General features: G+C 64.2%; 108 protein-coding genes, 2 tRNA genes, 1 other RNA gene, 2 pseudogenes and 1 riboswitch (2 of these 114 only partly in view). Of the genes and pseudogenes, 44 read left to right on the forward strand and 69 right to left on the reverse strand.

Going from position 1 to position 111,417, the window contains the following annotated elements; translation table 11 throughout:
• Positions 1-69 carry the 5' portion of a magnesium transporter gene (gene mgtE / locus AC07SZ_RS07090; RefSeq protein WP_483125163.1) on the reverse strand. It extends 1,344 nt beyond the left edge of the window, so only the first 69 of its 1,413 coding nucleotides appear in the window; the start codon lies at positions 67-69; the stop codon falls past the left edge of the window.
• Between the two features lie 424 nt (positions 70-493).
• Here mgtE and AC07SZ_RS07095 point away from each other — a divergent pair, with 424 nt between their 5' ends.
• From AC07SZ_RS07095 to AC07SZ_RS07120, 6 genes and pseudogenes are all read left to right on the forward strand, one after another.
• A complete protein-coding gene (locus AC07SZ_RS07095) occupies positions 494-1,114 on the forward strand; it encodes a response regulator transcription factor (protein ID WP_494913828.1) in 621 nt (206 codons plus the stop codon).
• A 123-nt stretch (positions 1,115-1,237) separates the two neighbouring features.
• Positions 1,238-2,428 (forward strand): aminotransferase class V-fold PLP-dependent enzyme, encoded by a 1,191-nt coding sequence (locus tag AC07SZ_RS07100; RefSeq protein ID WP_056572677.1) that lies wholly within the window; start codon positions 1,238-1,240, stop codon positions 2,426-2,428.
• 11 nt (positions 2,429-2,439) lie between these two features.
• A complete protein-coding gene (locus AC07SZ_RS07105) occupies positions 2,440-3,393 on the forward strand; it encodes an HpcH/HpaI aldolase/citrate lyase family protein (RefSeq protein WP_494913829.1) in 954 nt (317 codons plus the stop codon).
• Positions 3,394-3,431: 38 nt separating this feature from the next.
• A complete protein-coding gene (locus tag AC07SZ_RS07110) occupies positions 3,432-4,616 on the forward strand; it encodes a malate--CoA ligase subunit beta (RefSeq protein WP_056572681.1) in 1,185 nt (394 codons plus the stop codon).
• Between the two features lie 128 nt (positions 4,617-4,744).
• Positions 4,745-5,644 carry a succinate--CoA ligase subunit alpha gene (sucD, locus tag AC07SZ_RS07115; RefSeq protein WP_056572683.1) on the forward strand — a complete coding sequence of 300 codons (900 nt, stop codon included), beginning with the start codon at positions 4,745-4,747 and terminating at the stop codon, positions 5,642-5,644.
• A 52-nt stretch (positions 5,645-5,696) separates the two neighbouring features.
• Positions 5,697-5,954: pseudogene (locus AC07SZ_RS07120) on the forward strand (sensor histidine kinase); the annotation flags it as partial.
• Positions 5,955-6,039: 85 nt separating this feature from the next.
• Here the strand turns inward: AC07SZ_RS07120 and AC07SZ_RS07125 are convergent.
• Positions 6,040-6,124, reverse strand: a tRNA-Leu gene (locus tag AC07SZ_RS07125).
• Positions 6,125-6,349: 225 nt separating this feature from the next.
• On the opposite strand from AC07SZ_RS07125, the gene lipB reads away from it, so the two are divergent.
• Positions 6,350-7,093 (forward strand): lipoyl(octanoyl) transferase LipB, encoded by a 744-nt coding sequence (gene lipB / locus AC07SZ_RS07130; protein WP_494913830.1) that lies wholly within the window; start codon positions 6,350-6,352, stop codon positions 7,091-7,093.
• A 21-nt stretch (positions 7,094-7,114) separates the two neighbouring features.
• Here the strand turns inward: lipB and AC07SZ_RS07135 are convergent, their stop codons facing one another.
• Complete coding sequence (locus AC07SZ_RS07135; RefSeq protein ID WP_172373448.1) at positions 7,115-8,365, reverse strand: site-2 protease family protein; 1,251 nt, start codon at positions 8,363-8,365, stop codon at positions 7,115-7,117.
• A 343-nt stretch (positions 8,366-8,708) separates the two neighbouring features.
• On the opposite strand from AC07SZ_RS07135, the gene AC07SZ_RS07140 reads away from it, so the two are divergent.
• A complete protein-coding gene (locus tag AC07SZ_RS07140) occupies positions 8,709-8,879 on the forward strand; it encodes a hypothetical protein (protein ID WP_494913831.1) in 171 nt (56 codons plus the stop codon).
• 112 nt (positions 8,880-8,991) lie between these two features.
• On the opposite strand, the gene AC07SZ_RS07145 is transcribed toward AC07SZ_RS07140, so the two are convergent.
• The 22 genes from AC07SZ_RS07145 to AC07SZ_RS07250 all read right to left on the reverse strand — a co-directional run bounded on the left by AC07SZ_RS07145 (position 8,992) and on the right by AC07SZ_RS07250 (position 32,104).
• On the reverse strand, positions 8,992-9,672 hold the full coding sequence (locus tag AC07SZ_RS07145; protein ID WP_056572847.1) for an ABC transporter ATP-binding protein: 681 nt from the start codon (positions 9,670-9,672) through the stop codon (positions 8,992-8,994).
• Complete coding sequence (locus AC07SZ_RS07150) at positions 9,672-10,958, reverse strand: lipoprotein-releasing ABC transporter permease subunit (protein WP_056572849.1); 1,287 nt, start codon at positions 10,956-10,958, stop codon at positions 9,672-9,674. The genes AC07SZ_RS07145 and AC07SZ_RS07150 overlap by 1 nt, the downstream gene beginning before the upstream one ends.
• The gene (proS, locus tag AC07SZ_RS07155) at positions 10,955-12,283 is read right to left on the reverse strand and encodes a proline--tRNA ligase (RefSeq protein WP_172373446.1); all 1,329 of its coding nucleotides are present in this window, start codon (positions 12,281-12,283) and stop codon (positions 10,955-10,957) included. The genes AC07SZ_RS07150 and proS overlap by 4 nt, the downstream gene beginning before the upstream one ends.
• Positions 12,284-12,937: 654 nt before the next feature.
• Positions 12,938-13,222 carry a DUF1467 family protein gene (locus AC07SZ_RS07160; protein ID WP_010910093.1) on the reverse strand — a complete coding sequence of 95 codons (285 nt, stop codon included), beginning with the start codon at positions 13,220-13,222 and terminating at the stop codon, positions 12,938-12,940.
• Complete coding sequence (gene mce, locus AC07SZ_RS07165) at positions 13,219-13,623, reverse strand: methylmalonyl-CoA epimerase (protein WP_056572855.1); 405 nt, start codon at positions 13,621-13,623, stop codon at positions 13,219-13,221. Before mce ends, AC07SZ_RS07160 begins: the two co-directional genes overlap by 4 nt.
• Before the next feature lie 77 nt (positions 13,624-13,700).
• Entirely contained in the window at positions 13,701-15,371 is a 1,671-nt protein-coding gene (locus tag AC07SZ_RS07170; RefSeq protein ID WP_494913832.1) for a ribonuclease J, read from the reverse strand.
• A 93-nt stretch (positions 15,372-15,464) separates the two neighbouring features.
• Positions 15,465-16,286, reverse strand: coding sequence for a biotin--[acetyl-CoA-carboxylase] ligase (locus tag AC07SZ_RS07175; RefSeq protein ID WP_056572862.1), 822 nt, complete (start codon positions 16,284-16,286; stop codon positions 15,465-15,467).
• Between the two features lie 4 nt (positions 16,287-16,290).
• Positions 16,291-17,727, reverse strand: a complete 1,437-nt coding sequence (gene nuoN / locus AC07SZ_RS07180; protein ID WP_494913833.1) for an NADH-quinone oxidoreductase subunit NuoN — start codon at positions 17,725-17,727, stop codon at positions 16,291-16,293.
• Positions 17,728-17,746: 19 nt separating this feature from the next.
• The gene (locus AC07SZ_RS07185; RefSeq protein ID WP_056572867.1) at positions 17,747-19,252 is read right to left on the reverse strand and encodes an NADH-quinone oxidoreductase subunit M; all 1,506 of its coding nucleotides are present in this window, start codon (positions 19,250-19,252) and stop codon (positions 17,747-17,749) included.
• Positions 19,252-21,225, reverse strand: coding sequence for an NADH-quinone oxidoreductase subunit L (gene nuoL, locus AC07SZ_RS07190; protein ID WP_056572870.1), 1,974 nt, complete (start codon positions 21,223-21,225; stop codon positions 19,252-19,254). Before nuoL ends, AC07SZ_RS07185 begins: the two co-directional genes overlap by 1 nt.
• Before the next feature lie 10 nt (positions 21,226-21,235).
• Complete coding sequence (gene nuoK / locus AC07SZ_RS07195) at positions 21,236-21,544, reverse strand: NADH-quinone oxidoreductase subunit NuoK (protein WP_019858930.1); 309 nt, start codon at positions 21,542-21,544, stop codon at positions 21,236-21,238.
• Between the two features lies 1 nt (position 21,545).
• Entirely contained in the window at positions 21,546-22,166 is a 621-nt protein-coding gene (locus tag AC07SZ_RS07200; protein WP_056572873.1) for an NADH-quinone oxidoreductase subunit J, read from the reverse strand.
• Positions 22,167-22,296: 130 nt separating this feature from the next.
• Positions 22,297-22,788, reverse strand: coding sequence for an NADH-quinone oxidoreductase subunit NuoI (nuoI, locus tag AC07SZ_RS07205; RefSeq protein ID WP_023812382.1), 492 nt, complete (start codon positions 22,786-22,788; stop codon positions 22,297-22,299).
• Entirely contained in the window at positions 22,788-23,831 is a 1,044-nt protein-coding gene (nuoH, locus tag AC07SZ_RS07210; protein ID WP_056572876.1) for an NADH-quinone oxidoreductase subunit NuoH, read from the reverse strand. The genes nuoI and nuoH overlap by 1 nt, the downstream gene beginning before the upstream one ends.
• Before the next feature lie 2 nt (positions 23,832-23,833).
• Positions 23,834-25,915, reverse strand: coding sequence for an NADH-quinone oxidoreductase subunit NuoG (gene nuoG, locus AC07SZ_RS07215; protein WP_172373438.1), 2,082 nt, complete (start codon positions 25,913-25,915; stop codon positions 23,834-23,836).
• 73 nt (positions 25,916-25,988) lie between these two features.
• Positions 25,989-26,684, reverse strand: a complete 696-nt coding sequence (locus AC07SZ_RS07220) for a helix-hairpin-helix domain-containing protein (RefSeq protein WP_056572882.1) — start codon at positions 26,682-26,684, stop codon at positions 25,989-25,991.
• Positions 26,685-26,760: 76 nt separating this feature from the next.
• Positions 26,761-28,065 (reverse strand): NADH-quinone oxidoreductase subunit NuoF, encoded by a 1,305-nt coding sequence (nuoF, locus tag AC07SZ_RS07225; protein ID WP_056572885.1) that lies wholly within the window; start codon positions 28,063-28,065, stop codon positions 26,761-26,763.
• 10 nt (positions 28,066-28,075) lie between these two features.
• The gene (locus tag AC07SZ_RS07230; protein ID WP_494913834.1) at positions 28,076-29,356 is read right to left on the reverse strand and encodes an NADH-quinone oxidoreductase subunit E; all 1,281 of its coding nucleotides are present in this window, start codon (positions 29,354-29,356) and stop codon (positions 28,076-28,078) included.
• Positions 29,357-30,547 carry an NADH-quinone oxidoreductase subunit D gene (locus tag AC07SZ_RS07235; RefSeq protein WP_027044896.1) on the reverse strand — a complete coding sequence of 397 codons (1,191 nt, stop codon included), beginning with the start codon at positions 30,545-30,547 and terminating at the stop codon, positions 29,357-29,359.
• Between the two features lie 9 nt (positions 30,548-30,556).
• Complete coding sequence (locus AC07SZ_RS07240) at positions 30,557-31,162, reverse strand: NADH-quinone oxidoreductase subunit C (RefSeq protein WP_494913835.1); 606 nt, start codon at positions 31,160-31,162, stop codon at positions 30,557-30,559.
• Between the two features lie 4 nt (positions 31,163-31,166).
• Positions 31,167-31,748 carry a NuoB/complex I 20 kDa subunit family protein gene (locus AC07SZ_RS07245; protein ID WP_015317338.1) on the reverse strand — a complete coding sequence of 194 codons (582 nt, stop codon included), beginning with the start codon at positions 31,746-31,748 and terminating at the stop codon, positions 31,167-31,169.
• Positions 31,739-32,104 (reverse strand): NADH-quinone oxidoreductase subunit A, encoded by a 366-nt coding sequence (locus AC07SZ_RS07250; protein WP_010910112.1) that lies wholly within the window; start codon positions 32,102-32,104, stop codon positions 31,739-31,741. The genes AC07SZ_RS07245 and AC07SZ_RS07250 overlap by 10 nt, the downstream gene beginning before the upstream one ends.
• A gap of 387 nt (positions 32,105-32,491) precedes the next feature.
• Here AC07SZ_RS07250 and AC07SZ_RS07255 point away from each other — a divergent pair, with 387 nt between their 5' ends.
• The 8 genes from AC07SZ_RS07255 to AC07SZ_RS07290 all read left to right on the forward strand — a co-directional run bounded on the left by AC07SZ_RS07255 (position 32,492) and on the right by AC07SZ_RS07290 (position 42,643).
• A complete protein-coding gene (locus AC07SZ_RS07255) occupies positions 32,492-33,691 on the forward strand; it encodes a winged helix-turn-helix domain-containing protein (protein WP_494913836.1) in 1,200 nt (399 codons plus the stop codon).
• Between the two features lie 29 nt (positions 33,692-33,720).
• Positions 33,721-33,925: riboswitch (cobalamin riboswitch) on the forward strand.
• 40 nt (positions 33,926-33,965) lie between these two features.
• Positions 33,966-34,394: a DUF1636 family protein gene (locus tag AC07SZ_RS07260; RefSeq protein WP_494913837.1), complete on the forward strand. Its 429-nt coding sequence runs from the start codon at positions 33,966-33,968 to the stop codon at positions 34,392-34,394.
• A 2-nt stretch (positions 34,395-34,396) separates the two neighbouring features.
• Complete coding sequence (cobW, locus tag AC07SZ_RS07265; protein ID WP_494913838.1) at positions 34,397-35,449, forward strand: cobalamin biosynthesis protein CobW; 1,053 nt, start codon at positions 34,397-34,399, stop codon at positions 35,447-35,449.
• 19 nt (positions 35,450-35,468) lie between these two features.
• A complete protein-coding gene (gene cobN / locus AC07SZ_RS07270) occupies positions 35,469-38,975 on the forward strand; it encodes a cobaltochelatase subunit CobN (RefSeq protein ID WP_494913839.1) in 3,507 nt (1,168 codons plus the stop codon).
• Complete coding sequence (cobG, locus tag AC07SZ_RS07275; protein WP_494913840.1) at positions 38,972-40,492, forward strand: precorrin-3B synthase; 1,521 nt, start codon at positions 38,972-38,974, stop codon at positions 40,490-40,492. The genes cobN and cobG overlap by 4 nt, the downstream gene beginning before the upstream one ends.
• A gap of 2 nt (positions 40,493-40,494) precedes the next feature.
• A complete protein-coding gene (locus AC07SZ_RS07280) occupies positions 40,495-41,127 on the forward strand; it encodes a precorrin-8X methylmutase (RefSeq protein ID WP_494913841.1) in 633 nt (210 codons plus the stop codon).
• Complete coding sequence (locus tag AC07SZ_RS07285; RefSeq protein WP_056572915.1) at positions 41,124-41,882, forward strand: precorrin-2 C(20)-methyltransferase; 759 nt, start codon at positions 41,124-41,126, stop codon at positions 41,880-41,882. Before AC07SZ_RS07280 ends, AC07SZ_RS07285 begins: the two co-directional genes overlap by 4 nt.
• The gene (locus AC07SZ_RS07290; protein ID WP_494913842.1) at positions 41,879-42,643 is read left to right on the forward strand and encodes a precorrin-3B C(17)-methyltransferase; all 765 of its coding nucleotides are present in this window, start codon (positions 41,879-41,881) and stop codon (positions 42,641-42,643) included. The genes AC07SZ_RS07285 and AC07SZ_RS07290 overlap by 4 nt, the downstream gene beginning before the upstream one ends.
• Here AC07SZ_RS07290 and AC07SZ_RS07295 read toward each other — a convergent pair.
• Positions 42,607-43,383, reverse strand: coding sequence for a cobalt-precorrin-6A reductase (locus AC07SZ_RS07295; protein ID WP_494913843.1), 777 nt, complete (start codon positions 43,381-43,383; stop codon positions 42,607-42,609). The two genes, AC07SZ_RS07290 and AC07SZ_RS07295, sit on opposite strands and share 37 nt — an antisense overlap.
• Position 43,384: 1 nt before the next feature.
• Between AC07SZ_RS07295 and cbiE the strand changes: the two genes are divergently transcribed.
• The 8 genes from cbiE to AC07SZ_RS07335 all read left to right on the forward strand — a co-directional run bounded on the left by cbiE (position 43,385) and on the right by AC07SZ_RS07335 (position 50,079).
• Positions 43,385-44,626 (forward strand): precorrin-6y C5,15-methyltransferase (decarboxylating) subunit CbiE, encoded by a 1,242-nt coding sequence (gene cbiE, locus AC07SZ_RS07300; protein ID WP_494913844.1) that lies wholly within the window; start codon positions 43,385-43,387, stop codon positions 44,624-44,626.
• On the forward strand, positions 44,623-45,009 hold the full coding sequence (locus tag AC07SZ_RS07305; RefSeq protein ID WP_494914161.1) for a cobalamin biosynthesis protein: 387 nt from the start codon (positions 44,623-44,625) through the stop codon (positions 45,007-45,009). Before cbiE ends, AC07SZ_RS07305 begins: the two co-directional genes overlap by 4 nt.
• Positions 45,006-45,770 (forward strand): precorrin-4 C(11)-methyltransferase, encoded by a 765-nt coding sequence (cobM, locus tag AC07SZ_RS07310; RefSeq protein WP_056572928.1) that lies wholly within the window; start codon positions 45,006-45,008, stop codon positions 45,768-45,770. The genes AC07SZ_RS07305 and cobM overlap by 4 nt, the downstream gene beginning before the upstream one ends.
• Positions 45,767-46,585 carry a uroporphyrinogen-III C-methyltransferase gene (gene cobA, locus AC07SZ_RS07315; RefSeq protein ID WP_056572931.1) on the forward strand — a complete coding sequence of 273 codons (819 nt, stop codon included), beginning with the start codon at positions 45,767-45,769 and terminating at the stop codon, positions 46,583-46,585. The genes cobM and cobA overlap by 4 nt, the downstream gene beginning before the upstream one ends.
• Positions 46,582-47,901, forward strand: a complete 1,320-nt coding sequence (locus AC07SZ_RS07320; protein WP_494913845.1) for a cobyrinic acid a,c-diamide synthase CobB — start codon at positions 46,582-46,584, stop codon at positions 47,899-47,901. The genes cobA and AC07SZ_RS07320 overlap by 4 nt, the downstream gene beginning before the upstream one ends.
• A complete protein-coding gene (locus AC07SZ_RS07325) occupies positions 47,898-48,674 on the forward strand; it encodes an adenosylcobinamide-GDP ribazoletransferase (RefSeq protein WP_494913846.1) in 777 nt (258 codons plus the stop codon). Before AC07SZ_RS07320 ends, AC07SZ_RS07325 begins: the two co-directional genes overlap by 4 nt.
• A gap of 48 nt (positions 48,675-48,722) precedes the next feature.
• Positions 48,723-49,733 (forward strand): nicotinate-nucleotide--dimethylbenzimidazole phosphoribosyltransferase, encoded by a 1,011-nt coding sequence (gene cobT / locus AC07SZ_RS07330; RefSeq protein WP_494913847.1) that lies wholly within the window; start codon positions 48,723-48,725, stop codon positions 49,731-49,733.
• A 94-nt stretch (positions 49,734-49,827) separates the two neighbouring features.
• Positions 49,828-50,079 (forward strand): hypothetical protein, encoded by a 252-nt coding sequence (locus tag AC07SZ_RS07335; RefSeq protein WP_494913848.1) that lies wholly within the window; start codon positions 49,828-49,830, stop codon positions 50,077-50,079.
• A 112-nt stretch (positions 50,080-50,191) separates the two neighbouring features.
• On the opposite strand, the gene AC07SZ_RS07340 is transcribed toward AC07SZ_RS07335, so the two are convergent.
• A tRNA-Lys gene (locus AC07SZ_RS07340) sits at positions 50,192-50,267 on the reverse strand.
• Positions 50,268-50,373: 106 nt separating this feature from the next.
• Complete coding sequence (locus tag AC07SZ_RS07345) at positions 50,374-51,282, reverse strand: PhzF family phenazine biosynthesis protein (protein ID WP_172373282.1); 909 nt, start codon at positions 51,280-51,282, stop codon at positions 50,374-50,376.
• Positions 51,283-51,382: 100 nt separating this feature from the next.
• On the opposite strand from AC07SZ_RS07345, the gene AC07SZ_RS07350 reads away from it, so the two are divergent.
• The 3 genes from AC07SZ_RS07350 to AC07SZ_RS07360 are packed head-to-tail and all read left to right on the forward strand — an operon-like array spanning position 51,383 to position 54,605.
• Positions 51,383-52,672: an efflux RND transporter periplasmic adaptor subunit gene (locus AC07SZ_RS07350; RefSeq protein WP_494913849.1), complete on the forward strand. Its 1,290-nt coding sequence runs from the start codon at positions 51,383-51,385 to the stop codon at positions 52,670-52,672.
• Between the two features lie 5 nt (positions 52,673-52,677).
• Positions 52,678-53,385: an ABC transporter ATP-binding protein gene (locus tag AC07SZ_RS07355; RefSeq protein WP_056572959.1), complete on the forward strand. Its 708-nt coding sequence runs from the start codon at positions 52,678-52,680 to the stop codon at positions 53,383-53,385.
• Positions 53,386-53,387: 2 nt separating this feature from the next.
• The gene (locus AC07SZ_RS07360; protein ID WP_056572962.1) at positions 53,388-54,605 is read left to right on the forward strand and encodes an ABC transporter permease; all 1,218 of its coding nucleotides are present in this window, start codon (positions 53,388-53,390) and stop codon (positions 54,603-54,605) included.
• 168 nt (positions 54,606-54,773) lie between these two features.
• Here AC07SZ_RS07360 and AC07SZ_RS07365 read toward each other — a convergent pair whose 3' ends face one another.
• Genes AC07SZ_RS07365 through AC07SZ_RS07375 form a run of 3 tightly spaced genes read right to left on the reverse strand, consistent with a single transcriptional unit; the run spans position 54,774 to position 56,802 of the window.
• Positions 54,774-54,938 (reverse strand): hypothetical protein, encoded by a 165-nt coding sequence (locus AC07SZ_RS07365; protein ID WP_494913850.1) that lies wholly within the window; start codon positions 54,936-54,938, stop codon positions 54,774-54,776.
• 13 nt (positions 54,939-54,951) lie between these two features.
• Positions 54,952-55,665 carry an NUDIX hydrolase gene (locus tag AC07SZ_RS07370; protein WP_494913851.1) on the reverse strand — a complete coding sequence of 238 codons (714 nt, stop codon included), beginning with the start codon at positions 55,663-55,665 and terminating at the stop codon, positions 54,952-54,954.
• A gap of 24 nt (positions 55,666-55,689) precedes the next feature.
• On the reverse strand, positions 55,690-56,802 hold the full coding sequence (locus AC07SZ_RS07375) for an endonuclease/exonuclease/phosphatase family protein (protein WP_056572968.1): 1,113 nt from the start codon (positions 56,800-56,802) through the stop codon (positions 55,690-55,692).
• A gap of 188 nt (positions 56,803-56,990) precedes the next feature.
• Here AC07SZ_RS07375 and AC07SZ_RS07380 point away from each other — a divergent pair, with 188 nt between their 5' ends.
• On the forward strand, positions 56,991-57,554 hold the full coding sequence (locus AC07SZ_RS07380) for a BA14K family protein (RefSeq protein ID WP_056572971.1): 564 nt from the start codon (positions 56,991-56,993) through the stop codon (positions 57,552-57,554).
• Between the two features lie 164 nt (positions 57,555-57,718).
• On the opposite strand, the gene ilvC is transcribed toward AC07SZ_RS07380, so the two are convergent.
• The 3 genes from ilvC to AC07SZ_RS07395 all read right to left on the reverse strand — a co-directional run bounded on the left by ilvC (position 57,719) and on the right by AC07SZ_RS07395 (position 60,027).
• Positions 57,719-58,738 carry a ketol-acid reductoisomerase gene (gene ilvC, locus AC07SZ_RS07385; protein WP_010910140.1) on the reverse strand — a complete coding sequence of 340 codons (1,020 nt, stop codon included), beginning with the start codon at positions 58,736-58,738 and terminating at the stop codon, positions 57,719-57,721.
• A gap of 18 nt (positions 58,739-58,756) precedes the next feature.
• Complete coding sequence (locus AC07SZ_RS07390) at positions 58,757-59,416, reverse strand: TetR/AcrR family transcriptional regulator (RefSeq protein ID WP_494913852.1); 660 nt, start codon at positions 59,414-59,416, stop codon at positions 58,757-58,759.
• Between the two features lie 152 nt (positions 59,417-59,568).
• Positions 59,569-60,027: a MarR family winged helix-turn-helix transcriptional regulator gene (locus AC07SZ_RS07395; protein ID WP_056572978.1), complete on the reverse strand. Its 459-nt coding sequence runs from the start codon at positions 60,025-60,027 to the stop codon at positions 59,569-59,571.
• A 99-nt stretch (positions 60,028-60,126) separates the two neighbouring features.
• Here AC07SZ_RS07395 and AC07SZ_RS07400 point away from each other — a divergent pair, with 99 nt between their 5' ends.
• Entirely contained in the window at positions 60,127-60,858 is a 732-nt protein-coding gene (locus tag AC07SZ_RS07400; protein WP_056572981.1) for a glutathione S-transferase family protein, read from the forward strand.
• Between the two features lie 33 nt (positions 60,859-60,891).
• Here AC07SZ_RS07400 and AC07SZ_RS07405 read toward each other — a convergent pair whose 3' ends face one another.
• The 3 genes from AC07SZ_RS07405 to AC07SZ_RS07415 form a co-directional block, all read right to left on the reverse strand.
• Positions 60,892-63,672: a CHAT domain-containing protein gene (locus AC07SZ_RS07405; protein WP_065005574.1), complete on the reverse strand. Its 2,781-nt coding sequence runs from the start codon at positions 63,670-63,672 to the stop codon at positions 60,892-60,894.
• A gap of 64 nt (positions 63,673-63,736) precedes the next feature.
• On the reverse strand, positions 63,737-65,023 hold the full coding sequence (locus AC07SZ_RS07410; RefSeq protein WP_172373272.1) for an FAD-dependent oxidoreductase: 1,287 nt from the start codon (positions 65,021-65,023) through the stop codon (positions 63,737-63,739).
• Between the two features lie 52 nt (positions 65,024-65,075).
• Positions 65,076-65,486 (reverse strand): winged helix-turn-helix transcriptional regulator, encoded by a 411-nt coding sequence (locus AC07SZ_RS07415; RefSeq protein ID WP_056572991.1) that lies wholly within the window; start codon positions 65,484-65,486, stop codon positions 65,076-65,078.
• Positions 65,487-65,620: 134 nt separating this feature from the next.
• On the opposite strand from AC07SZ_RS07415, the gene AC07SZ_RS07420 reads away from it, so the two are divergent.
• Complete coding sequence (locus tag AC07SZ_RS07420; protein ID WP_056572994.1) at positions 65,621-66,511, forward strand: SDR family oxidoreductase; 891 nt, start codon at positions 65,621-65,623, stop codon at positions 66,509-66,511.
• A gap of 34 nt (positions 66,512-66,545) precedes the next feature.
• On the opposite strand, the gene AC07SZ_RS07425 is transcribed toward AC07SZ_RS07420, so the two are convergent.
• The 3 genes from AC07SZ_RS07425 to AC07SZ_RS07435 all read right to left on the reverse strand — a co-directional run bounded on the left by AC07SZ_RS07425 (position 66,546) and on the right by AC07SZ_RS07435 (position 70,384).
• Positions 66,546-67,580, reverse strand: a complete 1,035-nt coding sequence (locus tag AC07SZ_RS07425; protein ID WP_494913853.1) for an SDR family oxidoreductase — start codon at positions 67,578-67,580, stop codon at positions 66,546-66,548.
• A 40-nt stretch (positions 67,581-67,620) separates the two neighbouring features.
• Positions 67,621-69,540: a potassium transporter Kup gene (locus tag AC07SZ_RS07430; RefSeq protein WP_056573000.1), complete on the reverse strand. Its 1,920-nt coding sequence runs from the start codon at positions 69,538-69,540 to the stop codon at positions 67,621-67,623.
• Between the two features lie 103 nt (positions 69,541-69,643).
• Positions 69,644-70,384, reverse strand: coding sequence for a pyridoxine 5'-phosphate synthase (locus AC07SZ_RS07435; protein ID WP_494913854.1), 741 nt, complete (start codon positions 70,382-70,384; stop codon positions 69,644-69,646).
• A gap of 158 nt (positions 70,385-70,542) precedes the next feature.
• Here AC07SZ_RS07435 and AC07SZ_RS07440 point away from each other — a divergent pair, with 158 nt between their 5' ends.
• Positions 70,543-70,962, forward strand: coding sequence for a SpoIIAA family protein (locus AC07SZ_RS07440; RefSeq protein WP_494913855.1), 420 nt, complete (start codon positions 70,543-70,545; stop codon positions 70,960-70,962).
• Here AC07SZ_RS07440 and AC07SZ_RS07445 read toward each other — a convergent pair whose 3' ends face one another.
• The 8 genes and pseudogenes from AC07SZ_RS07445 to AC07SZ_RS07480 form a co-directional block, all read right to left on the reverse strand.
• A complete protein-coding gene (locus tag AC07SZ_RS07445) occupies positions 70,963-72,090 on the reverse strand; it encodes an ATP-dependent DNA helicase (protein ID WP_140775885.1) in 1,128 nt (375 codons plus the stop codon).
• A gap of 224 nt (positions 72,091-72,314) precedes the next feature.
• Positions 72,315-72,680: a nitrile hydratase accessory protein gene (locus tag AC07SZ_RS07450; protein ID WP_056573015.1), complete on the reverse strand. Its 366-nt coding sequence runs from the start codon at positions 72,678-72,680 to the stop codon at positions 72,315-72,317.
• Complete coding sequence (gene nthB / locus AC07SZ_RS07455; RefSeq protein WP_056573018.1) at positions 72,667-73,326, reverse strand: nitrile hydratase subunit beta; 660 nt, start codon at positions 73,324-73,326, stop codon at positions 72,667-72,669. The genes AC07SZ_RS07450 and nthB overlap by 14 nt, the downstream gene beginning before the upstream one ends.
• Positions 73,323-73,927, reverse strand: a pseudogene (gene nthA / locus AC07SZ_RS07460) (nitrile hydratase subunit alpha). Before nthA ends, nthB begins: the two are co-directional and overlap by 4 nt.
• A 77-nt stretch (positions 73,928-74,004) precedes the next feature.
• Positions 74,005-77,166, reverse strand: a complete 3,162-nt coding sequence (locus AC07SZ_RS07465; protein ID WP_056573023.1) for an efflux RND transporter permease subunit — start codon at positions 77,164-77,166, stop codon at positions 74,005-74,007.
• Complete coding sequence (locus tag AC07SZ_RS07470) at positions 77,163-78,428, reverse strand: efflux RND transporter periplasmic adaptor subunit (protein ID WP_056573506.1); 1,266 nt, start codon at positions 78,426-78,428, stop codon at positions 77,163-77,165. The genes AC07SZ_RS07465 and AC07SZ_RS07470 overlap by 4 nt, the downstream gene beginning before the upstream one ends.
• Positions 78,429-78,644: 216 nt before the next feature.
• Complete coding sequence (locus tag AC07SZ_RS07475; RefSeq protein WP_056573508.1) at positions 78,645-79,241, reverse strand: LysE family translocator; 597 nt, start codon at positions 79,239-79,241, stop codon at positions 78,645-78,647.
• Positions 79,242-79,364: 123 nt separating this feature from the next.
• On the reverse strand, positions 79,365-80,324 hold the full coding sequence (locus tag AC07SZ_RS07480) for an acyl-CoA desaturase (protein WP_494913856.1): 960 nt from the start codon (positions 80,322-80,324) through the stop codon (positions 79,365-79,367).
• A 186-nt stretch (positions 80,325-80,510) separates the two neighbouring features.
• Here AC07SZ_RS07480 and AC07SZ_RS07485 point away from each other — a divergent pair, with 186 nt between their 5' ends.
• On the forward strand, positions 80,511-80,906 hold the full coding sequence (locus AC07SZ_RS07485; protein ID WP_056573030.1) for a metalloregulator ArsR/SmtB family transcription factor: 396 nt from the start codon (positions 80,511-80,513) through the stop codon (positions 80,904-80,906).
• Between the two features lie 22 nt (positions 80,907-80,928).
• Here AC07SZ_RS07485 and ilvN read toward each other — a convergent pair whose 3' ends face one another.
• Both ilvN and AC07SZ_RS07495 read right to left on the reverse strand, forming a co-directional pair.
• Positions 80,929-81,504 carry an acetolactate synthase small subunit gene (ilvN, locus tag AC07SZ_RS07490; RefSeq protein ID WP_010910160.1) on the reverse strand — a complete coding sequence of 192 codons (576 nt, stop codon included), beginning with the start codon at positions 81,502-81,504 and terminating at the stop codon, positions 80,929-80,931.
• Between the two features lie 77 nt (positions 81,505-81,581).
• Positions 81,582-83,363, reverse strand: coding sequence for an acetolactate synthase 3 large subunit (locus AC07SZ_RS07495; protein WP_172373260.1), 1,782 nt, complete (start codon positions 83,361-83,363; stop codon positions 81,582-81,584).
• A gap of 353 nt (positions 83,364-83,716) precedes the next feature.
• Here AC07SZ_RS07495 and AC07SZ_RS07500 point away from each other — a divergent pair, with 353 nt between their 5' ends.
• The 3 genes from AC07SZ_RS07500 to AC07SZ_RS07510 all read left to right on the forward strand — a co-directional run bounded on the left by AC07SZ_RS07500 (position 83,717) and on the right by AC07SZ_RS07510 (position 88,758).
• Entirely contained in the window at positions 83,717-85,639 is a 1,923-nt protein-coding gene (locus AC07SZ_RS07500; RefSeq protein WP_494913857.1) for a sigma-54-dependent Fis family transcriptional regulator, read from the forward strand.
• A gap of 213 nt (positions 85,640-85,852) precedes the next feature.
• Positions 85,853-86,923, forward strand: coding sequence for a 2,3-butanediol dehydrogenase (locus tag AC07SZ_RS07505; protein WP_494914162.1), 1,071 nt, complete (start codon positions 85,853-85,855; stop codon positions 86,921-86,923).
• 26 nt (positions 86,924-86,949) lie between these two features.
• Positions 86,950-88,758 carry an NAD(P)/FAD-dependent oxidoreductase gene (locus AC07SZ_RS07510; RefSeq protein ID WP_494913858.1) on the forward strand — a complete coding sequence of 603 codons (1,809 nt, stop codon included), beginning with the start codon at positions 86,950-86,952 and terminating at the stop codon, positions 88,756-88,758.
• 227 nt (positions 88,759-88,985) lie between these two features.
• On the opposite strand, the gene tmpB is transcribed toward AC07SZ_RS07510, so the two are convergent.
• Together tmpB and tmpA are read right to left on the reverse strand one after the other, a co-directional pair.
• A complete protein-coding gene (gene tmpB / locus AC07SZ_RS07515) occupies positions 88,986-89,570 on the reverse strand; it encodes a (R)-1-hydroxy-2-trimethylaminoethylphosphonate oxygenase (protein WP_056573046.1) in 585 nt (194 codons plus the stop codon).
• Positions 89,567-90,718, reverse strand: a complete 1,152-nt coding sequence (gene tmpA / locus AC07SZ_RS07520) for a 2-trimethylaminoethylphosphonate dioxygenase (RefSeq protein WP_172373258.1) — start codon at positions 90,716-90,718, stop codon at positions 89,567-89,569. Before tmpA ends, tmpB begins: the two co-directional genes overlap by 4 nt.
• 121 nt (positions 90,719-90,839) lie before the next feature.
• On the opposite strand from tmpA, the gene AC07SZ_RS07525 reads away from it, so the two are divergent.
• Entirely contained in the window at positions 90,840-91,727 is an 888-nt protein-coding gene (locus AC07SZ_RS07525; RefSeq protein WP_494913859.1) for a LysR family transcriptional regulator, read from the forward strand.
• A 12-nt stretch (positions 91,728-91,739) separates the two neighbouring features.
• Here the strand turns inward: AC07SZ_RS07525 and AC07SZ_RS07530 are convergent, their stop codons facing one another.
• Genes AC07SZ_RS07530 through AC07SZ_RS07540 form a run of 3 tightly spaced genes read right to left on the reverse strand, consistent with a single transcriptional unit; the run spans position 91,740 to position 93,190 of the window.
• Positions 91,740-92,267: a GNAT family N-acetyltransferase gene (locus AC07SZ_RS07530; RefSeq protein ID WP_172373256.1), complete on the reverse strand. Its 528-nt coding sequence runs from the start codon at positions 92,265-92,267 to the stop codon at positions 91,740-91,742.
• Between the two features lie 46 nt (positions 92,268-92,313).
• On the reverse strand, positions 92,314-92,622 hold the full coding sequence (locus AC07SZ_RS07535; RefSeq protein ID WP_172373254.1) for a hypothetical protein: 309 nt from the start codon (positions 92,620-92,622) through the stop codon (positions 92,314-92,316).
• A gap of 4 nt (positions 92,623-92,626) precedes the next feature.
• Positions 92,627-93,190, reverse strand: coding sequence for a helix-turn-helix domain-containing protein (locus tag AC07SZ_RS07540; RefSeq protein WP_494913860.1), 564 nt, complete (start codon positions 93,188-93,190; stop codon positions 92,627-92,629).
• A gap of 154 nt (positions 93,191-93,344) precedes the next feature.
• Between AC07SZ_RS07540 and AC07SZ_RS07545 the strand changes: the two genes are divergently transcribed.
• Positions 93,345-95,177 carry an ATP-binding protein gene (locus AC07SZ_RS07545; RefSeq protein ID WP_056573058.1) on the forward strand — a complete coding sequence of 611 codons (1,833 nt, stop codon included), beginning with the start codon at positions 93,345-93,347 and terminating at the stop codon, positions 95,175-95,177.
• Between the two features lie 227 nt (positions 95,178-95,404).
• On the opposite strand, the gene AC07SZ_RS07550 is transcribed toward AC07SZ_RS07545, so the two are convergent.
• Together AC07SZ_RS07550 and miaA are read right to left on the reverse strand one after the other, a co-directional pair.
• A complete protein-coding gene (locus tag AC07SZ_RS07550) occupies positions 95,405-96,196 on the reverse strand; it encodes a GGDEF domain-containing protein (protein WP_056573060.1) in 792 nt (263 codons plus the stop codon).
• A 105-nt stretch (positions 96,197-96,301) separates the two neighbouring features.
• Entirely contained in the window at positions 96,302-97,267 is a 966-nt protein-coding gene (gene miaA / locus AC07SZ_RS07555) for a tRNA (adenosine(37)-N6)-dimethylallyltransferase MiaA (protein ID WP_494914163.1), read from the reverse strand.
• On the opposite strand from miaA, the gene serB reads away from it, so the two are divergent.
• A complete protein-coding gene (gene serB, locus AC07SZ_RS07560) occupies positions 97,257-98,144 on the forward strand; it encodes a phosphoserine phosphatase SerB (protein ID WP_081295090.1) in 888 nt (295 codons plus the stop codon). The genes miaA and serB overlap by 11 nt on opposite strands.
• On the forward strand, positions 98,141-98,713 hold the full coding sequence (locus AC07SZ_RS07565) for a GNAT family N-acetyltransferase (RefSeq protein ID WP_494913861.1): 573 nt from the start codon (positions 98,141-98,143) through the stop codon (positions 98,711-98,713). Before serB ends, AC07SZ_RS07565 begins: the two co-directional genes overlap by 4 nt.
• A gap of 32 nt (positions 98,714-98,745) precedes the next feature.
• Here AC07SZ_RS07565 and AC07SZ_RS07570 read toward each other — a convergent pair whose 3' ends face one another.
• The 6 genes from AC07SZ_RS07570 to AC07SZ_RS07595 all read right to left on the reverse strand — a co-directional run bounded on the left by AC07SZ_RS07570 (position 98,746) and on the right by AC07SZ_RS07595 (position 104,395).
• The gene (locus tag AC07SZ_RS07570; protein ID WP_494913862.1) at positions 98,746-100,260 is read right to left on the reverse strand and encodes a DegQ family serine endoprotease; all 1,515 of its coding nucleotides are present in this window, start codon (positions 100,258-100,260) and stop codon (positions 98,746-98,748) included.
• A gap of 150 nt (positions 100,261-100,410) precedes the next feature.
• Complete coding sequence (locus AC07SZ_RS07575) at positions 100,411-100,599, reverse strand: DUF2065 domain-containing protein (RefSeq protein WP_056573074.1); 189 nt, start codon at positions 100,597-100,599, stop codon at positions 100,411-100,413.
• Positions 100,600-100,602: 3 nt separating this feature from the next.
• Positions 100,603-101,574, reverse strand: a complete 972-nt coding sequence (gene hflC / locus AC07SZ_RS07580; protein WP_172373244.1) for a protease modulator HflC — start codon at positions 101,572-101,574, stop codon at positions 100,603-100,605.
• Positions 101,574-102,689, reverse strand: coding sequence for an FtsH protease activity modulator HflK (gene hflK, locus AC07SZ_RS07585; protein WP_056573080.1), 1,116 nt, complete (start codon positions 102,687-102,689; stop codon positions 101,574-101,576). Before hflK ends, hflC begins: the two co-directional genes overlap by 1 nt.
• 168 nt (positions 102,690-102,857) lie before the next feature.
• Complete coding sequence (locus tag AC07SZ_RS07590; protein ID WP_494913863.1) at positions 102,858-103,376, reverse strand: dihydrofolate reductase; 519 nt, start codon at positions 103,374-103,376, stop codon at positions 102,858-102,860.
• Positions 103,376-104,395, reverse strand: a complete 1,020-nt coding sequence (locus AC07SZ_RS07595; protein ID WP_494913864.1) for a DUF4424 domain-containing protein — start codon at positions 104,393-104,395, stop codon at positions 103,376-103,378. Before AC07SZ_RS07595 ends, AC07SZ_RS07590 begins: the two co-directional genes overlap by 1 nt.
• Positions 104,396-104,537: 142 nt before the next feature.
• Between AC07SZ_RS07595 and cobF the strand changes: the two genes are divergently transcribed.
• Entirely contained in the window at positions 104,538-105,299 is a 762-nt protein-coding gene (gene cobF / locus AC07SZ_RS07600) for a precorrin-6A synthase (deacetylating) (protein ID WP_494913865.1), read from the forward strand.
• Positions 105,300-105,360: 61 nt separating this feature from the next.
• On the opposite strand, the gene AC07SZ_RS07605 is transcribed toward cobF, so the two are convergent.
• The 4 genes from AC07SZ_RS07605 to modA form a co-directional block, all read right to left on the reverse strand.
• A complete protein-coding gene (locus AC07SZ_RS07605; protein ID WP_056573094.1) occupies positions 105,361-105,702 on the reverse strand; it encodes a winged helix-turn-helix domain-containing protein in 342 nt (113 codons plus the stop codon).
• Positions 105,703-105,783: 81 nt separating this feature from the next.
• A complete protein-coding gene (gene modC / locus AC07SZ_RS07610; RefSeq protein ID WP_494913866.1) occupies positions 105,784-106,896 on the reverse strand; it encodes a molybdenum ABC transporter ATP-binding protein in 1,113 nt (370 codons plus the stop codon).
• Positions 106,893-107,597, reverse strand: a complete 705-nt coding sequence (gene modB, locus AC07SZ_RS07615) for a molybdate ABC transporter permease subunit (protein WP_056573100.1) — start codon at positions 107,595-107,597, stop codon at positions 106,893-106,895. The genes modC and modB overlap by 4 nt, the downstream gene beginning before the upstream one ends.
• Positions 107,598-107,617: 20 nt before the next feature.
• The gene (gene modA / locus AC07SZ_RS07620) at positions 107,618-108,412 is read right to left on the reverse strand and encodes a molybdate ABC transporter substrate-binding protein (RefSeq protein ID WP_494913867.1); all 795 of its coding nucleotides are present in this window, start codon (positions 108,410-108,412) and stop codon (positions 107,618-107,620) included.
• 211 nt (positions 108,413-108,623) lie between these two features.
• Here modA and AC07SZ_RS07625 point away from each other — a divergent pair, with 211 nt between their 5' ends.
• Together AC07SZ_RS07625 and AC07SZ_RS07630 are read left to right on the forward strand one after the other, a co-directional pair.
• Entirely contained in the window at positions 108,624-108,833 is a 210-nt protein-coding gene (locus AC07SZ_RS07625; protein ID WP_056573106.1) for a TOBE domain-containing protein, read from the forward strand.
• A 5-nt stretch (positions 108,834-108,838) separates the two neighbouring features.
• On the forward strand, positions 108,839-109,027 hold the full coding sequence (locus AC07SZ_RS07630) for an SAM-dependent methyltransferase (RefSeq protein WP_056573108.1): 189 nt from the start codon (positions 108,839-108,841) through the stop codon (positions 109,025-109,027).
• A 13-nt stretch (positions 109,028-109,040) separates the two neighbouring features.
• Here AC07SZ_RS07630 and AC07SZ_RS07635 read toward each other — a convergent pair whose 3' ends face one another.
• Both AC07SZ_RS07635 and AC07SZ_RS07640 read right to left on the reverse strand, forming a co-directional pair.
• Positions 109,041-109,835 carry a thymidylate synthase gene (locus AC07SZ_RS07635; RefSeq protein ID WP_494913868.1) on the reverse strand — a complete coding sequence of 265 codons (795 nt, stop codon included), beginning with the start codon at positions 109,833-109,835 and terminating at the stop codon, positions 109,041-109,043.
• A 361-nt stretch (positions 109,836-110,196) separates the two neighbouring features.
• Entirely contained in the window at positions 110,197-110,508 is a 312-nt protein-coding gene (locus AC07SZ_RS07640) for a DUF2853 family protein (protein WP_494913869.1), read from the reverse strand.
• Between the two features lie 168 nt (positions 110,509-110,676).
• Here AC07SZ_RS07640 and ssrA point away from each other — a divergent pair.
• Positions 110,677-111,037, forward strand: a transfer-messenger RNA (tmRNA) gene (ssrA, locus tag AC07SZ_RS07645).
• 105 nt (positions 111,038-111,142) lie between these two features.
• A protein-coding gene (locus AC07SZ_RS07650; RefSeq protein WP_494913870.1) for an AAA family ATPase crosses the window boundary here: on the forward strand, positions 111,143-111,417 show its 5' end (the start). 280 nt of this gene lie beyond the right edge of the window; 275 of the gene's 555 nt are visible here — the first part of the coding sequence; the start codon lies at positions 111,143-111,145; its stop codon lies beyond the right edge, outside the window.

Consider the following 111,417-nt stretch of genomic DNA (forward strand, 5'->3'; position numbering starts at 1 on the left):
GTCCTCGCCATAGATATCGGCCCGGGCATCGTCAGCCGCCTTGGCGGAGGTCGTCTGCTTGTCCTCCACCACCGCCTCCCGCCATCCCGGAAAAATTGTGCCTTCAGGTCTAGAGCATCGGCCCCTAAAGCGGAAACCGGTTTCGCGGAAACCCGATGCATCTCGCGTACAGACGCGATTCGATCCGAGAACTTATCGCTCTAAGGCACGGAATATCAAACGAAACGCCTGCTCCACGTCGCCCGGTGAGTGTATCGCGGATGCCAGGCCTGGCAATGCCTATCCATCAAGAACCAGCCAATCCCGGCTTCAGACGGCGCGACAGCCGATGTCGCTGGGGAAAGAGCACCCCGGCGCGATTGGGGCAGAATTGTCATGATACGGGTCCAGGCCTGAAGCCTGACCTGTGAGTTGCGGCATTACCAGCCCAGGACAAAAACGGCCCTTGAACAGCAAGCCCGGGAAAACGAGCAAGGCAGTTGGCGACCGGCGCATGCGCATTGTCGTCGCCGAGCGCAATCCATTCGTCATATCGGCGCTGCGCGAAATGCTCGAATGCGACGGCCGCTTCGAATTGTTGAGCACCGTGCAGAGCGGCAGGCAGTTCCTGGACCTGGCGGCAAAGGGTGGGTTCGACGTCGCTGTCATCGGCTGGAAGCTCGCCGACATGGACGGCGCCGATGTGCTGGCCGAGGTCCAGAGCCGCAAGCTCGACGTGCGCATCACCGTCTTTTCCAACGACCATGATATCGGCATCCTGAAGCAATGCGTGCGGCTCGGCGCCCAAGGCTACTGTTTCCAGTTCGACGACCCAGCCATCATCTTCGACACGATCCTGGCGGTCGCGCATGGACGCATCTGCATCCCCTATATCGACATCAACAAGGTCAACGACACGCCGCTCGCGCAGCTCACCGTGCGCGAACGCGAGCTGCTGGCGGTGCTTTCCGATGGCTGGACCAATCTGCAGATCGCCACGCGGACCGGCATTTCCGAGAACACGGTGAAGTATCACCTCAAGAATCTCTACGACAAGCTCGACGTCCGTAACCGGGCGATGGCCGTCGCGCTCTATGCCCGAGAGAGACGTACCCAGAAGCAGCCTTTCGGGTAGGCTGACCGGGTAGGCCCGCCCCACCCGCGCGCGGCGAGATCTTACCCGCCAAGGTGTTGTTGGCTTTAGCCGTCGAAACGAAACTCCCCCCACCGCTTTGCTGGATCAGGAGGAGTTCGCATCATGGCCGGTTTCACCCATCTTTTCATTCCCGGGCCGACCAACATCCCCGAACAGGTCCGGCAGGCGATGAACCTGCCGATGGAGGACATGCGCGCCGCGTCCTTCCCCGATCTCACCTTGCCGCTGTTCGAGGACATCAAACGCGTTTTCAAGAACGAGACCGGCCGCGTCTTCATCTACCCGTCCTCCGGCACCGGCGCCTGGGAAGCAGCGATGACCAATGTCCTCAGCCCCGGCGACCGCGTGCTGATGTCGCGCTTCGGCCAGTTCTCGCATCTGTGGGTCGACATGGCCGAGCGCCTCGGCTTCGAGGTCGACGTGATCGACTGCGAATGGGGAACCGGCGTGCCGCTCGAGCTCTACGCGGAGCGGCTGAAGGCCGACAAGACGCACCGCATCAAGGCCGTCTTCTGCACGCAGAACGAGACAGCGACCGGCGTGACCAGCGATGTCGCCGGCTGCCGCGCCGCGCTTGACGACGCAAACCACCCTGCCCTGCTGTTCGTCGACGGCGTATCGTCGATCGGCTCGATCGACTTCCGGCAGGAAGAATGGGGCGTCGACTGCGCCGTCAGCGGCTCGCAGAAGGGCTTCATGCTGCCCGCCGGTCTTGGCTTCCTGTCGGTGAGCAAGAAGGCGCTCGTCGCTTCGAGGAGCGCCACCCACCGGCGCTGCTTCTTCTCCTTCGAGGACATGATCCGCGCCAACGACGCCGGCTACTTCCCTTATACGCCGGCGACGCAGCTGCTGCGCGGCCTGCGCGCTTCGCTCGACCTGATCGCCGAGGAAGGGCTGGAGAACATCTTTGCCCGCCATCATCGCCTCGCCGAAGGCGTGCGCAAGGCGGTCGATGCCTGGGGCCTGAAACTCTGCGCCAAGGCGCCGAAATGGCATTCCGACACGGTGAGCGCCATTCTGGTGCCTGAAGGCATCGACAGCGGCGACGTCGTCAAGCGCGCCTACCGCACCTACCAGACTTCGCTCGGCGGCGGCCTCAACAAGGTGATGGGCAAGGTCTTCCGCATCGGCCATCTCGGCTGGCTGAACGAGGTGATGGTGCTCGCCTCGCTTTCGGCGGCCGAAATGGCGCTGCTCGATTGCGGCGTGCGGCTGGCCCCTGGCTCCGGCGTCGGCGCCGCCATCCAGCATTTCCGCGCCTCGGCCGCCGTGCCGGTCGCCGAAGCCGCCTGAGGGACCAGACGATGAGCCACACCATCAACCACCTCAGGAAATTGAGACTCCAGCGCAGCGAGCTGGCGGTTCCCGGCTCCAGCCCGGAGATCATCGACAAGGCAGCCAACAGCGCCGCCGACTTCGTCTTCCTCGACATCGAGGACGCGGTCGCACCGCCCGACAAGGAACGCGCCCGCAAGAACATCATCCAGGCGCTCAACGACATCGACTGGCGCGCCAAGGGCAAGACCGTCTCGGTGCGCATCAATGGGCTGGACACCCACTACATGTACCGCGACGTCGTCGACGTGATGGAACAGGCCGGCGACCGGCTGGACACCATTCTGGTGCCGAAGGTCGGCGTGCCGGCCGATCTCTACATGGTCGAGGCCATGGTCAACCAGATCGAGATGGCCAAGGGTTTCAAGACCCGTGTCGGCTTGGAAGCCCTGATCGAGACCGCGCTCGGCATGGCCAATGTCGAGGCGATTGCCGCGACGCCTGGCCGGCTGGAAGCCATGCATTTCGGCGTTGCCGACTATGCGGCGAGCTGCAAGGCGCGCACCGTCAATATTGGCGGCCTCAATCCCGATTATCCCGGCGACCAGTGGCATTTCGCGCTATCGCGGATGACCATCGCCTGCCGGGCCTATGGCTTGCGCGCCATCGACGGACCGTTCGGCGATTTCTCCGATCCGGAGGGTTACATCGCCGGTGCCAAGCGCGCGGCGGCACTCGGCATCGAAGGCAAATGGGCGATCCACCCCTCGCAGATCGCGCTCGCCAACGACGTCTTCTCGCCGCCGGAAAAGGAAGTCGCGCGGGCCAGGCGCATCCTCGAGGTGCTCAAAGAGGCCGAGGCCCTGGGAAAAGGCGCCGCCGCACTCGACGGCAAGATGATCGACGCCGCCTCTGAACGCATGGCGCGCAATGTTCTGGTGGTCAACGAGGCCATCGAACGCGCCGGCCAACTAACTGGCTAACGACCGCGCCACGTATTGACGATTCAGGGAGGACAACAATGGACATCCACGAATATCAGGCCAAGGAACTGCTCGCCCGGCACGGCGTGCATGTGCCGCGCGGCGGGCTGGCTTACAGCCCCGAACAGGCGACCTACCGGGCGCGCGAGATCGGCGGCGGCAAATGGGTCTTGAAGGCGCAGGTTCACTCAGGCGCCCGCGGCAAGGCCGGCGGCATAAAACTCTGCGCCAATGACGAGGAGATCTCCAGCGCCGCTGAAGCGATGCTCGGGCGCAAGCTGGTGACCCAGCAGACCGGCCCGCGCGGCAAGCTGATCTCCAGGCTCTATCTCGAGGAAGCGGTCGATATCGCGCAGGAGCTCTATGTCGGCTTCGTCCTCGACCGCAAGGAAGAGCGCGTGATGATCGTGGCCTCGGCCGCCGGCGGCATGGAAATCGAGGACATCGTCGAGAAGGCCCCTGATTCCATCCTGCGCACCTCGGTCGATCCCGGCGTCGGCATGCAGCGTTTCCAGGCCCGCGAGATCGCCTTTGGGCTGGGCCTCGATCATGACCTGATCGGCAAGGCGACCGAGACCATCTTCAGCTGCTACCAGGTGTTCCGCGACTACGACGCCTCGATGCTGGAGATCAATCCGCTGGTGGTGACGCGCGACGGCAATCTGATCGCGCTCGACGCCAAGATGTCGTTCGACGAGAACGCGCTGTTCCGCCGCCCGGAAATCTCCGAACTGCGCGACAAGAGCCAGGAAGACCCGCGCGAAACCTTCGCCAGCGACCGTGGCCTCTCCTATGTCGGCCTCGACGGCAACATCGGCTGCATCATCAATGGCGCGGGGCTCGCCATGGCGACCATGGACATGATCAAGATCGCCGGCGGCGAGCCTGCCAATTTCCTCGATATTGGCGGCGGGGCGTCGCCGGAGCGGGTGGCGAAATCCTTCCGCGCCGTGCTCGGCGACAAGAATGTCGAGACCATCCTGGTCAACATCTTCGCCGGCATCAACCGCTGCGACTGGGTCGCGGAGGGCGTCATCAAGGCGATACGCGAGGTCGGCGTCACCGTACCGCTGGTGGTGCGGCTCTCCGGCACCAAGGCCGAGGAAGGACGCCGCATCCTGGCCGATTCCGGCGAGGCGGTGATCGTCGCCGACACACTTGCCGAAGCCGCCGAAAAAGCCGTCGCCGCCTGGCGCGCGGCCGCCAAGAAAAAAGCAGCCTAGAGTCGGATGATTTCAGGTCGATTCGACTTGAAATCTGAATCCGTCTCTAAAATCAAACAGATAGAGCATGATGTCGCCCGAAAACCTCTTCACACTTTTCGGCATCATGCTCTAGGGAGGTCGAAAAAATGGCAATCCTGCTCAACCGCAGCACCCGGGTCATCGTCCAGGGTTTCACCGGCAAGATCGGCAGCTTCCATGCCGAGGACATGAAGCGATACGGCACCAAGCTTGTCGGCGGCGTCACCCCCGGCAAGGGCGGCCAGACGCATCTCGGCCTGCCCGTCTTCAACACCGTCAAGGGCGCGGTGCGCGAAACCCGCGCCGAGGCGAGCATCGTCTTCGTGCCGCCGCCCTTCGCCGCCGATTCGATCATGGAGGCCGCCGATGCTGGCATAAAACTCTGCGTCTGCATCACCGACGGCATCCCCTCGCAGGACATGATGCAGGTCAAGCGCTACATGCGCCGCTACCGCTTCGAGGATCGCATGCGGCTGATCGGCCCGAACTGCGCCGGCGTCATCACGCCCGGGCAAGCACTGATGGGCATCATGCCAGGCTCTATCTACCTGCCCGGCCGCGTCGGCATTGTCGGCCGCTCCGGCACGCTCGGCTACGAAGCGGCCTCGCAGATGAAGGCGCTCGGCATCGGCGTGTCGACCAGCGTCGGCATCGGCGGCGACCCGATCAACGGCTCCTCCTTCAAGGACATGCTGAAACTCTTCGAGCAGGACGACGACACCGACGCCGTGGTGATGATCGGTGAGATCGGCGGACCGCAGGAAGCCGAAGCCGCGATCTGGGCGCGCGACAACATGCGCAAGCCCCTGATCGCCTACATTGCCGGCCTCTCCGCTCCGAAAGGCCGCCGCATGGGCCACGCCGGCGCCATCATCTCGGCCTTCGGCGAGTCGGCGCAGGAGAAGGTCGAAATCCTGAAGGAGGCAGGCGTCATCATCGTGCCGACGCCGTCGACGTTTGGCGAAGTGGTGGCCGATACGCTGGCGCGGATGAAGAAGGCGGCGTGATCTCAAGAAATCTGGGCAGTCGCTCGCCAGACATTTTTGCGGGAGGAACATTGATGTCCGGCACATCGAGGATCTGATCGACGAGACCCCTGACCTATCTGCGCAACGACGTATCGACGGAAAGCTGCAGCGGGCCGATATTGCCAGCGTGCTGCAAACCGTCTGCGCCGAATTCTCCGATGTCGGGTTCGCGGTTTCCTATTCCGGACAGATCCAGGGCCACGGCGGCAGCATCGAGTTGCACGACAACCAGCCAACCGGCCTCGTCGTTACCGTCGATCTGCCGAACGAACCAAACGTCCAGCCGCTACAGAGCGGCGCCGCACTCGGGCCCGATGATCGCAGGATTGCCGGAGGTGATTTCACGAGATCCGAAGGCCCGCTTCGGGAAATATTGGTGCGGTCGAGAAGACTCGAACTTCCACGGGTTGCCCCACAGCGACCTCAACGCTGCGCGTCTACCAATTCCGCCACGACCGCACGTGGTAGGAGCCGGAACCGACCGGCTCGCGGCGTGTAGCAAATCGTTTCCGGCGAAACAAGTGCGCCGCACGCAATAATCTCAGGCGATTGGCATAACGGTCCACAGGATTGGAATGAAGGGCCGGAACTGGACGTTTCCAGCGATTGACGCCATATGGAGACGGATGCATGCCGCCCGAAGTGCAAGCGGATCGCCACGGCATAAGTGAAAAACGAAAAGCCATGACAGAACGCAGCCAGATCGCCACGTCGTTCCTGCCGCTCCCCGGTTCAGCACCGGTCGAGTGGCGCATCGAGCCTGGCCTTACCCCCTATCCCGATGCGCTTGCCTTCATGGAGGCGCGTGCCGAGGCGATACGCGGCGGGGCCGCCGGCGAAATGGTCTGGCTGGTCGAACATCCGCCGCTCTACACCGCCGGCACCAGTGCGCGCGTCGAGGACCTGATCGATCCCGACCGGTTCCCGGTCTTTTCGGCCGGTCGCGGCGGCGAATACACTTATCATGGGCCGGGCCAGCGGGTAGCTTATGTCATGCTGGACCTGAAACGGCGGCGCGAGGATGTGCGCGCCTTCGTCGCCGCGCTCGAACAGTGGATCATCGGCACGCTCGCCGCCTTCAACGTGCGCGGCGAACGCCGCGAGGACCGGGTCGGCGTCTGGGTGGTGCGACCCGATCGCACTGCCTTGCCGGACGGTTCGCCGGTCGAGGACAAGATCGCGGCGATAGGTATCCGGCTGCGGCGCTGGGTGAGTTTTCACGGCATCGCCATCAATGTCGAACCGGATCTCGACCATTTCAGCGGCATCGTGCCCTGCGGCGTGCAGGACCACGGTGTCACCAGCCTCGTCGACCTCGGCCTTCCCATTGGCATGGCCGACCTCGATCTGGCGCTGAAATCAGCCTTCGAGGATGTTTTCGGTCCCGCCGTGGCTGCGCCCGCCGAGCCAGTCCGAAGGACTGGTTGAACCTTTCGGGTTCAACATGGTTCAAAGCAACTGCGCCGACGCCCACAGCACGCCGCAGCCATGGATGACGAACACCGCCAACAGCGCACCAGCGATGGCGAAGCGGTCGACCGTGCGGATCGGTTCCAGCTCGTGGCGTGGCTTCACTCCGCTGCCCATGGTCAGCAGGCTGAGGATTGAAAAGACGGCTCCCGCCGCGAGCAGGAAGCCGGAGGAAAAGCCGGCCCGCCACCCCACCGCCAGGAAAGCCGAGAGCAGGAAGAACGAGGCCAGCGCCAGTGCGATCGGCCCCGGACAGATCTGGCGCAACACCTGGCCGCCGTCGAACTTCCACACCGGCACCAGATTGGCGATGTTGAACAAGGCGGCGCAGCCCGCCAGCGCCGCCAGCAGCGCGGCCGCGGCCTTGTGCCCCTCGCCGCCCGCAAGCGCGCTGGCGGCAATGACGATCGGCACCAGGAAGGCGGAGAAGCCCGCCCCCATCAGCGCCACGAAGGCCACTTCGAAACGGCTGTTGTAAGGCCTGCCGCCAATGGCGACCCCGCCGAGCAGCGGGATGAAGATCATCCGCGCCTTGCGGTGGCCCATCAGCCGGAACGCCGCCATATGGCCGAGTTCATGCAGGGCCACGACCGAGGTAAGGATCGAGGCGAGCGCCAGCCCGCCGAGGTGGAGCCCGAAGAACGGCCACAGCATCAATGCCGACAGCACGGCAAACCCAACCTGGCTGAGCGGATGCTCGAACCAGCCGCCCTTGCGATACTGACCGGTTAGCGCCCAGCGTTGCAGCTTGGACAGCTCGCGGCGCATGGCGAAGTAACGGAACACCAGAAAGGCAACGCCGCGGTAGCGATCCGTCTGGCTGAGCGTCACCCGCGTGCCACCGTCTTCGGAGACGAGTTCGGCGGTTTCGCGATAGTCTTTCCAGAACGAGGCGTCGAGCGCGGTATCCTCGACGACACGCATCGAGAAGCGGCTGCCTTCGACGACATCGTCAAACCGTGCCCTGCGTTCGATCGGCTTGCCGTCGCGGCCCTCCCACGACAGCATGATGCGGGACACGCTCTCCCCGTCCAGCGGCTGCGCCGACAGGATCTCGCCGGACCAGCCGGCATCGCTGCCAAGCGGCCACAGCGCCTGCCAGAGGCGCTGGCGGTCCGTCGCAATCAAGCGGCTCATCCTGACCGTGCGCAAACCAAGCGGCGCGGTCATCAAGAGAAAGATCAGCCCGAGATTGCTGGCCACGAGAATGGCCGTGACGATGGGCGACACCTGGACGTTGCTCCTGCCTTGAGGCGCATCCTAGCGTCGAGGCGGCAAGAAAGGTTTAACGGAGGAGCGGTCCGCTTGACGGCGGAAACAGCAGCGATCAACGCCGCCAGGTCACATGGCGCCGATCCAGATCGCCATGGAAATGAGGAATGTGCTCATGCAAACCAGTGAGATGACATCCTGAACCAGATCGGTCATAACTCTCTCCTGTTGTTGATATGTTCGCAATTTGTTCTAATTTTGTTTCAAAGTCAACGAGCAGAATCCAACCGCATCCGAAATCTCCGGCGATCGGATTGGCAGGGTTAAGAAAAGGTTGACGCTGCGGGAACTATACCGAGTGATGAACGTGGGCCAACACGAAGGCGCCAATAAAGCTGACCGCTGGCGAAAACGCATGAGACAAGGCCGCCGGTGGCGCCTCTCGCGCAACTTTGTAACCTGGCTGCTGATCCTGGTGATGATCGCGATCTCTTCCACCCTGATCGCACGGAATGCTCACTGGCGGTTCTGAGCCCGGGTGACCTTCGGAGAGGCCAGAATCCCCGACGGCAACCTGCATTCGCGGAAATCTCGCCGGAGCTTGTCCAGGTTGGCCCCACTCCCGCGGCGAACATCGACGTGCCCTACAGCGGCACGACCTTGCCGTCGGCGAGCGTGACGCGCCGGTCCATGCGCGATGCCAGTTCGTGATTGTGGGTGGCGATCAGCGCGGCCAGACCCGACTGCCGCACCAGCGCCTCCAGGGCTTCGAACACATAGGAGGCGGTGACCGGATCGAGATTGCCAGTCGGCTCGTCGGCTAGCAGCACCAGCGGCGCATTGGCAACGGCACGCGCGATGGCGACGCGCTGCTGCTCACCGCCGGACAATTCGGCCGGCCGGTGCGAGGCGCGCTTGCCGATCTGCATGTAATCGAGCAGCTGAGCGGCGCGCTCGGCCGCTTCCTTGCGCGGCAGGCCCTTGATCAGCTGCGGCATCATGATGTTTTCCAGCGCGGAAAACTCGGGCAGCAGATGATGGAACTGGTAGACGAAGCCGACATCGTTGCGTCGGATCGACGTGCGCTCGTCGTCGGACAGCCGACCGCAGGCCCGTCCGGACAGGATCACGTCGCCGGCATCGGGGCGCTCCAGCAGGCCGGCCGTATGCAGCAGCGTCGACTTGCCGGTGCCCGACGGCGCAACCAGCGCTACCATCTCGCCGCGCCGCAGCGAGAAATCGGCTCCGTTCAGGATGGTGAGCTTGCGCGGCCCCTGGACATAGTGCCGCTCGACGCTCTTCAGCTCGATAATGACCTCGGCCACTACTCGTACCTCAAGGCTTCGACCGGATCGAGGCGGGCGGCCCGCCACGCCGGAAACACGGTCGCCAGGAACGACAGGCCGAGCGCCATGATGATGACATAGGTGGTCTCGCGCGGATCCATCTTCGCCGGCAGCTGGCTGAGGAAGTAGAGCTCCGGATTGAACAGCACCTTGCCGGTCATCCAGGAGAAGAACTGCCGGATCGATTCGATGTTGGTGCAGATCAGCACCCCGAGCAGCACGCCAGCGAGCGTGCCGGTGACGCCGATCGCCGCGCCGGTCATCAGGAAAATGCGCAAGATCGCGCCGCGCGAGGCGCCCATGGTGCGCAGGATGGCGATATCGTGCCCCTTGTCCTTCACCAGCATGATCAGCCCGGAAATGATGTTGAGCGCCGCCACCAGCACGATCAGCGTCAGGATCATGAACATGACGTTGCGCTCGACCTGCAGGGCGGAAAAAAAGGTCTCGTTGCGCTGGCGCCAGTCGACGATGTCGATGGGCCGTTGCGCCGCCTCCTCCACCTTCGGCTTCAGCGCGTCGACATTGTCGGGATTGTCGACATAGATCTCGATCGTCTGCGCGCGTCCATCCATGTTGAAATAGAGCTGCGCTTCCGAGAACGGCATGTAGACGATGGAGCTGTCATATTCCGACATGCCGACTTCGAAGATCGCCGCGATCTTGTAGCCCTTCATGCGCGGCGTGGTGCCCAGCGGCGTCACGTCACCATCGGGCGAGATCAAGGTGATGGTATCGCCGAGCGTCAACCCGAGATTCTCGGCCATGCGCTTGCCGATGGCGACGCCTTCGCCCGAGTCGAAATCGGCGAGCGTGCCTTGTTTGACGTTGCTGGCGACGATGGCGATCTTGCCGAGATCCTCTCCGCGTATGCCGCGCACCAGCGCGCCGGTGCCGCCACCGACATTGCCTTGCGCCAGCACCTGGCCGTCGATCAGCGGGATGGCGTATTTGATACCGGGCACGCCGTTGATGCGGCCGGCGACCTGGGCGTAATCCTCGAGCGGCGAATCAAGCGGCTGCACGATCAGATGGCCGTTGACGCCGAGGATGCGGGTCAAAAGCTCGGCCCGGAACCCGTTCATCACGGCCATGACGACGATCAGCGTCGCCACCCCCAGCATGATGCCGAGGAAGGAGATCGAGGCGATGACCGAGATCACCGTCTCCTTGCGCCGCGAGCGCAAATAGCGCCACGCCACCGTGCGTTCGAAGATGGAGAAAGGGCCGGCGCCCGCCGATCTTGCCGCAGCCGCCTCGCTCATGCGGCGGCACCGAAGCGTTTTTTGGCATCGGCGATCGGCAGCGTCACCCGCTCGCCGGTCTTGCGATTCTTGATCTCGACCTCGCCGGCGGCCACGCCGCGCGGCCCGACGATCACCTGCCAGGGCAGGCCGATCAGGTCGGCTGTGGCGAACTTGCCGCCCGGTCGCTGGTCGGTGTCGTCATAGAGCACATCCTTGCCGCTGGCTGCGAAGGCGGCATGGAGCTCGTCACAGACGCGGTCGCAGTCGGCGTCGCCCACCTTCATGTTGATCAGACCGATGTCGAACGGCGCCACGGCGTCCGGCCAGATGATGCCGTTCTCGTCATGGCTGGCTTCGATGATCGCCGCGACAAGCCGCGACGGGCCGATGCCGTAGGAGCCGCCGGAGACGAAATGATCCTTGCCGTCAGGCCCGGTCACCTTGGCGCCCATAGGCTTCGAATATTTGTCGCCGAAATGGAAGATGTGGCCAACCTCGATGCCCCGAGCCGAGACCCGGTCCGCTTCGCCGAGCTTGTCCCACGCCGCCTCATCATGCATCTCGTCGGTGGCGGCGTAAGGCGTCGTCCAGGTTTTGACGATGTCCGATATCTCGGCGTTATTGGCGAAGTCGGTGTTTTCGCCAGGCACCTGGAGCGACAGATAATCGCGATCGCAATAGACCTGGCTCTCGCCGGTGTCCGCCAGGATGATAAATTCGTGGCTGAGATCGCCACCGATCGGCCCGGTGTCGGCGCGCATCGGGATTGCCTGAAGGCCCATGCGCGTGAAGGTCCTGAGATAGGACACGAACATCCTGTTGTAGGCCGCCCTCGCGCCTTCGAAGTTGAGGTCGAAGGAATAGGCGTCCTTCATCAGGAATTCGCGTGAGCGCATGACGCCGAAGCGCGGCCGCACCTCGTCACGGAACTTCCATTGGATGTGGTAGAGATTGAGCGGCAGGTCCTTGTAGGACTTGACGTAGGCGCGGACGATCTCGGTGACCACTTCCTCATTGGTCGGGCCGTAGAGCATGTCGCGGTCCTGGCGATCCTTGATGCGCAGCATCTCCTTGCCGTAGTCGTCATAGCGGCCGCTTTCGCGCCACAGATCGGCCGACTGGATGGTCGGCATCAGGATCTCCAGCGCGCCGGCGCGGTTCTGCTCCTCGCGGATGATCTGGCAAACCTTGTCCAGCACCCGCTTGCCGAGTGGCAGCCAGGAAAAACTGCCCTGCCCCTGCTGGCGGATCATGCCGGCACGCAGCATCAGCCGGTGCGAGACGATCTCGGCCTCACGCGGATTTTCTTTGAGGATAGGCAGGAAATAGCGCGACAAACGCATGGACTGGTCCGTGAATGAGAATGGTCGCGCCAGAATCGGTGCGACGCAGGCTTGCTTGACCCGGCTTCATAGCCATTTCATGGCGGAATGGAAACCCGGCCATCGCGGCACATCAGCGCGTTGCGGCCCGGAAACCTCCGGTTTCCGGGCCAAGCCGCGCGGGCAGTTCAGCCACCGAACCTCTTGGCGTTCGGCCTCGAATTCTTTGCGCACGTCAATTCAAAACATGCCGCAACAGCTCCTCTTTGCCTTACTGGTCGTTTCGAAAGCAAGGCATGCCATACTATTGTGCAGTGCAGCACGAGAATGCCTGTTTCGAGGCAAAATTCTTCGTGACATTTTCATTCGGCTTAGGCTAGTGTGCCGCGATAACCGAGAGGGCGGAGAAAAATCTGCCCTCCTACGCGGTCAAAGTCTTGGGAGGATGCGATCTAGGCGCGGTTACTCGCTGCCGCCGGAAACCGGAAACAGATCGGACGCGTTTAATTGCAAGGCCTCGTGCCTTGCATTTTTTTTGTGCAATCATCTGGTTAGCGCGGCGAGTTGCCAGGCTACTTTACCCTGCGTCAGCAAGCATGGAGCCGCCAAGCATGGCGACGTCCCGATCCCTTCCGCTGCGGCTCGTACGGTATCGAAGCGCCCTAGCCGGGTGCTCTATTTTGCCGGTGTCTGGCCGAAATCCGGCACGATGTGCGGGATGTCGTTGAGGCTGTATCCCAGGCCATGCGTCAGGCCATAAAAAATGCCCATCAGGATCGCCGTGGCGATGGTGGTGCGGATGACCGCACGCAGCATGTGCGGGCCACGCGGCGCGCTTGGAACCGTGCCCAGCGTCACGTCATGATCGTCGTCCTGTGTCCTGACGCTGAACGGCAGGACGGCGAACAGCACCACCCACCACGTCGCGAAAAACAGGGCGGTGAACGAAACCCAGCTCATGATTGCTCCAGTTCGATCAGCGTGCCGAAGAAATCCTTCGGATGCAGGAACAGCACCGGCTTGCCATGGGCACCGGTCTTCGGGTTGCCGTCGCCCAGCACGCGAGCGCCAGCGGCCTTGAGCTGATCACGCGCGGCCAGGATGTCGTCGACCTCGTAGCAGAGGTGGTGCATGCCGCCGGACGGGTTCTTCGCAAGGAACGCCGCGATTGGCGAGCATTCGCCCAAGGGCTCCAGCAATTCGATCTTGGTGTTGCCGACATTGACGAACACCACCGTGACGCCATGCTCCGGCAAAGCCTGCGGCTCCGTCACTTCGGCGCCCAGCGTGTTGCGGTAGGCGGCAACCGCCGCCGCCAGATCCGGCACCGCAAGCGCGACATGGTTCAACCGTCCAAGCATGGAATGCTCCGTATCAGGGCAGTGTGGCAATAGGGAAGACGGATCAGAGCTGACCGCATTCCTACTGCCCCCTCCCTTCATCTCGTAACAAACACCGTCACCAGCGGCTTCTTGCCCCAGGCTTCGTTGGCCGCACTGCGCACCGCGCGCCGCACGGCCTCCTGCACGAGGTCCAGGTCTTTCCGGCGCTGACGGGGAATCGAGTCGACCGCGCCGACCGCCGCATCGATCATCAGGTCTTCGAGCGTCTCGCCGCTGGCATCGGCCTCGGCGACGCCGATGGCGACCAGGTCGGGATCGCCGGCCAGCTCATATTTGTCGTCCAGCACGACATTGACCGCGACATGGCCGGCAAAGGACAATTTGCGCCGGTCGCGGATGCCCATCGCCTGGTCGGTACCGATCAGCTTGCCGTCCTTGTAGATGCGGCCGAACGGCACCTGGTCGATGATGGTGGCGGGACCGGGGGCGAGCCTCAGCATATCGCCGTCGCGCACCTGCGCCACCTGGCCGATGCCGGAGGTCGACATCAGCGATCCCTGCGCCACCAGATGCGCCGCCTCGCCGTGCACGGGAACGCCGATCTGTGGGCGCACCCATTCATACATCTTGCGCAGCTCGCTGCGCCGGGGGTGGCCGGAGACATGCACCAGCGCGTCGCCGTCCTCGATGATCTTGATGCCGAGATCGATAAGGCGGTTCTTGATCTCGAGGATCGCCTTTTCATTGCCGGGAATGGTGCGCGAGGAAAACACCACCGTGTCACCCGCCGTCAGCGATACCGATTTCATCTCGTCGCGCGACAGTTTTGCAAGTGCCGCCAGCGGCTCGCCTTGGCTGCCGGTACAGATGATGACCAGGTTTTCGCGCGGAATGAAGCCGAAATCCTCCTCGGCGATGAACTCCGGAAGGCCGTCCATATAGCCGAGTTCGTCGGCGACATCGATGACGCGCTTCAGCGAACGGCCAAGCACCAGGCATTGGCGGCCGGCATCGCGTGCCGCCCTGGCGATGGAAACGATGCGCCCGACATTGGAGGAGAAGGTGGTCACGGCGACGCGGCCCTTGGCGGCCTGGATGACGCCCTTCAGCCCCTCGCCGACGGCGACTTCCGAAGGCGATTCGCCTTCGCGCAGCGCATTGGTCGAATCGCAGATCAGCGCCAGCACGCCCTTGTCGCCATAGGCGCGGAAACGCGCCTCGTCGGTCTTGGGTCCGATCGTCGGCTCCGGATCGATCTTCCAGTCGCCGGTGTGGATGACGGTACCGGCTGGCGTGGTGATGGCCAGCGACATCGGCTCGGGGATGGAGTGCGCCACCGAGATGGCTTCGATCTCGAACGGGCCGACGGTGAATTTCTCGCCAGCCCGGTAGATCGTCAGCGGGATCTTGGCCGCCCCCTGCTCGCCCTGGCGCTTGGCTTCCAGCAGCCCGGCGCTGAACGGCGTCATCCATACGGGCGCTTTCAGCTTCGGCCAGATGTCGAGCAGCGCACCATAATGATCCTCATGCGCGTGTGTGATGATGATGCCGCGCAGATTGGCGAGGTTCTCCTCTATGAAGCGCGTGTCGGGCAGGATCAGGTCGACGCCCGGATGCGCCGCGTCCGGAAAGGTGACACCGACATCGATGACAATCCATTCGCGCGCGCTCGGGGGGCCGTAGCCGTAGAGGGCGAAGTTCATACCGATCTCGCCGACGCCGCCGAGCGGCACGAAGACGAGTTCGGCGTTTTCCGCTTTCGCCATGATTTTTCCCTTCCTGGCCCTCAGGCCAAGCCGTTAAAGCAATTCCAGGAAAAGCGTCTAACGATTTTCCGTCCGGAATTGCGCAAGGACAAACTATACCCCGGCGGAAGCCACCGCGCCGAAATGCACATCGCCGGCAGCGATCGTCAGAACCGCCCCTTCATCGTCGCGGATCACGAAACGGCAATCCTCGTCAATGGTCTCGAACACCCCACGCACCACATTACCGTCAATTCTGACAGCAACCTCGCCGCCGAGTCCCGCCGCGCGCGCCAGCCAGCGTCTCCTGATGGCTGAAAGTCCGCGCCCCTCATCCCACAGGCGGGCATTCTCGCTCCAGGCATCCGACAGCGCCAGGAACAGCGTTTCGGCATCGCATGTCGCGCCGAGCGCTTGGAGTGATGTCGCGGGATACGGCAAATCCGTGGGATGCGCCACCACATTGACGCCGATGCCCACCGCCACGGCGAAACGGCCGCCGTCCAGCATCGCCGACTCCAGCAGGATGCCGGCCAGCTTGGCGCCGGAGGCCAGAACGTCGTTCGGCCATTTCAACTCGAAACGGTTTTGTCCCTGGCTTGCGCCATCAAGTCCGATGGCGATGCGGCCTTTCGGCACCACGGCATCCAGTGCATCGGCGAGCGACAGACCGGCGACGAAACCCAACGTCGCGGCAAGGCGAAGTTCACCGCCGGTGATGACAAGCAGGGTCGCTGCCAGATTGCCTTCGGGCGAGACCCAGGCGCGGCCGCGCCGGCCACGCCCGCTTTCCTGCTTTTTGGAAACGACCCACAGCTTGCCCGGGTCACCTGCCCGGGCGTGGTCCAGCGCCACCGTATTGGTGGAGCCGACGCTGTCATGGGCCTCGAGCCGGAAGCCTTCCGACGCCGAGGTTGGAGCCAGCCGAAATGCCATCCCGTCAGAAAAATGTCTTGGCGGCGGCTTCGGCATAGGTGCCGATCGGCCCGCCGATCAGCACATAGAACAGCACGAAGGCGCCGGAGACGCCGAGCACGAGGCGCAATTCGCTGGCCATGGGGACGAAGCCGCCGACCGGTTCGTCGAACCACATGATCTTGATGATGCGCAGATAGTAGTAAGCGCCCACCACCGAGGCCAGCACGCCGATGATCGCCAGCGCGTAGAGGTTGGCGTTGATGGCGGCGAGGAAGACGTACCACTTCCCCCAGAAGCCGGCGAGCGGCGGGATGCCGGCCAGCGAGAACATCAGGATGGTCAGGATGGTCGCCATGACCGGGTTGGTCGAGGCTAGGCCGGCCAGGTCGCTGATCTGTTCGACATTGCCTTCCTTGCGCCGCATGGCGAGGATGAAGGCGAAGGTGCCCAGCGTCATCACCAGGTAGATCAGCATGTAGATGGCGACGCCACGCACGCCGGCCTGGCTGTTGGCGGCAAGGCCGACCAGCGCGTAGCCCATATGGCCGATCGAGGAATAGGCCATCAGCCGCTTGATGTTGGTCTGGCCGATCGCGGCAAAGGCGCCGAGCGCCATCGAGGCGATCGAGATGAAGACGATGATCTGCTGCCAGTCGGCGGCGATCGGCTTGAACGCGCCCATGGTGACGCGCACGATCAGCGCCATCGCCGCCATCTTGGGGGCCGCCGCCAGGAACGCGGTCACCGGTGTCGGCGCGCCTTCATAGACGTCGGGCGTCCACATGTGGAACGGCACCGCCGAGATCTTGAAGGCAAGGCCGGCCAGCACGAAGACCAGACCGAAGACGAGGCCCAGCTGGCGCTCGCCGCTGCCCAGCGCCGTGGCGATTTCCTGGAAGCCGGTGTTGCCGGTATAGCCATAGACCAGGCTGATGCCATACAGCAGCATGCCCGACGACAGCGCGCCGAGGACGAAGTATTTCAGGCCGGCCTCGGTCGAACGCAGATTGTCGCGGTTGATCGCCGCCAGCACGTAGATCGCCAGTGACTGCAGCTCGAGGCCGAGATAGAGCCCGATCATGCCGTTGGCCGAGATCATCAGCATCATGCCCAGCGTGCACAGCAGGATCAGCACCGGATACTCGAACTTGTCGAAACGCTCCGCCTTGGCAAAGCGCATCGACATGATCAGCGTCACCGCCGAGCCGACCAGCGACAGCACCTTCATGAAGCGAGCGAAGGGATCCTGGATGAAGGCATTGCCATAGGCGTTGCCCTGCCCGGTCCGGAAGATCAGCCAGACGCCTGCGATAACCAGAACGGCGACCGCAAGGCCGCTCACCGTATTGGCGGTGTTGGAGCGCGAATAGGCCCCGACCATCAGCAGCGCGAGCGCGCCGATGGCAAGGATCAGCTCGGGCGTCGAGAGCGACAGGCTGGAGAGAAGGTCCGGCGTCATGGTTCGCAAAACCCCTGGGTCAGTTCGCCGCCGCGGTCTGCGCGGCGCCGATGGATGCGGTGACATTGGTGACGAGCGACTTGACCGATTGGGCCGTCGCGTCGAAGACGGGAGCGGGATAGACGCCGAAGAAGATGACCAGCACGACCAGCGGGTAGATGATGACCTTCTCGCGCGCCGAAAGATCGAGCAACCCCTTCAGGCTGTCCTTGGTCAGCGCGCCGAAGATCACCCGGCGGTAGAGCCACAGCGCGTAGGCCGCCGACAGGATGACGCCGGTAGCGGCGAAGAATGCCACCCACGTGTTGACCCGGAACACGCCCAGCATGGTCAGGAACTCGCCGATGAAGCCTGATGTGCCCGGCAGGCCGACATTGGCCATGGTGAAGATCAGGAACACGGTGGCGTATTTCGGCATGTTGTTGACCAGGCCGCCATAGGCATCGATCTCACGCGTGTGCATGCGGTCGTAGATGACGCCGACGCACAGGAACAGCGCGCCCGAGACGAGGCCGTGGCTGAGCATCTGGAAGATCGCGCCCTGAACGCCTTCCTGGTTCATGGCGAAGATGCCCATGGTGACGAAGCCCATATGGGCAACCGACGAATAGGCGATCAGCTTCTTCATGTCCTCCTGCATCAGCGCCACCAGCGAGGTGTAGATGATGGCGACGACCGAGAGCGTGAAGACCAGCGGCGCGAACATTTCGGATGCCAGCGGGAACATCGGCAGGGAGAAGCGCAGGAAGCCGTACCCGCCCATTTTCAGGAGAATACCGGCCAGGATGACCGAACCGGCGGTTGGCGCCTCGACGTGTGCATCCGGCAGCCAGGTGTGCACCGGCCACATCGGCATCTTCACTGCGAAGGATGCGAAGAAGGCGAGCCATAGCCAGGTCTGCATGTTGGCCGGGAAGTTGTGGGTCAACAGCGTCGGGATGTCGGTGGTGCCGGACTGATAGAACATCGCCATGATGGCGAGCAGCATCAGCACCGAGCCGGCGAGCGTGTAGAGGAAGAACTTGAACGAGGCGTAGACGCGCCGCTTGCCGCCCCAGACGCCGATGATGATGAACATCGGGATCAGGCCGGCCTCGAAGAAGACGTAGAACAGCACGATATCGAGCGCGCAGAACACGCCGATCATCAGCGTCTCGAGCAGCAGGAAGGCGATCATGTAGGCCTTGACGCGCTTCTCGATCGATTCCCACGACGCCAGGATGCACAGCGGCATCAGGAAGGTCGTCAGGATGACGAACAGCATCGAAATGCCGTCGACGCCCATGTGGTAGGAGATGCCGGAGTCGAGCCACGCGACCTTTTCGACGAACTGGAAGCCCGCCTGCGAATTGTCGAAGCCGGTCCAGATGAACAGCGAGATGATGAACGTGAACGTCGTGGTCAACAGCGCAATGGCGCGGATGTTGCGGCGTGCGTTTTCGCTGTCATCGTTGATGAACAGGATCAGCAGCGCACCAACCAGCGGCAGGAAGGTGACCAGCGAGAGGATTGGCCAGGCGGTCATCAGAGCATCATCCAGGTGACGAGTGCGGCAACGCCGATCAGCATGGCGAAGGCATAATGGTAGAGGTAGCCGGTCTGCAGCTTGACGACGCGGTTGGTGACATCGACGACGCGCGCCGAAATGCCGTCCGGCCCCAGGCCATCGATGATGGTGCCATCACCGGTCTTCCACAGGAAATGGCCGAGGCGCTTGGCCGGCCGCACGAACAGGAAGTCGTAGAGCTCGTCGAAATACCACTTGTTGAGCAGGAAGGCATAGAGCCCGCGATGCCGCGCGGCGAGATTGACGGGCATTTCCGGCGAGCGGATGTAGAACTTCCAGGCCAGCGCGAAACCGATCAGCATGGCGATGAAGGGCGAGAGCTCGACCCACAGCGGCAGTTCATGGATCTCGTGCAGGATGTGGTTGTCCGGCAGCGTGAACAGCGAAGCCTTCCAGAACTCGGCATAGCCTTCGCCGATGAACGAATTGTGGAAGATGATGCCGGCAAACAGCGCGCCGGCGGCCAGCACGAACAACGGCACCAGCATCACCGGCGGCGATTCATGCACATGGTGCATCACCTCGTGGCTCGCCCGCGGCTTGCCGTGGAAGGTCATGAAGATCAGCCGCCAGGAATAGAAGGAGGTGAAGCACGCGGCGATGACCAGCAGCACGAAGGCAAGGCCGGCGACCGAATTGTGGCCGGCAAAGGCGCTCTCGATGATGGCGTCCTTGGAGAAGAAACCGGCTGTGCCGATGACGGTCACCGGAATGCCGACGCCGGTCAGCGCCAGCGTGCCGATCACCATCATCCAGTAGGTTGTCGGGATCAGTGACCGCAGGCCGCCCATCTTGCGCATGTCCTGCTCGTCGGAGACGGCGTGGATGACCGAGCCCGAACCGAGGAACAGCAGCGCCTTGAAAAAGGCGTGCGTGAACAGGTGGAAGATCGCCGCGCCATAGGCGCCGACGCCGAGCGCCACGAACATGTAGCCGAGCTGCGAGCAGGTCGAATAGGCGATGACACGCTTGATGTCGTTCTGGACCAGGCCGACGGTCGCCGCGAAGAAGGCGGTGAAGGCGCCGATGAAGGTCACCACCGTCAGCGCCGAATGCGACAGCTCGAACAGGGGCGACAACCGCGCCAGCATGAACACGCCCGCCGTCACCATGGTGGCGGCGTGGATCAGCGCGGAGACCGGCGTCGGGCCTTCCATGGCGTCCGGCAGCCAGGTGTGCAGCGGCACCTGCGCCGACTTGCCCATGGCGCCCATGAACAGGAGCAGGCAGACGACGGTCATTGCCGACTGCTTGTCCAGAGCATGGCCGAGGAAGGTCAGCACGGCGGCACCTTGCGGGGCGCCTTCAGCCGGAATGAACGTTGCCGCGTTGGCGAAGATGGTGCCGAGATTGACCGAGCCGAACAGCACGAAGACGCCGAAGATGCCGAGCGCGAAGCCGAAATCGCCGACGCGGTTGACAACGAAGGCCTTGATGGCCGCGGCATTGGCCGAGGGCTTCTTGTACCAGAAGCCGATCAGCAGGTAGGACGCCAGGCCGACCCCTTCCCAGCCGAAGAACATCTGCACCAGATTGTCCGCCGTCACCAGCATCAGCATGGCGAAGGTGAACAGCGACAGATAGGCGAAGAAGCGCGGCCGGTTCGGATCGTGGTGCATGTAGCCGATCGAATAGATGTGGACCAGCGCCGACACGGTGTTGACCACCACCAGCATCACCACCGTCAGCGTGTCGATGCGCAGCGCCCAGGAGACGTCCAGCCCGCCGGACTGGATCCAGTGCAGCACCGGCACGGTGAACACCTCGCCATGGCCGAAGCCGACGCTGAAGAAGGCAACCCACGACAGAACAGCCGAAATCACCAGGAAGCCGGAGGTGATGTATTCGGACGCCTTGGCGCCGAGCGACGTGCCGAACAGGCCGACGATCAGGAAGCCGAGCAGTGGAAGGAAGACGATGGCCTGATACATGGTGGTTCCGTCAACCCTTCATCATGTTCACGTCTTCGACCGCGATCGAGCCGCGGTTGCGGAAGAAGACGACGAGAATGGCAAGTCCGATCGCCGCCTCGGCCGCCGCGACCGTCAGCACGAACAGTGCGAACACCTGGCCGACCAGATCGCCGAGCGCCGCCGAGAAGGCGACAAAGTTGATGTTGACCGCAAGCAGGATCAGCTCGACCGACATCAGGATGACGATGACGTTCTTGCGGTTCAGGAAGATACCGAACACGCCGAGCGTGAACAGGATCGCCGATACGGTCAGATAATGTGCGATGCCGACGACCATCTCAGACTCCTTCGCCCGACTTGACCTTGCGGATTTCCATGCCGGTGGCCGGCGTGCGGCCGACCTGGGCTGCGATCGACTGCCGCTTGACCCCTTCCTTGTGGCGCAGCGTCAGCACGATGGCGCCGATCATGGCGACCAGCAGGATGAGGCCCGAAATCTGGAAGTAGTAGAGGTAGTCGGTATAGAGGATGTCGCCGAGCGCGGCCGTGTTGGAGCGCGTGGCGAGATCCGGAATGGGTTTCGAGATCGTCGAGGCGAGCTGCGGCGCGAAGGTGTAGCCGCCCAGCACGACGATCAGTTCCGCTGCCAGAATCAGCCCTACGAAGGCGCCGATCGGCGCGTACTGCAGCGCGCCGCTCTTCAGTTCGGCGAAATCGACGTCGAGCATCATGACGACGAACAGGAACAGCACCATGACCGCGCCGACATAGACGACGAGCAGGATCATCGCCAGGAACTCGGCGCCGGTCAGCATGAACAGGCCGGCGGCGTTGAAGAAGGTCAGGATCAGGAACAGCACCGAATGCACGGGGTTGCGCGACGAAATGACCATGAACGCCGACGCCACGGCGACAAAGGCGAAGAGGTAGAAAAAGGCCGCCTCTAGTCCACTCAGCATTGGGGTTCCCCCGGGTTCCTGTCCGAGCACGACGCTTGCGTCCTGCCCGATCTTGCTTGCCACCGCCTCCGGTCGGCAAGTTTCGTTGTGTCCTTAGACGAGGCCCCTCGCCCCGTCCATGCGTCAAATATCAGCGGTAGGGCGAGTCCAGCGAGATGTTGCGCGCCAGTTCGCGCTCCCACCGGTCGCCATTCGCCAACAGCTTGTCCTTGTCGTAGTAAAGTTCCTCGCGCGTCTCCGTCGCGAACTCGAAATTCGGCCCCTCGACGATGGCGTCGACCGGGCAGGCTTCCTGGCAGAAGCCGCAATAGATGCACTTCACCATGTCGATGTCGTAACGCACCGTGCGGCGCGTGCCGTCATTGCGGCGCGGGCCGGCCTCGATGGTGATGGCCTGCGCCGGGCAGATCGCCTCGCACAATTTGCAGGCGATGCAGCGTTCCTCGCCGTTGGGATAGCGGCGCAGCGCGTGCTCGCCACGGAAGCGCGGGCTGGTCGGCCCCTTCTCGTGCGGATAGTTGATCGTCTCCTTCGGCGCGAAGAACTGGCGCATCGACAGGAAGAAGGCGCTGACGAAATCCTGCAGCAACAGCGATTTTGCGGCCTGGGAAAGAGCGGACATCACGCAAACCCCGTGATCTTGAGGAAGGCTGCGGTGGCGACCACCATGAACAGCGAGATCGGCAGGAACACTTTCCAGCCCAGCCGCATCAACTGGTCGTAGCGGTAGCGCGGCACGAAGGCCTTCACCATGGAGATGCCGAAGAAGACGAAGCAGACTTTCAGCACGAACCAGATGACGCCGGGCACCCAGGTGAAGGGCGCGAAGTCGAAGGGCGGCAGCCAGCCGCCGAGGAACAGGATGGTGGCCAGCGCGCACATCAGCACGATGGCGACATACTCGCCGAGGAAGAACAGCAGGAACGGCGTCGACGAATATTCGACCATGTGGCCGGCGACCAGTTCCGATTCGGCTTCGACCAGGTCGAAGGGTGGCCGGTTCGTCTCGGCCAGCGCCGAGATGAAGAAGATGATGAACATCGGGAACAGGGCCAGCCAGTTCCAGTCGAGGAAGGTGTTGGGCAGGCCAAGCCTCGTGCCAAGCCCGCCCTGCTGCGACAGCACGATATCGCTGAGGTTGAGCGAGCCGGCTGTCAGCAGCACGGTGACGATGACGAACCCGATCGAGACTTCGTAGGACACCATCTGCGCGGCCGAGCGCAGCGCGCCGAGGAACGGATATTTCGAGTTGGACGCCCAGCCGCCCATGATCACGCCATAGACCTCGAGCGAGGAGATGGCGAAGACATAGAGGATGCCGACATTGACGTTGGCGATCGCCCAGCCCTGGTTGACTGGAATGACCGCCCAGGCCGAGATCGCCAGCACGGCCGACACCAGCGGCGCCAAAAGGAATACGCCCTTGTTGGCGCCTGACGGGATGACCGGTTCCTTGAAGACGAATTTCAACAGATCGGCGAAAGCCTGCAGCGTGCCCCAGGGGCCGACCACGTTCGGGCCACGGCGCAGCTGCACCGCCGCCCAGATCTTGCGGTCGGCGTAGAGGATATACGCGACGAAGACCAGCAGCACGACGATCAGCACGACTGACTTCAAGAGGATCAGCAGCGCCGGCAGCACGTAGAAGGAGAAGAAGGTTTCCATGCTTATTCCGCCGCCTGCTTGAAGCCGCTCTTGGCCAGTGCCGAGCATTCAGCCATCACGGCCGACGCCCGCGCGATCGGGTTGGTCAGGTAGAAATCCTTGACCGGCGACGTGAAGGTGCCCTTGTTCAGCCGCCCGCCGAGCTTCGCCACGCCGGCGATGTCCTCGGCATTGCCGGCCGCGACCTGGTCGATGCGGGCCAGATGCGGGTATTCGCCATAGAGCTTCGCCCGCAGCTGCGGCAGCGAATCGAACGGCAGTTTCTTGCCCAGAACGTCGGACAGCGCCCGCAGGATCGCCCAGTCCTCGCGCGCGTCGCCTGGCGCGAAGCCGGCGCGGTTGGTCTGCTGCACGCGCCCTTCGGTGTTGACGTAGGTGGCCGACTTTTCGGTGTAGGCCGCGGCCGGCAGGATGACATTGGCGCGGTGGGCGCCCGCATCGCCATGCGTGCCGATATAGACGACGAAGGCGCCGCCGGTTTTGCCCATGTCGATCTCGTCGGCGCCGAGCAGGAACAGCACGTCCGTTTCGCCCAGCATGCCGGCAACGTCCTTGCCGCCCTCGCCCGGCACGAAGCCGAGATCGAGGCCGCCGACGCGCGCCGCCGCATTGTGCAGCACGGCAAAGCCGTTCCAGTCGGCGCGAGCGGCGTTTACGGCCGTGGCGAGCTTGGCCGCCTGGCCGAGCACCGCCGCGCCATCGGCGCGCGCCAGTGCGCCCTGGCCGACGATGATCAGCGGGTGCGTCGCCTTCTTCAGCGTCTGGAAGAACTTGCCATTGCCGTCGGCCAGATCCTTGAGCGAATCCGGACCGGCACCCAGCAATTCGTAGTCATAGCGCGTGTCGCCGACATCGCCGATGACGCCGACCGGCAGGTTGCCGACCCGCCAGCGCTTGCGGATGCGGGCATTGAGCACGGAGGCTTCGAAGCGCGGATTGGCGCCGATGATCAGCACCGCGTCGGCCTGCTCGATGCCTTCGATGGTCGGGTTGAAGATATAGCTGGCGCGTCCGAGCGACGGGTCGAGCGCGGCGCCATCCTGGCGGCAGTCGATGTTCTTCGAGCCTAGCGAAGCCATCAGGAGCTTCAGGGCGTAGATCTCTTCGACCGCCGCGAGATCGCCGGCAATGGCACCGATCTTCTCGGGCGTCGTCTTCGATACCGCATCCTTGATCGCCGCGAACGCGTCCGCCCAGCTTGCCGGAACCAGCTTGCCGTCCTTGCGCGCATAAGGGCGGTCGAGGCGCTGCGTGCGCAGGCCGTCCCAGATGAAGCGGGTCTTGTCGGAAATCCACTCCTCATTCACCTGCTCGTTGACGCGCGGCAGGATGCGCATCACTTCGCGGCCACGGCTATCGATGCGGATCGCCGAGCCGACCGCATCCATCACGTCGATGGATTCGGTCTTGGTCAGCTCCCACGGCCGCGCCTGGAAGGCGAAGGGCTTGGAAGTCAAAGCGCCGACCGGGCAGAGATCGATGACATTGCCCTGCAGCTCGGAGGTCATCGCCTGTTCGAGATAGGTGGTGATTTCGGCGTCCTCGCCGCGGCCGATCAGGCCGAGCTCGGAAATGCCGGCAACCTCGGTGGTGAAGCGGACGCAGCGCGTGCAGTGGATGCAACGGTTCATCACCGTCTTGACCAGCGGGCCGATATACTTGTCTTCGACCGCCCGCTTGTTCTCGTGATAGCGCGAGGAATCGACGCCGAAGGCCATCGCCTGGTCCTGCAGGTCGCACTCGCCGCCCTGGTCGCAGATCGGGCAGTCCAGCGGATGGTTGATCAGCAGGAATTCCATCACGCCTTCCCGGGCCTTCTTGACCATCGGCGTGTTGGTGAAGATTTCCGGCGGCTCGCCATTGGGGCCGGGGCGCAGGTCGCGCACGCCCATGGCGCAGGAGGCCTGCGGCTTGGGTGGCCCGCCTTTCACCTCGATCAGGCACATGCGGCAATTGCCGGCGATCGACAGCCGCTCGTGGAAGCAGAAGCGCGGCACTTCCGCGCCCGCGTCTTCCGCCGCCTGCAGCAGCGTGTAGTGGTCGGGTACAGTGATCTCTTTCCCGTCGACCTTGAGCTTTGCCATTCGCTTCAAACCCCTGCGGATTTCCCGCAATCTCATTTTCCGGGCGCGACAGACGCAGCGCCCGACATTTCGTTCACTTCTTCGCGGCCAGCGCCGCCGCCTGGGCAGTCCAGTCGTCGCGGCCGATGCGGCCGTTGAACGACAGATAATCGTCGACCCAGGCGATCTCTTGCGGCGACCAGGCGGCGATCTGGGCATATGTCCAGATGCCAAGCCCGTTCAGCACCTTCTCCAGCTTCGGGCCGATGCCCGATATCGCCTTGAGGTTGGAGGGTCTCGCAGGCCTGTCCATGGTCTTGGGCTGCCTGAAATCTTCGGGCAGCAGCACATCCGCGGGCTCGCCGGTTGCCGGAGCGGCATTCACCGCGGGCGCCGTGGTGGCGGCTTCCTTGGCGGCGATGTCGGTGACCTCCTGCGCAAAGGACTGCGCCTCGGCAATCAGCGTCTTCGCCGTCGCCCGCGCCTTGATGGACGATGAGTTCGCGTCCTCGAGCTGCTCGATGCGTGCCTCGAAATCCTCGATCAGCGGCTGCATGAGCCGCTGCGATGCCTCGGCGGCTCCCGAAAGCGCGCCCATCCAGACGCCGAACGCATGGTTGGCGAGCCCGATGCCGAGCGCCGACATCGCCGCCGCACCCGCGACAGGGTGCACGAAAAGGTTGACGGCGCTGGCCATCTCCTTCGGCATCATCCTGGTCAGGTCCTGGTTCATCTTCTCGAGCTGGTCCAAATTGGGCATCAATGGGTTGGGTGTCGAATACGGCGCCATAGAATTCTCCTGGTCGTTTCTTCGCTCGCCCCGCCCCGTTATTCTCGCTTCGGGCTCTCGCCCGCGGTCACAAACTCTATTCCGCCGCCACCATCACTGGCTCGGCTCGGTGCGCGTTGCGCGAAAACTCGTCGATGCGCCGCTCCACCTCGCCGCGGAAATGCCGCATCAGGCCTTGGATCGGCCACGCGGCCGCGTCGCCCAGCGCGCAGATCGTGTGGCCCTCGACCTGCTTGGTGACGTCGAGCAGCATGTCGATCTCGCGCTTCTGCGCCTCGCCGCGCACCAGCCGCTCCATCACCCGCCACATCCAGCCGGTGCCTTCGCGGCACGGCGTGCACTGGCCGCAGCTCTCGTGCTTGTAGAAGTACGACAGCCTCGCGATCGCCTTCACAACGTCGGTCGACTTGTCCATGACGATGACGGCGGCCGTGCCGAGGCCTGATTTGAGGTCGCGCAGCGCATCGAAATCCATCGGCGTGTCGATGATCTGCTCGGCCGGCACCAGCGGCACCGAGGCGCCGCCTGGAATGACCGCAAGGAGATTGTCCCAGCCGCCCCGAATGCCGCCGCAATGCGTCTCGATCAGCTCGCGGAACGGGATCGACATCGCCTCTTCGACGGTGCACGGATTGTTGACGTGGCCGGAGATGCAGAAGAGCTTGGTGCCGACATTGTTGGGTCGGCCGAAGGACGAGAACCAGGCCGCGCCCCGGCGCAGGATGGTCGGCGCCACCGCGATCGATTCGACGTTGTTGACGGTGGTCGGACAGCCGTAGAGGCCGACATTGGCCGGGAATGGCGGCTTCAGCCTGGGCTGGCCCTTCTTGCCTTCGAGGCTTTCCAGCAGCGCGGTTTCCTCGCCGCAGATATAGGCGCCGGCGCCGTGATGCATGTAGACGTCGAAGTCGTAGCCGGATGTGTTGTTCTTGCCGATCAGCTTGGCCTCATAGGCCTCTTCGATGGCCCGCTGCAGCGCCTCGCGCTCGCGGATGAACTCGCCGCGCACATAGATGTAGGCGGCGACCGCGCCCATGGCGAAGCCGGCGAGCAGCGCCCCCTCGACCAGCGTGTGCGGGTCGTTGCGCAGGATGTCGCGGTCCTTGCAGGTACCGGGCTCGGATTCATCGGCATTGATGACGAGGTAGCTCGGCCGGCCGTCGCTCTGCTTGGGCATGAACGACCATTTGAGGCCCGTCGGGAAGCCGGCGCCGCCACGGCCGCGCAGGCCCGACGCCTTCATCTCGTTGACGATCCACTCACGTCCCTTGGCGACGATGCCGGGCGTGTTGTCCCAGGCGCCGCGCGCCATCGCGCCGGCCAGCGACTTGTCGAAGAGGCCGTAGATGTTGGTGAAGATGCGGTCTTTGTCCTGAAGCATTTTTCGTCCCTCAGACCGGCTTCTTGCCGAAAACGCGGATGTATTCGGCGACGCCGCCCTTGGCGAGCGCCTTGGCCTGCTTGACCCAGTCGTCGCGGTCGATGCGGCCGTGGAAGGAAAGATAGCCGTCCACCCACTCGCGCTCCGCCTTCTTCCACGACGCGACCTGCGCGAAGGTGAAGATGCCCAGCGTATGCAGGATGCCCTCGATCCTCGGGCCGACGCCGGAGATCAGCTTGAGGTCGTCGACCGCGGCCGGCCTGTCGATGCCGGCCGGACGGTTCTTGTCGTCCAGCGACGGTTTCGCCGGCTTGGCGGCCGGTACCTTGGCTTCCGGCGCCTTGAAGGCCGTGGCCGGCTCGGCCTTGGCCTTCGGACCATTGCGCTGCTTGGCAACCTGCTCGACCTCGGGCGCTGCCTTGTTGGCGTTGGCGGCCGAGTGCAGCGGCGCCGAAACGCTCGCCGCCTTCTCCGCCGCAGGCGCTACCTTGTTCGCCGAAGGCGTCTTCAAGGCCGGGCTGGTTTCGGGCGCGTCGGTCTTCGGCTTGCCGGCATTGGAGGGCGCGACGGGCGCGGCAGCGGGTGCCGGAACGGGCTCGGCAATGATCGCGTCGGGTGCCGCCTTGGCGGCCTTCGCGGCCTCCCTCGCCTCCCTGTCACGGGTAGACTTGAGGATCGCCTTTTCGCTCTTCAGCGTTGTCAGACCAGAGGCCGGCTCCGAGCCGGTGCGGCCGTTCTGCGGCCCGGGCGCTACCGAAGCGCCCTTGCCCGCATCGTAAAGATCGATGATTTCGGCCAGCCGTTCCGGCGTCAGGTCCTCGAACGTGTCCTTGAAGATCATCACCATCGGCGCGTTGACGCAGGCGCCGAGGCACTCGACCTCTTCCCACGACAAGGTGCCCTTGTCGTTGGTGTGGAACTGGTCGTGATGGATCCGCGAGCGGCAGACATCCATCAGCGCTTCCGAGCCGCGCAGCATGCAGGGCGTGGTGCCGCAGACCTGGATATGCGCACGCGTGCCGACCGGATTGAGCTGGTACTGCGTGTAGAAGGTCGCGACCTCGAGCCCGCGGATGCGGGGCATGCCGAGCATGTCGGAAATCGTCTCGATCGCCGCCTTGGTGACCCAGCCTTCCTGCTCCTGCGCGATCATCAGCAAGGGAATGATCGCCGACTGCTCGCGGCCCTTCGGGTACTTCTTGATCCATTGCTTCGCCGCTGCCGCGTTCGCCTTGTTGAAGGCGAAGGACGCTGGCTGGACGCTGGCTTCTGCGAGACGGCGGACTGACATTTAGCGATCGACCTCACCAAACACGATGTCGAGGGAGCCGAGAACGGCGGTGACGTCGGCCAGCATGTGGCCGCGGCAGAGGAAATCCATGGCCTGCAGATGCGCGAAACCGGGCGCGCGCAGCTTGCAGCGGTAGGGCTTGTTGGAACCGTCGGAGACCAGATAGACGCCGAACTCGCCCTTCGGCGCCTCGACCGCCGCGTAAACCTCGCCGGCCGGCACACGATAGCCCTCGGTGTAGAGCTTGAAGTGATGGATCAGCGCTTCCATCGAGCGCTTCATCGCCTGACGCTTCGGCGGCACCACCTTGCCGTCGAGGTTCGAGACCGGGCCGGTGCTTTCCTTGCCGAGCAAGAGGTCGACGCACTGGCGCATGATACGGGCCGACTGGCGCATTTCTTCCATGCGCACGAGATAACGGTCGTAGCAGTCGCCGTTCTTGCCGATCGGAATGTCGAAGTCCATTTCCGAATAGCATTCGTAAGGCTGCGACTTGCGCAAATCCCAAGGCGCGCCCGAACCGCGCACCATGACGCCGGAAAAGCCCCAGGCCCAGGCATCGGCCAGCGAAACGATGCCGATATCGACATTGCGCTGCTTGAAGATGCGGTTGCCGGTCAGCAGCTTGTCGAGATCATCGATCGACTTGAGGAACGGGTCGATCCACTTGCCGATGTCCTCGACCAGTTGGCGCGGTAGATCCTGATGGACGCCGCCGGGGCGGAAATAGGCGGCATGCATGCGCGAGCCGGAGGCGCGTTCATAGAACACCATCAGCTTTTCGCGCTCGACGAAGCCCCACAGTGGCGGCGTCAGCGCGCCAACGTCCATGGCCTGCGTCGTCACATTGAGGATGTGCGACATGATGCGGCCGATTTCGCAATAGAGCACGCGGATCAGCTGGCCGCGCCTCGGCACCTCGATACCGAGCAGGCGCTCGGCGGCGAGCGCGAAGGCATGCTCCTGGTTCATCGGCGCGCAATAATCGAGCCGGTCGAGATAGGGCACCGCCTGAAGATAGGTCTTGGCCTCGATCAGCTTTTCCGTGCCGCGATGCAAGAGCCCGATATGCGGATCGACGCGATCGACGACTTCGCCGTCCAGCTCCAGCACGAGGCGCAAAACGCCGTGCGCCGCAGGATGTTGCGGACCGAAGTTGATGTTGAAATTGCGGACGGAGGTCTCAGCCATTGTGGCGCCTCAATTCGTCTTGGCTTTTTCGTCGCCCGGCAGGACGTAATCCGTCCCCTCCCACGGCGAGAGAAAATCGAAATTGCGGAATTCCTGCTTGAGCTCGACCGGCTCGTAGATGACGCGCTTGGCTTCGTCGTCGTAGCGAACCTCGACGAAGCCGGTCAGCGGGAAATCCTTGCGCAGCGGATGGCCTTCGAAACCGTAGTCGGTCAACAGGCGGCGCAGGTCGGGATGGCCCGAGAACAGCACGCCATAGAGATCGTAGGTCTCGCGCTCGAACCAGTCGGCGCCGGGATAGACGCCGGTGATCGACGGCACCATTGTCTCCTCGTCGGCCTGCACCTTGACGCGGATGCGGACATTCTGCTTCGGCGACAACAGATGGTAGACAACGTCGAAGCGCTTGGCCCGCGACGGATAATCAGCCCCACAGACATCGATGATCGAGATGAACTGGCAGCGCGCATCGTCGCGCAGGAAGGTAACCACTTCGATGAGGTCGCGCGGTTCGACATGGATGGTGAGCTCGCCATAGGCGAGCACCGCGTCATTGACACGACCGATCAGCTTTTCGCCGAGATAGGTCGACAGTTCGCTCAGGGATGCTGCCATGGATTTACCGTTCGATCGTGCCGGTGCGGCGGATCTTCTTCTGCAGGAGAAGAATGCCGTAGAGCAAAGCTTCGGCGCTCGGCGGGCAGCCGGGCACATAGATGTCGACCGGCACGACGCGGTCGCAGCCGCGCACCACCGAATAGGAATAGTGGTAGTAACCGCCGCCATTGGCGCAGGAGCCCATCGAGATGACGTAGCGAGGCTCCGGCATCTGGTCGTAGACCTTGCGCAGCGCCGGCGCCATCTTGTTGGTCAGCGTGCCGGCGACGATCATGATGTCGGACTGGCGCGGAGACGCGCGCGGCGCGACACCGAACCGCTCCGAGTCGTAGCGCGGCATCGAGGTGTGGATCATCTCGACCGCGCAGCACGCCAGACCAAAGGTCATGAACATCAGCGAGCCGCTGCGCGCCCAGGTGATCAGCGCCTCGGTCGAGGTGACCAGAAAGCCCTTGTCGGCAAGCTCATTGTTGATCTCGAGGAAGAAGGGATCGTCCTCCCCCACCGGCCTGCCGGTGTTGGGATCGATGATGCCCTTCGGCTTCGGCGCGACGAGGGTGCCTGAACTGTCGTTCAATCCCATTCCAGCGCTCCTTTTTTCCATTCATAGGCAAAGCCGATGGTCAGCACTGCCAAAAACACCATCATCGACCAGAAGCCGAGCATGCCGATCTTCGAGAAGGACACGGCCCAGGGGAACAGGAAGGCCACTTCCAGGTCGAAGATGATGAACAGGATCGACACCAGGTAGAAACGGATGTCGAATTTCATGCGGGCATCGTCGAACGAGTTGAAACCGCACTCGTAGGCGGACAGCTTTTCGGGATCGGGATTGCGGTAGGCCACCAGGAACGGGGCGGCCAGCAGCGCCAGGCCGACGACCAGTGCCACGCCTATGAACAGGACGATAGGCAGGTACGAACTGAGAAGTGCGTTCATGCAGCGGCTTTCCGTTGGCGCCAATCCACGTTGATTACAGCACCGGACCTTATTGCGGAAGCGTGACAGTTTAACCGCTGAACCGTTTTAAGGGCCTATGCTGCAACGCGGCGAGGGTTAGCGCAGCACTTCCAGCGAAGCAAGTCAAACCTTGTTCAAAACGCCGACCTGGACGGCATATCCGGAGAAACTGGTCCGATCCGCTCCTGTTTGATTTCCTTCGCTTTTTACTCCACTTTTCTCTCCTGACATGGTTGCCGCCAAAACCCTGCTAGCATGGGTTGGAATCACCACGCAGGTTCCGCAAAACTGGACGCCGGTTTTGCGACAAGAAGCTGCCCAGACAAAGACCGACCCACAGCCGAAGCCCCTCAGAGTGATGCCTGCATGAAGGAAAAGATCTCTCTTGCCGCGGCCCGCCGCATTGCACTCGCCGCTCAAGGGTTTCTCGATCCGCGCCCAAATGGCACACCCGACCGCCGTCATCTCGCCCGTGTGCTGTCCCGCACCGGCCTGCTGCAGATCGATTCCGTCAGCGCGGTGGTGCGCGCTCATTATATGCCGCTCTATTCGCGCCTGGGCCCCTACCCGCTCGCTTTGCTCGACAATGCCGCCGTGACGCGCAAGCGCACTGTGTTCGAATACTGGGCGCACGAGGCCTCGTTCCTGCCGGTCGAAACCTATCCGCTGATGCGCTGGCGCATGCAGCGGGCCGAGCAAGGCGATGAAATGTATCTGGGGCTGGCCAAATGGGGCCGCGAACACGCCGCCTATATAGAAGACATCTACCGCGCGGTCGTCGAGCGCGGCCCGATCGCCGCTTCGGCGCTCGAAGGCCAGAAAGGTTCGGGCGGCTGGTGGGGCTGGAGCCATGCCAAGCACGCCTTCGAATGGCTGTTCTGGGCCGGGCGCATCACCACGGCGCACCGTCGCGGCTTCGAGCGCTTCTATGATTTGCCGGAGCGCGTGCTGCCGCAGGCGATCCTCGATCTGCCGGTGCCCCCGGCCGAGGACGCGCATCGCGAATTGCTGCGCATTTCCGCCCGCGCCCATGGCGTGGCGACGTCAGGCGACCTGCGCGACTATTTCCGGCTGTCGCCGGCCGATATGAAGGGCCGGCTGGAGGAACTGGTCGAGTTGGGCGAATTGCTGCCGGTGCGCGTCGAAGGCTGGGACAAGCCGGCCTACCTTCACAAGGACGCGCGCCTGCCCCGGAAAATCGAGGCCCGCGCGCTGTTGGCGCCGTTCGACCCGGTCGTCTTCGAGCGCTCGCGTTCGGAGCGGCTGTTCGATTTCCGCTACCGCATCGAAATCTACACGCCGGCTGAAAAGCGCCAATACGGCTATTACGTCCTCCCCTTCCTGCTCGGCGACCGGATCGTCGCGCGCGTCGACCTCAAGGCGGACCGGCCAGCGAGCGTCCTGCGCGTCCATGCCGCCTACCCTGAGCCCGGCGCCCCGCCTGAAACCGCCGCGCAGCTTTTCGAGGAATTGAAGCGGATGCAGGGCTGGCTTGGCCTTGAACGCATGGACGTGACGCCGGCAGGCGATCTGGGCCCGGCGCTGGCCGACATCGCCATGTTGTAAGCTCGCGTTGACACCGCTGCCTGCAAAAGCCTAAATCCCGTCCAGACGGTCCCTTGCCCGCAACGGCAGGGGCTAAGAGGGAATGCGGTGCGAGGTGAAAGATCTCAAATCCGCGGCTGTCCCCGCAACTGTAAGCGATGAGCCTAGGCCGAAAGCCACTGGGAATTCCCGGGAAGGCGGCACCCAAGGCGATGACCCGCGAGCCAGGAGACCTGCCGTCTGCGACAAGAGAATCCGATCGCCCGGCGGGTTTCCGGGCAAGGAGCCCGGCTTTTTGGACCAGAACGGCAGTTTTTCGGCTGGCACAGCGGACAATTCGTCCGCCGACAGCGAAGCCTTGGCCGGCGTCACGGTCATCGTCTGCGCCTCCTGTCGCGACGAGACCGGCTCGGACGCCCATCCCCGCGCCGGCGAACTGCTGGCCGAGGACACGCGCCACGCCGCGGCCGATGACAACATCCGCGTCCGCACCGTCGAATGCCTCGGCAATTGCAAGCGCCGGCTGAGCGCCGCCATCCTGCGCGACGGCTGCTGGAGTTATGTGTTCGGCGACCTGACCGCGGCCAGCGGCGCCGACCTCGTCACCGGCGCCAAACTCTTCGCCACCTCGACGGACGGCCTCATTCCATGGCGTGGCCGGCCCGATTCCCTCAAGCGCGGCCTCGTGGCCCGCATTCCTCCCCTCGACCTGTTGAAGGATTGATCATGAGCGCCCCAAATTCGACCGGCAATCTCTCCCGCGTCCCCTGCACCGTCGTCACCGGCTTCCTGGGCGCCGGCAAGACGACGCTGGTTCGCCATCTCCTGGAAAACGCTGGCGGCAAGCGCATTGCCATCATCGTCAACGAGTTCGGCGACATCGGCATCGACGGCGAAATCCTGAAAGGCTGCGGCATCGACACCTGCCCCGAGGAGAACATCGTCGAACTGGCCAATGGCTGCATCTGCTGCACCGTGGCCGACGATTTCGTGCCGGCGCTGGACCAGATCCTGTCGCTGACGCCGAAGATCGACCACATCCTGATCGAAACCTCGGGCCTCGCTTTGCCCAAGCCGCTGGTCCAGGCGTTCCAGTGGCCGACGGTGAAGAGCCGCGTGACGGTCGATGGCGTGATCGCCGTGGTCGACGGCCCTGCTTTGGCCGAAGGCCGCGTCGCCAACGACATGGACGCCTTGCAAGCGCAGCGCGCCGGGGATGAGAGCCTCGACCATGACGACCCGGTCGAGGAAGTGTTCGAGGATCAGATCGCCTGCGCGGACCTGATCATCCTGTCGAAGAGCGACCTGATGGACGCCGCCGGTTCGGCCCGGGCCAACGCCATCGTCAACGAACATTCCGCCCGCGCCGTGAAGATCGTGCCGACCTCGCACGGCAAGGTCGACCCTTCCATACTGCTCGGGCTCGGTCTCGCCGTCGAGGACGATATCGAGAACCGCAAATCCCATCATGACGGCGCTTTCGACCACGAGCACGACGACTTCGACACCTTCATCGTCGACATCCCTTCGATCGCCAATCCGGACGAGCTGGCAAGGCGCGTCGCCACTGTCGCCGAAGAAGAAAATGTGTTGCGTGTGAAAGGTTTCGTCGAGGTCGGCGGCAAGCCGATGCGGCTCCTCCTGCAGGCCGTCGGCCCGCGCGTCAATCATTACTATGACCGCGCCTGGACGGCCGAGGACGACCGCCGCTCGCGCCTGGTCGTCATCGGCCTCAAGGGGCTGAACCGCCCGGCAATCGAGCGTATACTCGCCGGCTGATTTTCAGACACGGGCCGCGATGCATATCCTCACCACGACCTCCGCCTCGCTCGACGACCTCGCCGAGCCGGTCGATCTGCGGCAGACGCCGGCGGATATCGTGGCGCTGTCCTTCACCGACAGCGATCTTGCCGGGCTGGCGGCGGCGTGGAAGGCCGATGCCGGCCGCCTGCCCTCGATGCGGCTGGCGGCATTGCGCGACCTTCGCCATCCCATGTCCGTCGACCTCTGGGTCGACGGCGTCGCCCGCCACGCCAAGATCATCCTGGTGCGCATCCTCGGCGGCCACGATTGGTGGCGCTATGGCTGCGACCAGTTGGCCTCGATCGCCCGCGAGCGCGGCATAAAACTGGCGCTGCTTCCCGGTGAAAGCCACGACGAGGATCTCAGGCTGATCGAAGCCTCGACGCTGCCGCGCCAGGAATTGGACGCGCTGCTCGGCTATTTCCGCGAAGGCGGCCCGGCCAATATGAGCGCGCTGGTGCAGAGGCTGGCGCGGCTGGCGGGCCAGGATGCGGCCGTTGTTGAGCCGGTGGCAGTGCCAAAAGCCGGCTACTACGAGCCCACACGCGGCGTCGTCCCCCTCCCCCTCGAGGGGAGGGTCCGGCCGCAGGCTGGGAGTGGGGTCCTCTCCACAGCGCGCCGACGCTCTGAAGTGCGCCGACCTCAAGAAACGCCACACCCGGTCGTACCGGCCGCATCCGACCCTGCGGGCCACCCGCCCCTCAAGGGGGAGGGAAAGGTCGTGCCGATCCTGTTCTACCGTTCGATGCTTCTGGCTGCCGATGTTGCGCCGATCGATGCTCTTTTCGAAGCGCTGCGCCAACGCGGCATGCTCCCGGTCCCCATCTTCGTCTCCAGCCTGAAAGACCCGGCGTCACTGGCCTTTGTGGAAACCGCGTTCGCCGTACTGAAGCCCGCCGCCATCCTCACCGCGACCGCCTTCGCGTCAGGCGCCGAGCCCGGCGTCGAAACCCTGTTCGACCGTGCCGGTGTGCCCGTCTTCCAGGCCATCGTCGCCACCACCCGCCGCGACGTCTGGGAAAACAACCAGCGCGGCCTGGCGCCCGCCGACCTCGCCATGCATGTCGTGCTGCCAGAACTGGACGGCCGCATCCTCGCCGGCGCGATTTCCTTCAAGGGCGAAAGCGATGTCGATCCGGCACTCGGCCACCGTGCCTTCGTCAACCGGCCGGAGCCGGATCGCGTGGCGCAGGTGGCCGACCGCGTCGCGGCCTTCATCAAGCTGCGGGAGACGCCTCGAGCCGAGCGCAGGCTGGCTATCCTGATCCCCGACTATCCCAGTGCTCCCGGCCGTACCGGCTATGCTGTCGGCCTCGATGTGCCGTCGAGCGTGCTGGCCATGCTGCATGACCTGAAGGGACAGGGCTATGCCGTTGAAGGGATTCCGCAAACGCCGCGCGCGCTGCTGGATTTGCTGGAAGTCAGCGATACTGGATTGACGTTAGACAACTATATTGCCTTCTCGACAGAGTTGCCGATTGCGGCAATCGCAGGGGTCGAAGGCGCTTGGGGCAAGGCAGAAGACGAGGCAGGGTTGCGCCAGGCGCACAGACCTTCACAAACGATCTCAGCAAGCTTCCCCTTCCGCGCCGCCACCTTCGGCAACATTACTGTCGCCCTCGCCCCCGACCGCGGCCGCTCCGCCGACCGCCGCGCCGACTATCACGACCCGACGCTCCCCCCGCGCCACGCCCTGATCGCGTTTGGCCGGTGGCTGCGCAAATCCCTCGGCGTCCATGCGCTCATCCATGTCGGCGCGCACGGCACGCTGGAATGGCTGCCGGGCAAGACGGTTGCACTCTCGCAAAGCTGCTTTCCCGAGATCGTCACCGGTCCCTTGCCCGTCATCTACCCCTTCATCGTCTCCAACCCAGGCGAAGCAGCGCAAGCCAAGCGGCGCATCGCCGCCGTCACGCTCGGCCATTTGCCGCCGCCGCTGGCCGGCGCGGGACTGGACGACGACCAGCACAAACTCGAACGCCTGGTTGACGAATATGCCCAGGCAGATGGCCTCGACCGCCGCCGCCGCGACCGCCTGGCAAAGCTGATCGTCGACACCGCGCAAAAGACCGGCCTCGCCGCCGAAGCCGGCGTCGCCAGAACCGACGCGCCCGACGAGGCGCTGCGCCGCATCGACGCCTGGCTCTGCGACCTCAAGGACTTCGCCATCAAGGATGGGTTGCATATCTACGGCCGCGCGCCCGATGGTGAGCCTGACGCCATGCGCCGCCAAAGTGCCGAGGCTGAAAGGTCGGCGCTGCTCGCCGCGCTCGATGGCCGCCACGTCAAGGCCGGACCGGCCGGCGCGCCCGCGCGGGGGCGCTCCGATGTTTTGCCCACCGGCCGCAACCTGTTCACGTCGGATCCACGCACCATGCCGACACCGACCGCCTATGACCTGGGCAAGGCGGCGGCGGAAGAGGTCGTGCGCGGCTATATGCAAACGCATGGCGACTGGCCGCGCTCTCTGGTGATCGACCTCTGGGGCTCGGCCTCGCTGCGCACCGGCGGCGAGGAAATCGCGCAAGGCCTGGCGCTGATGGGCTGCCGGCCGCAATGGGATGCCGCCACCGGCCGCATCACCGGCATCGAGGTGCTGCCGCCGGCAACGCTCGGCCGCCCGCGCGTCGATGTCACCTGGCGCATATCGGGCCTGTTCCGCGACATGTTCCCGACCCAGATCGCGCTGATCGACGCCGCCGCCAATGCCGTCGCCGCGCGCGACGAGGAGGATTCGGAAAACCCGCTCGCGGCCCGGACCCGAGCGGATGGCAAGATCAGCCCACGCATTTTCGGCACCTCGCCCGGCACTTACGGCGCCGGCGTCGAGGACCTCCTGTCGAGCGGCGACTGGGCAGCGCGCGAAGAAATCGGCCGCGCCTATCTCGACGCCACCTCGCATGCCTATGGCGGTGCCGGCGGCGAAGGCGTCTCGGTGCCCGGCGCGTTCGAAACCCGCATCGCCGAAGCCGATCTTCTGGTCCACACCGGCGACGACCCCGGCCGCGACATTCTCGAAGGCTCCGCCGACGTCGCCTTCATCGGCGGCTTTTCGGCAGCACTTGCAGCGCTCGGCCGGAATGCCGACGTCATCGTCCTCGACACGACAGACCCGCAAAAGCCGAAGCCGCGTTCGGTCGGCGAGGCCGTCTCGCGGGTGGTACGCGCCCGCGCCGTCAATGCGCGTTTCATCGCCGGACAGATGCGGCACGGCCCGCGCGGCGCCTCCGAATTCGCCGAGACGGTCGACCGGCTGGTCGGCTTCGCCGAGACCACCCATGCCATTTCGGGCGCGCTGATCGAGGCCGTGCACGACGCCTATGTTGGCGACGCGGAAGTTCGCGCCTTCATCCTGCGCGAAAACCCGGCCGCCGCGAAGGTCATCGCCGAGCGTTTTCTCTCCGCGCGACGGCGCGGCCTCTGGCATCCCTTGCGCAATTCCATCGACGACGATCTCGCGGCGCTGATTGCCGAGGCAGAGGTGCTGGGAGTGGCGGCATGAACGCCTTCTCGCGCCGGGGCGCCTGTCCGGCCCTGTCGGCACCAATGCAGACCGGCGATGGGCTGCTGGTGCGGCTCAACCCGGTTGCCGGAGCCCCATCTTTTGAAGGATTGACGCCGAAGCTCTTGATCGAGCTGGCGGACTCCGCCCAGCGGCACGGCAACGGCATCATGGAGGTGACGGCGCGGGGTAGTCTGCAGATACGCGGCCTTACAGCGGAGACCGCAGCACTGCTGGCGGCGGAGGTCGATGCGCTGGGCATTGCGGTGCGGACCGGCGTGCCGGTGGAGACCAGTCCGTTGGCGGGCATCGATCCTCGCGAGATCGCCGATCCGCGACCGCTGGCGGAGCGGGTCAGGGTGGCGGTCGAGGACGCTGGGCTGACGCAACGGCTGGGGCCGAAGATGTCGGTGATTGTCGACGGTGGCGGACAACTGACGATGGATGCGGTGACGGCCGATGTGCGGCTGAAGGCGATGCGAGCCGACAACGACATCGTCTGGAGCGTATCGGTTGCCGGTGACGGCCGAAACGCGAAGGTGCTGGCAACAGTCGATGCGGATGCCGCTAGAGACATAGCCGTCGCTACGCTCAGGATGGTCGCTGAAAAGGGCCGCGAAGCGCATGCGAGGGATTTGTCGGAGAGGCAATTGGTATCTCTCGCAGGCTGGCATTCTGTGGCGCCCCCCTCTGTCCTGCCGGACATCTCCCCCACAAGGGGGGAGATTGCTCATTCGTGCTCGGCCTCGCCCATTTCCAACGCCGAAACGGCTCAGCACACGTCCGCTTTCGCAAGAACAACGCCGCCGGCAGGGCAGCCGATCTCCCCCCTCGTGGGGGAGATGTCCGGCAAGACAGAGGGAGGCGCCTCGCGCAAACCTATCGGCCTTTTCCCGTTGGCCGGTGACACTTTCGCCATCGGCATCGCTCTTCCCTATGGCAGCATGCCTGCTGACAAAATAATCGCCCTCACGCAAAGCGCCCTCACGCTGGGCACCACCGAAATCCGCCTCGCCCCGGGCCGCGCCTTGCTCTTCCTCGGCCAACCACAGTCAGCGAACCATCGCCTCCAGCAAGCCGCCGCCGCCCTCGACTTCGTCACCTCCCACACCGATCCGCGCACCCGCATCGCTGCCTGCCCCGGCACGCCGGCCTGCGCCTCCGGCCGCATCGCCACGCGTGACATCGCCGAGACGATCGCCGCCGAAAACGCGGACATTCTCGACTTCACCCTGCACATTTCCGGCTGCGCCAAGGGCTGTGCGCATCCCGGCCCGGCGGCGCTCACGATCATCGGCGGCGAAAATGGAGCCGGACTTGTCGTGAACGCGACGGCAAAGGCTCTTCCTGCCGGCTACAGGCCGGGCTATGACGCCGCGCGCGGCTTCAGTCGCGTCGCGGCGGTGATCCGCAGCGAACGATTTCAGGACGAGACCGCCGCTGCTTGCCTGACAAGGCTTGGGCCGGCGGCAATCGCCGAGACTTACCGACAGGCCCAAACTAAAAAACGGAAATGAGCATGGCCGCCTACGACTACATCCACGACGGCACGGCGATCTACGAGCGCTCCTTCGCCATTATCCGCGCCGAGGCCGACCTCAAACGCTTCTCCGAAGCCGAGGCCGATGTCGCCATCCGCATGATCCATGCCTGCGGCCAGGTCGAAGCATCAAGCCATTTCGTTTTCTCGCCTGATTTCGTCACCGCCGCGCGCCAGGCACTCGCCGCCGGCGCGCCGATCTTCTGCGATGCCGAAATGGTCTCGCATGGCGTCACCCGCGCCCGACTGCCGGCCGGCAACGAAGTGATCTGCACGCTGCGCGATCCGCGCACGCACGACATCGCCAGAGCGATCGGCAACACCCGTTCGGCCGCCGCGATCGACCTGTGGGGCGAGCGCATGGCCGGTTCGGTCGTCGCCATCGGCAATGCGCCGACCGCACTGTTCTATCTCCTGGAAAAATTGCGCGACGGCGCGCCGAAGCCGGCGGCCATCATCGGCATGCCGGTTGGCTTCGTCGGTGCCGCCGAATCCAAGGATGCATTGGCCGAGAATTCCTATGGCGTGCCCTATGCCATCGTGCGTGGCCGGCTTGGCGGCAGCGCCATGACGGCCGCCGCGCTCAATTCATTGGCGAGGCCCGGCCTGTGAACGCGCTCCCCAAAGGCCGACTTGTCGGCGTCGGCACGGGTCCCGGCGATCCAGAACTGTTGACACTGAAGGCCGCGCGCGCCCTGGCCGAGGCCGATGTCGTCGCCTACTTCGCCAAGCGAGGCAACAACAGCAACGCGCGCGCCATCGTCGAGGCACGCTTCCGACCAGATATGCTGGAACTGCCGCTGCTCTATCCCGTGACCACCGAGATCGACAAGGATCACGACGATTACCGATCGCAGATCACCGGCTTCTACGAGGAGTCGGCCGAAAAGGTCGCCGAACACCTCGACGCCGGCAGGATGGTTGCCGTGTTGTCCGAAGGCGACCCGCTGTTCTACGGATCCTACATGCATCTGCATGTCCGCCTCGCCCATCGCTTCGCGACCGAAGTCATTCCAGGCGTCACCGCAATGTCCGGCTGCTGGTCGCAGACCGGTGTGCCGATCGTCCAGGGCGACGACGTGTTGACGGTTTTGCCCGGGACGATGAGCGAGTTCGAGCTGACGCGTCGCCTGGCCGACACCGATGCCGCCGTCATCATGAAGGTCGGCCGCAACCTTCCCAAGATCAGGCGGGCGCTCGAAGCCACCGGCAAGCTGACGCGCGCCGTCTATGTCGAGCGCGGCACCATGGCCGGCAGCGTCTCGATGAAGCTCGCCGACAAGCAGGACGACAAGGCCCCCTATTTCGCCATCGTACTGGTCGCCGGCTGGTCCGGCCGGCCAGGGGCATTGGGAGCACAGGCATGAGCGGCCGCCTCACCGTGATCGGCCTCGGGCCCGGCAATGCCGATCAGGTCACGCCGCAAGCAAGCCGCGCCGTGGCCGAGGCGAAGTTCTTCTATGGCTACAAGCCCTATCTCGACCGGCTGGACCTGCGCCCGGACCAGACTCGCGTTGCCTCCGACAACCGTGAGGAACTCGCCCGCTCCAAGGACGCCTTGACCAAGGCCGCGGAAGGCCACGACGTCGCCGTGGTTTCCGGCGGTGATCCCGGCGTCTTTGCCATGGCGGCCGCGGTTTGCGAGGCAATCGAGGCCGGCCCGGCTGAATGGCGGGCTGTCGACGTTGCCGTGGTGCCCGGCGTCACCGCCATGCTGGCGGTCGCCGCCCGCATCGGCGCACCGCTCGGCCATGATTTCTGCGCCATCTCACTGTCCGACAATTTGAAGCCGTGGGACCTGATCGAACTGCGCCTGCTGGCGGCGGCCGGCGCAGGCTTCGTCATCGCGCTCTACAACCCCATCAGCAAGGCCCGCCCCTGGCAGCTTGGCCGCGCTTTCGAATGCCTGACCGCGATCCTGCCCGGCACCACGCCGGTCATCTTCGGCCGCGCCGCCGGCCGTCCGGACGAGCGCATCGAGGTTTATCTGCTGGCCGACGTCGATGCGCAAAAGGCCGACATGGCGACCTGCATCATCATCGGGTCGCCGGAAACCCGGATCATCAAGCGCGCGGACAAGCCGGCGCTGGTCTACACGCCGCGTTCGGCATCGGGTTCGACAAAATGATCGGCCCCGAATTGGTTGACAATCGCGGCCAGCGCTTCGACGGTTTCAGCCGAAGGCACCTCCGGCAACATTGGCCTGCGGACCATGATCACCTCGACACCAAGCGCCCGCGCGGCGGCAATCTTGCCGTAAGTGGCGGCGCCGCCGCTGTTCTTGGACACGACACCGTCGATGCTGTGTCTTTCCAGCAGAGCACGCTCGTCAGCTTCGCGGAACGGACCGCGCGCCAGCAGGTAGTCGGCGTCGGGCACGGCGAGCTTCGGCTCGACCGGATCGACGCTGCGGATGAGGTAATGGTGCTGGGGCGCGACTTCGAAGGCCGCCACCTCCTGTCGGCCAAGCGCCAGGAAGACGCGGCGCGGTGCCGGTCCAAGTGCCTGCACGGCATCGGTGACGCTTTCGACCTCAGTCCAGCGGTCGCCTTCGATGGGCTCCCAGCCCGGACGGCGCAGAGCCAAGATCGGCACGCCGGCCGCTCGCGCCGCTTGCGCGGCATTGGCGGAGATTCGCGCCGCATAGGGATGCGTGGCGTCGATCAGCAGGTCGGTGCTTGTCTCCTCGAGGTAGGCTGCCAGCCCATCGGCGCCGCCAAACCCTCCGGTTCGCACGGGCACGCCTTGCGTTACGGGGCTTTCGGTGCGACCAGCCAGCGACAACGTGACCGAAGCACGAGCCGCCAGCTTTCCGGCCAGTTGCCGGGCTTCCGTGGTGCCGCCGAGGATCAGGATACGGTGGGTCATCATGCCTGCTGAAAGTCCGCACGGGGCCGACTATACGTCGAAATGGCTGACGGTGATCGGCATCAGCGAGGACGGTTTAGCGGGTCTCGGTGACGAGGCCAAGCAGCGGATCGCCGACGCGTCGTTCATCTTCGGCGGCAAGCGCCATCTGGCGCTGGTCGCGTCCTTCGCCAAGGGCGAGCCGCGCCCCTGGCCGGTGCCCTTCGATGCCGGGATGGCTGACGTGCTGGCGCTGGCGGGCCGCAAAGTCTGCGTGCTCGCCTCCGGCGATCCTTTTTTCCATGGCGTCGGCGCCACCCTCGCCCGCAAGGTCGAGCCGCGTGAGATGCATGTCATCCCGGCGCCGTCGGCCGTCTCGCTGGCCGCCGCCCGCCTTGGCTGGGCACTGCAGGACATCGAGACCGTCTCGCTGCATGGCCGGCCGCTCGACCTGATCCGGCCGCTGCTGCAGCCCAATGCGCGCATCCTGGCGCTGACATCGGACGGCGACGCGCCGGCGGCAATTGCCCGCCTGCTCACAGAACTCGATTTCGGCGCATCGCGGCTGACGGTCCTGGAGGCTTTGGCCGGGCCGAACGAGAAACAGCGCGTGGCACGCGCCGATGCCTTCGACCTCGAAAACGTCAATCCGCTCAACGTGCTGGCCGTCGAAATTGATTCGAACCCGCAAGGCCGTGTTCTGCCACTCACGGTTGGCCTTGCCGATCATCTGTTCGACCATGACGGCCAGATCACCAAGCGCGAAATCCGCGCTGTCACCTTGTCGACACTGGCGCCCAGGCGCGGCGAGTTGCTGTGGGACATCGGCGCCGGCTCCGGCTCGATCGGCATCGAGTGGATGCTCGCCCACCCCTTGATGCGCGCCATCGCCATCGAGGCCGACCCGGGCCGCGCCGCTCGCATCCGCCGCAATGCAGCCGCCTGCGGCGTTCCGGGCCTGGTGGTGGTGGAAGGCAACGCGCCAAAGGCGCTTGCCGGGCTGGAGATGCCGGACGCTGTCTTCATCGGCGGCGGGGGCAGCGACACCGGTGTCTTGAACACCGCCATCAAGGCGCTGCGCCCCGGTGGCCGTCTGGTCGCCAATGCGGTGACACTGGAGATGGAAACGCTGCTTCTCGCCCAGCACCTGAAGCTGGGCGGCGATCTTACCCGGATAGACATTTCGCGCGCCTCGCCGGTCGGTTCGATGCAGGCATGGCGGCCAGCCATGCCAGTCACGCAATGGAACTGGGTGAAGCCATGATGGTCGCGGGCATCGGCAGCCGCAAAGGCGTTGGCGTCGAGGATGTGCTTGCCGCGATTGAAACCGCGATCGAAACGCATGGGTTGGCAATGACGGCGCTTTCGGCACTGGCCACCGCGGCGCTCAAGAAGGATGAAGACGCGATCGCCGCCGCTGGCCGCTCGCTGAACCTCCCGGTTGTCATCGTCGATGACGCAGCGCTTCAAGCCGCCTCGCCAGGCACGCTCAGCCATTCCAGCCTCTCGCGGGAACTGGCCGGCACGCCCTCGGTTTCCGAAGCGGCGGCCCTCGCCGTTGCCGGGGCCGGTGCGAAACTGCTTGGCCCTCGCACCGTGCTTGGCCCGGTCACCTGCGCCATCGCCATCAGCGGAGACGCGCCATGACCGTTCATTTCATCGGTGCCGGTCCGGGTGCCGCCGACCTCATCACGCTGCGCGGTGCCAAGCTCCTGGCAAGCTGTCCGGTCTGCCTGCATGCCGGCTCCATCGTCGCACCCGAATTGCTGCAGCATTGCGCGCCCGGGACCAAACTGATCGACACCGCGCCGATGTCGCTCGATGAGATAGAGGCCGCCTATGTCGAGGCCCACAAGGCCGGCCATGATGTAGCGCGGCTGCATTCCGGCGACCTGTCGGTTTGGAGTGCGGTCGCCGAGCAGATCCGCCGGCTGGAAAAACACGGCATCCCTTACACGCTGACGCCGGGCGTCCCTTCCTTCGCCGCGGCCGCGGCGGCGCTGCGCCGCGAGTTGACCATTCCCGAACTGGCGCAAAGCCTGGTGCTGACCCGCATCTCCGGCCGCGCCTCGAAAATGCCGCCCGGCGAAACGCTGGCCGGCTTCGGCCGCACCGGCGCCACGCTGGCCATCCATCTTGCCATCCACGCCATCGACCGTGTCGTCGCCGAATTGACGCCGCATTATGGCGGCGATTGTCCGGTGGCGATCGTCTTCCGGGCCTCGTGGCCGGATGAGCGCGTGCTGACGGGGACGCTGGAAACGATCGAGGCGCAACTGGCCGCCGATCCGATGGAGCGTACGGCGATCATCTTCGTCGGCCGCTCGCTTGCGGCGGAAGGCTTTGGCGAGAGTTCATTGTACGACGCCCACTATCAGCGGCGTTTTCGCGGACGGGACGGATTGTGAGCGGCAGCACCAGGAACACAGGCGAACACGCCACGCTCGAACAGGCGCTTGCCCGGCTGAACTTCAAGCCGCGTTCGCTGGAACCGGGCCATGTCTGGCTGGCCGGCGCCGGCCCCGGCGACCCCGGCTGCCTGACCCTGGAAGTCCTGGCGGCCTTGGCCGAGGCGGATGCGCTGGTCTATGATGCGCTGGTCTCACCCGATGTCGTGGCGGTGGCATCGGCAGCCGAACTGTTCTACGCCGGCAAACGCGGCGGCCAGCCTTCGATGAAGCAGGACGATATCACCGCTCTTCTGGTTCGGCTGGCGCGCGAAGGCCGCCGCGTCGTCAGGCTGAAAGGCGGCGATCCCTATATTTTCGGCCGTGGCGGCGAAGAGGCCCTGGCGCTCGCGCGCGAAGCTATCCCTTTCCGGGTTTTGCCCGGCCTGACATCCGGCCTCAGCGCGCTGGCCGCAACCGGCATCCCGGCCACCATGCGCGGCATCAACAAGGCGGTGATCCTGGCGACCGGCCACGCCGCCGGCACCGACGACGACATCGACTGGGCGGCAATCGCCCGCACCGGCCAGCCGGTTGTCGTCTATATGGGCATGGCGAACCTGCCGCTGATCGCGGCAGCGCTGCTCGACGGCGGGCTGGCGCCCTCGACGCCGGCGGCGGTGATCGTCGCCGCGACGACACCGCGGGAGCGAACCGTCGTCGCCACGCTCGCCACCATTGCCGAGGAAGTGGCCGCCGCCGGCCTTGCCTCGCCGGCACTGATCGTCGTCGGTGGCATCGTCGCCATGCGCGCCGCATTGGCGGGCAAGGCATGACGGCCCGCGCCATCATCATCGGCGCCCCGCGCTCCGGCTCGGGCAAGACCAGCGTCACCATCGGCATTCTGCGCGCGCTCACCCGACGCGGGCTGAAGGTGCGGGGCGCCAAATCCGGACCCGACTATATAGATCCTGGTTTCCACACGGCCGCCACGGGCCTGTCCGGCGTCAATCTCGACAGCTGGGCGATGCCGCCATCGCTGCTCAACGCCCTCGCCGCACAAGCGGCTGACGATACTGATTTTGTCATCCTCGAAAGCGCCATGGGCCTGTTCGACGGCATTCCGGCCGCGCGGGGGCGGACCGGTTCGGCGGCCGATCTCGCCCGGCTCTACGGCCTGCCGGTGCTGCTTGTGCTCGACGTGTCCGGCCAGTCGACCACCGCGGCGGCCGTCGCCAAGGGTTTTGCCACTTACGATCCGGATGTGCGCATGGCCGGCGTCGTGCTCAACCGGCTGGGCAGCGAGCGCCACCGCCGGCTCTCCGGCGATGCGATCGAGGCGATCGGCCTGCCTGTCGTCGGCGCCATCTTGCGCGACCCCACCCTGAACCTGCCCGAGCGGCACCTCGGTCTCGTCCAGGCCGGCGAGTATGATGATCTGATGGCGCATCTCGACCGCCTTGCCGACATGGCGGAGAAGTCGCTCGACCTCGACGCGGTCATGGCGCTGGCAACGCCCCTCACCCCGGCGGAAGGCGGCTTCGACGAGGCGCTGCAGCCGCCCGGGCAGCGGATAGCCCTTGCGGAAGATGCCGCCTTCACCTTCCTCTACCCGCATGTCGCCAGCTATTGGCGCAAGGCGGGCGCGGAAATCGTTCCGTTCTCGCCGCTGGGCGACGAAGCGCCCGACGAGGATTGTGACGTCTGCTGGCTTCCCGGCGGCTATCCCGAGCTTCACGCCGGCCGGCTCGCGGCGTCGGAGACTTTCAAGGCCGGAATGGCGCGCTTCGCCGCGACCAAGCCCGTGCATGGCGAGTGCGGCGGCTTCATGGTGCTTGGCCAGGCGCTGGAAGATGCCTCGGGCGAAACGCACGGAATGCTTGGCCTGCTTGGCCATTCCACCAGTTTTGCAAGGCGGAAGATGAACCTTGGCTACCGCGAGGCGCGACTGCGCGCTGATTGCCCGCTGGGGGTGCAGGGCGCGTTGATCCGGGGCCACGAATTCCACTATGCGCAGATGACGGCAACCGGCAATGACGAGCCGCTGGCCGACCTCGCCGATGGTCAGGGCAATCCGATCGGCGCCTCCGGCTATCGGCGCGGCCATGTCAGCGGCACCTTCTTCCATGCGATAGCGAGGGGCGGCGCATGAAGCTCCCGAATTTGACCCTTTCGCCTCGGCAAATCCTCGACGACATGGCGCTCTGCCTGGTCTTCTTCACCCGCCTGCCTCTGCCCATCCTCGATTTTCGCGGCCGCGGCCTTGCCGCCGCGATCTGGGCGGCGCCGGTCGCCGGCCTCGTCGTCGGCCTGATCGGCGCCATCGTCTTTGCCACGGCGGAACGGTTTGGCCTTGCCATGGGCCCGGCGGCCGCCCTTGCCCTTGTTTCAACCGTTATCACCACCGGCTGCCTGCACGAGGACGGGCTGTCCGACGTCGCCGACGGCTTTGGCGGCGGTAAATCGCGCGGCCGCAAGCTGGACATCATGCGCGACAGCCGCATTGGTGCCTATGGCGCGGCAGCCCTGACCCTGTCGTTGCTGATCCGCTGGAACGTGCTTTCGGAATTCGTCGACCCCACGCAGGCCCTCTTCGCTCTCGTGGCTGCCCACGCCTCTTCGCGCGGTGTGCTTGGCGCGTTCATGCACCTGTTGCCGCCGGCACGGTCCGATGGCCTGTCGGCGGGTGCCGGTACGGTCTCGCAGGAAATCGCCATCGCCGGCGCCGTGCTTGGCGCGATCCCGCTTCTTCTCCTCGGGCTCGGCGGCGCCATCGCCGCGCTCATCCTGCTCGGCCTGCTGTTTGCCGCCTTCCATGCCCTTTGCCTCAACCAGATCGGTGGCCAGACCGGCGACACGATCGGCGCCTTGCAACAGGTCAGCGAAGTCGCGGTGCTTCTTGTCGCTTCCGTCGCGCTCTCTTGATCCCCTTGGCCTGATTCCACTTGATTCCTTTCCGGAGACCTTGCCCCCATGCCCTTCAAATCTCTTGATGAATTGCGCGCCGCCTGCCTCGATCTCCCGGCTGGCAGCGATTCCGCAGCAAAAGCCGTTGCCCGCCGCCAAGACACGCTGACCAAGCCGCAAGGCAGCCTCGGCCGGCTGGAGACCATCGCCGCATGGCTGGCGCGCTGGCAGGGCCGCGACATGCCGAAACTCGACCGCGTGAAAGTGTTCGTCTTCGCCGGCAATCACGGCGTCACCGCACAAGGTGTGTCGGCCTACCCATCGGAAGTCACCGTGCAGATGGTGGCGAACTTCGCCGGCGGCGGGGCCGCCATCAACCAGCTCGCCCGCATCGCCGGCGCCGAACTCGATGTCATCCCGCTCGACCTCGACCATCCGACGGGCGATTTCACGCAAGTGCCGGCAATGGACGAGAAAGCCTTCCTCGCCGCCGTCTCGGCCGGCTACGACGCGGTGACGAAAGATCTCGACCTGATCTGCTTCGGCGAAATGGGCATCGGCAACACCACGCCGGCGGCCGCCATCTCGGCCGCCCTGTTCGGCGGCGGCGCCGAAAAATGGACCGGGCGCGGCACCGGCGTCGACGATGCCGGCCTGAAGCGCAAGGTGGTCGCCATCGAGGCCGGCCTCAAGCGCCACGCCGCCACCCTCGCCGATCCGCTGGGCGTTGCCGCCGCCCTTGGTGGCCGCGAACTCGCCGCCATCTTCGGCGCCACGCTCGCCGCCCGCCATCTCGGCATACCCGTGCTGCTCGACGGCTTCGTCTGCACCGCCGCCGCGGCCCCGCTGGCAAGGCTGCACCCGACGGGGCTCGCGCACACGATCGCGGCTCATGTCTCGGCCGAATCGGGCCATCGCGGGCTGCTCGAAGCCCTCAGCCTGCCGCCATTGCTCGATCTCGGCATGAGGCTCGGCGAAGGCTCCGGCGCCTGCCTCGCCGTCAACATCGTGCGCTCGGCACTGGAGTGTCATGCGAGAATGGCGAGCTTTGCCGAGGCTGGGGTCTCGGAGAAGTAGCTTCGGACTTCTACGGTTGGGTCCGTGAAGCCGGTCCCGTCACCGGCAGGAGTGGCATCTTCCTGCTACGGCGATTCTCGAATAGATCTGGCGGATGAAAAAACTCCATCCCGCTGCCGCTGCTGTGGCTATTGCCGTTGTGCTTGCCATTGTGCTTCGGCGCGATGGATACTCCAGCCACGGCCCGACACCGCGATTTTCGTTGTTTCCTGGTTTCTTCTGGTGGCTCATCAGCGATTTCTCGGGCGGGAAAGGCGGAACTGACGCTAGCGAAGCTGAAAGCGCAGAAAAGAACATTGCTTTTCGGTTCGGCCGATTTCTAAGCCGCATTTTTGCACGCAATTAGATCATCATGAGCACGAAATAGCGTTGCTGGTTGAAAAGCCGCAGCACTTGGCCCGAGACGCGCCACACGCGTCTCGCTTTTCAGGGTCTTTCCACCAAGTCTTCTAGGAATTTGGTGGGTGCGCACAGGATTGAACTGTGGACCCGCTGATTAAGAGTCAGCTGCTCTACCAACTGAGCTACGCACCCACTCGGCCGGCAAAAACCGGCGTTGGCGGGCATATAGCCGCCACCATCGGCCATGTCTAGCCCTGCCGGAATCATTTCCCGACAAATCGACCAACCCTCGATGCGATCAGACGAAAAGCTTGCCCTCCGCCACCTTCACCGCGTTGCCGCCAATGCGCGCCGAGGCCAGTTTTCCACCTTGCACGGTCAGTTCCAGGCGGATGCGCGATGGCCGGCCCATCTCCAGCCCCTGCTCGATCCACAACTGTGAAATGCCGTCCGTCGGGCCGTCGAAATGCATGATGGCGCCGGCGAAGGCGGCCGCTGCAGAACCGGTCGCCGGATCCTCATAGGACGGCGTGCCGGGCACGATCATGCGGACATGAAAGGCGCTTTCGTGGTTCACCGTCTCGCGGCAATAGACATAGGGGCTGGCGAAGGCCCATTCGCTCTTGCGCGGCGCCAGCTCCGACCAGGCCTGGTTGTCCAGCCGGATGCGGCCCGCCGCCTCGAGATTGGCGACCGGAATGGTCACATAGGGCACGCCGGCCGACCAGAACGAGACGCGGTGATTCTCGAAGCCGATCTCGTGCGGCGCCAGGCCAAGGGCTGCCCCGATCGCTTCCGGATCGGCCTCGAGCTTCAGCGGTTCCGGCAGTTTCGCCAGATCGAACTCGGCGAAGGTGTTGCCATCGTGCGTGCTGACGGCGCAGCGCACCGGGCCGATGTTCTCTTCCAGCACGAAGATGCCGGCACCGCCTTCGCCGGCCAGTTCGGCAAGCGCGATTGCCGATCCAACCGTCGGATGGCCGGCGAACGGCATTTCGTAGTCGGGCGTGAAGATGCGGATGCGGTTCTTGTGCTTGGGGTTGTCCGGCGGCAGCACAAAGACCGATTCGGACAGGTTGAATTCGCGCGCGATGGCCTGCATCGCCGCCGTGTTCAGACCTTTGCAATCCAACACCACGGCCAGCGGGTTTCCGGCCAGTCGCTCGGTCGTAAACACATCGTAAAGCAAGTAACTCCGGGTTTGCATTCCTGCCTCAATCCCAACATGGGCGAAATTTAATTTGATATTTGAACCGGTAGGCCTGATCTGTGCACAGATAGGGACATACGCATCATAGGGGTCCGACGTGGACCAGATTGTCAATCTGCCAAAGACGGAATCGGATTCCGCCATCGAGACGGCGCTTGGGCTCGACCGACAGGGTCTGCGCAAGACGCGCCGGCGTGGTTGGCTCTATGCGCTACTGACCCTGATCGTGCTTGCCGCCGGTCTTGGCCTCTATCAATGGTATGCGGCCACGCCCGCCAGGATCGATTACACCACCGTGCCGGCCGCCAAGGCCGATCTGACCGTCCAGGTTTCGGCGACGGGCACGCTGCAGCCGCTCACCCAGGTCGATATTTCCAGCCAGCTTTCCGGCATCATACGCTCGGTCTCGGTCAACGAGAACCAGCAGGTGAAGAAGGGCGACGTGCTGGCGGCCCTCGACACCGCCAAGCTGCAGGTCCAGATCGAACGGGCCGAGGCTTCCGCGAAAGTGGCGGCCGCCAATGTCGAGGACGCCACGGTGACGCTGGCCGAAAACGAAAGCGCGCTGGTGCGCGCGGCCGCCTTGACCAAGCGTGGCATGGCGACCGACCAATCGCTCGAGGCGGCAACCGCGACGCGCGACCGCTCCAAGGCGGCGCTTGACAGCGCCCAGGCCAATCTCGCCATCGCCAATGCGGATCTCAAATCGCAGCAGACCGACCTTGCCAACAGCACCATCTATGCCCCGATCGACGGCATCGTGCTGACGCGCTCGGTCGACCCCGGCCAGACGGTCGCCTCCTCGCTGCAGGCGCCGGTGCTGTTCGTCATCGCCGCCGATTTGCGTAACATGGAACTGGTGGCGGCGGTCGACGAGGCCGACATCGGCGCCGTCAAGACAGGCCAGCATGCCCGTTTCACCGTCGATGCCTTCCCCGACCGGCCGTTCGATGCCGAGATCCGCGACATCTCCTATGCCTCGGTCACGACAGACGGCGTCGTCACCTACAATGCGCGGCTCGAGGTCGACAACAACGAGCTGCTGCTGCGGCCCGGCATGACCGCCACCGTTTCCGTCGTCACAAGGGAGGCCAAGGGCGTGCTTACCGTGCCCTCCTCCGCCTTCCGCTACCGCCCGGCGCAGCAGGCCGCGCGTGGCTGGAGCCTCAGCGACCTGTTCACCGGCCGCATGGGTCGTCCGGGCGGCAACCGCCAGCGCCAGGCGACGACCCCGACCGATGGCTCGCGCACGCTGTATGTGCTGGAGAACGGCCGGCCGCATCCGGTCAACGTCAAGATCGGCTCGACCGATGGCGAACTGACCGAGATCACCTCCGGCCTGGACGAAGGCGCGCAGGTCATCACCGCCTCGCAGCCGCGGAGCTGACGGCCGTGGCCGCTAGCGCGACGCTCATCACCTTCGACAAGGTCTGGAAGAGCTATGGCCAGGGCGAAGCCAAGGTCCATGCGCTGGCCGGAGTCGACCTTGCCATCAGGCGCGGCGAATTCGTCGCCATCATGGGGCCGTCCGGCTCCGGCAAATCGACGGCGATGAACATCATCGGCTGCCTCGACACGCCGACGGCCGGAACCTACTCCTTCATGGGCGTCGACGCCGGCCGGCTCGACCGCAACCGCCGCGCCATGCTGCGCAACCTCTATGTCGGCTTCGTCTTCCAGGGCTACAATCTGCTGGCGCGCACCACGGCCGCCGAAAACGTCGAACTGCCGCTAATCTATCGCGGCGTCGCCGCCCGCGAGCGGCGCGACCTTGCCATGCAAGCACTCGCCCAGGTCGGCCTGGTCGGTCGCGAGCATCATACGCCGGCGGAACTTTCCGGCGGCCAGCAGCAGCGCGTGGCGATCGCGCGTGCCATCGTCACCCGCCCGACGCTGCTCGTCGCCGACGAACCGACCGGCAACCTCGATACCGCCCGCACGCATGAGATCATGGAACTGCTGACGAAGCTCAACAAGGAGCTCGGCCTGACCGTCACCATGGTCACGCATGAGGCCGACGTCGCCGAATATGCCGAGCGCACCATCCGCTTCCTCGACGGCCACGTCGCCTCGGACACCATGAATGTCGAGGTGGCCTGATCATGATCTGGGAAACCGTCCGCCTCTCGCTGCGCTCGATCCGCCGCAACGTACTGCGCTCGTTCCTGACGTTGCTCGGCATCGTCATCGGTGTCGCCGCCGTCATTGCGATGCTGACCATCGGCTCCGGCACCACGCAGAAGGTCAAGGCCGACATCTCCAAGCTCGGCAGCAACCTGCTGGTCGTCCGTGCCGGTCGCCCGGCCGGTCCCGGCGGCCCGGGCGGGCTCGACCAGGTGGTGCGGCCACTGGCGGAGAAGGACCTTGCCGCACTGGTCGCGCATCTGACCGGCGCGCGCGCCATCTCGCCGGCCTCGCAGAAGCAGGTCCGCGTCATCTTCGGCACCGAAAGCCTGACCTCCGGTGTCACCGGCACCGACAGCGCCTATCTCGACGCACGCGACTGGAAGCTGGTGTCCGGCCGCCCGTTCAGCGATTCCGAAACCCGCTCGGGCACCGGCGTCTGCCTGATCGGCGAGACGGTGCGCCAGCAGTTCTTTGGCGCCGGCGACCCGGAGGGCGAGATCATCCGCGTCAACCGCACCTCCTGCAAGATCATCGGCCTGCTCGAGCCCAAGGGCTATACGGGCTTCGGACAGGATCAGGACAATGTGGTGCTGATGCCGCTGCACGCCTATCAGCGCCGCATCGCCGGCAACCGCGACATCGACAACATCTACATCGCCGCCGACGACCGCACGCCGACCAGCGAATTGCAGCCGCGTGTCGAGGACATCTTGCGCGACGCGCGCCGGATCACGCCCGACCGTGAGAGTGATTTCGCCATCCGTGACATGACGCAGATCGCCGACGCCATGGCCAGCGCCACCACCACCATGACCGGCATGCTCGGCGCCGTCGCCGGCGTCAGCCTGCTGGTCGGCGGCATCGGCATCATGAACATCATGCTGGTCTCGGTCACGGAACGCACCCGCGAGATCGGCATCAGGCTCGCCATCGGCGCGCACGAGAAACATATCCTCATCCAGTTCCTGGTCGAGGCGACGGTGCTGTCGCTGCTCGGCGGCATCATCGGCATCCTGATCGGCCTGGCACTGGCCGGCCTCGCCTCGCTGACGCTGACGATACCCTTTGCGCCGAGCCCGGCCGTCATTCTGCTCGCCGTCGGCTTTTCGGCGCTGATCGGCATGGTGTTCGGCTTCTTCCCGGCAATGCGCGGCGCCAGGCTCGATCCGATCGACGCGCTACGGCACGAATAGGCAGCAGCTTCAACGGCTATCCCCAACCCTGGGGCGCTTGCCTGCGCGGCCGGGCACACGCCGCGCCGACAAGGCCTGTGAAAAACCGGGCAAGCTACACGTTGGCCGGGTCCGTCGTCCTGCCGATCACCCATTTCATCGTCAGTCCCTGCACGATGATCGAGAAGGTCACCACCGCGTAGGTCGCGGCAGCAGCACGGGTTTGGCCGCGCTGTCCGGCAAGGACAGCGCCAGCGCCACCGAAACGCCGCCGCGCAGGCCACCCCAGGTCAACACGGGAACAGATCCCGACGAGAAGGTCTGGCGTATCGCCAGCAGCGAGATCGGAATCAAGACGGAGACAAATCTAGCTGTTGGCGAAATGCCACTCGATCAGCGGCTTCATGTGCGGCGACAGCCCCTCCGGCAGGTCGGCGGCGTGACGGATGATCACCGGTCCTTCGATCTCCGGATCGGTTTCGGCGGCAACGAAGGCCGAGATCCGGCGCGCGACCTCATCGGCCGGCTCATCGACATGATAGCGGCGGAAGATCGCCGTTCCGCTTGCCGTCGACAGGGCGTGCCAGCGCACGCCGCGTCTGGCATCCGTCAGGTCGATACCGGTCTCTTCGCGCACCTCGCGGATCATGTTGAAATCGACATCGACCATCCCGTCGTGGAAATCGACAGGCTCGAACGAGCCGGCGGCGAAATAGACACGGCCGGCATTGACCGTCCGCGGCCCCATGCGGATCGCCACCAGCGCATTGTCGCCCGCCACCAGCACGGCATGGGCATAGGCGTGCTCGGCGCCGGAATTCTCCGGCCGCTTCCGCCAGAGCATGAAGGTGGAGTAGTTGACCGCATGGCAGCGGCCGACGAGGCGGTTGTCGCGCCAGGCAAGTTGCGACAGCAGCACCACCGTGCCGTCGAACAGCGCGGGATTGGCTGCCATCTCGCGCTGCCAGTTCTCGGCGATCGCCGCCGCATTATCCCTGGCGAAAGGATGCGGGCCGGGGTCGAGCCGGACGTCGACGGCATCGACCGCCAGGATGACATTGCGCGGCAGGTCGAAACTCATGCCAATCAAGCCCCAGTCCCTTTATCAAGCCATGTCCAGCGTGATCGCCACCGGGCAATGGTCGGACGCTTTCGGCCGGTCCCAGCCGGCACGCGGGAAGCGCTCGACCTCCTGGCCCGCCGGAAAGATCGTGCGCCAGGGCTGGCCGTTGCGGATGATGTCGGGAACGGCGGTGGCATTCTTCGCCGCCAGTCCCCTGGAGAGCAGGATGTAGTCGAGCTGGCAAAGATGCCGCTCTTCAGGCCCGCGTGTGTGATAGAAGGTCCAGCGGTTCATTTCCGGCCGCCGCTCGACGACATTTTCGCAGAAGCCGCCAGCCGTCAGCACGTCGATGCAGGACTGGTTCTCGTCAACCACCTCGAAACGGTAGCCGTCGACATCGTCGCCGGCGATCTTCACGCGCTGCCGGTAATCGTTCATGTCGCCGCAGATCGCCCAGCGCTTGTCGGCGGCATGGTCGCCACCGAAGCGCTCCTCGATGATCCGGCGCACGGCCAGCGCCTCGGCCATGCGCACCGGCATCGTCGCCTCGCGTCCGTCAAGCCCGTTGCGCGCCGGACCCATCGACTTGAAATGCACGAGATAAAGCGTCAGCGGCAGGCCGCCCACGGTGATGTCGACTTCCAGGCAGTCGCGCCGGAAAATGCGTTCATTGGCCTGGCTGCCGAGGGCCGCCAGTTCCGGCGTATGCAGCCCGAACTGCTCGTAGGTGACATAGGCATGGCTGGTCATGCGCACGAATTCGATCGGCTGTCCCTGCGCGGTCTCGTTGCGCATCATCACGGCGACGTCGATGCCGCGCGAATCATTGCCTGATGTGGTGTATTTCTGCCGGTAGCCCTGCCCCACCATCTTGAACAGGTAGCCATATTCGAAGGCCTTCAGCGCCTCGATATTGTCGACCTCCTGCATGCAGATGATGTCGGCCCGGGTGGCGGCGATCGCCAACGCCGAGAGCTGGCGCGTGTCGTCGGACTGCGCGATGGCGCGGGCCTGTTCCAGCATCTTGTACTCGGCCTCGCTCTGGATATCGAACAGCGCCAGCGTCCGATCCTCGTTGAGCTGGTTGCGGTAGCCGGAAAAATCGAACCTGTTCATCAGGTTCTCGACATTGAAGGTGGCAAGGCGCAGCGACATGCCCTGACCTTTGCCTGCAAGAGCGCCAGAAAACAAGATCGCAGGACCACAAGCAGGGATCGGTTGGTCCTGACGGCATTCGCGCCATGGTTGACGGAACCTTTCCGTTCATCCGCCGTTCAGACGCTAACATCCACATTGGGCCCATTCCCAGGGTAGGCGTGGGGCTGTATCTCTTGGAGAGTGCAATGAACTCGCTCTTTTCTTCCACCATCAAGTCCGGGCTGATAGCCCTTGGCATCGTCTCCGGCATCACGGCGCCGTCCGCCGCCGGACCGATCCTGCAGCCGGACCTGTCGCTTCCCACGAGCACCGCGGCGCCGACGGTCACGCCGGTTCGCGACAGCTGGGCCGGCGGCAACAACAATAACCGTGGCTTCAACGATGACTGGCGCTGGCGCCGGTCGGGCCATTGGAACGGAAACCGGCACTGGAATGGTGGCGGCAACTGGAACGGCGGCGACAACTGGCGCTGGCGCCATGGCCGCCGCCACTACCACGGCGGCTACTATGATGACGGCGCCGCCGCGGTCCTTGGCCTGGGCCTGGGGCTCGGCCTTGGCAGCATGTACAACAACTACAACAACTACGATTACTATGCGCCGCCGCCGCGCCGCTATTATCGCGCCGGACGGCTTTCCAACGCCCATGTGCAATGGTGCTACAACCGCTACCGGTCGTATCGCGCCTGGGACAACACGTTCCAGCCCTATAACGGTCCCCGCCAGCAGTGCTGGTCGCCCTATAGGTAAGTTGGCTGGACGATCCGGAAATGAAAAACGGCGCCTCACGGCGCCGTTTTTATTGTCGAGCGTGGATTTCGCTCAGGTCTTGGCCTTGTCGACGTTCTTCGAGATCCCCGCGCGCCCGCAGGGCGAAGCCCGAGGACGCGCAAAGGCAAGAAACGTGGATCGGCTCAGTTCTTGGCCTTGTCGACCAGCTTGTTCTTGGAAATCCACGGCATCATCGCGCGCAGCTTGGCGCCGACTTCCTCGATCTGGTGGCTGTCATTCATGCGGCGGATACCCTTGAAGCGCGACAGGCCGGCACGGTATTCCTGCATCCATTCCGACGTGAACTTGCCGGTCTGGATGTCCTTCAGCACGCGCTTCATCTCGGCCTTGGTCTCGGCGGTGATGATGCGCGGGCCCGAGACATACTCGCCCCATTCGGCGGTGTTCGAGATCGAGTAGTTCATGTTGGCGATGCCGCCTTCATAGATCAGGTCGACGATCAGCTTCACTTCGTGCAGGCACTCGAAATAGGCCATTTCAGGCGCGTAGCCGGCTTCCACCAGCGTCTCGAAGCCGGCGCGGATCAGTTCGACCAGGCCGCCGCACAGCACGACCTGCTCGCCGAACAGGTCGGTCTCGCATTCCTCGCGGAAATTGGTCTCGATGATGCCCGAACGGCCGCCACCGACGCCGCAGGCGTAGGAGAGCGCCAGGTCGAGCGCATTGCCCGAAGCGTCCTGGTTGACGGCGACCAGGCACGGCACGCCGCCGCCCTTCTGGTATTCGCCGCGCACCGTGTGGCCCGGGCCCTTCGGCGCGATCATGACGACGTCGACGGTCGACTTCGGCTCGATCAGGCCGAAATGCACGTTGAGGCCGTGCGCGAAGGCGATCGCCGCACCGTCGCGGATGTTCGGCGCGATCTCGTTCTTGTAGATGTCGGCCTGCAGCTCGTCGGGCGTCGCCATCATCATCAGGTCGGCCCATTTGGCGGCGTCCGCGACGCTCATCACCTTGAGCCCGTCGGCCTCCACCTTCTTGGCGGTCGCCGAACCGGCCTTGAGGCCGATGGCGATTTCCTTGGCGCCGGAATCCTTGAGGTTGAGCGCATGCGCCCGGCCCTGGCTGCCATAGCCGATGATGGCGACCTTCTTGCCCTTGATCAGGTTGAGATCGGCATCACGATCGTAATAAACACGCATTTTGTCTTCCTTCCCGTTTTATAAATCAGAGGCCTTGCGGCCGGTTTTTGCTCCATGAAGAGCGAGAAACTGCTGCGTCGCCCGCGCGGCATCGCCGCCGATCGCCGCCTCAGTCAATTCCAGCCGGTCGCCTAGCAGCAGACGGATCTGCACGTCGCGGGCGACCAGCCCGAAAAAGGTACGGAACGCCGTCTCGGCATCCGTGAATTCCAAAAGCCCGGCCTGGCGCCCCGCCTCGAGCACCGGCTTCAGCCGCTTCGCCAGCGCGAAACGGCCGTTTTCCAGCACAACAGCGCCGAGATTGTCCTTGCCCGACCCGGCATGACCGACCGCCACCCGGTTGAGCGCGATCGAGGTGTCGCTGGAGATCACCTTGAGCCAGTCGGAGGCGAAGCGCTCGAGGCTTGCCGTCAGCGAGGCAAGGTCGAGCCCCTTGCCGTCGACGGAAGCCACGCGCACCTTGGAGGCCTGCCACTGCACGGTCGCCGTCAGCAGCCCGTCACGGTCGCCAAACCACTTGTACAGCGTTTCCTTGGAGCAACTGGCCCGCCGCGCCACGGCGGTCATGGTCAGATGATCGCCCTCCTCGACCAGCAGCCGCAACGCCGCATCCAGAACGGCCTTCTGCCGCTCCGTCAGCGCCTGGCTGTTGTCGATGTCGGCGTTTGCCAGCAACACGCTTTGTTCCTGTTCACAGGTAGAGGCCTTGGGGTCACCCGGAAGCCGTACCGTACGTTACGGTTCGGCATATTGCGCAATCCGATGCTCGGCGCAAGGGGATATGACGAAAATATCCGCTAGTATCCGCGAAACGCGCGCGGCGCCCATGCTCAATCGCCGGCAGGCGGATGACGCAGCCGGCCAAGCAGGGCCGACACCGTTTTCAGCTCGTCCGGTGAGAGCCTGGCGCCAACCAGTTCGGCGATCGACCGCCCGTAAACGGCCCACATCCGGCGGCGCGTCTCGCGCCCCTTGGCTGTGATGCGGATGGTCTGGCCGCGGCCATCGTCCGCCACCGGCAGCTTCTCGACCTGGCCGTCGGCCTCAAGCCGCGCCAGTAGCCGCGAAATGTTGTACTGCGCAAACAGGGTGCGCTCGATCAATTGAAATGGCCGCAAGCCCCCCTCGCCCGCCTCGGCCAGCTCATGCAGCACATCGTACCAGGCAAGCGGCGGCAGGCCGCCCTCTTTCAGGGCGTCTTCGGCACGCTCCACCAATTGGCGCGAAACACGCATCAGGCGAGCCCAGGCCTTGATGGCCTCCGGCGAAGGCGTGGCTTTCTCGGTCATGGCCTACCTTTAGGCGATAGATGCAAATGCATCAAGCTTGACGATCAATGCATATGCATCTACATAGATGCAATTGCATTGACTATCGAAAGGCAAATAATGTCCGACAAACTCGTTCTCGTCAGCCATCCTCTGTGCCCCTATGTCCAACGCGCCGCGATCTCGCTGGCCGAGAAAGGCGTGCCGTTCGAACGCGTCGACATCGACCTCGCCGACAAGCCTGTGTGGTTCAAGGCGATCTCGCCGCTCGGCAAGGTGCCGCTGCTGCGCGTTCAGCAAGATGGCAAGGAGACTATGGTCTTCGAATCCGCGGTCATCCTCGAATTCCTGGAGGAAACGCAGGCCGGCGCTCTCCACCCGGCCGATCCCTACGCCCGTGCCCGGCACCGTGCCTGGATCGAATACGGCTCGGCCATCCTCAACGCCATCGGTCGCTTCTATTCAGCCCCGGCCGAAGCCGGCTTCCTTGCCGAATCCGGTGCGCTATCCGCCATGTTTGAGCGCCTCGAAGCCGAACTCGCTGACAACGCCGACCGGAGCGGCCCATGGTTCGCCGGCAACCGGTTCTCGCTCGTCGATGCGGTGTACGGGCCGATTTTCAGATACCTAGACGCTTTCGACCGGATCGGCGATTTCGGCATCCTGGACGGCAAGCCGCGCGTCCAGGCCTGGCGGAAAGCCTTGAATGATCGACCGTCGATCAGGAACGCCGTGGCGCCGGACTATCCGCAACGCCTGCATGCCTTCCTGCAAGCGAAGGGATCTTTCCTGTCGAGCCTCATCCGCCGAAGCGATGCAGCCGGATCATTTGCGTTGGCGCGATCCGCGTGAGCGCCCGCGAGCAATCCCTCGCCTTGAGCGGCCTCAGTTCTCGAACATGACAAAGGCGGCCCAGACCCTCGGATCCTGGGCGCCCGGTATCTTGCCTGCGCGGGCATCGCGGCGGGTCTGGCGAAGTGCTTCCGGATAGGTCTGTCCGTCGGCAAGATAACGGTAGAACCCGACCATGAAGGCGGCGGTACCGGCGTCGTCCACCGGCCACAGCGTCAGCAACGAGCGCTTGGCGCCGGCGATGTTGATTGCCGTCGGCAGGCCACGCAAGCCACCGACGAATGTCTCCTGGCCTCGCGCCGTCTCACAAGCGGACAGGACAAGCAGGTCGAGCCCCGACAGATCCCAGCTCATCAGCTCCATGCCATAGAGCCGGCCGTCATCATCGTCACGTTTCATCGACTGCCGGTCTCCGGCTTGCGACAGCACGACCTGGCTCTGCCAAAGGGCGTTCACGCCGCCCACCCCGCCCTCTTTCTCGTCACGATAAGCGCCGTGGGTGGCCAGATGCGCGACCGTCGCCTGCTCCATAGCCTCGCGCAGCGTCCGCTCCCTGGCCGCCGTTCCGGTCAGCATATGGACCGAATAGTCATCGGCGCGCAGGATCGAGGCGATCGCATCCACCTCCTTGCGGGTGCCCGGCAACGGCTCCGCCCCCTTTTCGGGACCTCGCGCATAGTCCAACCCGCCGGCCAGCAGGGCTCTGCCGGTCCTGGGAAGACTCTGGCCGACGCCGGCGTTCAGCAGCGATTCCGGCCGCGTCAGCATGCGCACGGCGAAGCGGTCATCAAGCGTCGCGCCCTTGCCGTCCTGCAGCAGGGGGAACGGCACCGAAAACAGTTTGCCGTCCGGCACCACGAAGAGCGTGTCGGCGCCACCGAGCGACGGCTCCAGCGGTCCGATCAGACCGGCATAAAGCCCGGTGAATGTGGCGTTCAGGTCGACCAACGTCACGGCACCGCGCTCCTGCGCGGAACGCGTCGACCTCAGGTTTGCCATGCGTGTTTCGCGAGCGGCCGGGATGAGCCTGCGCGGATCGCCGAGATCGTAGAGGCGCGGCTGCTGGTCCTTGCGCGTGACGATCGCATAGAGGCGCTCGTCTTCCAGCGGTTCGGCGCTCTCCCGATCCGCCCGCCACTTGCGGGTGATGAAGTAATCGATCAGCGCCTGGTTTGGCTTCAGCAGGGTGCCGGCAGAAGGTAGCGGCTTGTCCACCAGGCCCTGGCTGAAACTGTACTTGGCCATGGCTTTGGCGATGGCCTTCTGGTACGCCGCCTCAACCTGGTCGGGCTGCACCGCACCCGGATCATCGGAACTGTCACCACTGGAAGCCGCCTCCTGATAGGCCAGGGACAGCCGGATCCCGGCCTCGATCAAGTGCCGTGTCTCCAGATCGTTCGGATCGATCAGGCGGTATAGCCTGCGCAACAGGTCGCGTTTTTTATTTTCAAGCGTCGGCCAGCGGCGCACGGCTTCAGCAAACGCCGGCACCACCGACGCATTGTCCTTTGCGAGGCGCGCATAGTCGTAGAGCATGTCGTCGGCCAGGGCGCGGCTCGCCTCGGCAACGACGGGATTGCCTGATGTGCTCACCTGGAACCAATTCCAACGCAGCATGTCATCGTCGAGAGCAGCGAAATCGGCGGCCGCGGCGGCAGGATTCCTCCTTGCCTTGAGATTGGCCATCGCCTGGCGCGCGGCAAATGTCAGCGGATGCACCACCCCGTAAGTCGATCCGGCGACGCTATAGGCCCGTTCGAGTTGGGCCATGCTGCTTTCGGTGTCGCCCACGGCAGTGAAATGCGCGGCCAGCAGGTTGGCGATCTTGATTGCCAGTATCTCGGGATAGTTCGGGTCGGTGGTCAGTTGCCGCAACTGTGCCAGCGTTGGCTGATCGAGCGGCTGCACACCAGAGAGCACCCTGGTATAGAGCACCCAAGCATCGGCCTGTTCGACCAGATTGCCTTCCTGCTTGAGAACGACGGCAATGTCCCGGTTCTGCTGGAAGTGGCGCAAGGCCTCGTCGTATTTGCCAAGGTCCAGATAGTCCTGCGCGGTGTTGTTGGCGCTGACCAGAACGTTGAAGTGGTCCGGGCCGTAGTAGCCGATCCGCTTCTCCAGAACGGCCAGATCATAGTGCAAGGCGCGTGTCGGAGCTCCCATCTGGCGCAGCATGTCGGCCAGATTGTTCTGCAGTTTCCAGATGAAACGATCATCGGTACCGGTTACCTGCTCGGCCAACTTCAGATTGCGCTGCTCGATGTTGATGGCTGAAGCGATCTGACCGAACGCCGCGACCCCGGTCGCCAACACGTCGTTGGCATACAGGAGTTCCTGCGACTCCTTGCCGTGATAGTGGGCGTACAAGTTGGTGGCTGTCGCGCACATTGACACGAAGCCCTGATAATCCTTCTCCGCCTGCTTCAGCATTGCGTAGTTGAGATAAAAGTCGGCGCGCTTGGCGACATCCTGCCGCATGGCCCTCGTCTTCAGCCCCTCGGCAAAAATCTCCTCGGCTTCGTCGAGGATCTGGTTGTTGAGGAAAGTCGCGCCCGCGTTCGAGTAACTCTCCACGGTGAATTCGTAGAGGTCGCTTCTGGCGGTGGCGAGCAGCGCTGCCCGCAATTGCGCATAGCCTTCGTCGAAGCGTCCCGCGTCCATCATCAGTCTGTAGGCAGCGTCGATGCGGGCGGCCAGCGCGGCCTGGCCGTCCGATGGGTGCTGTTGGCCCGGCTGGCTTGTCGTCTGGGCGTATGCCTTCGGCATAGACAGCGCGACGATCAACATCGCCAGCATCGAAGCCGCAACGCGCATCAGGCCTCTCGGACCTCGGGCTATGGACATCACTGTGTTCACGCGGATCGGCTTGGCGAAAACTCTATGATGCAGTCGTACCATGACCTGGATTTTGTCCGAAATCCCATCGCGCTTCCCTCAGCCCTGCCCGCCTGAACGGATCGATCACCGTGCCGGCGACCATCGAAGCCAGAAGCCGCGGCGCCGGCGGGATCTTTGCGATGGTCGCCACCAGCCTGTCGCGGATGAAGGGCAGCGCCACGGAATCCGATTGGTAGAACGGCGTGAACGCCAGCGACAGCGCCTGGAACACACGCACGTGCCAGCGCCGCGCCTTGGCATAGGCCTCAAGTGCTGCCTCGACGCTCCGCGTGCGTGCCAGCGCATGGCTGAGCGCCGCCGCGTCGAGCAGCGCCATGTTGGCTCCTTGCCCAAGCTGCGGGCTGGTCGAATGCGCGGCATCGCCGATGACGGCCAATCTTCGGCCGACCGGAAGCTTCATCGTGTGGTGGCCGTAGCGGGCCAGCGACAATTGGTCGAAACTGTCGATCTGGCGGGTGAACGCCTCGCTTTGCGGCCACAGCCGCACCACCCTCTCCTTCCAGGCGTCGAGGCCGGCAGCGCGCACCGCGTCGGCATCATCAGGCTTCAGGCTCCAGAAGAAGGCCGCCATTTTTTCGGCGCCGGGCTCCGGCCGGCCGATCGGCAGCACGCCGATCATCACGCTGGCCTTGTCGTAGCGCTGCAAGAGCGCGTGCTCGTCAAACCCTTCGCCGCGCCAGCCGAGCGATGCCCAGAACGCGCCATAGCTGAGCGGCCGTGGCGCACCTGCATTGGCCACGCTCTGCCGCAGTTTCGAGCGTGAGCCGCTGGCGTCGACGATTAGATCGAACGGCCCTGCCCGTCGTCCATTGCCACAGATCAGCGTCGCCCGTTCGCCGGCCTCCATGGTCTCGATCTCGACGCTGGTCTCGATGACGATCGCCTCGCGCCGGGCGGCGCGAAAAAGCGTACCGAACAGGGCCGCCCGGTGCACCGCCAGCCCAAAACGGCGGCCGCGGTGGGCATCATAGCGAACGTCGAGCACGGTGCGGCCGGTCGAGGCATCGGCGCCATGCAGCCGGTCGATCCGAGCGCCAAGCGCCGTGATATCGTCGAGCAGGCCGAGATCGGCCAGAACCGTCAAGCCGGTCGGCTGCAGGATCAGCCCGGAGCCGACCGGCTTCGGCTTCTCGAAGCGCTCGAAGATGGTGACCCTGTGCCCTGCCCGCTTGAGATAAAGCGCCATGGCCAGCCCCGCCGGGCCGGCGCCTGCAATTGCGATGTCGTAGGAAATGCTGATGCCCCCAAGCCGAACTGGCCGGGACAATCCTTCAGCCGCTGTGCGAAATCAAGTCGCGGCGCCGGCCCTGTCCGGCTGTTCAAGCCTGTGTTGCGTCGAAGCCGGCCCGTGCCGCGCGCACCGCATCATGGTTGAATTCGGCCCACTGCAACAAATGCTGCAATGCATCGAACATCGAGCGCCCGAGATCGGTGAGGCTATATTCGACGCTCGGCGGCTTGGTCGGGAACACTTCGCGATGCACATAGCCGTCGCGCTGCAGATCGTAGAGCGTCTGGGTCAGCATGCGCTGCGAGATGTCGGGAACCAGCCGCCGCAACTCGCCGAAGCGATAAGGCTGCTCGGCCAGCGCCGCCATCAACAGCGAACTCCACTTGCCGTTAAGCCCCTGGATGACGTCTCGGACCGGGCAATCGGCGAGATTGCCGCCGCCGGTCATGGCTTTGTAGATGTCGAGTTTGGATTTCAGATTGATGATCTTGCTGTCCACGGCTGGTTCCCTGCCTGTGCCTACCTCCCCAAAAACTGCCTTCTTTACGGCACCGGGTCAATTCCTATTTTAGTGCTGGTCTCTTTTTGAGACCAGCAACCGAACCGCCTTTCGGCGCAATGTCAGGATCCTCCATGACCGCAACCCTTCTCGTCACCGGCGCTTCCGGCCAGCTCGGCCGCAGCGTCATCAACCACCTGCTGGACACATTCAAGGTACCGGCGGCCCGGATCATCGCCACCACGCGCACGCCCGCCAACCTTGCGGATCTTGCAGCGCGCGGGGTCACCGTCCGCCAGGCGGACTTCGATGACACGGCATCGCTGCCAAAGACCTTCGAAGGCGCCGACCGGGCGCTCATCATCTCGACCAACGAGTTGGCGATCCAGGGAAAGCGTCGCGAGCAGCAACTGGCGGCGGTCGCCGCTGCCGGAAAAGCCGGTGTCAAGCATCTGCTCTACACCTCCTTGCCCAACACTGAGCCGGGCTCGCCGGTCCTCTTCGCGCCTGACCACTACGATACCGAGCAGGCGATCAAGGCGAGCGGCATCCCCTACACGATCTTCCGCAATGGCTGGTACGACGAGAACCTCTTCATGGCGGTGCCGCAGATCCTCGCATCGGGCCAATGGTATACGTCCGCGGGCGACGGCGCCATTTCCTATGGAGCGCGCGACGATCTCGCCGCGGCCATAGCCGCGGGGCTGGCCTCGCAAACCGTTGACAGCAAGACCTACACGCTGACCGGCCCCAAGGCCTATACGACAGCCGAAGTCGCCGCGCTTGTCACCGAAGCTACCGGCAAGCCGATCCAGGTCGTCCAGCTCTCCGATGAAGCACTGACGGAGGGCATGAAGGCCGCAGGGCTTCCCGAGCCGATCGCCAAGCTTCTGGTGTCATTCGACGCCGCCACGCGCGCCGGCGGCCTTGGCATGGTGACGGATTCGGTCGAGACGCTTTCCGGTCGAAAGTCGGTATCGCTGAAGCAGTTCCTGGAAGCCAACAAAGCCGCGCTGGCTGGTTGAAACCAGAGCGGTGGGAGGTCACCCTCCCGCCGCGCTACTTCGATGTCTTGAGCAGGCCGAGCCGGACCAGGCTCTCACCGGTGGCGGCCAGCGCGTCTTCGCGCGAGCGCGGCGCCCAGCCGAGCACACGCACCGCCTTGGCGTTGGTGGCATTCTTGACCTTGCCCAGTTCCGTAACCAGTTGCGCGGCTTCGGCGTTGAACAATCCGACGATCCGCACCAGCCAGTCGGGAAGCTGCCTCGTCGAGACGCGCGACGCCGCGTCGCCGAGCCGCGCCTTCACGGTCTGCGCGATTTCCCGCACGGTCATGAAGTCGCCTGATACCGCGAGGAAGCGCTCGCCCTTGGCGGCTGGATTGGTCATGGCACGCACATGCAGGTCCGCCACGTCGCGTGCGTCGACCACGCCGAAGGACAGACGCGGCAACCCCGGCATGGCGCCGTTCATCATCCGCTGGACAAATTCGGTGGAGGTCGAATGGTCGGCGCCGAGAACCGGTCCGAAGATGCCGACCGGGTTGACGACCGCCAACTCCAGCCTGCCGCCCTCGGCAGCGATGAAATCCCAGGCCGCGCGCTCGGCAAGCGTCTTCGACTTCACATAGGCGCTGACCTTGGCCGTCGGATCGGTCCAGTTCTCCTCGGTGAACGGCCCGGGCGGCATCTTGCCATAGCCGATGGCCGCGAAGGACGAGGTCAGCACGACACGTTTGACGCCAGCATCCCGCGCCGCCCGCAGCACCCGCAGCGCACCCTCGCGAGCCGGGATGATCAGATCGTCCTCTTGCTTGGGCACGCCCGGCGGAAATGGCGAGGCGACATGGAGCACGTAGTCGCAACCGGCGACGGCTTGCGGCCAGCCTGCGTCGCTCGTGAGGTCGGCGATGGCGAAGGACAGCCTGTCGCCTGGCTCGATGCCGCCGGCCTTGAGCATGGCCAGCACATCGGCTTTCCGCTTGGAGCTGCGCACCGTCGTGCGTACGCGGTAGCCGCCCTTCAGGAGTTCAAGGATGCAATGGGCGCCGAGGAAACCCGATCCGCCGGTGACAAGCACCAATTCGCCGCTCATGCCCGCCCTCCACCAGCTTAGGTCGAGGCGATCAAGGTCGTCAGATCGCCACCTGCGTACCGATTTCCACCACGCGTCCGGTCGGGATCTGGAAATATTCGGTGGCGTCGGCGGCCGTGCGCGCCAGACCGATGAACAGCCGGTCCTGCCACACCGGCATGCCGGAATTGGGCGAGGCCTTGAGCGACCGGCGCGACAGGAAGAAGGATGTCGTCATGATGTCGAACTTCCAGCCCTGCTTGCGGCAGATCGCCAGCGCCCGCGGAATATTGGGCTGTTCCATGTAGCCGAACGTCAGTGTCACCCGCATGAACAGTTCGTTGACCGTCTCCATCTTGACCCGGTCGCTATCGGGCACCACCGGCTGCGGCGCCGTCACCACCGAAAGGATGACGTTCTGCTCATGCAGCACCTTGTAGTGCTTCAGGCTGTGCATGAGCGCTGTCGGCGCGCTGAGCGGATCGCTGGTCAGGAACACCGCGGTGCCGGACACCAGCTGCGGCTTCTTCTTCAACAGATTGCCGGCGAGGAAATCGAGCGGGATCTCGTTACGGCGGGTCTTGTCGAACAGGTAGCGGCTGCCGCGCACCCAGGTCCACATGGCTGTGACAATGGTGAAGGCCACCGCCAGCGAGGCCCAGCCGCCCTCGAACACCTTGACGATGTTGGAAGCGAAGAAGCCGATGTCGATTAAGGCAAACAGTGCGGTCAGCGGGATTGCCACCCTCAGCCGCCATTTCCAGATACGCGTCATGACGACATAGAGCAGTACCGTCGTCACCAGCATGTTGCCGGTCACCGAGATGCCATAAGCGGAGGCGAGCTTGCTGGACTCGCCGAACCCGACCACCAGCAGCATCACCACCAGCGCCAGCAAGAGGTTGACGCGCGGCATGTAGATCTGGCCGGACTGTTTTTCCGACGTATGCAGGATTTCGAGCCGCGGCAGCATGTTGAGCTGCACCGCCTGCCTGGTCAGCGAGAAGGCACCCGAAATCACCGCCTGGCTGGCGATGACCGTCGCGGCGGTCGCCAGCACCACCATCGGGATAAGCATCCAGCCTTCGTTCATCTCGAAGAACGGATGGCCGACCACCCCGTTCTTGGCCAGCACAAAGGCGCCCTGCCCGGCATAGTTGAGCAGCAGGCAAGGGAACACGATCGACAGCCAGGCCAGCACGATCGGCTTGCGGCCGAAATGGCCGAGATCGGCATAGAGAGCCTCGGCGCCGGTGACAGCGAGGAAGATGGCACCGATGGTGACGAAGGCGACATCTGGCGAATGAATCAGGAAGGCGACGATATAGTGCGGGCTGATCGCCCACAGGATCTCCGGATCGGCGATGATGTGCTTGAGCCCGGACAGGCCGATAGCCAGGAACCAGACTGCGGTCACCGGACCGAAGACCAGTCCCACACCGCCCGTGCCAAACCGTTGCACCGCGAACACCATGGCAAGAATCACCAGTGTCAGCGGCACGACATAGGGCTGGAAGGTGGGGGTAACGACGTTCATGCCCTCGACCGCCGACAGCACCGAAATCGCCGGCGTGATGACGGCGTCGCCGAAGAACAGCGAGGCGCCGACGATGCCGACGCCCAGGATCACCGCCGAGCGCTTCGGGAAACTGCCGCGCGCCAGCGCCATCAGCGACAGCACGCCGCCCTCGCCGCGATTGTCGGCGCGCAGCACGAACATGATGTATTTTATGGTGACGATGATCGTCAGCGACCAGATGATAAGCGACAGCACGCCCAATATATCGCCACGCTCCGCGACCTGACCGCCCGAAGACGCCACCAGGGCCTCGCGAAAGGCGTAGATCGGGCTGGTGCCGATATCGCCATAGACAACGCCGAGCGCGCCCAGCATCAGCACCTTGGTGCTGTGCTGCTCGATTTCCGGATGGCTCGATTGTTCGACGGGTTCTGCCTCACTACCAGTATTGGCAAGGGCCATGGACGACACTCCGATAAGCGCGCGGTGCTCTACGCTTGCTGCGATGCAATATCAAGTACCGTCACGTTATGGCTGCCATGCCTGGTGCGCGAGGCTGCCATCATTACCACCCACAGGCCCTGAGAAACCGACCCACCGTGCCGGCCATGCCATACTCCAACGCGTCGGCTGTCAACCCATGTCCGATTGACACTTCGGCCAATGCCGGAATGCGCCTCGCCAGAGCGGGCAGATTGCCCACCGTCAGATCGTGCCCGGCATTGACCTGGAGACCGGTGGCGGATGCCGCATCGGCTGTTTTCCCCAATCTTTCCAGCTCGTTGGCCGCCTTTGCGGAATCGGAATGGCAGCTGCCATAGGGACCGGTATAGAGCTCGATCCGGTCGGCACCGGTATCGCGCGCGGCCGCAATGCCGGCGGGATCCGCATCGGAGAACAGCGACACCCTGAAACCACCCTTCTTCAGGCGCCTGACGATTGGTGTCAGGAACGCCGCGTCGGCGGCGAAGTTCCAGCCATGGTCGGAGGTTGCCTGTGCCGGCTCATCGGGAACCAGCGTCACCTGTTCGGGCTGATGCTTTTCCACAAGCGCCAGGAAATCCTCGCTCGGATAGCCCTCGATGTTGAATTCAGCCTGCGGGAACTCGTCGTCGATCAGCGCCCGGATCTCCGGCAGGTCGGAATGCCGCGTGTGACGCTCGTCGGGACGCGGATGGACGGTCAGCCCATGCGCTCCGGCGGCAAGGGCGAGCCGGCCGATGCCGATCACGCTGGGCCACGGCAAGTCGCGCCGGTTGCGCAGCATGGCGATGGCGTTGAGGTTGACGGAAAGCTTTGCGGGCATGGGCTGGTGTCCGTGAAACAGGCGGGTTAGCGGCGCGCCGCGGCCATCCGTTCAGCCTGGGCGCACTTGAGACCGGGCATCTATAGCGTCTTTGGCGGGAACAGATAGGGCTTTCCAGTGTTCCAGAAGACCAACTCTCTTCCAAAGGAGGCCTCGCCGTGAATTTCCTGCAATCCGTGCCGGCGATCCGTCGCATCGACACCGGTCGCGACGACCTGTTCGCAATCGATGTGGTCGGGCATGTCTCGGCGGCCGATGCGGAAAACCTGTTTGGCCTGCTGGAAGCGGCCTACGCGCTCCATCAGCGAATCGACGTGGCTGTGCGCATGGTCGATCATGACGGCGTCGACTGGGCCGACATCTCCGAAGAGACCCTCAAACTGGGCGCCCTCCATGCACTGGAGCATATAGGCCGCTGCGCGGCGATCGGCGCACCGGACTGGACGCCGGACGCACGGCAGGCCTTGCCCGCGTCGTCACCCATCGAATTCAGGCATTTCAAGGCCGAGGACGAAGACGAGGCCTGGAAATGGCTCGGTGTCCGGCAAGTCGGCGTGCGGGAAAAGCCCTCGTCGTAGCTACCTGACGATGGTCAGCCGCTCGGCGGCCCGGGTGATAGCGGTATAGAGCCAGCGCTGGCGGGTTTCCTTGAAGGCCCAGCTCTCGTCGAACAGCACGATCTCGTTCCACTGCGAGCCCTGCGCCTTGTGCACGGTCAGCGCATAGCCATAGTCGAAATCATCAAAGCGCTTCTTCTGCTGCCAGGGGATATCGGCGTCGGGATCCTCGAACGCCGCCTTGAGCAGCTTGATCTTGGCGACGCCACGGTCCGGATCGTCCTCTTCGGGCGAAACCAGAAGGTTGATACCGGGCTTCACCGTCTCGCGCGACGAGGTCATCACCTTCCACAGCGAGCCATTGAGCAGCCCCTTGGCGGGATCGTTGCGCAGGCACACGAGCTTGTCGCCGGCCTGCGGATAGTCGGCATTGAAGCCTTTGAGCTCGCGCAGGCGCTGGTTGTAGCGGCGACGCGTGCGGTTGGTGCCGACCAGCACCTGGTCGGCCCTCAGCACCAGTTCCTGGTTGACGTCTTCCTTGCCGATCACCTGCGCCGTGCCATAGTCGCCGCGCATGAATTCGCGGCCTTCGCGCACGTCGAGCGCCAAGCGCAGGATCGGATTGTCACGCGCCTGCCGGTGGATTTCGGTGAGCAGGAAGTCGGGTTCGTGATCGGTGAAGAAGCCGCCGCCCGAAATCGGCGGCAACTGGCCGGGGTCGCCCAGTACCAGGATCGGCGTCCCGAAACTCATGAGGTCGCGGCCGAGCTGCTCGTCGACCATCGAGCATTCGTCGATGACCACCAGCTTGGCGCGCGAGATCGGGCTCTGCCGGTTGAGCGAGAAGGTCGGCGACATCGAGGTCTTGCCGGTGACCTCGTCCTCGACCGATTCCTCGCCCTTGGGCCTGTAGATCAACGAATGGATGGTACGGGCATTGACCGCCCCCTTGGAGCGCAGCACCTGGGCCGCCTTGCCGGTGAAGGCGGCGAACTGCACCTGGCCGTCGACATGTTCGGCAAAATAGCGTGCCAGCGTCGTCTTGCCGGTGCCGGCATAGCCGAACAGCCGGAACAGCTGCGGCTTGCCGGCTTGCAGCCAGCGGGCAACCGCCTGCAGCGCCTCGTCCTGTTGGGGTGAGAATTCCATCAGTGCGACAGACCGGATTCGCAAGCGAAACACAAGACAGCCGCCAATCGACTGCCGTCAATGACGCACCGAGCGCCTCCGACAGCTGAGGCTATCAGGCGCACACAAGAACGTAAAGAGAACAAAAAGACAGACGCCCGGCCATCGTTGCTGTCAGCCGAGGGCAATCAAGGCTGTGCCGGCGAAGGCGAGCACGAGGATTTGGGGCGGTCCTGGACATCCGCTCACGTCGCGGATTGGAACTCCGGATCGTTCTCGAGCAGGATCGGCCTGCCGTGGGGCGTGGCGTGCGCGGCGCGCTCCCAGGCTCGGGCCATCGCGTCGACATCGGATCTGGCGGCCAGTCCCTTCGACGCCAGCAGCCGCTCCAGCGCTGCCAGCCAATGCTCGTAATAATCGTGTCCGTCCGTCGCGGCGCCCGGCTTCTTCACCTCGGCCGACAGCGCCTGTGCCCATTCGCCCCACGAAAACAGGCCCTTGTCGTGCAGCGCCACCGTCATGGCGAACGCCTCGGCCTGCCAAGGCTCGGCGAAAACCGGCGCGTCGAGGCCAACGGGCAAATCGGCGGCGGTCCCGTCAGGCCGGCTCAAGATAGCTCTCCCAGGCGTCGATCGAGACGACAAGCGTCGGATCGGCGCCCTCGCCCCAGATCTCCGTGCCGTCGAAAACCACCGTATAGACCCATTGCGGGTTCTCGCCTCGCCCGTGCGCGTTGGTGTCGGGAAAGACGAAGCCGTCGCGCACCGCCTCGATCCTGCCCAGCTTGCCGCGCGCATAGCGCGGCAGCCGTGTGTGACCGGTGGGGTTGAAATTCTTCGTCCGCACCTGCTGGCCGGCCTTGAACCGCGCCGGCGAGGCAACGGGCCGGTCGCAGGGACCACCCTTGGCCAGCACCGCCGGCACGTTTTCGGCCTTCAGCACCCGCTTCGGGATCGCCGCCGCATCGATCGCCTCGCCGGCCGCGAGATCGCGCTCGCTGACGAAGCCATGGCGCTTGAGCAGGGTCTCCAGCGCCTTTATCCAGATCTGATAGTAGCTGGAGGAATAGTAATCGGCCGGATGCAGCGATTCGCGCGCATGCCGGCTCTCATCGATATTCCAGGCTCCCATGGCGCCGGCGCAAAGCGTGACGCCGAGCGCCCGCCTCTCCCAGGCCGCGTGGAAATAGGGCTCGTCCTTTTCGGGCGCGACCGGCCCGAACCCCATCTGTCCGCCAAGATCCTGGGGCCCGTTCATGCCGGCCCTTTCGCCAGGGCAGTGCCGATCATTGCATCGCGGCTCACCAGATCGGCCAATTGCTCCTCGCTCCAGCCCTCGGTACCGCCCGGCCGCATCGGCACCACGAGATAGCGCAGTTCCGCCGTTGAATCCCAGACGCGTATCTTGGTTGCGGCCGGCAACGTCAGGCCGAATTCCTCCAGCACGCCGCGCGGATCGATCACCGCGCGCGACCGATAGGGCGGAGCCTTGTACCAGACCGGCGGCAGGCCAAGTACCGACCATGGATAGCACGAGCACAGCGTGCAGACGACGAGGTTGTGGTGTCGCCAGTGTTGAACACCGCCTGCATGTGCTCGCCCTGGCGGCCGGTATAGCTCAGCGATTCAATCGCCGCCGTCGCGTCGCGCTTCAGCCAGTCGGCATAGGCGGGATCGTTCCACGCCTTGGCCACGACCCTCGCGCCGTTGCGCGGGCCGATCTTGGTCTCGTAGGTATCGACGATGACGTCGATCGCGGCCGGATCGATCAGCCCCTTGCGGGTCAGGATGGTTTCCAGCGCACGCACGCGCGCCGCGAACGGGTCGAGCTCATTGTCGTGGTCATGATCATGGGACATGGCCACAAACTACGGTTCCGATCCGCCGGCGGCAAGCGCCACGGCTTGGGCAAGCTTTTATCCAGGCCATCAGGCAGCTATTCGGCCGCTGTCTTCTGCGGCTCCGCCCGGATGTCGTCATTGGTGCCGAACAATGAAGGCTGGTCGCCATTGTCGACCACCTTCAGTTCAGCCTTGCGCTTCGGCATGAGCCCGACCAGCCAGCCGGAGAAATTCTCCATGTAGACGTAGATCACCGGCGTCACGAACAGGGTCAGCGCCTGCGAAGCCAGCAGGCCGCCGACAACGGCAACGCCCAGCGGCTGGCGCAGCTCGGCGCTGGCGCCGGTGCCGAGCGCGATCGGGAACGTCCCCATCAGCGCCGCCAGCGTCGTCATCATGATCGGCCTGAAACGCATCAGGCAGGCCTTGTGAATGGACTCCTTGGCCGACATGCCCTCTCGTCGCAATTCAAGCGCGACGTCGACCATCATGATGCCGTTCTTCTTGACGATGCCGATCAGCATCAGGATGCCGATCACCGCTATGACGGACAGATCCATGCCGGCGAAGCGCAGGGCAACCACCGCTCCGAGCACAGCCGATGGCAGGCCGGTGAGGATGGTGAGCGGATGGATGAAGCTCTCGTAGAGAATACCCAGCACGATATAGATGGTCAGGATCGCGCCGCCGACCAGAAGCCCTTGGTTGGCCAGTGAATCCTGGAAGGTCTTGGCGGTGCCGGCAAAGGTGGTCGAGATCTCCGTCGGCATGCCGATCTGCTCTTTGAGCGCGTTGATGCGGGTCACGCTGTCACCCAGCGCCACGCCTTGCGGCAAATTGTAGGAGATGGTCACGGCGGGAAGCTGGCCGAGCTGGTTGACGGTCAGGGCGCCGGCCGTGCGGTCGACCCGGGCGAAAGCGCCAAGCGGAACCAGGGAGCCGCTCGCCGTCCGCATCTGGATGGCAAGCATCCGCTCGGGCGACCATTCGATCTTGGGATCGAGCTCGGTGATGACCTCGTAGCTGTCGGCCGAACCGAAGATCGTCGAAACCTGGTCGGTGCCGAACCCGCCATAGAGCGCGGTGCGCAGCGTGTCGGTGTCGATGCCGAGCTGGGCGGCCTTGTCGCGATCCACCACCAGCGATGCTTGCAGCGCATTGTTTTGCAGGTCGCTGGTGACGTCGGTGAACGTCGCGTGGTCGGCCGCCATGGCGTCGTTCAGCTTCTGCGCCCACGTATCGGTCAGGCCGGTATCGAGGCCCTGAACCACGAGTTGGTAGGCGCTGGCCGACGAACGCGACCCCAGCCTCAGATTTTGCACCGGCTGCATGTAGGTCTCGATGCCCGCCACGCCGGCCAGTTGCTTGCGCAGATCCGAAAGCACCTTCTCGATATTGGGACGCTGGTCCTTGCCCTTGAGCTGGACGAAGAGCTGCCCCTGGTTGAGCGCATTGTTGCCGCTGCCCGCCGACCACGCCACGTGATCGACATAGGGCGAATGCGAGAAGACGCTGGCCACCTGGCCCTGCAGCTTGGCCATGGCGTCGAACGAGATGTCCTGGCGCGCGATGGTCGTCACCGATATCTGGCCGATATCCTCCTGCGGGAAGAAGCCCTTGGGCGAGATCTGGATCAGCCAAACCGACGCCGCGGCCGTGCCCACGAAGACGAGAAACACCAGGAAGGTGTGCCGCAGGCAGAAGGTCAGAACCCGGTCGTAGCCACGCGTGACGATATCCCGCTTATGGCCAGCGCCATGCTTGTCGCGATCGGCCTTCGTGACCGATAGCAGCCGCGAGCACAGCATCGGCGTCAGCGTCAGCGACACGAACATCGACGCCAGGATGGCGACGGTCACCACGACGGCGAACTCGTTGAAGATGCGCCCGATCACGCCGCCCATCAGGAGCACAGGGATGAACACCGCCACCAGCGAGATCGAGATCGAGATGATGGTGAAGCCGATTTCGCGCGCGCCCTTGAGTGAGGCATCGAAGGCCGACAACCCATCCTCTTCCATGTGCCGGAAGATGTTTTCCAGCATCACGATGGCATCGTCGACGACGAGGCCCACGGCAAGCGTCAGGCCCATCAGCGATATGTTGTCGATGGAGAATCCGAACAGGAACATCGCGCCAAGCGTGGCGATCAGCGAGATCGGCACCGCCACTGCCGGGATGATGGTCGCCGTCACCCGACGCAGGAACACGAAGATAACCATGACCACCAGCGCGATGGTCAACAGCAGCGTGAACTGGACGTCGTCGACGGCCTGGCGGATCGACGTCGAACGGTCGTTCAGCAGCTTGATCTGCGCGGCGGCCGGCATCTGGTCCTGGAAGGACGGCAACATCGCCTTGACCTTGTCGACGACGTCGACGGTGTTGGCATCGGGCTGGCGCTGCACGGCCATGATGATCGCGCGGGTACCATCGTACCAGCTCGCCGTCGTCGTGGTCTGCACCGAATCGACGACACGGGTTACCTCGCCCAGCCGCACCGGGTGGCCGTTCTTGGTGGCGATGATGAGGTTGGAGAAGCCGGCGGCATCGGTGAGCTGTGTGTTGGCGGTGATGGTCAGCTGCTGCTTGTTGTTCTGCAGCACGCCGAGCGGCGTGTTGCTGTTGGCCGACGCGACCGCCGCCTGCAGCTGGTCGATCGAGATGCCCCGCGCCGCAAGCGCTGTCGGATCGATCTGGATGCGCACCGCGTATTTCTGCTGACCGAAGATCGAGACCTGCGCCACACCGTCGATGGTCGACAGCGATGGCGAGATCACGTTCTCGGCGAAGGCGTCGAGCTCGGTCAATGGAACCGTGTCGCTGACCAGCGACATCAAGAGGATCGGCGCGTCGGCCGGATTGACCTTGCGATAGCTCGGCGGCGCCGTCATCTGCGGCGGCAGCGATTTCTGCGTTCGCGCGATCGCCGCCTGCACGTCCGCCGCCGCTGCGTCGATATCCCGGTTAAGCACGAACTGGATGGCGATCGAAGTCTGGCCGAGCGAATTCGTGGTCGAGATCGAATCGATGCCGGCGATGGTGGCGAACTGCTTGATCAGAGGCGTCGCCACCGATGTCGCCATGGTTTCCGGCGACGCGCCCGGCAGTGAAGCCGAGACGTTGACCACCGGAAATTCGGCGCTGGGCAGTGCTGCCACGGGCAGGAACTTGTAAGCAAACAGCCCGCCCAGCACGAGGGCGAACGACATCAGAAGGGTGGCGACGGGCCTGCGGATGCAGAATTCGGAGATCATCGGGCCGCCTCGCCGGCGTTGGTCGCCTCGGCCACCTTGGGCGCGGCCGTCGAGTTGCCCTCATGCACCGCGGCACCATTCTTCAGCCTTGTCTGGCCTTCCGTGACCACTTTCTCGCCGGCTTTCAGCCCCTGGCTGATGGCGCTGTTCTGGCCCTCGGTCAGGGCCACCTGCACCGGCCGCATCTCGACGGTGCTGTCCGGCTTGACCACATAGACGAACGGGCCCTTCTGGCTGGGCTGGACCGCGACGGTCGGAACGGAGGTCATCTGCGGCATGATCCCGGCGTCGAGGACGACATTGACATACTGGCCGGGCCACAGCGACAGATCGGCATTCGGTATGCTCGCCCGCGTCGCGATCGTGCCCGACGCGGTGTCGACACTGGAATCGACGAAATCGAGCGTGCCCTTGCCGATCGGCGTCGGGTCGCCGTCCTTGGTCAACGTCACCGCGCCTTGCTGCGGATTGGCAAGCGCCTTGTGCAACAGCGCAAGGTTGCTTTCCGGCAGATTGAAGTTGACCTGCAACGGGTCCATCTGGGTGATCGTCACCAGCGGTGTTGCCGTACTGCTGTTGCCATTGCTGACCGTGACGAGATCGCCGACCGACACGTTGACGGCGCCCAGCCGACCCGAGATCGGGGCTGTGATCGTGGCAAAGCCAAGCTGGACGTTGTCGGCATCGATCGTCGCCTTGTCGGCATCCACGGTCGCGGCCGCCCCCTTCTGCGCGGCAATGGCCTGATCATAGGTCTGCTGGGTACCAGCCTGCTTGGCGACAAGATCCTTGGCGCGCTGAAGATCGGAATTCGAGCTGGCGAGCAACGCCTGGTCCTTGGCAAGTGCCGCTTGGTCCTTGGCGAGTTGCGCCTTCAGCGAGCGGTCATCGAGCGAGAACAGCGTGTCGCCCGCCTTCACCATCTGCCCGTCCTTGATATCGATCGACACGATCTGGCTGGAGACCCTCGCGTTGATGTTGACCACAGCCGGAGAGGAGACGAAGCCGATGGCATAGCGACGGATCGGGAAGTCGGCCGTCGTTGCCGTTGCCGAAACGATCGAGGCCGAACGGGCGCCACCGCCGCCTGATGCCTGCTTGTCCCCTGCCGCCGGCTCGTCGGTTGCCGATTTGCCCGCAACGGCGACCGGCTTTACGCCGACCAGTTGCTCAACCTTGCCCAGCGTATCGGGAGACAGATAGAGCCAGGCCCCGCCGGCACAGGCGACGGCAAGCAATGAAAGAATGACTTTTCCACGTATCGTCAAAGCACCCTCTCCGTCCGACACGCCGTTGCCAGGTGGTCGTATCATAGCTCGTTCACGGCTGATTGCCGCGATTTAGCCGAATAGATAGGACAGGCATTTGTCGGAAAAGGGCCAAAACACGGCATTACGAAGATTTAATGTGCACTGCACAATAGGTGAGCAGCCGGTCGCCGCCACAGGGGGGCGAGGCTCGTCGAACCGTCGGGACCCCTATTTCAGCATCGGCCACAGCGTCGCCGCCAGCAGCACGCCCATGGCGATGTTGAACCATTTCAACCGTACCGGGTCCGACAGAAATCCACGCAACGCCGTGCCGAATCCTGCCCACACCGAGACGCTGGGCAGGTTGACCACGGCGAAGGCGAACGAGATCAGCGCTACCGAGATGAAGGGGTGGTCGGGGTTCGTGTAGACAGCCATGGCGGTGATCGCCATCACCCAGGCCTTGGGATTGACCCACTGGAATGCCGCCGCATCGATGAAGCGCATCGGCCGCGCTTCCGCCTCACCCTTGCCGCTCAGTGAGCGCGACGTGGCGATCTTCCATGCGAGGTAGAGCAGATAGGCGGCGCCAGCGACCTTGAGGACATTGTGCAGCGCCGGAAACGCCGTCAGCACCGCGCCAAGGCCGAAACCCACGGCCAGCAACAGGACGAGAAAACCGATGCTGATGCCCAGCATGTGCGGGATCGTCCTGGTGATGCCGAAATTGACGCCGGAGGCCAAGAGCATGAGGTTGTTCGGCCCCGGCGTGATCGAGGTCACGAAGGCATAGACGAGCAGTGCGAGGAATGCGTCGAGTGACATCGGGTCCACAAGGTCAGCAATGCTGACATAGATAGCGAACACGTCAGACGCAACCGCAATCCTTTGGTCCAGCAGTCGCCGGCCATGTCGATCGTAACTCAGCCCGCCGAACCCGGGACGCCTTCATCTGACGTGAGACGGCGCCGGCAGCCGGTTGTCGGCGACAGTCATGGCCGGCTGCCCGCCGCGCAGGCGGCGCAACCCCTTCCGTCTTGGAGTATTTTCCGGAAGTTTCACGCTGTGCGCGAGACCAAGGCCGGCAAGAACCCGGATGAAGATCCAGCCGAGGTCGATCTGTCCCCGTTCAAGACCAAGCCTGGCGGATTCGGGGAATGCGTGATGGTTGCCGTGAAAACTCTCCCCGAACGTCACCAAACCGAAACGCGGCAGATTGTAGCCCTGCACCGCCACGCCATCGACACACCATCCCTGGTCGCCGCTCCGATGCGCGAAATGCCCGACCAGCCAATGTCCTGTGAGGGACATGGAAACACGCACCGCGATGCCCCAGACCACCCAGCTCCAGCCGCCAAGCAGCAGGAAGGCAATGGCCCATGGCAGCTGCTGCAGCATCCAGGTGCGCTCGAGGAATTTGTAGAACCGGTCATTCCGGATCGACGGCTCGATGACGAAGTCAGGCGGATTGCGCAAGGCGACCACGCAATGCATCTGCCAGAAGGCGTCGATGAAAAAGGGCTGGCGGTGGGCATGCAGGTCGTGGCAGGCCGTCTGCCGCTGCGCCCAGTCGCGGATATCGTGCGCATGGATCATTCCGAACGGGCCGGCCATGCCGACCAGCACGCCGAGATAGACCAGCGCGTGTTCGATCCAGATATGAACCTTGAACGAGCGATGGATGAGCAGGCGATGCATCCCGACCGAGTGTCCGGCGCAGATCGTCACCGCTGTCGTTACCACGAACAGCGCAAGGGCGCTCCAGCTGAAGGTGAGCGGCCCGAACACGATGGCAACGACAGTCATCGCGCCGACCCAGATCGACTTGGCCGGCATCCAGACAACCCTGCCATCGCGCGCGTCGCTGTCTTGTCGAGAAATCATTCTGCCCGTGGATATGGTCTTCATCGGGAACCCCTCCCTCGCATGAACATTTTCCGAACCACAGCCTTGCCTTTCGGCGCCTCGCGCCATATTTAGGCAGTAAGCTAATCATCTATTATGCTCGGATTAGGTATTTAGGCAATAGTCTAAATGATGTCCGGAAAATTCCGACAAGCGTCTCCATGGCGCCTGTGATTACGAGGTCGCAAAGTGGTCGAGAAAACTGAACAGGCATCGGACGCTGAGGCCGGCATCGGCGCCAGCGGCGCGATACAGCGCGTGTTCGAGGCGCTCTCTTCGGCACCCCGGCGCAGGATTCTGGCCTATCTCGCCCATTCCTCGCTGACCGCGGGCGAGATCGCGGCGCGCTTCGACATGTCGAAGCCATCGATCTCGCAGCACCTGAACATTCTGGAGACGGCAGGCCTCATCGCCAGGGAGCGGCAGGGACAGTTCATCCACTACTCGCTGGTCGAGAACAACCTGGTGAACACCCTGAACGGCTTCGTTCAGGATGTCTGCCCCGTGTCACGTCCACTGAAAAGGGAAAGCAAGGCCCTGGCCAGCGGCAAAAGCGAGGTCCCGCCGGCAAAACCCCAGGACTGAGCCGACGCCGACGTGACGGGCCTTACATGCCTTGCGGGCCGCGGTTCATCGCCGCCACGCCGGTGCGGCAGATCTCGACCAGGCCGAGCGGCTTCATGATGGCGATGAACTGGTCGAGCTTCGAGCCCTTGCCGGTGATCTCGAAGATGAAATGCTCGGTGTTGGCGTCGATGACGCTGGCGCGGAAGGCGTCCGCCAGGCGCAGCGCCTCGACGCGAGCCTCGCCGGAACCGGCTACCTTGACCAGCGCCAGTTCCCGCTCCAGCGGCCGCTCCTGCCCAAGCTCGTGCGAGCGGACAGTCAGATCGACCACACGGTGTACCGGCACGATGCGCTCGAGCTGGTTCTTGATCTGCTCCATCACATGTGGCGTGCCGCGCGTCACGATGGTGATGCGCGACAGGTGCTTCTCATGTTCGGTCTCGGAGACGGTCAGGCTCTCGATGTTGTAGCCGCGTCCGGAAAACAGGCCGATGACCCGGGCGAGCACGCCGGGCTCGTTGTCGACCAGCACGGAGAGCGTATGGATCTCCGGCCGCTCCGTTTCCTTGGCGATGAAGTAGGCGGAGCCGGTCGGTTGAAGGTGCTGTGCGTTCATGACATGGATCTCAAATTCTTGATCTGATTATTGTTTTCGCACGGCTTCTTTCGACAAGCCCTGCCTTGGCTCGTCGATTACACCAGTTCCCGGCCCTTGGCGTCGATGGCATTCGCCACCGCCTCGTCGGTGGCCTCGTCCGGCAACAGCATCTCGTTATGCGCCTTGCCTGACGGGATCATCGGGAAGCAATTGGCAAGCGTCGCCACGCGGCAGTCGAACAGCACCGGCTTCCTGACCGAGATCATCTCCTTGATGGCATCGTCCAGCTCGTCCGGCTTCTCGCAGCGAATGCCGTGGCCGCCATAGGCCTCGGCCAGCTTGACGAAGTCCGGCATCGCCTCGGTGTAGGAATGCGACAGCCGGTTGCCATGCAGCAACTGCTGCCATTGGCGCACCATGCCCATGTACTGGTTGTTGAGGATGAAGATCTTGATCGGCGCGTCGTGCTGCACGGCCGCACTCATCTCCTGCATCGTCATCTGCACCGAAGCGTCGCCGGCAATGTCGACGACCAGCGCGTCGGGATGGGCGATCTGCACGCCGAGCGCCGCCGGCAGGCCGTAACCCATCGTGCCCAGCCCGCCTGACGTCATCCAGCGGTTCGGCTTGTCGAAATGATAGTGCTGCGCCGCCCACATCTGGTGCTGGCCGACCTCGGTGGTGATGTAGGTGTCCATGTCCTTGGTCAGTTCGTAGAGCCGCTGGATGGCGTATTGCGGCATGATCACGTCGTTGTTCATCTTGAACGCCAGTGAATCGCGCGCGCGCCATTTGGCGATCTGCTCCCACCAGGGATAGAGCGCCTTCTTGTCGGCCTTGGCGGTTGCCCGCCACAACCGCACCATATCCTCCAGCACCCGGCCGACGTCGCCGATGATCGGCACTTCGGTGTGCACGTTCTTGTTGATCGACGACGGATCGATGTCGATGTGGATCTTGCGTGAATTCGGCGAGAACGCGTTGAGCCGGCCGGTGATACGGTCGTCGAAGCGCGCGCCGATGCAGATCATCACGTCGCAATCATGCATGGCCATGTTGGCTTCGTAGGTGCCGTGCATGCCGAGCATGCCCAGCCAGTTCTTGCCCGACGCCGGATAGGCGCCGAGCCCCATCAGCGTCGAGGTGATCGGGAAACCGGTGAGGTCGACCAGCTCGCGCAACAGGTGGCTCGCTTCCGGACCGGAATTGATCACGCCGCCGCCGCTGTAGATGATCGGCCTTTTGGCATTGGCCATCAGATCGACCGCCGCCTTGACCTTCTCCAGATCACCCTGGACCTTTGGCTGGTAGCTGGTGCGCGGCGCGATCTGCGGCGGGACGTAGAACCCCTTGGCGAACTGCACGTCCTTCGGAATGTCGACCACCACCGGACCAGGCCGGCCGGTCGTCGCGACATGGAAGGCCTCATGGATGGTCGCCGCGAGTTCATTGACGTCCTTCACCAGCCAGTTGTGCTTGGTGCAGGGCCGCGTGATGCCGACCGTATCGCACTCCTGGAACGCATCGGAACCGATGAGCGAGGTCGGCACCTGCCCCGTCAGGCAGACCAGCGGGATCGAATCCATCAGCGCGTCCTGCAGCGGCGTCACCGCATTGGTGGCACCGGGGCCGGAAGTCACCAGCATGACGCCGGCCTTGCCGGTCGAGCGTGCATAGCCCTCGGCCGCATGGCCCGCGCCTTGTTCGTGCCGCACCAGAATGTGCTCGACCTCGTCTTGCTGGAAAATCTCGTCATAGATCGGAAGGACCGCGCCGCCCGGATAGCCGAAGACGTGCTTGACGCCATTGTCCTTCAGCGCCTGCACCACCATTTCGGCGCCCGTCATTTCACGTCGCCCGTTCTGTCCATTGCTCATCGGTCTGGTCCCGTACTGTCCGCCATCTGGCGATTGCTGGTCGTTTAGTCGTGTTTCAGGCAATAAAAAAGGCCCCCGAGGGAGCCTGTGTGTGCGCATGGGAGGATTTCGCCCGGCGGTTACACCGCCTTGCCCACGCGCCTTCCTACGAGAATGAGTGCCTTTTTCATGGTGGCGAACCATAAAGGTGGAGTCGCGGGCTCGTCAATGGGGGATAATGCGAATTCACTCGCCTGTGAGATCGGCCCCGTCTCGCGATAACGCGATAAGCCACGCGCTACCATAGTACAGTTGAGCCCATGCGGCCGTCGCACCACTATGCCAGGCTAAACGTTGCCTTGGGAGGAGGACGCGTGGCTGGCGAACGGGAGCATATCCGGGAAATAGAGCAGGTCCTGTCCGGCAGGACATCGGCCCGCGACGATGTCGTGGTCAAGTCCTGGCTACGCTGTGTGGACACCCACCGGCTCGACCCGGCCCGGCCGACGGAAGCCTATATCGTCCCCGATACCCAGTTGCGCGAACATCGCGAACAGTCCGAGCGGCTGATCGCGATCGCCCGCAGCGGCCTGGAAACCCTCTTCAAGCAGGTGGCGGGCCAGAACTATGTGCTGCTGCTGGCAAACGCGAAGGGCGTCACCGTCGACTTCCTCGGTGATCCCCTGTTCATGGACCAGTTGCGCACGGCAGGGCTTTATCTCGGCTCCGAATGGTCGGAAAGCCGCACCGGAACCTGCGGTGTCGGCTCCTGCATCGTCACCGGCGAGGCGATGACGATCCACCAGACCGACCATTTCGACACGACCCACACGCCGCTCTCCTGCACCGCCGCGCCGATCTTCGACACCAATGGCGAGCTCGCCGCTGTGCTCGACATTTCCCTGCTGCGCTCCCCGCAGCCGAAGATCAGCCAGAACCTGGCGCTGCACCTGGTGACGGCTTCCGCGCGGCGCATCGAGCTCGCCAATCTGATGGCCCAGATGCACTCCGAATGGGTGCTGCGTTTTTCCCGTTCGCCGGAATTCCTCGACGTCGACCCCGAGGCGGCCATCGCCCTCGATGCCTCGGGCCGCATCCTTGGCACGACGCGTGGCGGAGCGCTGCTTCTGGCGCAGGCCGGAGGTGTCGACTCGCGGCACTCGCCCTCCCCCATTGGCCAGTCGATCTCGCGCTATCTCGATGTCAGCGTCGACGATCTGCCGAGCCTGACACGCGGCCGCCCGACCGAGGAGCGGCTGGTGTTCGGCCGCAGCGGCAGCGCGCTGTTCGCGCACGCCATCGAACCGCAGCCGACGACCGGACGCCGCGCGCCGGTCGAGGCGGTACCGAAGCCGATCGGCGACCTTTCCGGCGGCGATCCGGCAATGGCCGCCACGCAACTGCGTGCCGCCAAGCTGGCGCGCACGACCATTCCCATCCTGATCCATGGCGAGACCGGCTCCGGCAAGGAGTATCTCGCCCGCGCGATCCACGATTGCGCGCAGCGGCCCGGTCCGTTTGTCGCCATCAACTGCGCGGCCATTCCTGAACATCTGATCGAGAGCGAACTTTTTGGCCATGTCGCCGGTGCTTTTACCGGAGCCGCCGCCAAGGGGCGCAAGGGACTGATCGAGGCCGCCAACGGCGGCACGCTGTTCCTCGACGAGATCGGTGACATGCCCTACCCCCTGCAATCGCGGCTGCTGCGCGTGATCGCCGAACGCGAACTGGTCCCGGTCGGCGGCATCGAGCCGCGACAGGTCGACATCAAGATCATCTCGGCCTCGCACCATGATCTGCGCAAGCTGGTCGAAGAGGGACGTTTCCGCGAGGATCTGTTCTACCGGCTGAACGCGGCCTCGCTGACCTTGCCGGCGCTGCGCGAACGCACCGATTTCGAATGGCTGCTGGACCGGCTGGTGGATCAGCGCGCCCACCTTGCCGGCCGGACAGCCAAGCTCTCGCCCGCGGCGCGCCTGGCGCTGATCCGTCACCGCTGGCCCGGCAACATCCGCGAACTCGTAAACGCCATCGATCTGGCGGTGACGCTTTGCGAGGGCGGGATGATCGAGCCAGCCGACCTGCCCGACTTCGCATTGCCATACCTGACGCCGCTTGCTGCGCCCGCCAGACTGGTTGCCCTGCGCGCTCCGTCGCCCGAGGACGAGCGTGCGGCACTGCTGGATGCTCTCGCGGCCGCTGGCTGGAACATCTCCGAGGCCGCGCGGCGTCTGGGTGTCGACCGCACGACGGTGCATCGCCGCATGAAGCGGCTGCGGCTGGACGCGCCCAATTAGTGTTGCGTCCGCTGTGGCGCGCCATGGCACGCGCAACACCGCCGCAACAGCCCATGACAGCAGAAACCGCTAGATGATGCTGATTTTATTACGATTTCCGACTCAGCAGTACGGTTGGCATGCTGCTTGCTCCGCGTTCCAGGTACCCACATGGAACTTGGAGGAGAAGCCATGACACAGAACGCGGTCAATCTCGCAGCCGCGGCGCGGAGCATGCAGGCCCTGCGCTTTCATGCCGCCAGGGATTTGCGCATCGAGGACATTCCCAGGCCGGCAAGGCCGGGGCCGGGACAGGTTGTTCTCCGCAACAGGTTTGTCGGAATCTGCGGAACCGACCTGCATGAATACAGTTACGGGCCGATCTTCATACCGACGGAGCCGCATCCGTTCACCGGCGCCAGCGGCGTGCAAGTACTTGGGCATGAATTCGGCGGCGTGATCGAGGCCGTCGGCGACGGCGTGACCTCTGTCTCGGTTGGCGACCGCGTGGCGGTGCAGCCGCTGATCATGCCGCGCTCGGGAGACTATTATGCCGCGCGCGGCCTCTACCATCTGTCCGACAAGCTTGCGCTGGCGGGCTTGAGCTGGATCGGCGGCGGCATGGCGGAAGCCGCCTTGCTCAACGACTACAATGTCGAGCGCATTCCAGACGAAATGTCCGATGAGGAAGCCGCATTGGTCGAGCCGACCGCGGTCGCCGTCTATGCCTGCGACCGTGGTGGGGTAAGCGCGGGAAGCTCTGTGCTGGTCACCGGCGCCGGCCCGATCGGCATTCTGACGATGCTGGCCGCGCGCGCCGCGGGCGCAACCCAACTGTTCATCTCGGACCTGAACGACACCAGGCTGGAGATGGCGCGTTCGATCCTGCCTGGCGTGGTGACCCTCAATCCGAAGCGGGACAAGGTGGATGAGGCAGTGCGCGCCGCGAGCGAAGGCGGCGTCGGTTGCGATATCGCCATCGAATGCGTCGGCAACGAACATGCGCTGAAGGCTTGCCTCGCGGCTGTGCGCAAGCAGGGTGTCGTCGTGCAAACCGGCCTGCATCCGCACGAGAACCCGCTCGACTGGTTCCAGGTCACGTTCAAGGACGTCGATATCCGCGGCTCCTGGGCCTATCCAACGCATCTGTGGCCGCGTGTCATCCGTCTCATCAGTTCGGGACAGTTGCCTGCCTCCAAGGTGATCACCAGGCGCATACGTCTTGCGGAGGCGGTGTCCGACGGTTTCGATGCCCTGCTCGATCCCGCCGGAACCCAGCTGAAAATCCTCATCGACCTTTCCTGATCAATTTGACAACCGGAGGAGAAACCATGCTTGAGAGAACCCCCACCACGAAGGCGCAGGCGCTGCTCGACAAGTTCGGCAAGGCGCTTGCGGGCGGCGACATAGACGCGGCCGTCAATTGTTTCCAGGCGGATTGCTACTGGCGCGATCTCGTCACCTTTACCTGGAACCTGAAGACGATGGAGGGCCAGGACGAGGTCCGCGACATGCTGACGGCAACCTTGGCTGAAACCGGACCGAGCGACTGGAAGGTCGCCGAAGGCGAGGAAGCAAGCGAGGCGGACGGTGTCACCACTGCCTGGATCACCTTCGAGACAAGGGCGGCGCGCGGCTTCGGCCTGGTGCGCTTCAAGGGCGACCTCATCTGGACCTTGCTCACCACCATGGCTGAACTGAAGGGACACGAGGAGAAGTCCGGCTTCACCCGACCGCTCGGTGCCAAGCATGGTCACGGCAAGGACAGAAAGTCCTGGCGCGAGGAGCGTGACGACGAGATCGCCGAACTCGGCCGCAGCAGACAGCCCTATGTCGTGATCATCGGCGGCGGCCAGGGCGGCATTGCGCTGGGTGCCCGCCTGCGCCAGCTCGGCGTGTCGGCCATCATCATCGAAAAGAACGAACGCCCGGGCGATTCCTGGCGCAAGCGCTACAAGTCGCTCTGCCTGCATGATCCGGTCTGGTACGACCATCTGCCCTATATCGACTTCCCCAAGAACTGGCCGGTCTTCGCGCCGAAGGACAAGATCGGCGACTGGCTTGAGATGTACACGAAGGTGATGGAGCTGAACTACTGGTCCTCCACAACAGCCAAATCCGCCAGGTACGACGAGAAGGCCAAGGAATGGACCGTCGTCGTAGAGCGCGACGGCGAGGAGATCGTGCTCAAGCCCAAGCAGCTGGTGCTCGCGACAGGCATGTCCGGCAAGGCGAACTGGCCGAAATACAAGGGCCAGGACATCTTCAAGGGCGAACAGCAGCATTCCTCGACCCATCCGGGTCCAGACAAGTACCGCGGCAAGAAGGTCGTGGTCATCGGCTCCAACAACTCCGCCCATGACATATGCGCGGCACTGTGGGAGGGAGGCGCCGACGTCACCATGGTGCAGCGCTCCTCCACCCATATCGTCAGGTCCGACACGCTGATGGATATCGGGCTCGGCGGGCTCTATTCGGAGCAGGCGGTCGAGAACGGCATGACGACGCGCAAGGCCGACCTGATCTTCGCCTCCCTGCCCTACCGCATCATGCACGAGTTCCAGATTCCGCTTTACCAGCAGATGAAGGAACGTGACGCGAAGTTCTACGCGGACCTGGAGAAGGCCGGCTTCCTGCTCGACTGGGGTGATGACGGTTCGGGCCTGTTCATGAAATACCTGCGCCGCGGTTCGGGCTACTATATCGATGTCGGCGCTTGCGATCTCGTCATCGACGGCTCGATCAAGCTCAAGAGCGGTCCAGGTGCCGCGGTGCAGGAATTGACCCAGACCGGCGTCAAATTCGTCGATGGCACCGAATTGCCGGCCGACCTCGTGATCTATGCCACCGGCTATGGCTCGATGAACGGCTGGGCCGCGGACCTCATCTCGCAGGAGGTGGCCGACAAGGTCGGCAAGGTCTGGGGCCTTGGCTCCGACACCGCCAAGGATCCCGGCCCGTGGGAAGGCGAGCAGCGCAACATGTGGAAGCCGACCCAGCAGGAGGCACTGTGGTTCCATGGCGGCAACCTCCACCAGTCGCGCCACTATTCGCAGTATCTGTCGCTGCAGCTGAAAGCACGGCAGGTCGGCTTGCCGACGCCGGTCTATGGGCTGCAACAGGTTCACCACAAGGCCTAGCTGCCTATCCCCAGGAGTCCCCTCCTCTCCTGCGATCAGCAAGGCCGGCCCCGCGCGGCGCTTCCGCCGCGCGGGTGCTTCGTTTCAGCTGGGCGCGATCGGCAATGGGCCGAAAAACGACGCGTCAGGCGAACGCTCGCGACAGGTCTCCGGCCGGAATGCAGCCAGCGCGTTTGCGCCATTGAAGCAGAAACACATGGGCTGTCCTTCCCGGTGATGGACCGCGGTCAGGCGCGATTGGCGAAATCGCGCACGACGCGCTGCAGCAACGGCACATAGTCGCGAAACGCCCGCGTCTTCATGTTCGCGATCTTGCCGCCCTCGTCCCAGATGCGGACCCGCACCGCTTCCTCATGGAACGGGTTCTTGCGGAAGTCGGCCACCTCGTCGGCGCTCATCGGTCCGCCCTGCAGCGACAATGTATGCACCGAAGCCGGCGACAGCTTGGAGAAATAGGTCGGGTCGGTGGCGCACAGATAACGCTTGGCCGCAACGTGCAGCCTCACGCATTCGACGATGACAGGCGGGAAGAACGGCGCCAGCACTTCGCCTCCGGCCTCGTCATGATGCTTGTCCTCGACATCGTCGGGCGAATAGGTGCCGAATTCGCTGGTGTAATGGCCGATGTCGTGCAGCAGCGCGGCTGCCACCAGCGCGTCGGGCGCGCCGTCCTGTTCCGCCAGCCATGCCCCCTGCAGCATGTGCTCGGACATCGTCACCGGCTCGCCGAGGTAGGATTCGGCGCCCCGGCGCTCAAAGATGTCGGCGATAAACTCGACGATGTTGTCGGCGTTCAGATCCCGGCCGCTCATTCCGCCGCCTCCTTGAAGCTGTACTCGATCGCGGCAAGCGTCGACAACAGGCCGTCCTTGTCGGCGTAGCAGCCTTGCAGCCAGCGCTTTCCGGTGCCGGAAAACGCCTTGCGGGCATGCATGACGCGCGTGTTGTCGACGATGAAGGCCTGCCCCGCTTCCAGTTTGAACGTCACCTCGAAAGAGGGATCCTCGATCAGCTGGGCGAACCGGCGATAGGCGCCATAATAGGCATCCATGTCGGCGAACGGCACGTCGACGACAGGCGCCAGCGAGCGGTTGTTGAAGCGGATGCAGATGAGTTCGCCATCCGGCCCGAGTTCGATCATCGGCCGCTTCGCCTGCAGCCGCACACCCGAGGAGCCTGCATATTCGAAGCGTGCCGGACAGGAACTCAACAGCCGGAAGCCGTCGGGGTTTTCAGCCTGCAGCGCGGCCGCGACGGCAAAACCGTCGACCACGCTCGACTCGCCGCCCTCCACCGTATTCTCGATGCACGAGAGGATCTGCAGCGTCGGCACCGGGTCGCGGTAGGGATTGTCGGTGTGTGCCTGAAGCCCGAGATTGGTATAGGCGAGATTGTTCGGGTTGACCTCCGCGCGCACTTCGAACCAGCGGCCGTAATTGGTCTCCCTGATGTAACCGAACAGGTCGGAGACCTTGCACAGCGCGCCGGATTCAGCCGGCAGACCGTCCATCACGGCAAAGCCGTAGGTCCTCACCGCCGAAAGCCATTCGCGCAGGACGCTGCGGCCGTGAAGGGCCGCCGCGTATCTGGCGCGCGGTACCGAATTCTGCATCGTCGCCTTGGTCCAGCGCTGGATGATATCGCCTGTCCAGCCGGGCTCGCGGGGCTCGTCGCGGTCATAGGCGTTTGCGCTCAGCCATTGCGCTGGAAAGCTGACCGTTTTTCCTTCCGGCACGAAGCTGACCTCCAGCGCACCGGCCTTTATGGTGGCCGCGCCAATCCTCGTCTCGGCCGGAATGTCGAGAATCGTGATCAGGCGCTGGCCGTTGCCGGCGCTGCGCGTCTTGTCGTCGAGCGCATTGTCACGCAGCCACATGGCGTGAAAGCGCGCGCGCCTCCCGTCTTGCCAGCCGAGTTCGATTGTCCTGCCTTCGTCGCCAACCAGCGCGTGGGTGAGCATGGGAATGCCGTTCCTGTCCGTTGCGCCCCACGGCCCGATCCGTGAGGTTTCGATTGCATGTTGGCGACAGGAGAGGCATAACTCAAATTATCATTTTTTGGCCAAAGACCATAAATTTGTAATGCCTCAAAAGCCCATTCCCGCTGTGCCCCCGCTCGACTGGCTGCGCAGTTTCGAGGCTGCGGCGCGACTGTCGAATTTCACGGCGGCAGCGGCCGAACTCGGCCTGACCCAGGCCGCCGTCAGCCAGCATATCCGGCTGCTCGAGGAACGATTGAAGACGCGGCTGTTTTCAAGGCTTGCGCGTGGTGTCGCCCTGTCGCCCGAGGGCGCCGCCTACCTGCCCCACATCCAGTCGGCCTTCGCCACCATCTCCAGCAGCACGACGGAACTGTTCGAACCGCGCGCCGTCCAGACCGTCTCGATCCGGGTGCCGATCTCCTTCGCCCTGCTGATACTGGTTCCAGCGCTGCCCGATCTCGCCGAGGCGCTGCCGCGTATCCAACTCGATTTGGTGACGATCCACCGGCCGACCGACTACGATTTGCCGGGCTCCGCGCTCGACATCCGTTTCGGCAACGGATCCTTTCCCGGGCGCGAGGCCGAAAGGCTGACCGCCGAACGCCTTGTGCCGGTGGCAAATCCGGCCCTGGCCGGTGCCGCCGACTGGACATCCCTGCCGCTGCTTCTGGTCGTGGGCGCGCGCGAAATGTGGTCGGAATGGTTCGCGGCGGCCGGACTGGCCGGCCACCCCCAACGGTCGCATCGCTTCGACAGCTTTGTCGCCGCCATGGAAACGGCGAGTTCTGGAGCCGGCGTGCTTCTGGGGTCGCGGCCGCTTGTCGACGCAGCGCTCAAGAGCAGAAGCCTGGTGCCGCTTTCCGATTTCGAGCTCTCCAGTACCTCAGGCCATTTCCTGACCAGGGCCTCGACCGCGCGCCTGACCAGTGCCGAACAGGATTTCCGCCAGTGGCTGCTGAGCTACCTGTCCAGGGAAGCCTCTGCGTGACGGCGTGAGCCATCACGACCCGGCGCCGATCCGCTTCCAGTAGATCAGCGTGCCAGTCAGCCCGCCATGCGGCTTCAGCGCATAGTCCGGAATTTCCCCAGCCAGGGTGAAACCGAGTTTTTCGTAGAGGCCTGACGCGCCCTCTTCCGTCGCCGTATCCAGAACCAGCAGCGTGCGCGCCCTCTCGACGGCGAGACGCTCCGCGGCCCGCATCAGGCGCGTTCCGATGCCCTTGCCCCGGTATTCGACCGATGTCATCAGCTTGGCGATTTCGGCCCGGTGCGGCTGGTTGGGTGGGCAGTCGAGCAGCAAGGTGACAGTGCCGGCCAGGACATGACCGTCCCATGCGCCAAGCACCACCCTTTCGCCTTTTGCCGCCGCCGCCAGCGACCTCTCCCAGAATGCGCTTGCCGCTTCCGGCGCCAGCGGATGCATGAAGCTGACAGAGCCACCGCCGGCAACTGTCGCGACCAGCAGGTCAGCGAGCTTTGCCAGTGTTTCCGCACTGGCGCTCAGGGCACCGATCTCGATGGAATTCATGGCCAGTCCTCTGGAAACGATGAATGGGGTCGATAGCGCGCCGGCATCAGTCGAGATGGCGCACGCGCCGCCGCTTGCGCGCCGCCTTGATGGCGCTGATGCGCTCGGTGTCTTCTTCCTTGAGATGCCGTCCGCGCTCGAGGATCTCGAGTGTGTATTCCTCATAGGTCAGGCCCAGCCGCTCGGCCTTGTCCATGCGCATCAGCATGATTTCGTGGCTTGGCGCCTTCCATGCCTTGGCATGCGCGGCCTGCCAGGCCAGGAAGATAAAGGGATCACCCTTGCCCCATGGCGGCCCCTTGTAGTCGTCAAGAGGCGGCCCCCCATTGTGGGAGCGTTTTGGTCGTCTTGCCATCGTGTCAGCCCCTGACCAGCGCGACAAGATAGTCGGCGCCCGCCCCCAGGGCATGGAAGATGCAGTCCGACGGCGCCCCGAGCGCCAGGCAGTCGCCGGGCTCCAGCCTGTGCACCACATCGCCCTCGGTGAATTCGAGCTGTCCGGAAATCAGCCAGATCTGCTGCTTGATGAAGGCGTAGGAGGCCGCCGGCAGGCTGACCCTGGCGCCCGCGGGCAGATGCACCTTGATCAGTTCGAGCGGCATGTCGCAGGCCGGCGACAAATGCCGCCTGACATAGCCTGTGTCCGGATCGCGCCACACCGGCTGGTCGGCCTCGCGCAGCAGCCCGCCGCCTTGCAATTCCGCCCGGGCGATAAGGGTCGACAGCGTCATGTCGAAGGCCGCCGCAATACGCACCAGAAGGGACGCCGTCGGACTGGTCATGCCGCGTTCGATCGTGCTCAGCATCGCCTTGGAGACACCGGACCGCTCGGCGAGTTCGGCCAGCGACCAGTCCCGCATGGTCCTTTCGGTGTGAATTCGTCTGCCGATAGTCGTAGAAATATCGTTCGCTATATCATCCATTCGTCCATTATAACGAAATTCCGACGATGGAAAAGCGCCCTCTCGTGACAATTTTCAACAGGCGCTTAATCCTCTCTACACCATCCAGCCTCATCCGACCTTAACCCCGCTTCGGTAGGATCCGATCTCCAGGGAAATGGGGATTGGCCTGTCCATGTATGTCGAACGCGAAGCTTCCGTCGGAGAACCGACATCGCAGGAGCGCCGCAACGCAGAGCAGAACGACCGGCGCATCCTGGGCAACGTCGTGCAATGCGACGGCGCGCGCGCCACCATCAGCGCTTATGCCGACGATGTCGACGGTGCGGTCACCGGCCTGTGGACGGTCGGCAAGATGATCTCGATCAATCTGGGCACGACGCGAACCGTCGGCCTGGTCTATGCCATCGGCAAGTCGGACCGTGCCTGGAGCAGTGAGGGCCAGAACGCCATCGAGGTCAGCATCGAGCTGATCGGCGAAGTGCGGGACCCCGCCGAGCCGGGCGCCAAGCCGATATTCGACCGCGGCATCACCACCTATCCGCATATCGGCGCCGTCGCGCACCGGATCCGCAGCCGTGATCTCCAGGCGGTCTACGATCTGGCCGGCCGCCATTCCATCACCATCGGCTCGCTGTCCCAGGACGAAGGGATCGCCGCCAACATCGCGATCGACGACACGCTGGCGCGCCATTTCGCCATTGTCGGCACCACGGGCGTCGGCAAGTCCACCGCTGTCTCGCTGCTGCTGCGCAAATCGATCGCGGCGCGGCCCGACCTGCGCATCCTGATCCTCGACCCGCACAATGAGTTCGCCGGCTCTTTGCCCGAATATTGCGTCAAGGTCGATTCCAAGACTCTCGACCTGCCGTTCTGGATGTTCAAGCTCGAGGAATTCGCCGAAGTGCTGTTCCGTGGCCGTGAGACGGTCCCGGAGGAGATCGACGCTCTGCGCGACCTTATTCCGCTCGCCAAGAACCTCTACCGAAACCCGAATTCAGGCGCCTATCTCAGGCGCGGCAACGATGCGCTGACAGCCGATACGCCGGTGCCTTACCGCATCGCAGACCTGCTCAAGCAGATCGACGAGCGCATGGGGATGCTCGAAAGCAAGAACGACCGTCCGATCCTGAAGTCGCTGAAGACGCGCATCGAATCGGCTGCCGCCGATCCGCGCTACCGCTTCATGTTCAGCTCGCGCCTGATCGAGGACACCATCCACGAGACGATCGGCAACATCTTCCGCGTGCCGCATCACGGCCGCCCGGTGACCTGCTTCGAGATGGCCGGCATGCCCTCCGAAGTGGTCAATTCCGTGTGCTCGGTGCTGGCGCGCCTGGCCTTCGATCTCGCTCTGTGGAGCGAGGGCAAGCTGCAGCTCCTGTTTCTGTGCGAGGAAGCGCATCGTTACATGCCGGCCGATCCGCGTCTCGGCTTCGCGCCGACCCGGCACGCCCTGTCACGCATCGCCAAGGAAGGCCGCAAATATGGCTGCTATCTCGGCGTCGTCACCCAGCGTCCGGGCGAGCTCGACCCGACCATCCTGTCGCAATGCTCGACCTTCTTCGCTATGCGGCTCGCCAACGAGCAGGACCAGGCGATCATCCGCTCGGCCATCGCCGACTCTTCCGCCTCCACGCTTGCCTTCCTGTCGTCCATGGGCCAGCGCGAGGCCATTGCCTTCGGCGAAGGCGTGGCGACGACCATGCGGTTGAAGTTTGAAAAGCTGCCCGCCCACCTGCTGCCCGGTACGGCCAAACGCGAAGAAGCCGAGGCGCCGAAGACCGGCGACGATGTCGATCTGGTGGCGATCGTCGAGCGGCTGCGCAACGTGCCCAAACCGACTCCGCAGGCCATGGCCTTCGCCGAGGTGGTCGATTCCGGCCGCCAGGCCGGCGACCCCGACTATCGAAAGCCGGCGACCGCCCGCGTGCCGTCGGACGACGATTTCGACATGCGCTACGGCCTGAAGCCCGCCACCTTCGGCCTGCGCCCCCAGAACGATTAGGTCTGGTCGCTACGTCCATCTGCCGATACTTCTGAGAATTTACCTCAAGGGATCCAAGTACCTGGCTTCGTTCGCCAGCTTGGATAAATCCCGTCAGGAAATTCGTCAGGCTGAGTCGGTTGGTGTCGACTTCGAGAACCGGAGCGAAGCGGACTTTTGGTCCGTGAGCACCGGAAGCGCAGAAGTCGGCATCAAGCGGCCAGCATCACGAATTTAGTGGCGGGATTTTAGGCGCAGACGCGGTTGCGGCCCTGCCTCTTCGCCTCATAGAGCTGGCGGTCGGCGCGGCGGTAGAACTCCTCCGCCGTTTCCTTCCGGTCCCAGACCGCGAGCCCGACGCTGGTGGTGATCTTGAGCCTGACATTGCCCGAGAGGATCGACATGTTGGCGATGGCCTTGCGGATGCGCTCGGCGAATTTGCCCAGCAGTTCCGCCTCCATATTGGGCGTGACCACGGCAAACTCCTCACCGCCCAATCGAGCCACCACATCGTGGAAGCGTGTCATGTCCTTCAGGCAGCTGGCGACGGCCTTCAGCACCTCGTCGCCGACGTCATGGCCGTGCGTGTCGTTGACCTGCTTGAAATGGTCGAGATCGAGGATCATCAACCCGACCGGCTTCTCGATGCGCCGGAACTCCTCGAGATATTCCTTCAGCGCATCATCGAAATAGCGCCTGTTCTGCATGCCGGTCAGGCCATCCGTCAGGGCGGCGTGCTCGAGCGTTTCGGAGCGGGCGCTGAGCGAAACCGTCATGGCGCGCAGCTTACCTTCTTCCGTCGCCTGTTTGCGGATCAGCGGGTAGATGAAGAAGATGCCGAAAAACAGCGCTGTGGCGAGCAGAACGCCGGTCGCGAACAACAGCTTGTTGAGGTAGATGACCTTGTCCAGGCCCGACTGGGTATGGAGTTCCGTGGCGAAGGATTGCATGAGTCCATAGGCGTGCAGCGTCACCAGACCAGCGGCCAGGATCACGAAAATAAAGACGAAAAAAGCGGATTCCGCCTTATGGAAACGCATCTGCTCCCCAATGGAAAAGTGCCCGTCGACCTTATGGCACGGACCGCCTTACGGAGCGTTAACTCCGACAACCTCGACGGGAACCCTTCCCTCAAGGTCAACTTTTTAAGTTGTATTAGCAACAAGTGTTTGGATCGTGGTTTCGAGATCGTCATCCCGGCGCAATCTTTGCCATTCCGGCCCCAGTTGGTGCCGAAACCAGGTCGCTTGCCGCTTGGCATATTGCCGGGTAGCGATCTTGGCGCGCTCGATCGCTTCGGGAAAGCTGGATAGGCCGGCCATCGCCGCTTGCAGTTCGCGAACGCCGATCGCCTTCATCGCCGGCAGGTCCGGATCGAGGCGAAGGGCTGCAAGTTGCCTGACCTCCTCCAGCGCGCCCTTGTCCAGCATCTGGTCGAAGCGCCTTTCGATGCGATCGACCAGCGCGGCCCGATCCGGCTCGATGACCAGGAAACGGGCCGTCTGCCTGTCGATGAGCGGCCGGCCGCGCTCTGCCTGCCATTCCAGGATCGATCGGCCGGAGGCGTCGAGCACTTCGAGCGCACGCAAGATGCGCTGGCTGTCGGTTGGCTTCAGCTGGATGGCGGCTCTCGAATCCTCGCGCAGCAGCAGCCCGTGCAGCTTGACCGCGCCTTGCTCTTTCAGCTCGTAGCGCCAGCGGTCGCGGATGCGCGGCGGAATATCGGGCATTTCCGAAATGCCTTCGGCCAGCGCGCGAAAATAGAGGCCCGTGCCACCGACGAAGACCGGCCGCCGCGACAGCGCTCCGTCGTCGATGAGTTTCATCACGTCGCGTAGCCACGCGCCGGTCGAATAGGCGGTACCGGGATGGACATGGCCGTAGAGAAAATGCGGCACCCGCGTGAGGTCGGCCGGTTGCGGCCTGGCGGTCAGCACGTCGAGAACCGAATAGCCTTGCATGGAATCGGTGTTGACGATGACGCCACCTGTGCGTTCGGCCAGATCGAGCGCCAGCGCCGACTTGCCGCTGGCGGTCGGCCCGGCTATCAGGATCGCATTCTTCACGCGGCCTTCGCCCGCATCCGCGCCGGAATTCTCGATGCCGCTCATTGCCACGCTTGTTTCCCGTCCCGCTGACCGCGCTCTGTCGGGGTCGCTTGCGAATATGGCCTCGCGGACGGTGGGCGCAAGCACCGTCGTCTGGCTGGCCGAAGGCATTGCCTGCGATCTTGCCTTGCCGCAAGGGGCTGACATCGCCGGGATCACCGACGCCTTGCGCGCCGCATTGGCCGCTGAACCGGTCGACGTGACCGTCCAGCAGGCGGACACGCGTCGCAAGAAAATCCTCATCGCCGACATGGATTCGACCATGATCGACCAGGAATGCATCGACGAACTGGCCGACGAGATCGGTGTCAAGGATCGCGTTGCCACTATTACCGCGCGGTCGATGAACGGCGAGATCGCCTTCGAACCGGCTCTGCGCGAACGCGTCGCGCTGTTGAAGGGGCTCGATGCCGCCGTCGTCGACCGCATCGTCGCCAACCGGCTGACATTGGCCTCGGGCGGCCGCGAACTGGTCCAGACCATGCGCGCCAACGGCGCCTGGACAGCGCTGGTCTCGGGCGGCTTCGAGGTCTTCACCACACGCATCGCGGCGATGCTCGGCTTTCAGGAAAACCGCGCCAACCGCCTGCTCGAACAGGATGGACACTTCACCGGCCTGGTCGGCGAGCCGATCCTGGGTCGCGCCGCCAAGGCCGACGCGCTGCTCGAAATTTCGGCGCGCCTTGGACTGACACCCGCCGACGCCATCGCCGTCGGTGACGGCGCCAACGATCTCGACATGATCCGCCTCGCCGGCACCGGCGTGGCGCTTCATGCCAAGCCAACGGTGGCGGCGCAGGCAAAGGTGCGCATCGACCATGGCGACCTGACGGCCTTGCTCTATTTGCAGGGCTATCGCCAGGAAGAATTTGCGCAATGAAACCAATGCGTACCGAGCGGCTGGTCCTGCGCAACTGGGAAGAGCGCGACCGCGAGCTCTTCCATCGCATCAATTCCGACGAGCGCGTCATGGAATTCTTCCCGTTCCGTCGCGACCGCGCCGCCGCCGACGCCAAGATGGACGAGGTCCGCGCATGGATCGATGAGGATGGCTATGGCTTCGCCGCGGCCGAGATTGCCACCACGGGCGACTGCATCGGCTTTGTCGGACTATCAGGAACCGAGGACATGGACGTCCTGCCGGCCGGCACGATCGAGATCGGCTGGCGGCTGGCTCCGGAATTCTGGGGCAAGGGCTATGTCACCGAGGCCGCCGAGGCATGGCTTGCCTACGGTTTCGAGACGCTTGGTCTCGACGAAATCGTCTCCTTCGCCGTCGCGGAAAACCACCGCTCGACCGCCGTCATGAAACGCCTCGGCATGACGGCCGATCCATCGGCTGACTTCGATCATCCCGGCATTCCCGACAGCCATCCCGCGCTCAAGCGGCATGTGCTCTACCGGCTCGCTCGCGACGGTTGGCAGGCAAGAAAAAAGGCGGCTCGTTAGCCGCCTTTTTGATAGATCGGTGGATTGAAAACTCAATCCATCCGGATCGTCACGAAGCGCAACTCGCCGGTCTTCGACGCCAGCATCAGGAGCGCGTTCTTGCGCCCCTGCTCTTTCAGCGCGCCGATCCTGTCCATGACATCCTTGGGCGTGGCGACCGATTCCTGCGCGATCTCGGTGATCACCTCGCCCGGCTGGATGCCACGCTCCGCGGCGGCCGAGTCCTTGGCCACGTCCGTGATGACGACGCCGGAGACATCAGCGGCGATGCTGAATTTCTTGCGCGTCTCGTCATTGAGCTCGCCCACCGTCATGCCGAGCACCGAGGCGGTCGAAACGGCCGGAGCCTTGTCGCCCTTGTCCTGGTCGGCGGTGCCATTCTCCCCGCTGGCGAGCTTCTCGCCATCCTCGAGCCGGCCGAGCGTCACCTTCACCGTCTGCTCGACGCCCTTGCGCACGATCAGCACGTCGACTGCCTTGCCGACAGGGCTTTCGGCGACGACGCGCGGCAGGTCGCGCATTTCATGAATGTCCTTGCCGTCGAACTTGATGATGACGTCGCCGGCCTGGATGGTGCCGTTGTCGACAGGTCCGCCCTTGATGACGCCGGCCACCAGCGCCCCCTTGGCGGTCGTCATGCCGAGGCTCTCGGCGATGTCGTCCGTCACCGGCTGGATGCGCACGCCGAGCCAGCCGCGCCGCGTCTCGCCAAACTGGCGCAACTGGTCGACGACGCCCGAGGCGAGCTGCGAGGGGATGGAGAAGCCGATGCCGATCGAGCCGCCAGAGGGCGAAATGATCGCGGTGTTGATGCCGATGACCTCGCCGGCGCTGTTGAACAGCGGTCCGCCGGAATTGCCACGGTTGATTGCCGCATCGGTCTGGATGAAATCGTCATAGGGGCCGGAATTGATATCGCGGTTGCGCGCCGAGACGATGCCGACCGTGACCGTGCCGCCGAGGCCGAACGGATTGCCGATCGCCATCACCCAGTCGCCGACGCGCATCTTGGTGGAATCGCCGAACTTCACCGCGGTGAGCTTGTGGCCTTTCGGATCGACCTTGAGCACCGCGACGTCGGTCTTGGTGTCGGTGCCGACCAGCTTTGCCTTCAGCGTCACGCCATCGGAGAAATTGACCTCGATGTCGTCGGCGTCCGCAATCACGTGGTTGTTGGTGACGACGATGCCTTGCTCGGCGTCGATGACGAAACCGGATCCCAGCGACTGCACCTTCTGCGCGCCATTATCCTTGTCGCCGCCGCGGTTCTTGAAGAAATCGTCGAAGAAGTCCTGGAAGGGCGACCCTTCCGGAAGCTGCGGCATCGGCACGGCACCCGGCCCTTCCGTGCCCTTCACCGTCTGCGAGGTCGAGATGTTGACCACCGCGCCGAGCAGGCCTTCCGCGAGGTCTGCCACCGAAGCAGGTCCGTCGGCCGCGAAGGTCGGCGTCACGAAGGACGGGAAGGCGACGGTGCCGACAAGAAGTGCCGCCGTGCCGGCTATGAATGTCCGCCGTGCTGCGCGCAAAAGGAGTGTTGATGTCATCGAGAAGCCTCCCGGTATTTCTGAAAGAGAAAGCGCAACGGCAAAAACACCGCGTTGCGCCATGTTGGCAAAAAATACGGCACGTTTGCGGCTACGACCAGCGGCGGAGGATAAATCCTCCGTATTGCCGAAGATGAAAACCGGTGGTTCTCATCCGCCCCGCACCAGCCAGACGATGCCGACCCCGATGGCGATGGCGACCAGCCCCGCGATCCGCAATGCGTTCTCCGGCATCGACAGCACCTCGCCCGCGAGCTTCCGCGCGAAGCCGGGAAAGCCGCCATAGACCAGGCCCTCTATGACAAGGACCAGGCCTATCGCCGCGAAGAAGTCCTGCACCGGCTATTGCTGGCCGGTGTTGGGTTGTGTCGTCGGCGCGGCGGGTGCCGTCGCCGGTGCGGCCGGTGCCGGCGGCGTCTGTTTCGCCGGCCCTTCCTTGCCGTCGGGATCGCGGAAGTAGCGGAAGAACTCCGAGCTCGGCGACAGCACCATGGTCGTCCCGGTGCTGTCCAGCGCCGTGCCATAGGCGTTCATCGACCGGTAGAAATCGAAGAAGGCCGGGTCGCGCTGATAGGCTTGCGCGAAGGTGGCGCTGCGCTGGGCCTCGCCCTCGCCGCGCAGGATTTCCGATTCCTTCTGCGCCTCGGCGATGATCTCGACAACTTCGCGGTCGGCGCGGGCGCGGATGCGCTGCGCCGCTTCGTTGCCGCGTGCCCTCAGCCTTTCGGCCTCGGCCAGGCGCTCGGCCTTCATGCGGTCGAAGGTCTGTTGCGAGACCTCGGCGGTCAGGTCGGTGCGGCGGATGCGGACATCCTCGATCTGCAGGCCGAGCGAGGTGGCGTCGGGGCGGAGCTGATCGCGCACTTCGCGCATCATCACCGCACGCTCTTCCGAGAGTGCGGCCTCGAAATCGCGCAGACCGTAGACGCGGCGCAAGGCAGCGTCGAGACGGGTCCTGAGCCGCGCCTCGGCCAGTTCGATCTGGCCGGACACCGCGGCACGGAACACGCGCGGATCCGAAATGCGATAGGCGATGAAAGCGTCCACCTCATAGAACTTGCCGCCCGAAACCTGGACGCGGATGTTGTCGAGGTCGAAGCGCAGCACCCGGTTCTCGATCAGCTGCACCGTGTCGGCGTCGAAGAACGAGAACGGCGCCTTGAAGTAGATGCCGGGCTCGGTCTTGACGTCGACGATCTCGCCGAAGCGCAGCACCAGCGCCTGCTGGCGCGCATTGACCACGAAAACCGAGGAATAGATGAGGAACAGAATGACCGCCGCGATGACGACGAAAACGGGGAGACGGTTGCCCATCACTGGTTACCTCCCGTGTTCGCGCCAAGCGCGGCCGGGGCCGGCGCTTTCTGCTGCAATGCCGGCAGCGGTAGGTAGGGGACGACCCCTTGCCCGTTGCCCTGTTCGACGATGACCTTGCTCGAGTCCTTCAGAACCTTCTCCATGGTTTCCAGATAGAGGCGCTTGCGCGTGACATCGGGCGCCTTGGCGTATTCGTCGTAGACCGAGATGAAGCGCTGCGCCTCACCTTCGGCTTCCTGCACCACCCGGTTCTTGTAGGCGGCCGCGTCTTCGCGGACCTGTGCGGCCTCGCCGCGTGCCTGGCCGAGCTTCTGGTTGGAATACTGGTTGGCCTGCTCGACGAACTTGTCCTCGTCCTGCTCGGCGCGCTGCACTTCGTCGAAGGCATCGGCCACTTCGCGTGGCGGCGCCGCGTCCTCGATCGAGATGGCGTTCACCTGCAGGCCGGCCTTGTAGCCATCGAGCGTGGTCTGGATGATCTCGCGCACCGAGGCCGCTATGCCCTGGCGGTCGTCACGGAAGATATCCTGCGCCGGCCTGCGGCCGACGGCTTCGCGCATGGCGCTTTCGGCGACCTGCCGCAGCATGCCGTCCGGATCGGAGACGTCGAACAGATAGGCGCGGGGATCGGAGACCTGATAGGCCACCGAAAACTGCACGTTGACGATGTTCTGGTCGCCCGACAGCATCAGGCCGTTGCCGCTGGTGTTGCCGCCGCCAATGTCGACGAGTTGCTCGGAAATCTTGGCCGTCTCGACGGTCTCAAGCGGCCACCAATGGAAATGCAGCCCAGGCTGGGAAAGCTCGGCCTTCGGCTTGCCGAAACGCAGTTCGACCGCGACCTCGTCCGGCTGCACTGTGTAGACCGCCTGGAAAGCCCACAGCACCACCAGCACCGCGGCGATCAGTCCGAAAACGGCCGGACTGGCACCGCCGCCACCGGGCAGAGCGCGCCGCAGCCGGTCCTGGCCGCGGCGAATGATGTCTTCGAGGTCAGGCGGCGAGCCCTGCGGGCCGCTTGGCCCCTTTGGCCCCTGCCCCCAGGGTCCCTGATTGTTACCGCCGCCGCCCCACGGGCCGCCGCCTCCGCCACTCTTGTCGTTCCAGGGCATGAATGTCCTTTCGCTTGGAATTCCCTCAAGCGCCGGAGTTACGGCGCAAATCCAGTGTTGTTCTTCTATAGGGACGCCACGGCGCGCTTTCAACGCGATGCGCCGCCGACATCATCCCTTTTGGCCCGGTAGCGACCCTTTGTCGTCCCTCAATGCACGTTTTGTCTATCAAAGTATCTGGCGGCGGCGCTCGTAAACCGAATAGCGCGTTGCGTGGCTGTCCTTTTCTCCAGCCGGAACCTCCCGCGCACTGACCATGCGCCATATCTCGGGGTCGATCGGCGGAAAATGCGCATCGCCATCGACGGTGGCCAGCACATGGGTGACGTGCAGCCGGTCGGCCAGCGGCAGCGCCTGGGCATAGATCTCCCCGCCGCCGATGACACAGACCTCGTCCACGCCAGCCATGCAGCGTCCGCGCACGGTTGCCAGCTGAATGGCGGCTTCCAGCGTGTGCGCCACCTCGATGCCCTCGGCCCGCCAGGTCTTGTCGCGCGTGACCACGATGTTCAGCCTGCCCGGCAGCGGACGGCCAATGCCTTCATAGGTCTTGCGGCCCATGATGATGGGCTTACCCATCGTGTCGGCCTTGAAACGCTTGAGATCGGTGGAGAGCCGCCAGGGCAACCCGCCGTCCCGCCCGATCACGCCGTTCTCGGCAATGGCGACATAGATGGCGACATGCATCAGTTCGCGTCCCCGCCATTGCTGTTCGACGGTTCGAGCAGCAGGATGTCAATGTCGTGCTCCGGGTAGAAATCGTCCGCCGTCATCTGGAAGGTCGTCGGCCCGACCTTTTTTACGTTGTCGCCGCAGAACGAGACCAGGGCTTTCGCATTGCCCTTGTCGATGGTCAGCTTGAACTTGCCGATGGTGCCCGCCGCCCAGTTGCCGCCCGTGGTCAGGATATAGGCGATGCGGCTTTCGTAGTATTTCGGGTAACCGTCCGGACTGTCCTTCGCCGCCTTGCGCACCGCGTTCTCGAACGTGTCGTCCATGCAGTAGCGGGTCTTGTAGGCGGCGTATGCGCCCTGGAAATAGCCGCCACTGAAGAAGCTGACCGATGACGTGCCGCCGACGCTGGGCTTGTAGCGGTGCGAGACACGGACGTCCTTGTTGGCCGGAAAGGTCGAGCGCCACCAATAGGTCGAGCGCAATTGCCAGAAAGGTGCGTAGGACGGGTTGGTGCCTGGGTCGCTGTCGCCTTCCGGATCCTCGATGATGATGCCGCGATCGACCCAGTCGTCGGCCACCGCCTTCGGCAACTTCGCCAGTGCCGCCTTGGCCGCGTCGCCGAACGGGTTGAACGGCACATTCTGCGCCTTCAGGTCGGCGCTGATGTCGATGCCGAGCGCGAACACCTTCTGCTCGAGTTGCGGCTTTGCCGCGACACCGTCGATCGTCACCTCGAAGCCGAGGAAATTGTCGCTCTGGTTTTCAGGGATTGCCGGCATCTCTTCGGGATCGCCCGAAATGTCCGGCATCGGGAAGGCGACGATCGAATCGACATCCCTATCGGTGTTGTTGTGGAAGACGTAGTCGACCGTCACCTTTTCGGGCGAGATGAAGAGGTCCTCGCTTTGCATCGCGACCGCGTCGCTGCGCGACAGGATCAGGCCGCCTGTGCCGAGTTCGGCAACAGAATCGTTGGCCAAGGCAGGCGCGGCGGAAAGCGCCAGCGCCGCAGTCAGAACACATCGCAACATCGAAGCCCCCTCGGCAAGAATGCCCGATGACCCTAGCCGTTTCAATGCGGCGTTTCAAAGCCCTTCCGCTCGCATGGACACGCAGTGGCGGTCTGGACACGCGGTCTGGACACGCGGGTTGCGATCGGGCAGGAGTTCGCCCATGCGCAAGCTTCTCGTCATCGGCATCGGCGCCGGCAATCCCGACCACATGACCGTGCAGGCCATATCAGGCCTGAACCGCGCCGACGTGCTGTTCATCCCCGACAAGGGCGCGAAAAAGAACGACCTCGCCGACCTGCGGCGCGAGATCTGCGACCGCTTCGTCACCAACCCGAAATCACGCCGGGTCGAGTTCGACGTGCCGGTGCGCGCTGAACCGACATCCTCCTACCGTTCGACCGTCGACGACTGGCACGAAGCCATCGCCGTCCTCTACGAAGCCCTGATCCGCGACGAGATTGCCGAGGACGGATGCGGCGCGTTCCTGATCTGGGGCGATCCCTCGCTCTACGACAGCGCGTTGCGTATTCTCGAGCGGGTGCGCCTGAGAGAGAATGTCGCCTTCGAGCTGGAGGTCATCCCCGGCATCACCGCCATCCAGGCACTTGCCGCCAGTCATAAAACAGCTCTGAACCGCATCGGCGATTCCATTCTGGTCACCACCGGCCGACGGCTGACCGAGGAAGGCCTTGCGGAAAATGCCGGCAGCACCGTCGTCATGCTGGACGGCAAATGCGCCTTCAACACGCTGGCCGACCATGATCTCATCATTCACTGGGGCGCCTATCTCGGCACGCCGGACGAGATTCTTGTCTCGGGCCGCCTGGGCGATGTCGGTGCCGAAATTGAAAAGGTCCGCGAGGAGGCCCGCCGGAAAAAGGGCTGGATCATGGACACCTACCTGCTGCGCAAGCAGGAGTAGTGAGTAGTGAGTAGTGAGTAGTGAAGCCGGCATCATCCCCTACTGACTACTGACTATTCTCTCACCCCGCGTCGATCTCCGCCTGCAGTGCATCCATGTGAGCCGCCGCCGCGGCGGTCGCCGCGCGCTCGATGGCGCGGAACCGGCTGACCACCGCCAGGCCGATGGCCGTCAGCTGCGCGCCGCCGCCCTTGCGGCCGCCGGTCTGCGCCGCAACCAGCGGCTTGCCGAACACCCGGTTCATGTCCTCGACCAGGTCCCAGGCGTGCTTGTAGGACATCTCCATGCCGCGCGCGGCGGCCGAGATCGAGCCGAAGGTGGCGATATGCTCCAGAAGCTCGATCTTGCCCGGACCGATCCGCCCGTCAGGATCGAGATTTATCCGCAAGCTCAGCGATGGCATTTTTGCTCCTCCTCGCTCACGCCCGGTCCCCATAGTAGAAGGTCTTCGCCGATACCGCTATTCCAAAAAGACATAGCGCACTCATCCATCCGCCTCGGCGGGCAGGCCTGCCCCCGTATTCGCCTGGTCGAAGCTCACTGTCTTGACCACCGCGAAAACCTTGCCGCCAAGCCGCAGTTTCAGCGCCTGCCGCGACTGTTCGGTGATGCGGGCCAGCACGGTCGCGCCATGGCAATCGATGCCGACTTCGACCGTCGGTCCCTCGCCCGGACTGATCGCCACAATCGTGCCGGGCAGGATGTTGAGCGCGCTGAGGCCTGTCGGTTTCTCGGTCGCGATCATCACATCGCGGGCACGAATGCGGACACGCACGCGAGCCCCTGTCATCGTCGCAAGGCGCGGCACGCGGATTTCACCGGCGGCCGAGCCGAGCACGGTCATGCCGAACACCTCGTCGTGACGCAGCACCTTCGTGTCCAGCACGGCGCCACCCTCGCCGCGCTCTTCAGCCGGCAACAGGTCGAGCCTTTGCATGACGGCCTCGGTCGGGCCGCTGGCGACGACCTTGCCTTGCGCCAGCATCACCACGTCGCTGGCCAGCCGCGCCACCTCGGCGACCGAATGGCTGACATAGACGATCGGGATTTTCGTCTCGTCGCGCAGCCGCTCGATATAGGGCAGGATCTCGGCCTTGCGCGCCTCGTCGAGCGAGGCCAGCGGCTCGTCCATCAGCAGCAATCCGGGGCTGGCCAGCAGCGCCCGGCCGATCGCCACACGCTGCTTCTCGCCGCCCGACAGCTTTGCCGGGCGCCGCCCGAGCAGCGGGCCGATGCCGAGCAGGTCGACAACGCCATCCATGTCGGCATAGCGCTCCTTTGCCGGCGTGAACCAGCGGCCATAACGCAGATTGCCGGCCACGCTCATGTGCGGGAACAGGCGCGCATCCTGAAACACCATGCCGATGCGGCGCTTGTGCTTCGGCACGAAAATGCCGGCACCTGTGTCGACCAGCACGCGGCCGTCGACCTCGATGCGGCCCTTGTCGGGCCGGATCAGCCCGGCGATCATGTTGATGAGCGTGGTCTTGCCCGAACCGGATGGGCCGAACAGCGCTGTGAGCCGCCCTGAGCTCTCGAAACGGGCCTCGATGGCGAAATCGCCCAGCCGGTGGCTGATGTCGACGATGACGCTCATTCGATGTCCATCCGTCGCCCGACGCGCCGCGCCAGCACCTCCGAGGCGACCAGTGCCGCCATCGAGATGACGATCGAGATCAATGTCAGCCGCAATGCGCCCTCATCGCCGCCCGGCACCTGCGTGAAAGTGTAGATCGCGGACGGCAACGTCTGCGTCTCGCCAGGGATGTTGGAGACGAAGGTGATGGTCGCGCCGAATTCCCCCATCGCCTTGGCAAAGGCCAGGATGGAACCGGCGATCAGCCCTGGCAGGATCAGTGGTAGCGTGATGGTGCCAAACACCCACAAGGGATTGGCGCCAAGCGTGCCCGCCGCCGCCTCCATCTTGCGGTCCACCGCCTCGATCGACAGCCGGATCGCCCGCACCATCAGCGGAAAGCCCATGACGCCGCAGGCAAGTGCCGCACCGGTCCAGCGAAAAGAGAAGACAATGCCGAAATGCTCGGCCAGGAAGGCACCGGCCGGGCCGCGCTTGCCGAAAGTCAAAAGCAGGAGATAGCCGGTCACCACGGGCGGCAGGATCAACGGCAGGTGAACAACGCCGTTGAGCAGCGTCTTGCCCCAGAATTGTCCTCGGGCCAGCAGCAGCGCGATCAATATGCCGGGCGGCAGGCTGGCGAGCATCGCCACAGTCGCCACCTTGACGGACAGCCGGACCGCATTCCATTCGTCGGGAGTGAGGTCCAGCAGCCAGTTCATATTGCGATGTCAGACCCGTCTCAGTTGCTCGGCGTGAGCACGGTGAAGCCCTGTTCCTTGAAAAGCGCGCCGGCCTTGGCGGACTGCAGGCATTTCAGGAAAGCCGGCGTATCCTTGTCCTTTGAATCGGCGGTCTGGGCAACCGGATAGATGATCGGCGGATGCGAATCCTCCGGGAATGTGCCGACCACCTTGACGCCCTTTTCCGCGTGCGCGTCAGTGGCGTAGACGATGCCGAGAGCGGCCTCGCCCGTTGAAACCAGCTTGAGTGCCGCGCGCACATTCTCGGCCTGCGCCACCTTGCCTTCGACCGAGGACCAGACGCCGAGCGATTCCAGTGCCGCCTTGCCATACTTGCCGGCCGGCACCGCCTTGAAATCGCCCATGGCGAGCTTCCCGTCGCCGACCAGCTTGGCGAGGTCAAAACCCTTCTCGATCCTGGCATCGACCGTCGAATCCTTCGGCGCCACCAGCACGATCTCGTTGCCGAGCAGCTTCACCTCGGTGTCCGGCTTGGTCAGCTTCTTGTCGGAGAGATATTTCATCCAGTCGAGATCGGCCGAGATGAAGACGTCGGCCGGTGCCCCGCCCTCGATCTGCTTGGCCAGTGCCGAACTCGCGGCATAGGAGACGGTCGCGGCCTCGCCGACATCAGCCTCGCAGGCCTTGTTCACCGCATCGAGCGCATCCTTGAGGCTGGCCGCAGCGAACACCACGACCTTGTCTTCCGCATGGGCGGCCGGCATCGCCGCCATCAGCGTCGCCGCAAAACCGCCTATGGCGATCGCCCTCAACCCGAAACCTTTGCGCGTCATCGAAAACTCTCCCTGGTTTGAAATCCGTGCGGCTCACGGCCTGCCATCCGATATATCCGCATGAATATAACAAGGGAAGGCCCGGCACCTCGCGAAAACGCCTGTGCGGCGTCGATTGTTCTGGTAGGACGAGCAGGAAACCTGATGCATGTCGCCCAAAAGCGACCTCGGTTTTGAGCGAACGACATGCATGAAAGCAAAGGAGAGCCCGATGAAGGTCAGCGCCCGCAACGTCCTCAAGGGGACGATCACCGAGATCGTCAAGGGAGCCACCACCTCGCATGTCAGGATCGACATTGGCGGCGGCGCCATCGTCACCGCCTCGATCACCAATGAAGCCGTTGCCGACCTCAAGCTCGAAAAGGGCAAGCAGGCCTATGCCGTGGTCAAGGCCTCGGATGTGATGGTCGGCATCGACTGAACCGCTTGCGGCCAGAGACGGTTCGGGAAAACGGGATCCGGCCGAGCGAGGTCGCGATCGAGGCACCGCCGGCGACCGACGCCGGCCTGGTGTTCATCGGCGTCGTCCGCACCCTCTGGGCCTCGCGCGTGGTCACGCCGCGACAGGGCAGTGACGACGGCACGGTCTGCCGCATCGAAATCTTCGATCCCTGAATATCAGCACACTTCAGACCGCGATGGGCGCCTTGATCGAGGCGTCGGCGACATAGTTCTCCAGCCGGAAATCCTCGAAACGGAAGGCGAACAGGTCCTTCACCTCGGGGTTGATCCACATGGTCGGCAGCGCCCTCGGCGTGCGCCGTAATTGTTCGCGCGCCTGTTCGAAATGGTTCGAGTAGAGATGCGCATCACCCAGCGTGTGGACAAAGTCGCCCGGCTTCAGCCCGGTCACCTGCGCCACCATCAGCGTCAGCAGCGCGTAGGACGCGATGTTGAACGGCACGCCGAGGAAGATGTCGGCGGAGCGCTGGTAGAGCTGGCAGGAAAGCCGGCCCTCGGAGACATAGAACTGGAACAGGCAGTGGCACGGCGGCAGTGCCATGGCTTCCACCTCGGCGGGGTTCCATGCAGAGACAATCAATCGCCGCGATTGAGGATTGCGGCGTATCTCCTTGAGAAGGCCCGCGATCTGGTCGATTGAGCCGCCATGGCCATCCGGCCAGGAACGCCATTGCTTGCCATAGACGGGGCCAAGGTCGCCGTTCTCGTCGGCCCATTCGTCCCAGATCGTGACGCCTTGGTCGGTCAGGTACTTGATGTTGGTGTCGCCGGCCAGGAACCACAACAGTTCATGGATGATCGACTTCAGATGCAGCTTCTTTGTCGTGGTGACGGGAAAGCCGCGCGCCAGATCGAAACGCATCTGGTAGCCGAAGACGGAGCGTGTGCCGGTGCCGGTGCGGTCGCCGCGATCGGCACCGTTTTCCAGCACATGCTGCAAGAGGTCGAGATACTGGCGCATCGGTTCCGGCTCGATTCGAGTGTTTGGGCATTATAGCGGCCAGACCGGCGGCCGAACACAGCAAAACGGCGTAAGTAGCGATTGCGAACCACTCTTCCAAACGTTTGCGCCGCCCCTCATTGCGCTGCCGGGCATTTCTCCCCGTATAGTGACGGGGAGAAAGAAGCTGGGCCGCTTCGCCGCGCCATTTCTGCAACGTTGGCGATTGGCAAAAATGGCGACAACAGCGTCCTTCTCCCCGTTCACGGGGAGAAGATGGCGGCAGCCAGATGAGGGGCAGCGCTGACGCGCGATAAAGTGAAAACAAGGCTGGAGCGGCTATTCTGCGGTGTACCAGCCTTCGCAAACTGATGCGCGAGCGTCACAGCGAGCCGAGCTTGCCCAGATCCTTGGCCACCAGATAGTAGAAAGTCACCCGGCTCTTGGTGTTGTCGGCGTGCATGGCCTTGCAGGTCTTTTCGATCGAGGCGTCGGCTTTCGCGCCGTCGCTGATGCCGAGCTTCTTGGCGACCCAGCTCTCCTTGACGCGTTCAAGCTCCTTCGGGTCCGTGCAGGACACCAGCGAGGAATCGCGGTTCCTGAGCGCAATGCCCAGATGCTTGACGATCTTTTCGACAACGTCGGCGCTGGCGCCCGCGTCGTACTTCTTCACGTCTGCAAGATAGTCGGCCATTAAATTTCCCCTCGTCGGCGCCACGGATCCGATCGATGAGGGCTGTGGCGCGCTTCGCAATCCGTGCGCTAGGTCGATAATCCCTCACCGCCCGCAAAGCTTCGGTTGAGACCGCTCCCAAGTCAACCCTTGCCGTCGCAATTTGACACAGGGACAAAGGTCCATTGCGGCCTTTCATTTCAGTCAAACGCCCCCTATATTCGTTTTGTCGGCTTGACCGACTATGGCGATAAATGGGCGATGAAATAAGCCGTTCGGACCCGGGGGCGGTACCCGGCGCCTCCACCAAAAGCCGCTGTTGAAGACAGAGCGGTTTTTGCTGGGGGCGAAATAGGATCGACGAAGGTGTAAAGATCGTACTTTTGCCCGGCATTGTACCACCGTCATCGGGCTAAACTTATAGTTGCCAACGACAACTATGCGGAAGCTCGTCTCGCTGCTTAATGCAGTGCGAACGCTTCAAATCAAGCCCTAGGGGTTCGCACTTCTAGGCGGGGTTCGGAGGTACCTGGCAACAGAAACCTCCACTTCTCCCTCCCTTCAATTTGCGTCACGCAAAATGGTGCTTCCGCTGGCAGCCCCTTCGCATGCCTTCGGCAGCCATGCGTGCGCCCCCTTCTCCATGGATAGGACATTGCAAAACGATTCCGATCGATTCTTCGTGCTGACCGGCGGCCCGGGCTCCGGCAAGACCACCTTGATCGAGGCGCTGAAACAAGCAGGCTTTCCGACAGCGCCGGAGGCCGGACGCGGCATCATCCGCGATCAGGTGGCGATCGGCGGCCCTGCCCTTCCCGGGCGGGATCGAACGCTCTTCGCCGAACTGATGCTTTCCTGGGAGTTGCGCTCCTGGCATGCCGCGCATGCCGAATCCGGTCCGGTCTTCTTCGATCGCGGCGTGCCGGACAC

The sequence above is a fragment of the Mesorhizobium sp. GW821-FHT07A06 genome, assembly GCF_059419085.1.

What these genes read in the sequence shown, in the direction of transcription:
- nuoK (WP_019858930.1), bottom strand. Translation starts at nt 21,544, where the DNA reads ATGGTCGTCGGCATCGCACATTATCTGACCGTATCGGCGATCCTGTTC.
- cbiE (WP_494913844.1), top strand. Translation starts at nt 43,385, where the DNA reads ATGCCTGCTGAAAGTCCGCACGGGGCCGACTATACGTCGAAATGGCTG.
- AC07SZ_RS07540 (WP_494913860.1), bottom strand. Translation starts at nt 93,190, where the DNA reads ATGGATGATATAGCGAACGATATTTCTACGACTATCGGCAGACGAATT.
- AC07SZ_RS07535 (WP_172373254.1), bottom strand. Translation starts at nt 92,622, where the DNA reads ATGGCAAGACGACCAAAACGCTCCCACAATGGGGGGCCGCCTCTTGAC.
- AC07SZ_RS07280 (WP_494913841.1), top strand. Translation starts at nt 40,495, where the DNA reads ATGGCCGCCTACGACTACATCCACGACGGCACGGCGATCTACGAGCGC.
- serB (WP_081295090.1), top strand. Translation starts at nt 97,257, where the DNA reads ATGCCGCTCATTGCCACGCTTGTTTCCCGTCCCGCTGACCGCGCTCTG.
- AC07SZ_RS07405 (WP_065005574.1), bottom strand. Translation starts at nt 63,672, where the DNA reads ATGCGCGTTGCGGCTTCGATGCTGGCGATGTTGATCGTCGCGCTGTCT.
- tmpB (WP_056573046.1), bottom strand. Translation starts at nt 89,570, where the DNA reads ATGAGCGGCCGGGATCTGAACGCCGACAACATCGTCGAGTTTATCGCC.
- hflC (WP_172373244.1), bottom strand. Translation starts at nt 101,574, where the DNA reads ATGGGCAACCGTCTCCCCGTTTTCGTCGTCATCGCGGCGGTCATTCTG.
- AC07SZ_RS07235 (WP_027044896.1), bottom strand. Translation starts at nt 30,547, where the DNA reads ATGGCTGAGACCTCCGTCCGCAATTTCAACATCAACTTCGGTCCGCAA.
- hflK (WP_056573080.1), bottom strand. Translation starts at nt 102,689, where the DNA reads ATGCCCTGGAACGACAAGAGTGGCGGAGGCGGCGGCCCGTGGGGCGGC.
- AC07SZ_RS07395 (WP_056572978.1), bottom strand. Translation starts at nt 60,027, where the DNA reads ATGACCGAGAAAGCCACGCCTTCGCCGGAGGCCATCAAGGCCTGGGCT.
- AC07SZ_RS07430 (WP_056573000.1), bottom strand. Translation starts at nt 69,540, where the DNA reads ATGGCCCTTGCCAATACTGGTAGTGAGGCAGAACCCGTCGAACAATCG.
- AC07SZ_RS07320 (WP_494913845.1), top strand. Translation starts at nt 46,582, where the DNA reads ATGACGGCCCGCGCCATCATCATCGGCGCCCCGCGCTCCGGCTCGGGC.
- AC07SZ_RS07110 (WP_056572681.1), top strand. Translation starts at nt 3,432, where the DNA reads ATGGACATCCACGAATATCAGGCCAAGGAACTGCTCGCCCGGCACGGC.
- AC07SZ_RS07245 (WP_015317338.1), bottom strand. Translation starts at nt 31,748, where the DNA reads ATGGGATTGAACGACAGTTCAGGCACCCTCGTCGCGCCGAAGCCGAAG.
- AC07SZ_RS07200 (WP_056572873.1), bottom strand. Translation starts at nt 22,166, where the DNA reads ATGCTGAGTGGACTAGAGGCGGCCTTTTTCTACCTCTTCGCCTTTGTC.
- AC07SZ_RS07175 (WP_056572862.1), bottom strand. Translation starts at nt 16,286, where the DNA reads ATGGCATTTCGGCTGGCTCCAACCTCGGCGTCGGAAGGCTTCCGGCTC.
- cobG (WP_494913840.1), top strand. Translation starts at nt 38,972, where the DNA reads ATGAACGCCTTCTCGCGCCGGGGCGCCTGTCCGGCCCTGTCGGCACCA.
- cobW (WP_494913838.1), top strand. Translation starts at nt 34,397, where the DNA reads ATGAGCGCCCCAAATTCGACCGGCAATCTCTCCCGCGTCCCCTGCACC.
- AC07SZ_RS07480 (WP_494913856.1), bottom strand. Translation starts at nt 80,324, where the DNA reads ATGAAGACCATATCCACGGGCAGAATGATTTCTCGACAAGACAGCGAC.
- AC07SZ_RS07305 (WP_494914161.1), top strand. Translation starts at nt 44,623, where the DNA reads ATGATGGTCGCGGGCATCGGCAGCCGCAAAGGCGTTGGCGTCGAGGAT.
- modC (WP_494913866.1), bottom strand. Translation starts at nt 106,896, where the DNA reads ATGAGCGTCATCGTCGACATCAGCCACCGGCTGGGCGATTTCGCCATC.
- nuoN (WP_494913833.1), bottom strand. Translation starts at nt 17,727, where the DNA reads ATGACGCCGGACCTTCTCTCCAGCCTGTCGCTCTCGACGCCCGAGCTG.
- AC07SZ_RS07550 (WP_056573060.1), bottom strand. Translation starts at nt 96,196, where the DNA reads ATGCGTTTCCATAAGGCGGAATCCGCTTTTTTCGTCTTTATTTTCGTG.
- AC07SZ_RS07475 (WP_056573508.1), bottom strand. Translation starts at nt 79,241, where the DNA reads ATGTCACTCGACGCATTCCTCGCACTGCTCGTCTATGCCTTCGTGACC.
- modA (WP_494913867.1), bottom strand. Translation starts at nt 108,412, where the DNA reads ATGACGCGCAAAGGTTTCGGGTTGAGGGCGATCGCCATAGGCGGTTTT.
- AC07SZ_RS07220 (WP_056572882.1), bottom strand. Translation starts at nt 26,684, where the DNA reads ATGGCGCCGTATTCGACACCCAACCCATTGATGCCCAATTTGGACCAG.
- AC07SZ_RS07505 (WP_494914162.1), top strand. Translation starts at nt 85,853, where the DNA reads ATGCAGGCCCTGCGCTTTCATGCCGCCAGGGATTTGCGCATCGAGGAC.
- modB (WP_056573100.1), bottom strand. Translation starts at nt 107,597, where the DNA reads ATGAACTGGCTGCTGGACCTCACTCCCGACGAATGGAATGCGGTCCGG.
- cobN (WP_494913839.1), top strand. Translation starts at nt 35,469, where the DNA reads ATGCATATCCTCACCACGACCTCCGCCTCGCTCGACGACCTCGCCGAG.
- cobM (WP_056572928.1), top strand. Translation starts at nt 45,006, where the DNA reads ATGACCGTTCATTTCATCGGTGCCGGTCCGGGTGCCGCCGACCTCATC.
- nthB (WP_056573018.1), bottom strand. Translation starts at nt 73,326, where the DNA reads ATGAACGGGCCCCAGGATCTTGGCGGACAGATGGGGTTCGGGCCGGTC.
- ilvN (WP_010910160.1), bottom strand. Translation starts at nt 81,504, where the DNA reads ATGAACGCACAGCACCTTCAACCGACCGGCTCCGCCTACTTCATCGCC.
- AC07SZ_RS07565 (WP_494913861.1), top strand. Translation starts at nt 98,141, where the DNA reads ATGAAACCAATGCGTACCGAGCGGCTGGTCCTGCGCAACTGGGAAGAG.
- AC07SZ_RS07400 (WP_056572981.1), top strand. Translation starts at nt 60,127, where the DNA reads ATGTCCGACAAACTCGTTCTCGTCAGCCATCCTCTGTGCCCCTATGTC.
- nuoH (WP_056572876.1), bottom strand. Translation starts at nt 23,831, where the DNA reads ATGGAAACCTTCTTCTCCTTCTACGTGCTGCCGGCGCTGCTGATCCTC.
- proS (WP_172373446.1), bottom strand. Translation starts at nt 12,283, where the DNA reads ATGCGTTTGTCGCGCTATTTCCTGCCTATCCTCAAAGAAAATCCGCGT.
- mce (WP_056572855.1), bottom strand. Translation starts at nt 13,623, where the DNA reads ATGCTTGGACGGTTGAACCATGTCGCGCTTGCGGTGCCGGATCTGGCG.
- AC07SZ_RS07095 (WP_494913828.1), top strand. Translation starts at nt 494, where the DNA reads ATGCGCATTGTCGTCGCCGAGCGCAATCCATTCGTCATATCGGCGCTG.
- AC07SZ_RS07525 (WP_494913859.1), top strand. Translation starts at nt 90,840, where the DNA reads ATGCCTCAAAAGCCCATTCCCGCTGTGCCCCCGCTCGACTGGCTGCGC.
- nuoF (WP_056572885.1), bottom strand. Translation starts at nt 28,065, where the DNA reads ATGCTTCAGGACAAAGACCGCATCTTCACCAACATCTACGGCCTCTTC.
- AC07SZ_RS07510 (WP_494913858.1), top strand. Translation starts at nt 86,950, where the DNA reads ATGCTTGAGAGAACCCCCACCACGAAGGCGCAGGCGCTGCTCGACAAG.
- nuoI (WP_023812382.1), bottom strand. Translation starts at nt 22,788, where the DNA reads ATGTCCGCTCTTTCCCAGGCCGCAAAATCGCTGTTGCTGCAGGATTTC.
- AC07SZ_RS07360 (WP_056572962.1), top strand. Translation starts at nt 53,388, where the DNA reads ATGATCTGGGAAACCGTCCGCCTCTCGCTGCGCTCGATCCGCCGCAAC.
- AC07SZ_RS07465 (WP_056573023.1), bottom strand. Translation starts at nt 77,166, where the DNA reads ATGATCTCCGAATTCTGCATCCGCAGGCCCGTCGCCACCCTTCTGATG.
- AC07SZ_RS07380 (WP_056572971.1), top strand. Translation starts at nt 56,991, where the DNA reads ATGAACTCGCTCTTTTCTTCCACCATCAAGTCCGGGCTGATAGCCCTT.
- AC07SZ_RS07570 (WP_494913862.1), bottom strand. Translation starts at nt 100,260, where the DNA reads ATGACATCAACACTCCTTTTGCGCGCAGCACGGCGGACATTCATAGCC.
- nuoG (WP_172373438.1), bottom strand. Translation starts at nt 25,915, where the DNA reads ATGGCAAAGCTCAAGGTCGACGGGAAAGAGATCACTGTACCCGACCAC.
- cobT (WP_494913847.1), top strand. Translation starts at nt 48,723, where the DNA reads ATGCCCTTCAAATCTCTTGATGAATTGCGCGCCGCCTGCCTCGATCTC.
- AC07SZ_RS07420 (WP_056572994.1), top strand. Translation starts at nt 65,621, where the DNA reads ATGACCGCAACCCTTCTCGTCACCGGCGCTTCCGGCCAGCTCGGCCGC.
- AC07SZ_RS07295 (WP_494913843.1), bottom strand. Translation starts at nt 43,383, where the DNA reads ATGACCCACCGTATCCTGATCCTCGGCGGCACCACGGAAGCCCGGCAA.
- AC07SZ_RS07545 (WP_056573058.1), top strand. Translation starts at nt 93,345, where the DNA reads ATGTATGTCGAACGCGAAGCTTCCGTCGGAGAACCGACATCGCAGGAG.
- AC07SZ_RS07100 (WP_056572677.1), top strand. Translation starts at nt 1,238, where the DNA reads ATGGCCGGTTTCACCCATCTTTTCATTCCCGGGCCGACCAACATCCCC.
- AC07SZ_RS07425 (WP_494913853.1), bottom strand. Translation starts at nt 67,580, where the DNA reads ATGAGCGGCGAATTGGTGCTTGTCACCGGCGGATCGGGTTTCCTCGGC.
- sucD (WP_056572683.1), top strand. Translation starts at nt 4,745, where the DNA reads ATGGCAATCCTGCTCAACCGCAGCACCCGGGTCATCGTCCAGGGTTTC.
- AC07SZ_RS07635 (WP_494913868.1), bottom strand. Translation starts at nt 109,835, where the DNA reads ATGCGCCAGTATCTCGACCTCTTGCAGCATGTGCTGGAAAACGGTGCC.
- AC07SZ_RS07250 (WP_010910112.1), bottom strand. Translation starts at nt 32,104, where the DNA reads ATGAACGCACTTCTCAGTTCGTACCTGCCTATCGTCCTGTTCATAGGC.
- AC07SZ_RS07345 (WP_172373282.1), bottom strand. Translation starts at nt 51,282, where the DNA reads ATGCAAACCCGGAGTTACTTGCTTTACGATGTGTTTACGACCGAGCGA.
- AC07SZ_RS07185 (WP_056572867.1), bottom strand. Translation starts at nt 19,252, where the DNA reads ATGACCGCCTGGCCAATCCTCTCGCTGGTCACCTTCCTGCCGCTGGTT.
- lipB (WP_494913830.1), top strand. Translation starts at nt 6,350, where the DNA reads ATGACAGAACGCAGCCAGATCGCCACGTCGTTCCTGCCGCTCCCCGGT.
- AC07SZ_RS07290 (WP_494913842.1), top strand. Translation starts at nt 41,879, where the DNA reads ATGAGCGGCCGCCTCACCGTGATCGGCCTCGGGCCCGGCAATGCCGAT.
- AC07SZ_RS07445 (WP_140775885.1), bottom strand. Translation starts at nt 72,090, where the DNA reads ATGGAATTCTCACCCCAACAGGACGAGGCGCTGCAGGCGGTTGCCCGC.
- AC07SZ_RS07590 (WP_494913863.1), bottom strand. Translation starts at nt 103,376, where the DNA reads ATGCATGTCGCCATCTATGTCGCCATTGCCGAGAACGGCGTGATCGGG.
- AC07SZ_RS07255 (WP_494913836.1), top strand. Translation starts at nt 32,492, where the DNA reads ATGAAGGAAAAGATCTCTCTTGCCGCGGCCCGCCGCATTGCACTCGCC.
- AC07SZ_RS07370 (WP_494913851.1), bottom strand. Translation starts at nt 55,665, where the DNA reads ATGAGTTTCGACCTGCCGCGCAATGTCATCCTGGCGGTCGATGCCGTC.
- AC07SZ_RS07530 (WP_172373256.1), bottom strand. Translation starts at nt 92,267, where the DNA reads ATGAATTCCATCGAGATCGGTGCCCTGAGCGCCAGTGCGGAAACACTG.
- AC07SZ_RS07605 (WP_056573094.1), bottom strand. Translation starts at nt 105,702, where the DNA reads ATGCCATCGCTGAGCTTGCGGATAAATCTCGATCCTGACGGGCGGATC.
- AC07SZ_RS07230 (WP_494913834.1), bottom strand. Translation starts at nt 29,356, where the DNA reads ATGTCAGTCCGCCGTCTCGCAGAAGCCAGCGTCCAGCCAGCGTCCTTC.
- miaA (WP_494914163.1), bottom strand. Translation starts at nt 97,267, where the DNA reads ATGAGCGGCATCGAGAATTCCGGCGCGGATGCGGGCGAAGGCCGCGTG.
- AC07SZ_RS07375 (WP_056572968.1), bottom strand. Translation starts at nt 56,802, where the DNA reads ATGTCGCTGCGCCTTGCCACCTTCAATGTCGAGAACCTGATGAACAGG.
- AC07SZ_RS07595 (WP_494913864.1), bottom strand. Translation starts at nt 104,395, where the DNA reads ATGTTGCGATGTGTTCTGACTGCGGCGCTGGCGCTTTCCGCCGCGCCT.
- tmpA (WP_172373258.1), bottom strand. Translation starts at nt 90,718, where the DNA reads ATGCTCACCCACGCGCTGGTTGGCGACGAAGGCAGGACAATCGAACTC.
- AC07SZ_RS07495 (WP_172373260.1), bottom strand. Translation starts at nt 83,363, where the DNA reads ATGAGCAATGGACAGAACGGGCGACGTGAAATGACGGGCGCCGAAATG.
- AC07SZ_RS07240 (WP_494913835.1), bottom strand. Translation starts at nt 31,162, where the DNA reads ATGGCAGCATCCCTGAGCGAACTGTCGACCTATCTCGGCGAAAAGCTG.
- AC07SZ_RS07160 (WP_010910093.1), bottom strand. Translation starts at nt 13,222, where the DNA reads ATGAGCTGGGTTTCGTTCACCGCCCTGTTTTTCGCGACGTGGTGGGTG.
- AC07SZ_RS07150 (WP_056572849.1), bottom strand. Translation starts at nt 10,958, where the DNA reads ATGAGCGAGGCGGCTGCGGCAAGATCGGCGGGCGCCGGCCCTTTCTCC.
- AC07SZ_RS07640 (WP_494913869.1), bottom strand. Translation starts at nt 110,508, where the DNA reads ATGGCCGACTATCTTGCAGACGTGAAGAAGTACGACGCGGGCGCCAGC.
- AC07SZ_RS07325 (WP_494913846.1), top strand. Translation starts at nt 47,898, where the DNA reads ATGAAGCTCCCGAATTTGACCCTTTCGCCTCGGCAAATCCTCGACGAC.
- AC07SZ_RS07625 (WP_056573106.1), top strand. Translation starts at nt 108,624, where the DNA reads ATGAAGGTCAGCGCCCGCAACGTCCTCAAGGGGACGATCACCGAGATC.
- AC07SZ_RS07170 (WP_494913832.1), bottom strand. Translation starts at nt 15,371, where the DNA reads ATGGCGAAAGCGGAAAACGCCGAACTCGTCTTCGTGCCGCTCGGCGGC.
- cobF (WP_494913865.1), top strand. Translation starts at nt 104,538, where the DNA reads ATGCGCAAGCTTCTCGTCATCGGCATCGGCGCCGGCAATCCCGACCAC.
- AC07SZ_RS07335 (WP_494913848.1), top strand. Translation starts at nt 49,828, where the DNA reads ATGAAAAAACTCCATCCCGCTGCCGCTGCTGTGGCTATTGCCGTTGTG.
- AC07SZ_RS07435 (WP_494913854.1), bottom strand. Translation starts at nt 70,384, where the DNA reads ATGCCCGCAAAGCTTTCCGTCAACCTCAACGCCATCGCCATGCTGCGC.
- AC07SZ_RS07140 (WP_494913831.1), top strand. Translation starts at nt 8,709, where the DNA reads ATGAACGTGGGCCAACACGAAGGCGCCAATAAAGCTGACCGCTGGCGA.
- AC07SZ_RS07105 (WP_494913829.1), top strand. Translation starts at nt 2,440, where the DNA reads ATGAGCCACACCATCAACCACCTCAGGAAATTGAGACTCCAGCGCAGC.
- ilvC (WP_010910140.1), bottom strand. Translation starts at nt 58,738, where the DNA reads ATGCGTGTTTATTACGATCGTGATGCCGATCTCAACCTGATCAAGGGC.
- nuoL (WP_056572870.1), bottom strand. Translation starts at nt 21,225, where the DNA reads ATGTATCAGGCCATCGTCTTCCTTCCACTGCTCGGCTTCCTGATCGTC.